95 protein-coding genes and 1 riboswitch (1 of these 96 only partly in view) are annotated in these 115,343 nt (G+C 72.4%); of the genes, 44 read left to right on the top strand and 51 right to left on the bottom strand.

Annotation, left to right across the window (positions count from 1 at the left end):
• A protein-coding gene (locus tag EMA17_RS53280) for a sensor histidine kinase (RefSeq protein WP_126637092.1) crosses the window boundary here: on the bottom strand, window positions 1–49 show its 5' end (the start). It extends 998 nt beyond the left edge of the window; 49 of the gene's 1,047 nt are visible here — the first part of the coding sequence; it begins with the start codon at window positions 47–49; its stop codon lies beyond the left edge, outside the window.
• 155 nt (window positions 50–204) lie between these two features.
• Between EMA17_RS53280 and EMA17_RS13050 the strand changes: the two genes are divergently transcribed.
• Window positions 205–888, top strand: coding sequence for a DUF2306 domain-containing protein (locus tag EMA17_RS13050; RefSeq protein ID WP_126637091.1), 684 nt, complete (start codon window positions 205–207; stop codon window positions 886–888).
• A gap of 88 nt (window positions 889–976) precedes the next feature.
• Window positions 977–2,761 (top strand): PHP domain-containing protein, encoded by a 1,785-nt coding sequence (locus EMA17_RS13045; RefSeq protein WP_126637090.1) that lies wholly within the window; start codon window positions 977–979, stop codon window positions 2,759–2,761.
• A 576-nt stretch (window positions 2,762–3,337) separates the two neighbouring features.
• Here the strand turns inward: EMA17_RS13045 and EMA17_RS13040 are convergent.
• The 6 genes from EMA17_RS13040 to EMA17_RS13015 all read right to left on the bottom strand — a co-directional run bounded on the left by EMA17_RS13040 (window position 3,338) and on the right by EMA17_RS13015 (window position 9,212).
• On the bottom strand, window positions 3,338–4,063 hold the full coding sequence (locus EMA17_RS13040) for a GntR family transcriptional regulator (RefSeq protein ID WP_218042774.1): 726 nt from the start codon (window positions 4,061–4,063) through the stop codon (window positions 3,338–3,340).
• An 859-nt stretch (window positions 4,064–4,922) separates the two neighbouring features.
• Window positions 4,923–5,516 (bottom strand): class F sortase, encoded by a 594-nt coding sequence (locus EMA17_RS13035; RefSeq protein ID WP_126637215.1) that lies wholly within the window; start codon window positions 5,514–5,516, stop codon window positions 4,923–4,925.
• Window positions 5,517–5,811: 295 nt separating this feature from the next.
• Window positions 5,812–6,450, bottom strand: a complete 639-nt coding sequence (locus EMA17_RS13030; protein ID WP_126637089.1) for a GVDTG sorting domain-containing protein — start codon at window positions 6,448–6,450, stop codon at window positions 5,812–5,814.
• 310 nt (window positions 6,451–6,760) lie between these two features.
• Window positions 6,761–7,408, bottom strand: a complete 648-nt coding sequence (gene pcp / locus EMA17_RS13025; RefSeq protein ID WP_126637088.1) for a pyroglutamyl-peptidase I — start codon at window positions 7,406–7,408, stop codon at window positions 6,761–6,763.
• Window positions 7,409–7,503: 95 nt separating this feature from the next.
• Entirely contained in the window at window positions 7,504–8,472 is a 969-nt protein-coding gene (locus EMA17_RS13020; protein WP_126637087.1) for a DUF979 domain-containing protein, read from the bottom strand.
• The gene (locus EMA17_RS13015) at window positions 8,469–9,212 is read right to left on the bottom strand and encodes a DUF969 domain-containing protein (protein WP_126637086.1); all 744 of its coding nucleotides are present in this window, start codon (window positions 9,210–9,212) and stop codon (window positions 8,469–8,471) included. Before EMA17_RS13015 ends, EMA17_RS13020 begins: the two co-directional genes overlap by 4 nt.
• A gap of 157 nt (window positions 9,213–9,369) precedes the next feature.
• Between EMA17_RS13015 and EMA17_RS13010 the strand changes: the two genes are divergently transcribed.
• From EMA17_RS13010 to EMA17_RS12975, 8 genes are all read left to right on the top strand, one after another.
• Window positions 9,370–10,092 (top strand): GntR family transcriptional regulator, encoded by a 723-nt coding sequence (locus EMA17_RS13010; RefSeq protein WP_126637085.1) that lies wholly within the window; start codon window positions 9,370–9,372, stop codon window positions 10,090–10,092.
• 2 nt (window positions 10,093–10,094) lie between these two features.
• On the top strand, window positions 10,095–10,916 hold the full coding sequence (locus EMA17_RS13005; RefSeq protein WP_371862996.1) for a LamB/YcsF family protein: 822 nt from the start codon (window positions 10,095–10,097) through the stop codon (window positions 10,914–10,916).
• Window positions 10,913–11,530 carry a 5-oxoprolinase subunit B family protein gene (locus tag EMA17_RS13000; RefSeq protein ID WP_126637084.1) on the top strand — a complete coding sequence of 206 codons (618 nt, stop codon included), beginning with the start codon at window positions 10,913–10,915 and terminating at the stop codon, window positions 11,528–11,530. Before EMA17_RS13005 ends, EMA17_RS13000 begins: the two co-directional genes overlap by 4 nt.
• Before the next feature lie 185 nt (window positions 11,531–11,715).
• Complete coding sequence (locus EMA17_RS12995; RefSeq protein ID WP_170222158.1) at window positions 11,716–12,591, top strand: 5-oxoprolinase subunit C family protein; 876 nt, start codon at window positions 11,716–11,718, stop codon at window positions 12,589–12,591.
• 479 nt (window positions 12,592–13,070) lie between these two features.
• Window positions 13,071–15,764 (top strand): class III lanthionine synthetase LanKC, encoded by a 2,694-nt coding sequence (gene lanKC, locus EMA17_RS12990; RefSeq protein WP_126637083.1) that lies wholly within the window; start codon window positions 13,071–13,073, stop codon window positions 15,762–15,764.
• A gap of 95 nt (window positions 15,765–15,859) precedes the next feature.
• Entirely contained in the window at window positions 15,860–15,991 is a 132-nt protein-coding gene (locus tag EMA17_RS12985; protein ID WP_126637082.1) for a SapB/AmfS family lanthipeptide, read from the top strand.
• Window positions 15,992–16,140: 149 nt separating this feature from the next.
• On the top strand, window positions 16,141–17,967 hold the full coding sequence (locus EMA17_RS12980) for an ABC transporter ATP-binding protein (RefSeq protein WP_126637081.1): 1,827 nt from the start codon (window positions 16,141–16,143) through the stop codon (window positions 17,965–17,967).
• The gene (locus EMA17_RS12975) at window positions 17,964–19,703 is read left to right on the top strand and encodes an ABC transporter ATP-binding protein (RefSeq protein ID WP_371862992.1); all 1,740 of its coding nucleotides are present in this window, start codon (window positions 17,964–17,966) and stop codon (window positions 19,701–19,703) included. The genes EMA17_RS12980 and EMA17_RS12975 overlap by 4 nt, the downstream gene beginning before the upstream one ends.
• A 93-nt stretch (window positions 19,704–19,796) precedes the next feature.
• Here the strand turns inward: EMA17_RS12975 and EMA17_RS12970 are convergent, their stop codons facing one another.
• Complete coding sequence (locus EMA17_RS12970; RefSeq protein ID WP_126637080.1) at window positions 19,797–20,384, bottom strand: response regulator transcription factor; 588 nt, start codon at window positions 20,382–20,384, stop codon at window positions 19,797–19,799.
• Window positions 20,385–20,633: 249 nt separating this feature from the next.
• Between EMA17_RS12970 and EMA17_RS12965 the strand changes: the two genes are divergently transcribed.
• Window positions 20,634–21,251, top strand: coding sequence for a TetR/AcrR family transcriptional regulator (locus EMA17_RS12965; RefSeq protein WP_246126625.1), 618 nt, complete (start codon window positions 20,634–20,636; stop codon window positions 21,249–21,251).
• A 527-nt stretch (window positions 21,252–21,778) separates the two neighbouring features.
• Here EMA17_RS12965 and EMA17_RS12960 read toward each other — a convergent pair.
• The 3 genes from EMA17_RS12960 to EMA17_RS12950 form a co-directional block, all read right to left on the bottom strand.
• Complete coding sequence (locus EMA17_RS12960) at window positions 21,779–22,747, bottom strand: sporulation protein (RefSeq protein WP_160161392.1); 969 nt, start codon at window positions 22,745–22,747, stop codon at window positions 21,779–21,781.
• 93 nt (window positions 22,748–22,840) lie between these two features.
• Complete coding sequence (locus EMA17_RS12955) at window positions 22,841–23,497, bottom strand: cysteine hydrolase family protein (protein WP_126637078.1); 657 nt, start codon at window positions 23,495–23,497, stop codon at window positions 22,841–22,843.
• A 97-nt stretch (window positions 23,498–23,594) separates the two neighbouring features.
• Entirely contained in the window at window positions 23,595–24,749 is a 1,155-nt protein-coding gene (locus EMA17_RS12950; protein ID WP_246126624.1) for an ROK family transcriptional regulator, read from the bottom strand.
• A 148-nt stretch (window positions 24,750–24,897) separates the two neighbouring features.
• On the opposite strand from EMA17_RS12950, the gene EMA17_RS12945 reads away from it, so the two are divergent.
• From EMA17_RS12945 to EMA17_RS12915, 7 genes are all read left to right on the top strand, one after another.
• Window positions 24,898–25,665: an amino acid ABC transporter ATP-binding protein gene (locus tag EMA17_RS12945; RefSeq protein WP_126637077.1), complete on the top strand. Its 768-nt coding sequence runs from the start codon at window positions 24,898–24,900 to the stop codon at window positions 25,663–25,665.
• A gap of 71 nt (window positions 25,666–25,736) precedes the next feature.
• Window positions 25,737–26,702, top strand: coding sequence for a glutamate ABC transporter substrate-binding protein (locus tag EMA17_RS12940; RefSeq protein ID WP_126637076.1), 966 nt, complete (start codon window positions 25,737–25,739; stop codon window positions 26,700–26,702).
• Between the two features lie 376 nt (window positions 26,703–27,078).
• Window positions 27,079–27,723: an amino acid ABC transporter permease gene (locus EMA17_RS12935; RefSeq protein ID WP_126637075.1), complete on the top strand. Its 645-nt coding sequence runs from the start codon at window positions 27,079–27,081 to the stop codon at window positions 27,721–27,723.
• On the top strand, window positions 27,720–28,583 hold the full coding sequence (locus tag EMA17_RS12930; protein ID WP_126637074.1) for an amino acid ABC transporter permease: 864 nt from the start codon (window positions 27,720–27,722) through the stop codon (window positions 28,581–28,583). Before EMA17_RS12935 ends, EMA17_RS12930 begins: the two co-directional genes overlap by 4 nt.
• Before the next feature lie 50 nt (window positions 28,584–28,633).
• On the top strand, window positions 28,634–29,617 hold the full coding sequence (locus EMA17_RS12925) for an asparaginase (protein ID WP_126637209.1): 984 nt from the start codon (window positions 28,634–28,636) through the stop codon (window positions 29,615–29,617).
• A gap of 83 nt (window positions 29,618–29,700) precedes the next feature.
• Complete coding sequence (locus EMA17_RS12920; protein WP_126637073.1) at window positions 29,701–30,474, top strand: copper homeostasis protein CutC; 774 nt, start codon at window positions 29,701–29,703, stop codon at window positions 30,472–30,474.
• Between the two features lie 112 nt (window positions 30,475–30,586).
• Window positions 30,587–31,069, top strand: a complete 483-nt coding sequence (locus EMA17_RS12915) for a VOC family protein (protein WP_126637072.1) — start codon at window positions 30,587–30,589, stop codon at window positions 31,067–31,069.
• A gap of 94 nt (window positions 31,070–31,163) precedes the next feature.
• Here the strand turns inward: EMA17_RS12915 and EMA17_RS12910 are convergent, their stop codons facing one another.
• Both EMA17_RS12910 and EMA17_RS12905 read right to left on the bottom strand, forming a co-directional pair.
• Window positions 31,164–31,760 (bottom strand): response regulator, encoded by a 597-nt coding sequence (locus EMA17_RS12910; RefSeq protein WP_218042795.1) that lies wholly within the window; start codon window positions 31,758–31,760, stop codon window positions 31,164–31,166.
• Window positions 31,761–31,816: 56 nt separating this feature from the next.
• Entirely contained in the window at window positions 31,817–33,916 is a 2,100-nt protein-coding gene (locus tag EMA17_RS12905; RefSeq protein ID WP_246126623.1) for a sensor histidine kinase, read from the bottom strand.
• A 213-nt stretch (window positions 33,917–34,129) separates the two neighbouring features.
• Here EMA17_RS12905 and EMA17_RS12900 point away from each other — a divergent pair, with 213 nt between their 5' ends.
• Together EMA17_RS12900 and EMA17_RS12895 are read left to right on the top strand one after the other, a co-directional pair.
• On the top strand, window positions 34,130–34,828 hold the full coding sequence (locus tag EMA17_RS12900) for a hypothetical protein (protein ID WP_218042772.1): 699 nt from the start codon (window positions 34,130–34,132) through the stop codon (window positions 34,826–34,828).
• A gap of 183 nt (window positions 34,829–35,011) precedes the next feature.
• Window positions 35,012–35,506: a hypothetical protein gene (locus EMA17_RS12895; protein WP_126637070.1), complete on the top strand. Its 495-nt coding sequence runs from the start codon at window positions 35,012–35,014 to the stop codon at window positions 35,504–35,506.
• A gap of 61 nt (window positions 35,507–35,567) precedes the next feature.
• On the opposite strand, the gene EMA17_RS12890 is transcribed toward EMA17_RS12895, so the two are convergent.
• Window positions 35,568–36,281, bottom strand: a complete 714-nt coding sequence (locus EMA17_RS12890) for a TetR/AcrR family transcriptional regulator (protein WP_126637069.1) — start codon at window positions 36,279–36,281, stop codon at window positions 35,568–35,570.
• 82 nt (window positions 36,282–36,363) lie between these two features.
• Here EMA17_RS12890 and EMA17_RS12885 point away from each other — a divergent pair, with 82 nt between their 5' ends.
• From EMA17_RS12885 to EMA17_RS12875, 3 genes are all read left to right on the top strand, one after another.
• Window positions 36,364–38,883: an alpha-L-rhamnosidase-related protein gene (locus EMA17_RS12885; protein WP_126637068.1), complete on the top strand. Its 2,520-nt coding sequence runs from the start codon at window positions 36,364–36,366 to the stop codon at window positions 38,881–38,883.
• A 241-nt stretch (window positions 38,884–39,124) separates the two neighbouring features.
• Complete coding sequence (locus EMA17_RS12880; RefSeq protein ID WP_126637067.1) at window positions 39,125–40,657, top strand: long-chain-fatty-acid--CoA ligase; 1,533 nt, start codon at window positions 39,125–39,127, stop codon at window positions 40,655–40,657.
• A 272-nt stretch (window positions 40,658–40,929) separates the two neighbouring features.
• Window positions 40,930–41,133, top strand: coding sequence for a cold-shock protein (locus EMA17_RS12875; RefSeq protein WP_078980715.1), 204 nt, complete (start codon window positions 40,930–40,932; stop codon window positions 41,131–41,133).
• 48 nt (window positions 41,134–41,181) lie between these two features.
• On the opposite strand, the gene EMA17_RS12870 is transcribed toward EMA17_RS12875, so the two are convergent.
• A complete protein-coding gene (locus tag EMA17_RS12870; protein ID WP_126637066.1) occupies window positions 41,182–41,958 on the bottom strand; it encodes an SDR family oxidoreductase in 777 nt (258 codons plus the stop codon).
• 176 nt (window positions 41,959–42,134) lie between these two features.
• On the opposite strand from EMA17_RS12870, the gene EMA17_RS12865 reads away from it, so the two are divergent.
• Window positions 42,135–43,007: a helix-turn-helix transcriptional regulator gene (locus EMA17_RS12865; RefSeq protein WP_126637065.1), complete on the top strand. Its 873-nt coding sequence runs from the start codon at window positions 42,135–42,137 to the stop codon at window positions 43,005–43,007.
• A gap of 110 nt (window positions 43,008–43,117) precedes the next feature.
• On the opposite strand, the gene EMA17_RS12860 is transcribed toward EMA17_RS12865, so the two are convergent.
• Window positions 43,118–45,439, bottom strand: coding sequence for a glycoside hydrolase family 18 chitinase (locus tag EMA17_RS12860; RefSeq protein ID WP_126637064.1), 2,322 nt, complete (start codon window positions 45,437–45,439; stop codon window positions 43,118–43,120).
• A 549-nt stretch (window positions 45,440–45,988) separates the two neighbouring features.
• Between EMA17_RS12860 and EMA17_RS12855 the strand changes: the two genes are divergently transcribed.
• Window positions 45,989–48,487, top strand: coding sequence for a collagenase (locus EMA17_RS12855; RefSeq protein ID WP_126637206.1), 2,499 nt, complete (start codon window positions 45,989–45,991; stop codon window positions 48,485–48,487).
• 60 nt (window positions 48,488–48,547) lie between these two features.
• On the opposite strand, the gene EMA17_RS12850 is transcribed toward EMA17_RS12855, so the two are convergent.
• The 5 genes from EMA17_RS12850 to EMA17_RS12830 all read right to left on the bottom strand — a co-directional run bounded on the left by EMA17_RS12850 (window position 48,548) and on the right by EMA17_RS12830 (window position 56,043).
• Window positions 48,548–49,570: a LacI family DNA-binding transcriptional regulator gene (locus EMA17_RS12850; RefSeq protein WP_126637063.1), complete on the bottom strand. Its 1,023-nt coding sequence runs from the start codon at window positions 49,568–49,570 to the stop codon at window positions 48,548–48,550.
• 109 nt (window positions 49,571–49,679) lie between these two features.
• Entirely contained in the window at window positions 49,680–51,191 is a 1,512-nt protein-coding gene (locus tag EMA17_RS12845) for a rhamnulokinase (protein WP_126637062.1), read from the bottom strand.
• Window positions 51,188–53,230 carry a bifunctional aldolase/short-chain dehydrogenase gene (locus EMA17_RS12840; RefSeq protein ID WP_126637061.1) on the bottom strand — a complete coding sequence of 681 codons (2,043 nt, stop codon included), beginning with the start codon at window positions 53,228–53,230 and terminating at the stop codon, window positions 51,188–51,190. The genes EMA17_RS12845 and EMA17_RS12840 overlap by 4 nt, the downstream gene beginning before the upstream one ends.
• Window positions 53,231–53,324: 94 nt before the next feature.
• Window positions 53,325–54,491 (bottom strand): L-rhamnose isomerase, encoded by a 1,167-nt coding sequence (gene rhaI, locus EMA17_RS12835; protein WP_126637060.1) that lies wholly within the window; start codon window positions 54,489–54,491, stop codon window positions 53,325–53,327.
• Window positions 54,492–54,768: 277 nt separating this feature from the next.
• Window positions 54,769–56,043 (bottom strand): ATP-binding protein, encoded by a 1,275-nt coding sequence (locus EMA17_RS12830; protein WP_126637059.1) that lies wholly within the window; start codon window positions 56,041–56,043, stop codon window positions 54,769–54,771.
• A gap of 251 nt (window positions 56,044–56,294) precedes the next feature.
• Here EMA17_RS12830 and EMA17_RS12825 point away from each other — a divergent pair, with 251 nt between their 5' ends.
• Complete coding sequence (locus tag EMA17_RS12825; protein WP_126637058.1) at window positions 56,295–57,170, top strand: aldo/keto reductase; 876 nt, start codon at window positions 56,295–56,297, stop codon at window positions 57,168–57,170.
• A 135-nt stretch (window positions 57,171–57,305) separates the two neighbouring features.
• On the opposite strand, the gene EMA17_RS12820 is transcribed toward EMA17_RS12825, so the two are convergent.
• The 10 genes from EMA17_RS12820 to EMA17_RS12775 all read right to left on the bottom strand — a co-directional run bounded on the left by EMA17_RS12820 (window position 57,306) and on the right by EMA17_RS12775 (window position 69,471).
• Complete coding sequence (locus tag EMA17_RS12820) at window positions 57,306–59,198, bottom strand: spherulation-specific family 4 protein (RefSeq protein ID WP_126637057.1); 1,893 nt, start codon at window positions 59,196–59,198, stop codon at window positions 57,306–57,308.
• A 41-nt stretch (window positions 59,199–59,239) separates the two neighbouring features.
• Window positions 59,240–60,613, bottom strand: coding sequence for an ABC transporter substrate-binding protein (locus EMA17_RS12815; RefSeq protein ID WP_126637056.1), 1,374 nt, complete (start codon window positions 60,611–60,613; stop codon window positions 59,240–59,242).
• A gap of 30 nt (window positions 60,614–60,643) precedes the next feature.
• Window positions 60,644–61,606 (bottom strand): carbohydrate ABC transporter permease, encoded by a 963-nt coding sequence (locus EMA17_RS12810; RefSeq protein WP_126637055.1) that lies wholly within the window; start codon window positions 61,604–61,606, stop codon window positions 60,644–60,646.
• A 10-nt stretch (window positions 61,607–61,616) separates the two neighbouring features.
• A complete protein-coding gene (locus EMA17_RS12805; RefSeq protein ID WP_218042770.1) occupies window positions 61,617–62,546 on the bottom strand; it encodes a carbohydrate ABC transporter permease in 930 nt (309 codons plus the stop codon).
• On the bottom strand, window positions 62,543–63,634 hold the full coding sequence (locus tag EMA17_RS12800) for an amidohydrolase family protein (RefSeq protein WP_126637054.1): 1,092 nt from the start codon (window positions 63,632–63,634) through the stop codon (window positions 62,543–62,545). Before EMA17_RS12800 ends, EMA17_RS12805 begins: the two co-directional genes overlap by 4 nt.
• A 29-nt stretch (window positions 63,635–63,663) precedes the next feature.
• Window positions 63,664–64,959 (bottom strand): alpha-galactosidase, encoded by a 1,296-nt coding sequence (gene melA / locus EMA17_RS12795; protein ID WP_126637053.1) that lies wholly within the window; start codon window positions 64,957–64,959, stop codon window positions 63,664–63,666.
• A 148-nt stretch (window positions 64,960–65,107) separates the two neighbouring features.
• Window positions 65,108–66,043: a zinc-dependent alcohol dehydrogenase gene (locus tag EMA17_RS12790; RefSeq protein WP_160161391.1), complete on the bottom strand. Its 936-nt coding sequence runs from the start codon at window positions 66,041–66,043 to the stop codon at window positions 65,108–65,110.
• Between the two features lie 154 nt (window positions 66,044–66,197).
• Window positions 66,198–67,103, bottom strand: a complete 906-nt coding sequence (locus EMA17_RS12785) for an SMP-30/gluconolactonase/LRE family protein (RefSeq protein WP_246126622.1) — start codon at window positions 67,101–67,103, stop codon at window positions 66,198–66,200.
• Window positions 67,100–67,951, bottom strand: a complete 852-nt coding sequence (locus EMA17_RS12780) for a fumarylacetoacetate hydrolase family protein (RefSeq protein WP_126637051.1) — start codon at window positions 67,949–67,951, stop codon at window positions 67,100–67,102. The genes EMA17_RS12785 and EMA17_RS12780 overlap by 4 nt, the downstream gene beginning before the upstream one ends.
• A 746-nt stretch (window positions 67,952–68,697) precedes the next feature.
• Window positions 68,698–69,471 (bottom strand): IclR family transcriptional regulator, encoded by a 774-nt coding sequence (locus tag EMA17_RS12775; RefSeq protein ID WP_160161390.1) that lies wholly within the window; start codon window positions 69,469–69,471, stop codon window positions 68,698–68,700.
• A 117-nt stretch (window positions 69,472–69,588) separates the two neighbouring features.
• Between EMA17_RS12775 and EMA17_RS12770 the strand changes: the two genes are divergently transcribed.
• The 4 genes from EMA17_RS12770 to EMA17_RS12755 all read left to right on the top strand — a co-directional run bounded on the left by EMA17_RS12770 (window position 69,589) and on the right by EMA17_RS12755 (window position 75,746).
• Entirely contained in the window at window positions 69,589–70,359 is a 771-nt protein-coding gene (locus EMA17_RS12770; RefSeq protein WP_126637050.1) for an SDR family NAD(P)-dependent oxidoreductase, read from the top strand.
• Window positions 70,360–70,817: 458 nt separating this feature from the next.
• Entirely contained in the window at window positions 70,818–72,203 is a 1,386-nt protein-coding gene (locus EMA17_RS12765; RefSeq protein WP_126637049.1) for an FAD-binding oxidoreductase, read from the top strand.
• On the top strand, window positions 72,200–73,330 hold the full coding sequence (locus EMA17_RS12760) for a (Fe-S)-binding protein (RefSeq protein WP_126637048.1): 1,131 nt from the start codon (window positions 72,200–72,202) through the stop codon (window positions 73,328–73,330). The genes EMA17_RS12765 and EMA17_RS12760 overlap by 4 nt, the downstream gene beginning before the upstream one ends.
• Before the next feature lie 908 nt (window positions 73,331–74,238).
• Window positions 74,239–74,440, top strand: a riboswitch (cyclic di-AMP (ydaO/yuaA leader).
• A 67-nt stretch (window positions 74,441–74,507) separates the two neighbouring features.
• Complete coding sequence (locus EMA17_RS12755) at window positions 74,508–75,746, top strand: transglycosylase family protein (RefSeq protein WP_126637202.1); 1,239 nt, start codon at window positions 74,508–74,510, stop codon at window positions 75,744–75,746.
• A 143-nt stretch (window positions 75,747–75,889) separates the two neighbouring features.
• Here EMA17_RS12755 and EMA17_RS12750 read toward each other — a convergent pair whose 3' ends face one another.
• Both EMA17_RS12750 and EMA17_RS12745 read right to left on the bottom strand, forming a co-directional pair.
• On the bottom strand, window positions 75,890–76,951 hold the full coding sequence (locus EMA17_RS12750) for a glycerophosphodiester phosphodiesterase family protein (protein ID WP_126637047.1): 1,062 nt from the start codon (window positions 76,949–76,951) through the stop codon (window positions 75,890–75,892).
• A 390-nt stretch (window positions 76,952–77,341) separates the two neighbouring features.
• A complete protein-coding gene (locus tag EMA17_RS12745) occupies window positions 77,342–78,814 on the bottom strand; it encodes a hypothetical protein (RefSeq protein ID WP_126637046.1) in 1,473 nt (490 codons plus the stop codon).
• A gap of 207 nt (window positions 78,815–79,021) precedes the next feature.
• Here EMA17_RS12745 and EMA17_RS12740 point away from each other — a divergent pair, with 207 nt between their 5' ends.
• The gene (locus EMA17_RS12740) at window positions 79,022–79,996 is read left to right on the top strand and encodes a hypothetical protein (RefSeq protein WP_126637045.1); all 975 of its coding nucleotides are present in this window, start codon (window positions 79,022–79,024) and stop codon (window positions 79,994–79,996) included.
• A gap of 57 nt (window positions 79,997–80,053) precedes the next feature.
• Here EMA17_RS12740 and EMA17_RS12735 read toward each other — a convergent pair whose 3' ends face one another.
• Window positions 80,054–80,719 carry a Type 1 glutamine amidotransferase-like domain-containing protein gene (locus EMA17_RS12735; protein ID WP_126637044.1) on the bottom strand — a complete coding sequence of 222 codons (666 nt, stop codon included), beginning with the start codon at window positions 80,717–80,719 and terminating at the stop codon, window positions 80,054–80,056.
• Window positions 80,720–81,020: 301 nt separating this feature from the next.
• Between EMA17_RS12735 and EMA17_RS12730 the strand changes: the two genes are divergently transcribed.
• The 3 genes from EMA17_RS12730 to EMA17_RS12720 all read left to right on the top strand — a co-directional run bounded on the left by EMA17_RS12730 (window position 81,021) and on the right by EMA17_RS12720 (window position 83,543).
• A complete protein-coding gene (locus EMA17_RS12730; RefSeq protein ID WP_126637043.1) occupies window positions 81,021–81,275 on the top strand; it encodes a hypothetical protein in 255 nt (84 codons plus the stop codon).
• Window positions 81,276–81,522: 247 nt separating this feature from the next.
• A complete protein-coding gene (locus EMA17_RS12725) occupies window positions 81,523–82,320 on the top strand; it encodes a polysaccharide deacetylase family protein (RefSeq protein WP_126637201.1) in 798 nt (265 codons plus the stop codon).
• Window positions 82,320–83,543: a YncE family protein gene (locus EMA17_RS12720; protein ID WP_126637042.1), complete on the top strand. Its 1,224-nt coding sequence runs from the start codon at window positions 82,320–82,322 to the stop codon at window positions 83,541–83,543. The genes EMA17_RS12725 and EMA17_RS12720 overlap by 1 nt, the downstream gene beginning before the upstream one ends.
• Before the next feature lie 46 nt (window positions 83,544–83,589).
• On the opposite strand, the gene EMA17_RS12715 is transcribed toward EMA17_RS12720, so the two are convergent.
• Complete coding sequence (locus EMA17_RS12715; RefSeq protein ID WP_126637041.1) at window positions 83,590–84,198, bottom strand: UbiX family flavin prenyltransferase; 609 nt, start codon at window positions 84,196–84,198, stop codon at window positions 83,590–83,592.
• A gap of 29 nt (window positions 84,199–84,227) precedes the next feature.
• On the bottom strand, window positions 84,228–85,667 hold the full coding sequence (locus EMA17_RS12710; protein WP_218042769.1) for a UbiD family decarboxylase: 1,440 nt from the start codon (window positions 85,665–85,667) through the stop codon (window positions 84,228–84,230).
• Window positions 85,668–85,753: 86 nt separating this feature from the next.
• Here EMA17_RS12710 and EMA17_RS12705 point away from each other — a divergent pair, with 86 nt between their 5' ends.
• The gene (locus EMA17_RS12705) at window positions 85,754–86,752 is read left to right on the top strand and encodes an AsnC family transcriptional regulator (protein ID WP_246126620.1); all 999 of its coding nucleotides are present in this window, start codon (window positions 85,754–85,756) and stop codon (window positions 86,750–86,752) included.
• 79 nt (window positions 86,753–86,831) lie between these two features.
• On the opposite strand, the gene EMA17_RS12700 is transcribed toward EMA17_RS12705, so the two are convergent.
• A complete protein-coding gene (locus EMA17_RS12700) occupies window positions 86,832–89,375 on the bottom strand; it encodes an ABC transporter permease (RefSeq protein ID WP_126637039.1) in 2,544 nt (847 codons plus the stop codon).
• Complete coding sequence (locus EMA17_RS12695; protein WP_126637038.1) at window positions 89,375–90,244, bottom strand: ABC transporter ATP-binding protein; 870 nt, start codon at window positions 90,242–90,244, stop codon at window positions 89,375–89,377. Before EMA17_RS12695 ends, EMA17_RS12700 begins: the two co-directional genes overlap by 1 nt.
• Before the next feature lie 514 nt (window positions 90,245–90,758).
• Between EMA17_RS12695 and EMA17_RS12690 the strand changes: the two genes are divergently transcribed.
• Together EMA17_RS12690 and EMA17_RS12685 are read left to right on the top strand one after the other, a co-directional pair.
• On the top strand, window positions 90,759–91,145 hold the full coding sequence (locus EMA17_RS12690; protein ID WP_126637037.1) for a hypothetical protein: 387 nt from the start codon (window positions 90,759–90,761) through the stop codon (window positions 91,143–91,145).
• Between the two features lie 318 nt (window positions 91,146–91,463).
• Window positions 91,464–93,053 carry an alpha/beta fold hydrolase gene (locus tag EMA17_RS12685; RefSeq protein ID WP_160161389.1) on the top strand — a complete coding sequence of 530 codons (1,590 nt, stop codon included), beginning with the start codon at window positions 91,464–91,466 and terminating at the stop codon, window positions 93,051–93,053.
• Between the two features lie 89 nt (window positions 93,054–93,142).
• Here EMA17_RS12685 and EMA17_RS12680 read toward each other — a convergent pair whose 3' ends face one another.
• From EMA17_RS12680 to EMA17_RS12665, 4 genes are all read right to left on the bottom strand, one after another.
• Window positions 93,143–94,672 (bottom strand): MFS transporter, encoded by a 1,530-nt coding sequence (locus EMA17_RS12680; protein WP_126637035.1) that lies wholly within the window; start codon window positions 94,670–94,672, stop codon window positions 93,143–93,145.
• Window positions 94,673–94,860: 188 nt separating this feature from the next.
• Window positions 94,861–95,565: a TetR/AcrR family transcriptional regulator gene (locus tag EMA17_RS12675; protein ID WP_126637034.1), complete on the bottom strand. Its 705-nt coding sequence runs from the start codon at window positions 95,563–95,565 to the stop codon at window positions 94,861–94,863.
• A gap of 171 nt (window positions 95,566–95,736) precedes the next feature.
• On the bottom strand, window positions 95,737–96,726 hold the full coding sequence (locus EMA17_RS12670; RefSeq protein WP_126637199.1) for an aldo/keto reductase: 990 nt from the start codon (window positions 96,724–96,726) through the stop codon (window positions 95,737–95,739).
• 82 nt (window positions 96,727–96,808) lie between these two features.
• Window positions 96,809–98,269 (bottom strand): aminotransferase-like domain-containing protein, encoded by a 1,461-nt coding sequence (locus EMA17_RS12665; protein ID WP_126637033.1) that lies wholly within the window; start codon window positions 98,267–98,269, stop codon window positions 96,809–96,811.
• Window positions 98,270–98,415: 146 nt separating this feature from the next.
• Here EMA17_RS12665 and EMA17_RS12660 point away from each other — a divergent pair, with 146 nt between their 5' ends.
• The 4 genes from EMA17_RS12660 to EMA17_RS12645 all read left to right on the top strand — a co-directional run bounded on the left by EMA17_RS12660 (window position 98,416) and on the right by EMA17_RS12645 (window position 101,640).
• The gene (locus EMA17_RS12660) at window positions 98,416–99,276 is read left to right on the top strand and encodes an SCO6745 family protein (protein ID WP_126637032.1); all 861 of its coding nucleotides are present in this window, start codon (window positions 98,416–98,418) and stop codon (window positions 99,274–99,276) included.
• Window positions 99,273–100,064, top strand: a complete 792-nt coding sequence (locus tag EMA17_RS12655) for an enoyl-CoA hydratase-related protein (RefSeq protein ID WP_246126619.1) — start codon at window positions 99,273–99,275, stop codon at window positions 100,062–100,064. The genes EMA17_RS12660 and EMA17_RS12655 overlap by 4 nt, the downstream gene beginning before the upstream one ends.
• Window positions 100,065–100,137: 73 nt before the next feature.
• A complete protein-coding gene (locus tag EMA17_RS12650) occupies window positions 100,138–100,626 on the top strand; it encodes a DUF1203 domain-containing protein (protein WP_126637031.1) in 489 nt (162 codons plus the stop codon).
• A 117-nt stretch (window positions 100,627–100,743) separates the two neighbouring features.
• Window positions 100,744–101,640, top strand: coding sequence for a Gfo/Idh/MocA family protein (locus EMA17_RS12645; RefSeq protein ID WP_218042767.1), 897 nt, complete (start codon window positions 100,744–100,746; stop codon window positions 101,638–101,640).
• A 34-nt stretch (window positions 101,641–101,674) separates the two neighbouring features.
• Here the strand turns inward: EMA17_RS12645 and EMA17_RS12640 are convergent, their stop codons facing one another.
• Both EMA17_RS12640 and EMA17_RS12635 read right to left on the bottom strand, forming a co-directional pair.
• Entirely contained in the window at window positions 101,675–102,532 is an 858-nt protein-coding gene (locus EMA17_RS12640; RefSeq protein WP_126637029.1) for an SAM-dependent methyltransferase, read from the bottom strand.
• Window positions 102,533–102,752: 220 nt separating this feature from the next.
• Window positions 102,753–103,031, bottom strand: coding sequence for a type B 50S ribosomal protein L31 (locus EMA17_RS12635; protein WP_126637028.1), 279 nt, complete (start codon window positions 103,029–103,031; stop codon window positions 102,753–102,755).
• Between the two features lie 286 nt (window positions 103,032–103,317).
• Here EMA17_RS12635 and EMA17_RS12630 point away from each other — a divergent pair, with 286 nt between their 5' ends.
• On the top strand, window positions 103,318–104,109 hold the full coding sequence (locus tag EMA17_RS12630; protein ID WP_126637027.1) for a maleylpyruvate isomerase family mycothiol-dependent enzyme: 792 nt from the start codon (window positions 103,318–103,320) through the stop codon (window positions 104,107–104,109).
• On the opposite strand, the gene EMA17_RS12625 is transcribed toward EMA17_RS12630, so the two are convergent.
• From EMA17_RS12625 to EMA17_RS12610, 5 genes are all read right to left on the bottom strand, one after another.
• Window positions 104,082–105,620, bottom strand: a complete 1,539-nt coding sequence (locus tag EMA17_RS12625) for a DUF2079 domain-containing protein (RefSeq protein WP_160161388.1) — start codon at window positions 105,618–105,620, stop codon at window positions 104,082–104,084. The genes EMA17_RS12630 and EMA17_RS12625 overlap by 28 nt on opposite strands.
• A 139-nt stretch (window positions 105,621–105,759) precedes the next feature.
• Window positions 105,760–106,422 (bottom strand): SGNH/GDSL hydrolase family protein, encoded by a 663-nt coding sequence (locus EMA17_RS51715; RefSeq protein WP_160161387.1) that lies wholly within the window; start codon window positions 106,420–106,422, stop codon window positions 105,760–105,762.
• Between the two features lie 125 nt (window positions 106,423–106,547).
• On the bottom strand, window positions 106,548–108,626 hold the full coding sequence (locus EMA17_RS12620) for a HelD family protein (RefSeq protein WP_126637025.1): 2,079 nt from the start codon (window positions 108,624–108,626) through the stop codon (window positions 106,548–106,550).
• 32 nt (window positions 108,627–108,658) lie between these two features.
• Window positions 108,659–109,291, bottom strand: a complete 633-nt coding sequence (locus EMA17_RS12615; RefSeq protein ID WP_126637024.1) for a TetR family transcriptional regulator — start codon at window positions 109,289–109,291, stop codon at window positions 108,659–108,661.
• Between the two features lie 251 nt (window positions 109,292–109,542).
• Window positions 109,543–110,178, bottom strand: coding sequence for a hypothetical protein (locus tag EMA17_RS12610; RefSeq protein WP_126637023.1), 636 nt, complete (start codon window positions 110,176–110,178; stop codon window positions 109,543–109,545).
• A 343-nt stretch (window positions 110,179–110,521) separates the two neighbouring features.
• On the opposite strand from EMA17_RS12610, the gene EMA17_RS12605 reads away from it, so the two are divergent.
• Together EMA17_RS12605 and EMA17_RS12600 are read left to right on the top strand one after the other, a co-directional pair.
• A complete protein-coding gene (locus tag EMA17_RS12605; protein ID WP_126637022.1) occupies window positions 110,522–111,124 on the top strand; it encodes an HDIG domain-containing metalloprotein in 603 nt (200 codons plus the stop codon).
• A 159-nt stretch (window positions 111,125–111,283) separates the two neighbouring features.
• A complete protein-coding gene (locus EMA17_RS12600) occupies window positions 111,284–111,751 on the top strand; it encodes a pyridoxamine 5'-phosphate oxidase family protein (RefSeq protein ID WP_126637021.1) in 468 nt (155 codons plus the stop codon).
• A gap of 111 nt (window positions 111,752–111,862) precedes the next feature.
• Here EMA17_RS12600 and EMA17_RS12595 read toward each other — a convergent pair whose 3' ends face one another.
• Window positions 111,863–113,980, bottom strand: coding sequence for a fibronectin type III domain-containing protein (locus EMA17_RS12595; protein ID WP_126637020.1), 2,118 nt, complete (start codon window positions 113,978–113,980; stop codon window positions 111,863–111,865).
• A 127-nt stretch (window positions 113,981–114,107) separates the two neighbouring features.
• Window positions 114,108–115,343, bottom strand: a 1,236-nt coding sequence (locus tag EMA17_RS53275) for a chitinase (RefSeq protein ID WP_246126618.1), incomplete at its 5' end; no start/stop codon positions are given.

The following is a 115,343-nucleotide window of genomic DNA, read 5'->3' as shown; positions in this document are numbered from 1 at the left end:
CCGCGCCCGCCACGAACGCCGGCGTGAGCCAAACGTCGGAAGTGCGCATGCCCCATCCTGCACCGGCCCGCCCCATCCCGGTCCACCCCCGCACGGCGGAGAACGATCTCCCTCGCAGGAGGGAGGGGATTCCCCGTTCCGGGGGGCGAGCACGAACCCCTTCGCTTCCTAGCGTGGTGACATGCCGCGAAAGGACGCCCCGACATGACCGCGACCACCACCACCGTGCGCCGACCCGACTCCACCCGACGCCGCACCGTGGGCGTCTGGTGGCTCGCGCTGAGCGCTCTGGCGATCGCCGTGTTCGCCCCACTGCCCTACCTGACCGAGTCCCTGGTCGCCCTCGCCCGCGACGACGCCGACATAGCGAGCAACTACGCGTACCGGCCGAAGTGGCAGCAGGCCTTCTTCTACACGCACATCGTGGCCGCCGGCCTCGCCCTGCTGCTGTCCCCCGCCCAGCTCGCCAGCCAAATACGGCTGCGCTCGCCCCGCCTGCACCGGATCTGCGGCCGACTGGTCCTGCTGTGCATCGCCGTGGGCGGGGTCGCCGGCCTGGTGCTCGCGCCGATGAACCACGCGGGCGCGGTGGGCACGGCCGGCTTCGGCATGCTCGCGGTGTTGTGGGTGAGCTGTGCCGGCTTCGGGTTGCGGGCGATCCGGCGCGGCGATCCGACCCTGCATCGCCGCTGGATGCACCGGGCCTTCGCGTTCACCTACGCGGCGGTGACGCTGCGGCTGTGGCTGATCCTGCTGGTGCCGCTGACCGGCGACTTCGACCGTGCGTACACGTTCGTTCCCTTTCTGTGCTGGGTGCCCAACCTGATCGTGGTCGAATGGCTCCACCGCTCGCGCGCGCCCCGAAAGATCATCCCGCCCGTCATGTGATCAAGGTCTGCGCGTCGCCCGCGCGCCACTTTTGCCCCATAGCGTCTGGCCCGGCATTCGCCTCTCCCCCCGAGCGCAAGGAACCCACATGGCGACCCAGGACCAATCGCATCCGGCCGATGGGCCCACCCCACAGTTGCCCGAGTGGGCCGACCCGGAGGTGGCCGAGGACCGGCTCGACGCGCAGGGGGTGTCGCGCCGAGGGCTGATCGGTCGGGCCGGGCTGTTCGGGGCCGGATTCCTGGGTGCCTCGGCGCTCGGTATGACCGGTGCGGGCGTGGCGGCGGCGGCCGAGTCCGACGACGCTGTACAGGCGAGTTCGCGCCCGGGCCAGGACGGCCCGCCGGCCAAGTTCGTCTACCTTGTGGGCGACCACCACGTGCACACCGTCTACAGCCACGACGCCAAGTACGGCTTCGCCCAGTCGGCGGCGCAGGGGCGGCAGTTCGGCCTGGACTGGATCGTCTACACCGAGCACGCCAACTTCGGCCATGCCAACGCCGGCGGCGCGGAGCGCGAGCACGCGGAGATCCTCAAGGCCCGCCAGGAAAACCCGCGGGTGCTGATCTTCCAGGGCCTGGAGTGGTACGTCCCCGCCGCCGAGCACGCCACCATCATGGTCGCGCCGGGCCGCAACGAGGTCGAGTTGCTCCGGCAGTTCGAGCTGACCTTCGACGCCAAGCTGAACAAGTTCGACGTGGGCGCGGTGGGCGACCCCAAGACCCCCGCCAACGAGGCCAAGGCGGTGGAGGCGATCCGCTGGCTCGGACAGCGCCGCCGCGAGGGCTTCGTCGAAGACGTCCTGGTGCTGGCCAACCACCCCAGTCGGCTCGGCATCGTCTCCCCGCACGAGCTGCGCGCCTGGCACGACGCCGACCCGTCGATCTTCCTCGGCTTCGAGGGCGCGCCAGGCTCGCAGGCCAACGCCGACCCGGCGTGGGTGAAGTATCGCGAGGGCCAGTCGGGTCCGGGCACCTTCCAGCGCGGCGAATACCAGAACGCGCCGTCGCCGCAGAGCTGGCCGCGCTACCCGATCGAGAGCTACCGCACGTTCGGCGGCTTCGACTGGATGACCGCGACGGTCGGCGGCATGTGGGACGCGCTGCTGTCCGAGGGCCGGCTGTGGTCGGTCACCTCGAACTCGGACAACCACCGCACCATGTTCGACACCTACGCCGACGGCGACTACCCGCCCGGCAAGGGTTTCGACGACCTCGGCTCCAAGCCGCTGCCCAAGGACACCGGTGTCCCGCAGCCGGGCAGCGACTTCTGGCCGGGGCAGTTCAGCCGTACCCACGTGGGCGTGGAGCGGTTCGGCTACCGCGACGTGATGAACGGCCTGCGTGCCGGGCGGGTGTGGGTCGACCACGGCCAACTGCTCGACGGCCTCGACGTGTGGATGGTCGCGGACAACGGCCGCAGCGAACCGGTCACCCTGGGCGGCCGGTTGCCGCTGTCGGCGAACCGGGGCGCCACGCTCTACATCCGGGTCACCACCGCGAGCCGGCCCAACTATCACGGTGTGGTGCCGACCCTGGCGCACGTCGACGTGATCACCGGCACGGTCACCGGCAAGTCCCGCGACGCCGACGCCTGGCAGGCCCCCGACGCCCGAGTGACCAAGCGCATCGACGTGGCCGGCCGTACCGGCACCTACACCCTGAAGGTGCAACTGCCCCGCCGGAACAAGCCGTACTACGTCCGGCTCCGGGGCAGCGACGGCAACCGGCACGGCGTCGGCCCGTTCGGCGCGCGCGTCGACCCGGCGGGCCCGATCCAGCACCCGAACAACGACGGCGACCCGTGGCGCGACATCTGGTTCTACAGCAACCCGATCTTCGTCGACGTCAAGAGCTCGCACTGGGGGGACTGACCCGGGGACGGCGGCGGGGTCGACGTCCCTTGCCCGGGCATCGACCCCGCCGCCGGTAGGGGCCGGTTCGCGGCGGGTGCCGATCCGCGCCGGATCCCCGTCCGGACCGGCATCCGCATCCGCCGCATCCGCATCCGCATCCGGCTGAGCGCACTCGGCCCGTCGAACGGACCGAAGGTCTCAGGGGGCGGACCGAAGGGCTGGAGCCCGGCTCGGGCATCGGGGCCGACTCCGGCACCGTGATCGACTCCGGCACCGTGATCGACTGCCGCACCGGGTCCCGGACCTGCGGACCGACCCCGGGCCCAGGGGCCGGTTCGCGGCGGGTGCCGATCCGCACCGGATCCCCGTCCGGACCGGCATCCGCATCCGCCGCATCCGCATCCGCATCCGGCTGAGCGCACTCGGCCCGTCGAACGGACCGAAGGTCTCAGGGGGCGGACCGAAGGGCTGGAGCCCGGCTCGGGCATCGGGGCCGACTCCGGCACCGTGATCGACTCCGGCACCGTGATCGACTGCGGCACCGGGTCCCGGACCTGCGGACCGACCCCGGGCCCAGCCGACGGCATACCCCGATCAGGAAACCGGGCGCTCGCCCGTCGTCCCCGCGATTCCCACCCAGCGGCGCCACTCCGCGACCAGGCCCCAGCTGTCCTCGCCGGTGTTGGCCACCAGCAACTCCCCCGAGCGCACGACGTGTTTGCGCATCGCGCTCTCCGCGGCCACCCCGTCGCGCCGGCGCAGCGCCTCGACGATGTCGGTGTGCTCCCGGAGCGCGGTCTCCACCGACTGGTACCTGGGTACGCTGAGCCGCCCGTCCAGGGCCAGCGTCTGGCGCAACTCGCCGACGAACTTGGCCAGTCGCCGGTTTCCGCCGGCCCGCAGGATCACGTCGTGCAGCTTCTCGTCGGCGGCGAAGTACTCGGGACCGGCGTCGGGATGCGCGGCCATGATCGCCAGTTGGGCGGCCAGTTCCTCGTCGTCGCGGGTGGTCATCACCGCTGCGGCGCTGCGGCACGCCGGCGGCTCCAACAACACGCGCAGGCTGCACAGTTCGACCACGCCGCGCCCGTCCGGGCCGAGCACGCGCGCGCCGCGGTTGCGTTCTATCCGGACCAGTCCCAGGTCCGCCAGTTTGAGCAGGGCCTCGCGTACCGGCGTCCGGGAGGCGCCGAACCGCTCGCCCAACTCCCGTGCGGAGTACAGCGTTCCGCGCTGGAGGGTGCCGAGCCGGATCGCGTCGCGGATCTCCGCGGCGATCTGCTCGGACTTGATGTCCGCCGACGACTGTAACGACGACAAGGAGTTCCCCAGACCGGCCGAGCGACCAGGAGCACGATTCCCGGCCCGCTCGACCGGAGGCCGGAGCGGCCAGGATAGCCGCCGGAACCCGGGCCTCGTCCGTCACCCGCCGGCAGCTCCGGCCCCGGCCCGACGGGTCCGAACCCGACGCGGCGGGTGCGCCGGCCGCCGCCGACTCCCCTTGTGGATCCGCCGATTGCGAGGTGTTGGAGGCGGACCGCCGGGCCGTCCGGCGTGCGCTGGAGGCCGTGGCCGAAGATCGCCTCGCGCGGTTGCCCGGAATCCCCGCCGCGCGTCTCCGACCGGCTCCCCCGGAGCCGGGGGTGGTCGGTCGCGCATCACCTCCTCGGCACCGGGTTGCAGGCTCTCCGACGACTCCTGTTCGGTTCGGCCGCTGCGGTCGAGTGTGAACGGGTACGCCGCCTCGCCGGCGGCCCTCCCGATCACGCGGGATCCGCGACCCGGCCGGGAGCCCGGCCCGCCCCTGCGCGACGGCGGCGCACCGACCTTCCGCACCCGGACGATCTCGCACCACGGCGCCCCGACAGCCCACCCGCCGTCGGGGCGCCGTGGCATCGGTCGGTCCAATTGGCCTCGAACGCAGATCCGCCACGCGGCGGCCCGGCGACCCCGGCGGCCTCGGAAGCCGGCCAAGCCGAATGTGTTCACCGGTGTCCGCAGCCTCGGCCGGCAAGCCGGGCAACCGGCCTGCGGCCCACTGGTCCTCACACACCGGACGGGCTGGATCCGTCCACCAGCCACTCTCGGCTGCGGCACAGATCTGTGGGTCGAGGCCGCCGTCGCAGGTGATCCTCGGGGTGTCGCCACGCGGTCGGCGGCGCCACGGCCTTGCCGGCGGTTACGTGTGGTGGCCGGTGAGGTGGGCGAAGGCGACCACGTTGCCCAGGTAGCGCTGTGCGGTTCGGTCGAAGCCTCCGCCGCAGGTGATCAGGCGGAGTTCCGCCGCCTTCGTGGCGCCGTAGACCCGCCGGTCGGGGAAGTGCTCGGCGCGGTAGACCTCGATCGCGTCGATCGTGAAGACCGCGGTGCCACCGTCGGCGCGATCGACCTCGACCGTGTTGCCGCGATGCAGCGCCCCGAGGTGGTAGAAGACGGCCGGGCCCTGGTCGGTGTCCACGTGCCCGGCCACGATCGCGGTGCCGGCGGCGCCGGGCCGCGTGCCCTTTCGATACCAGCCCGCGAGGTTGGGCTCGTTGGTGGGCGGGGCCGCGAGCCTGCCGCCGCCCTCCAGGTCCAGGCCGGTCAGCGGGGCGTCCACGCCGATCGCCGGGATCCGCACGCGGGTCGGCGCGGCGGCGGGCAGCGGGGCGAGCGGCGGCGGATCGTGCGGCGCGGGTCGGGCCTCGTCCGGGTACACGTCCGCGACACCGGGCTGCGGCGGAGGCCCCGAGGTCCCGGTGCCGTTGACGAGCAGCGCGACACCCAGACACATCGCCACCACCCCCGCCCCGACCGGTCCGATCCCCCGCTTCGCCACACGCTCCTCGGCCGCGGCCTCTGGCTCCACGAAAACCTCCCGCCGATGCGATCGAGGTGGGTCCCGACGTCGACCCGGACCGGAGAGCGGCCCGTGACGCGAGTGGGTGACGTGCCGTCGGCGGGCCCGGATCCGCCGGCGCCGGGCCGTGCGCCTGCCGTTGCTCCGGGCGCCCCTTCACGACCGCGGCCGTCCGAGTGCCCGCGTCGCCGATGTGGATCGGGCGGCGCGGGCACTCGGTGCCTGGGGGTCAGGGGTTGCGTGTGTTGCGGCGGCGGTGCAGCACGATCAGGCCCGCACCGGCGGCGAACATGCCCGCACCGAGGGCGATGTCGGTGTCGGTGTCACCGGATCCGTCCGACGTACCGCCCGCGCCGGTGTGCATGCTGCCCGACGGGGCCGCGGCGTATGCGTCCTCGTGGCCGGGGGTGCTGCCGTGCGCCGACTCGGCCTTGCCGTCGGCGGCCTTCGTGTCGGCGCCCTTGGCGTCCGCGCCCTTGCCGTCGGCGTCCTTACCATCGGCGGTCTTGGTGTCGGCGGCCTTGCCGTCCGCGGTCTTCGCGTCGGCGGCCTTGCCGTCGGCGCTCTTGACATCCGGGCACTGCTTGGCGGCGGTCGAGGCGGTCGTGGTCATTTCGTTCTTGGCGCGTTCGAGTTGGTCCTGGTGGGACTTGTCGGGCCGGCCGGCGGCCGCGGCCGCGTCCTTGCCGTAGTCGGCGACCGCCGCGTCGTACGCCAGTTGCGCCTTCGCGGCGGCGGCGACCGCCTTCGCGCACTCCGCCGGATTGCTCTGGGACGAGGCAGGGGCGGCGTACGCCGGCGCCGGAGCGGCCAGGGCGAGACTCGCGCCGAGCAGCGGCGGGCCGAGAAGCCTGTGGATCGAACGCATGATGGAACCTCCGGCGAGCGCGGACGCGGTAGCGACCTACCGCTGGGACAGCCGTGCTCGCGACTTCCAGGTAAGCCGGGCGGATACCCCCGCGCATGCCGAAAACACCCGAAACAGTATCGAACGGCAACGCTCCGTAAGCATGGGATTCTCGGTTTTCCCCGCCCACGCGGCCCCGACGAACCGGTCATACATTTCCGCTCCCGCCTACCCGAACGGGTGACCCGGGTGCGTGCCCGGCCCGAGCCGTCGCGGCGTCATCCCACCCCCGTGTGTGGGATGGCGCCGCGACGGCTCGGGTCCGGAAGCGTCAGTGGGTGCTTCCGCCCTGGGCGGTGATGTCGGTGGTACGGGTGGCGGCGGTGGTCACGATCGCTCGCAGCGCGTCGGCGATGGCGGGCAGCGGGAGCGAGGCGACGGCGCGGTCGGCCACCTGTTCGGAGGCGAAGGGGACGTGTACGAAGCCGCCCCGGGTGGTGGGGCGTTCGGTGGCGATCAGGTGCATCAGGCCGTAGAAGACGTGGTTGCAGACGAACGTGCCCGCCGTCGAGGACACCGACGCCGGTACACCCGCCGCGCGCGCCGCCGCGACGCACGCCTTGATCGGCAGGCCGGCGAAGTAGGCGGCGGGCCCGGCCTCGACGATGGGCACGTCGATCGGCTGCCGGCCGGCGTTGTCCGGGATGCGGGCGTCGTCGACGTTGATCGCGATCCGCTCCACGGTGACGTCCGGCCGGCCGCCGGCCTGGCCCACGCACACCACCAGGTCCGGGTCGACCCGCTCCACCGCGGACCGCAGTTCGTCGAGCGCGGTCCCGTATACACAGGACAACCGCACCGCCGTCACCTCCAGGTCCGCCGCCCCGGGCTCCGCCGCCACCAGTCGGACCGCCTCCCACGAGGGGTTGCTCGCCTCGCCGGCGAAGGTGTCGAATCCGGTGAGGAGTACGCGGGTCATCGGTGATGCCTCCTGGAACGGCGGAGCGGAGCGGAGCGGGTGACGGAAGCGCTCGATCGGAACGCGAGAACGAAACGCGAGAAGGAAACGCGAGGTCAGAACGCGAAGGCCGACATGATGCCGATGTTGACCACGAGCAGCGCACCCGCCGTCGGCAACTGCGCCTTGATCGGCCCGTATTGGTCCTTGAGCCCGAGCAACGCCGCGGGCACGATGTTGAAGTTGGCCGCCATGGGAGTGCACAGCGTGCCGCAGAAGCCGGCGAGCATCCCGAGCGCGAGCACCACGGCCGGGTCGCCGCCGCCCTCGACCACAAGCACCGGCCAGCCGATCGCCGCGGTCATCACCGGGAAGGCGGCGAAGGCGTTGCCCATGATCATGGTGAACAGGAACATGCCCAGGCAGTACACGATCACCGCGACGTAGATCTTGCCGTCCGGCAGCATCTTCGAGGTGATCACGCCGACCTGCTTGCCCACCCCGGACACCTGGAAGATCGAGCCGAGCGTGGCCAGCAGTTGGGGCAGCAGCAGGGCCCAGCCCATCGCCTCCAGCATCGACCGGCCCTCGTGCACGGGAACGCTGATCCGCTTCTCCCGGACCACCACCATGCCCACGACGAGCGCGACGATCGCGCCGACGCCGAGCCCGAGGATGGTCTCGCTGCCCTTCTGCAACACCGGTTCGGTGCCGATGTGCCACTTCTTCACGAACACCGCGCACACCATCGCCACCACCGGAATGGTCAGCGCCGGGATGAAGATGCGGCTGCCGAGCCGGGACGCGATGGCGACCCGCTGCTCACGACCGGTCGTGGGTACGGTGCCCTTGCCGGTGAAGCCGAAGCCGGCCAGACAGACCATCACCAGCACGGCCACGCCCAGCGGTTCGGCCGGGGAGGTCTTCTCCACGACCCGGGTGCTGTAGATGAAACCCGCGCCGAGCAGGCCCCAGAACGCCGCGCTGCCGAAGCGCTTGGGATTGGTGCGGTCCACCAACATCTGCGCGGCCATCACCAGGAAGACGGCGCCGACCAGCCAGAAGAACCATTCGACCTTGATCACTTGAGCTTCCCCTCGGCGGCGGAGTCGACGGCGGACGCCATGGCGGGCACGGCCCCCGCACCGGCCGGCGCCGCGGTGAGGTCGCGGGCCAACGTGCGGTCCAGGCGCAGCAGTCGGGCGCCGTGGATGAGGAACGCGAAGACGGCGGTGGGGATCGCCCACAGCGCCACGTGCAGCGGCTCGATGTGCTGGTGGTACGTGGTGTTCACGAAGCCCGTGATCAGCAGGATGGAACCGACCGCCAGGAAGCAGTCCTCACCGAAGAACAGGCCGACGTTGTCCGCGCCCGCCGAGTGCGAGCGGATCTTCTCGCGCGTCTTCTCGGGCAGCGGGCCGTGGCTGCGCTCGGCGGCGCCCTCGGCCATCGGCACCACGAGCGGGCGCACCGTCTGGGCCGGGCCGCCCAGGCTGACCAGGCCCACGGCGGCGGTGATCTGGCGCAGTCCCAGGTAGAGCACCAGGAAACGGCCGGTGGTCAACTTGCCGAAGCGCGCGATCAGCGTGCGGGCCTGTTCCTGGAGGCCGTTGCGTTCCAGGAGCCCGATGACGGGCAGGGTGATCGCGAAGATCGTCACGCCGCGACTGGACGCGAAGCCGTTGCCGAAGGCGGCCAGCACTTCACGCGGCGACAGGTCGCCCAGCAGGCCGGTGGCCACACCGGAGACACCGACCACCAACAGGGGGTTGCGTCGGGTGGCGAACCCTACGATCACCAGTAGGACGCCGAGGAGCACAATCATTGCGCAGCCTTCCACGCTCGGGTCCTCGAACAAGGGGACGAGGAGGTGCCGAGGAGGTTAGGCTATTGTTGAACAATCCCACAAGACCTTGTGAACGGCGCGGGAAATTGGTGTACTCCTCCCGCACCGCTCGTCGCACTCTGGGGGACTCCACCGTATGACCCAAGATGTCGACCTTGCCCGGACTTCCGGCGACGATACACTCGGCCGTCTGGCCGCCGACCGCGACCTCCTCGGTCGCGCCGGCACCGCGCAGCGCGTCGCGGAGGTGTTGCGGGATCGGATCGCCGAGGGCGCCCTGCCACCCGGCACCCGACTCTCCGAACAGGCCCTGGGCGCCGCCCTCGGCGTCTCCCGCAACACGCTGCGCGAAGCGTTCCGCACGCTGGTCGACAATCGCCTGGTGGTGCACGAGATGAACCGGGGCGTCTTCGTCCGGATGCTCGACCCCGACGACGTGACCGACATCTACGCCGTCCGGCGCGCCCTCGAAGGCACCGGCCTGCGGGCCGTCTGCACGGCGCCACCGGAGCGGATCGCGGCCCTGCACGCCGCGGTCGCGGGCGGCGAGGCGGCGGCCGAGCTGGGCGACTGGGCCGAGGTGGGCACCGCCGACCTGCGTTTCCACCGGGCCCTGGTGGCACTGGCGGGCAGTCCGCGGCTCGACGAGTACATGACCCGCCTGATCGCCGAGCTGCGCCTGGCCTTCCTGGCCATGCCCTCGGCGAGAGCGCTGCACGAACCGTTTCTGCGGCGCAACCGGGAGATCGTGGACCTGCTCGCGGGCGGCGACTTCGACGGCGCGACGGTGGTGCTGGACCGGTATCTCGACGACGCGTGCGAGATGATCTGCGCCGCGATGCGAATGGACGGCGCATGAGCATGAACGCCGATGCGGACGCGGCCCCGACGGGCGAGGGCTCGGATTCGAACCCGGGCTCGAACGCCGTCGTGATCGACCTCAACGCCGATCTCGGCGAGGGCTTCGGGCGGTGGCGGCTGACCGACGACGAGGCGCTGCTCTCGGTGGTCACCAGCGCCAACGTCGCGTGCGGCTTCCATGCCGGGGATCCGGTCACCATGCGCCGGGTGTGCGAACTGGCCGCCGAGCGCGGTGTGCGGATCGGCGCGCAGGTCTCCTACCGCGACCTGGCCGGCTTCGGGCGCCGGGCGATGGACGTGCCCGCCGCCGAACTCGCCGCCGAAGTCGCGTATCAGATCGGCGCGTTGGAGGTGTTCGCGCGCGCCGCCGGTTCGCGCGTGTCCTATGTCAAGCCGCACGGCGCGCTGTACAACCGCACCGTGTGGGATGCCGACCAGGCCGGCGCGGTGGTGGCCGGCGTAGTCCTGGCCGGCGGCGCGTTGCCGGTCCTGGGGCTGCCGGGCTCGCGTCTGCTCGAAGCCGCCGAGTCCGCTGAACTGCCTTGTGTACCCGAGGCGTTCGCGGACCGCGCATACACCGCACGGGGCACCCTGGTGCCGCGCGCGGAACCCGGTGCCGTCGTTCACGACGGCGACCGGATCGTGGCCCGCTCGTTGACGATGGCGCGTGAGGGCGCCGTCGTCGCCATCACCGGAGAGCGGGTCGCCGTCTCGGCCCGGTCGCTGTGTCTGCACGGCGACACCCCGGGCGCGGCCGAATCGGCGCTGCGGGTTCGCCGCGCGCTGCTGGCCGCCGACGTGTCCCTGGAGCCGTTCGCGTGAGGACCTTGCCGGTGGGCCGACACGCACTGCTCCTGGAGGTGGACACGGCCGACCGGGCCGAGGCGCTGCACGCCGAACTGCTGCGCCGGCGGGCGGCGGGTACGCTGCCGGCCGTCCGGGAGATCGTCCCGGCGGCCCGCACCGTCCTGCTCGACGGGCTCGCCGACCCCGCCGCCCTGGCGGCGGACGTCACGGGCTGGCGCATCCCGCCGCTGTCGCCGGAAGCGGGCGAACACGTCGAGATCGCGGTCCGCTACGACGGACCCGACCTGGCCGAGGTCGCCGAACTGTGGCGGGAGCCGGTCGAGCGTGTCCCCGAGATCGTCGGGGCGATCACCTTCCGGGTGGCGTTCTGCGGCTTCGCGCCCGGTTTCGGCTATCTGACCGGCCTGCCCGAGCGCTACCACCTGGCCCGCCGGGCCACCCCGCGCACCGCGGTCCCGGTCGGCTCGGTGGGCTTCGCCGGCGAGTACGCGGGCGTGTATCCGCGCTCCTCGCCCGGCGGCTGGCAGCTGGTCGGCAGCACCGACGCGGTCCTGTGGGACGCCGACCGCGAGCCGGCCGCCCTGTTCGCTCCCGGGGTCCGGGTCCGCTTCGTGGCGGTGGGGCCGTGAGCACGGGACGTGGCGGGGTGGGCGGGGCCGAGGCCAGGCGGGTTCGGGCGGAGCGGGGCGAGCCGCGCCGGGCCGAGGCGGGTCGGGTCAGGGCCGAGCGGGGCGAGGCTCGCCGGCGGGAGGCGGCCGGCCGGGGTGAGGCGGCGCAGCGCGATCCGGGCCCGGAGGGGCTTCGGGTCACCCACGTGAGTGACGTATCACGCACGGTCGAGGTGATTCGAGCCGGCGCGCTCACCACCGTCCAGGACCTGGGCCGAATCGGCTTCGCACACCTGGGCGTACCGCGCTCGGGCGCACTCGATCAGCCGGCCCACCGCCTCGCCAATCGCCTGGTCGGCAATCCGCCCGAAGCGGCGACCCTGGAAACCACTCTGACCGGCACCGCCGTGCGGGTGCGCCGAACCACCGTGGCCGCGGTGGTCGGCGCACCCTGCCCGGTCCGCGTCGCCGGTCGCCCCGTCGCCTGGGGCGCGGCGATCCGGGTACCGGCCGGCGCCGTCCTGGAGGTCGGCTCGGCCACCGCCGGCCTGCGCACCTACGTGGCACTCGCCGGCGGCGTGGCGGTCGAGCCGGTCCTGGGCAGCCGGTCCACCGACCTGCTGTCCGGACTCGGACCCGCCCCACTCGTCGACGGCGACCTGCTCCCTCTCGGCGAGCCCACCGGACCCACGCCACCCGGCGCGGACGTCCACCGCCGATCGGGCCCGCCCACCGAGCTGGTACTCCCGCTGGTGCTCGGCCCCCGGCAGGACTGGTTCACCGTCACCGCCCGAAACTCCCTCGGCGCCGCCCGCTACACCGTGGCCTCGGCGAGCAACCGCATCGGACTACGCACCGACGGCCCCGCCCTGACCTGGGCGCGTACCGACGAACTCCCCAGCGAGGGCATGGTATTGGGCGCGGTACAGGTACCCCCCGACGGCCGCCCGGTGCTCTTCCTGGCCGACCACCCGGTCACCGGCGGCTATCCGGTGATCGGCGTCGTCCCCGAAGAGCACCTACCCGCCGCCGCCCAGGCGACCCCGGGCACCCCGGTCAGGTTCACCCCCACCACCCACTGAACTCCGCACCCCACGCGGCCCGTTCCAAACCCGGAGCGACACCGGGCGAACGGGCCGCCCCGAAGCTCACCCGTCCCCGGCACCACCCGGCCGAGACGCGACCCCGGCCGCGCACACCCCCGCACCGCGACACGGTCGCGATCACCGCCACGGCGACCCGACCATCACCGTCGCGGCATCCCCACCATCACCGTCGCGGCCCCGCCATCACCGTCGCGCCCCGCCACCGCCATCGCGGCATCCCCACCCCCACCGGACGCGTACTCGCCGGTAGCCGCCCCGGTAGCGCTTTCACGGCCCCTTCGGGCCGCTTGCACATCACCCCCACCCATCCAGCAACTCGCCCGATTTGTCCATGAGTCCATCACGCTCTCGCCCGTGAATTCCTCACTCCGCATTGATGACGAATGCGACTTTCGGCGGTCTCGGGGCGCCGGCAGTGTTCCGGTTGGCACCCGGTCTTCCGGAATGGGAGTGCGATGAATCAGGGATACGCGGTCTTCTGCGACGCCGATCGGCTGTTCTACGACGCGCCGTATCGACTGCGCGCGGACGACGCCGGCCTGGCCACGCACTACGCCACGCTGAGTCGCGAACTCCCCGACGGCTGGTTGCGCAATCCCTCGGGCGACTGGCTCGCGTTCCGGCCGGACCCGTGCGAACTGCCGGAGCAGGGCTGGAAGATCCACATCTCCGCCGTACACGCCAACGCCGAGCGGGTGTTGACCGTCGTCTGGGACTACTGCGTCCCGCGCGGCATCGCGTTCAAGTGCATGCCGAGCCCGTATCTGCTGCACAACCGCAACGGCAAGTACGCCGACCGCGCGGCCAGCGGCAAGTTCGTCACCGTCTACCCCGCCGACGACGAGCAGTGTCGGGTGGTCGCGGAGGAGCTGTCCGCCCGTCTGGCCGGCGAGCCGGGACCGTACATCCTGAGCGATCTGCGCTGGGGCGAAGGGCCGGTGTTCCTGCGCTACGGCGGCTTCACCGAGCGCAACTGCCACGACGAGCGCGGCGAGTTGTGTCCGGCGATCGAGGACGACACCGGCACGCTCGTCCCGGATCGGCGCGAACCCACGTTCCGGGTACCGCCGTGGCTGGACCCGCCCGCGTTCCTGGAGCCCCACCTGGCCGCCCGCACCGCGACCACGGTCGGCGAACTCCCGTACCGGATCGAGCGCGCGCTGCACTTCTCCAACGGCGGCGGGGTCTACCTCGGCCGGGATCCGCGCACCGACGAGCAGGTCGTGCTCAAGGAGGCCCGCCCGCACGCCGGACTGGGCGCCGACGGCGCGGACGCGGTCACCCGCCTCGAACGCGAGCGCGACGCGCTGCGCCGGCTGAGCGGACTGGCCTGCACCCCCGAGGTGCGCGACTGGTTCACCCTCGGCGATCACCGCTTCCTGGTCCTGGAGTTCGTCGAGGGCCGCCCGCTGAACACCCTCTTCGCGCTCCGCCATCCGCTGATCGAGACGGATCCCACGCCGGAGTCGCTGGCCGACTACACCGCGTGGGCCATGCGGATCCACGACCTCGTGGCCGAGGCCGTCGAGGCGATCCACGCGCGGGGCGTGGTCTTCAACGATCTGCACCTGTTCAACATCATGATCCCCGAGGACGAACAGTCGGTGACACTCCTCGACTTCGAGGCCGCCGCGATCGACGACGACACACGTCGTCAAGTGGTGGCCAGCCCCGGCTTCGTGGCGCCCGCCGACCGACGCGGCTTCGACATCGACCGCTACGCGCTCGCCTGCCTGCGGATCGCCCTGTTCCTGCCGCTCACCAGCCTGTTCGCGGTGGACCGGAACAAGGCCCGGCACCTGGCCCGGGTCGCGCTCGCGGAGTTCCCGATCCCGGCCGGCCGGCTGGACCCGGCGGTCGAGGAGATCGTGCGCGGGTACGATCCGACACCCGAGCACGGATCCGGTACGCCCCCCGAGCACGCCCGGGCCGACGTCCCGAAGCCCGAACACGCCCGCGCGAACGCACCGACCCCCGAGCCGAACCGGCCCACCACACCGAGCCGTTCGCACCCGCCCACCGCCTGCGCCTCCGACGGCTATCTCCCCGTGGCCCTCGCCGACTGGCCGCGCAGCCGCGACTCGATGGCCCGGGCGATCACCCTGTCCGCCACCCCCGACCGCGAGGACCGCTGCTACCCGGGCGACATCGCCCAGTTCGCCGTCCCGGGCGGTGGCGCGTGCTTCGGCTCCGGAGCCGCCGGCGTGCTGTACGCGCTGGCCGAGACCGGCGCCGAGCGCCACCCGGCGGGCGAGGAATGGCTGTTGCGCGCGACCAAGAATCCGCCCGCCGGCAACCCGCCCGGCTTCTACGACGGCCTGTCGGGCGTGGCGTGGGTGATGGAGCGCCTGGGCCACCGCGACCGTGCCCTGGACCTGGTCGACCTGATCCTCGGTCAGAACCGGCACGGCCTCGGCGTGGACCTGCACAGCGGACTGGCCGGACTCGGCCTGGCACTGGACGACCTCGCCCGCACCACCGGCGAAAGTGCCCTGCACGACCGGGCGTTGGCCTGGGCCGAGCAGGTCGCGGACCGGATCCGCACCGGGCCCCCGTCGACCCGGGCCGGCCTCCTGTACGGCGCCACCGGCGGCGCCCTGCTCTTCCTGCGCCTGTACGACCGGCTCCGCGACCCGGGCCTGTTGGACGCCGCGGCGGACGCGCTGCGCGGTGACCTGGCCCGCTGTGTGGTCGCCATCGGCGGCGCCCTGCACGTGAGCGAGGGCCGCCGGACGATGCCCTACCTCGGCGCCGGCAGCGTCGGCATCGCCATGGTCCTCGACGACTACCTCGCGCACCGGCCCGACGAACGATTCGCCGCCGCCCGGCTGGAGATCGCCCGGGCCGCCCGGGCCCGGTTCTACGCTCACCCCGGCCTGTTCCGGGGCACCGCGGGGATGATCCTGCACCTGAGCCGCACCACCGCCGACGAACCCGACACACGTGCGGCCGACCTGCGCCGGCTGACCGACACGCTCTCCTGGGGCGCGATCCCGTACCGGGGCGAACTCGCCTTCGCGGGAGACCAGATGATGCGGCTCTCCATGGACCTGGGCACCGGCACCGCCGGTTGCCTGCTCGCACTGGGCGGCTCCCTGCACGACCATCCCGTGCACCTGCCCTTCCTCCCGCCGCCCCGGCGGCCCTGAAGCCGGTCCGTTCTTCGCGGACCGAGGCAAGACCGGCCCACCCTCCGGGCGGGCCGCGGCACCATCCTGTTCCACTACCGAGAGGAATGATCACCATGGCACTTCTCGACCTGCAGACGATGGCGGCGGAGGAGACCGAGCTCGGCGGCGGCGGCCACGGCGGCGGCAGCAACGTGAGCCTCCTGCTCTGCGGCAACAGCAGCCTGAGCCTGCTTCAGTGCCACTGACCTCTGCCCCTCTTCGGGAGGCTTCGAGCATCGCTCTGAGCACCCCGAGGTAGCCGGGACGAGTCGACAGCGGTCCCGGGCGGCGGCATTCCGCCCGGGACCGCCATGCGTGCACTACCCCCGCGACGAAAGCGAGGAACCGCGCCGGCATGGCCGCCACGGACCGCACCCCCGACGGCGCATCGGCCGTGCCCCCCGCGACCGCCCGGCTGCTGGCCGGCGCCGTGCGGCACAGCCCGGGCCGCACCGCGGCCGTCTTCCTGTGCAGCGCGGTCGCCGCAGGCGTGGCGATCGTGCTCCCGGCCGTCCTGGGTCGCACCCTCGACCTGTTGCTCGACGATGCCGACGGCCTGCACGGCGCGGTCGTCCTGTGCGCGGCGCTGATCGTCGCCGAGATCGTCTGCACCGCCCTGGAGGCCCTGCTCGGCGGGGTCGTCACCGCCCGAAGTGCCGCCTGGTTGCGCCGACTCGGCGTGGACCACCTGCTCTCGCTCGCCCCGCACCGGGCCGGCGAACACCCGCCGGGCGACCTGGTCACCCGGCTGACCGGCAATGTGGCCGAGGCGAGCACGGCGCCGACCACCGCCGCCGCCGGCCTGGCCGCGCTGTTCGTCCCGATCGGCGGTCTGGTCGCGCTGGGCGTGATCGACCCTTGGCTGCTCGCGGTGTTCCTGGCCGGCGTACCGCTGCTGATCTGGCTGTTGCGCGCCTTCGCCCGCGGTTCCTCGGAGAGCGTCTCCGGCTACCAGCAGGTCCAGGGCGAGATCGCGACCCGTCTGGTCGAGGCCCTGGGCGGCGCCCGGAGCATCGCCGCGGCCGGCGGCTCGACCCGCGAACTCGGGCGGATCCTCGACCCGTTGCCCCGGCTGAACGCGCAGGGGCGGCGGATGTGGCGGGTGTACGGGCGGGCCATGGCGGGCGCGGGCATCCTGGTCCCGCTGTTGAGCACGGCGGTGCTCGCGGTCGGCGGGGTACGGCTGGCCGGCGGGCACCTGACCGTGGGCGAACTGCTCGCCGCCTCGCGCTACACCGCGCTCGCCGCCGGGCTGGGCGTGGCGGTCGGCGGTCTCGACGCGTTGGTGCGCAGCCGTTCGGCCGCACGACGCACCGCCGAACTGCTCGCCATCCCGCCGATGCGGCACGGCGACCGCGCGTTGCCGGCGTACGGCCCCGGCCGGCTCGAACTGTGCGGGGTCACCGTGCTCCGGGGCGGCGAACCGGTGTTGCGCGGCGTGGATCTGGTCGTACCCGGCGGCGCCACGATGGCCGTGGTCGGGCGCTCCGGCGCGGGCAAGTCGACGCTCGCCGCGGTCGCCGGGCGGTTGTGCGACGTGGACGCGGGCGTGGTGCTGCTCGACGGTGTGCCGCTGACCGAGATCGATCCGGCACGGTTGCGCCGCGAGGTCGGGTACGCCTTCGAACGGCCCGCCCTGTTCGGCGAGACGATCGCCGACGGCATCGCCTTCGGGCCCTACCGACCGCGGCCCGCCGGGATCGAGGCCGCCGCCGCGGCGGCCGGCGCGGACACCTTCATCCGACTGCTGCCCGGCGGATACGCCGCACCGCGTGCGACCGCGCCGTTGTCCGGCGGCGAACTGCAACGCCTGGGCCTGGCCCGGGCGTTCGCGCACGCGGGCCGGCTGCTCGTGCTGGACGACGCGACCTCCAGCCTGGACAGCGTGACCGAACTGCGGGTGGATCGGGCCCTGGTCCACGACGTCCGCGCGGGGACCCGGCTGCTGATCGCCCACCGGGTGTCCTCGGCGGCCCGGGCCGATCTGGTCGCGTGGCTGGAGGCGGGCCGGGTGCGCGCGGTCGGGACGCACGAGCGGTTGTGGGAGGAAGAGGAGGATTACCGGGCGGTGTTCGTCGCCACCGAAGCGCTCGGCGGGGCCCCGGGAACCGGTTCCACGTGCGGGGCGATCGGGGATGCGACCCGGTACTCGGCCGGGGATTCGGCCCGGGAGGGCATGTGAGCGTGGAGCGTTCCGGGGTGCCGGCCCTGGCCCGGGGTTTCCTGGCCCGACGCAAGCGGGTGCTGGTCCGGCTCGGCGCGTGGTCGCTCCTGGAGTCGGCGCAGACCTTCCTCGGCGGCTACGGCGTGGCGATGGCGCTCGACCACGGCTTCCTGGCCGGTCACACCGGTACCGGCCTCGCCTGGCTGGCCGTCGCGGCGGTGGCGGTGATCTGCGGCGGGGCCGCCACCGGCGGGGTGTTTCGCGGACTGGCCGACCTGGTCGAGCCGTTGCGCGACGGGCTGATCCGCCGGGTGGCCGACCGGGCCCTGACCGAGGCGATCGAGGCCCCGTCGCGCGCGGCGGACGGCGCGGTGGTGTCGCGGTTGACCAACCAGACCGAACTCGCCCGGGACAGTTTCGCCGGACTGGTCCTGGTGGCCCGTTCGTTCGTCTTCACCATGGTCGGCGTGCTGATCGGACTCGGGGCGCTGGCCCCGGAGTTGCTGATCGTGGTGCTGCCTCCGCTGGTGCTCGGCCTGGCGCTGTTCCTGGCCACACTGGCACCGATGGCGGCTCGGCAGCGGGTGTTCCTCGATGCCGACGAGGCGTTGTCGACGCAGCTCGGCGCGGTCGCCGAGGGGTTGCGAGACGTACTGGCGGCGGGCGCCGGGCAGTCGGTCGCGGCTCGGACGCACGCCCTGATCGAGGCCGAGGCCCGGGCGGCGCGAGTCCTGGCCCGGTGGGCTGCGGCCCGTACCGTCGCGCTGGGCGTGGCCGGACAGTTGCCGGTGTTGCTGCTCCTGGTCACCGCGCCCTGGTTGTTGCGGCAGGGGCTGACCGCCGGCGCCCTGCTCGGCGCGCTGACCTACCTGACCCAGGCCCTGCTGCCGGCCCTGCACACCCTGATGAACGCGCTCGGCGCGGCGGGGACGCGGCTGCTGGTGGTGCTCGATCGACTGACGTCCGGCTCGCGAAGTGCGCTGCCCGGCACGCCGGTCGCCGAGAAGGGCCGCCCCTCGACCGAGCGCGGCGCCCCGGCCCGGGTCGAGATCCGCGGGCTGACCTTCGCGTACGGCCCGAACGCCCAACCGGTCCTGCGCGACCTGGATCTGACCGTCGAACCCGGCGAGCACCTCGTGGTGGTCGGCCCCAGCGGGATCGGCAAGTCGACGCTGGCCGCGCTGATCGCCGGCCTGCTCGCACCCGATCGGGGCGAGATCCGGGTGGCGGGACGACCGGTCGCGCCGATCCCCGCCGAACCCTCCCGCCGACGCGTGCTCATCCCGCAGCAGGCGTACGTGTTCACCGGCAGCGTCCGGGAGAACCTGCTGTACCTGTGCCCGGACGGCGCGTCGCCCGCCGCGCTCACCGCGACCGCGGCCGAGGTCGGTCTGCTGCCCCTGGTCCACCGACTGGGCGGCTTCGACGCGCCGGTGGACCCCGCCGCCCTGTCCCAGGGCGAGCGCCAGCTGATCGCGCTCGGCCGGGCACACCTGTCACCCGCCCCCCTGGTGGTGCTGGACGAGGCCACCTGCCATCTCGATCCGGCCGCGGAGGATCGGGCCGAACGGGCCTTCGCCGCACGGCCCGGGACGCTGATCGTGGTGGCCCACCGGATCAGTTCGGCGCATCGGGCCGACCGGATCCTGGTGCTGGACGGGGTGCACGCGGTGTGCGGAACGCACCGGGAACTCCTGGACCGGTCACCGCTGTACCGCGACCTGGTCGGCCGGTGGCACGCGGAACGCATCTGATCGGCCGTCCGGGCTCCGGGTGCGGCGAGGGCGGGGTTGCGGGGCGCGGGGCCAGGAGGCGCGGCCCCGCCGGATCCGCCGGGCGAACGGGGGCTAGACCCACCCGGCGTCGCGCGAGATGCGGATCGCGTCGATCCGGTTGCGGGCACCGGTCTTGCGGGTGATCGCGCACATGTAGTTCCGCACCGTCCCGATGCTCAGCCGCAGGCTGCGGGCGATCTCCGGGGCCGAGGCACCCTTCGCGGCGAGCGAGAGCACGCCCAGTTCGCGGGGGGTCAGCGGCGCGGTCGCGGCGCGCAGCAGGTCGAGCGCGAGCGTACCGTCCACGTAGCGGCGGCCGGTGGCCATGAGTCTTATCGCGCGTGGCAGTTGCAGCGGTTGGGCATCCTTGTCCACGAAGCCCAGCGCCTTGGCCTCCGCCGCCCGGCGCAGGCTGCCCGGCCGCGCGGTGGTGGCCAGCACCAACAGTGCGCAGTCCCGATCCACGGGTCGACTCGGTAAACGGGATGCGCCCGGACAGTCCACGTCCACCACGCATACGTGCGGACGTTGGGCGCGGGCCCGGTCGGGAGCGCTCTCCCAGCTCTCGGCGACCACCTCGATGTCCTCCTCCCGATCGAGCAGCGCGGTCAGCGCCGATCTCATCAACTCCGTGTCGTGCACCAAGAGAACCCTGATCATGTCCGCCCCCAGTCCTGTGCCGGCGTGCCTGAGGAGCCCGTCGAGCACGTCGATAGGTACCCCATCCAAAGAGTCTCAGCACTACCTGTAATCGGATGATGCTTTTATGCGACATTCGGATCCCGGGTTCTCGTCTCCTGTCGAACCATGATCGAGCCGGGCCGCTATCGATCGAGGGTTCGAAGGAGTTCGGACACCGAGGGGGACGTCGCGACGAGGACGGGCCGGCCGACGATAGGGTGTCGCCCTGTGTCCGACCGTCGCACCACGATCATGGAAGCCGCCGCCCGCGTCATCGCCCGCCGGGGCGTGCGGGGCCTGCGCGTCGAGGAGTTGGCCGCCGAGGCCGGCGTGTCCACGGGGCTGGTCTACTACCACTTCAAGGACCGCACCGGCGTACTGCGGGCGACGCTGGCGTTCATCAACGACCGCGCCGACCGGTACACCACCGAACGGGACGCGGACGAGGAGCCGGCGCCGGCGCGCGACGAGTTGACCCATCGCCTGCTCCTGGAACTCCAGGACACCCCGGAGGTGCGGGAGAACAGCGTCGCCTGGGGCGAATTGTGCGCCAGCGCGGTGTTCGACGAATCCCTCCGCGAGGACCTGACGAAGGCCACGGACGAGTGGTCCGAGGAGATCGGCGAACTGGTCGCCGACGCGATCCCGACCGCTCCGCTCCCCGCCACCCGAGCCGCGGCGGAGCGCCTGACCGCGCTCCTGGAGGGCCTGAGCGGCCGCTGGCTGAGCGGCCTGATGTCGGTGGACCGCGCCCGAGACCTGATGTCCGAGGCGATCGCGGTGGAACTGGACCGGCTCGAACACACGCGCCGGCCCGCGGAGCCCGGCAAGCCCCTCGGCGCCTGAGCCCCCGGAGGTGTCACCCGGCGGCCCACCCGTACCCGGTCGCGCGACCGTCCGCCGAGCAACCACGCGCCGCGCGGCCGTCCGGCGCGCACCCGTGTGCCGGACAACCCTTTGCCGCACGACCGCCCGGCGCCCGACCATCAGTCTCCCCACCATCCGCCGCCGGACCGTCCGCCACCCCGACGCCCGGCCCATGGCCGTCGCCCCACCGCCCGGCGTGCGATCGCACGCCCCCCGATCGGCTTCCGCGCACCGTCTCCCGCTCAGACGGTAAAGCCACCCGGCCTCGCGTGTGCGCCAAACGCGATAAACCGGCAGCTTCGGTGCGGGGGGGGTGTCTCGCCGACGGCGGCCCGGCGTTCCCGGTCGGGAGCAGTCGGTCGTGCGCGCACCCCGTCACGACCCCCGGCCGTCCTCGACCCCGGCTTCGGCCTCGACCCGCTCCTCCGCCCCCGGCCGCCGGGGCATCCCGGGCGCCGGCCCGCCGCCGACCGTGCGTCGGCGGCGGGCCGGCGTCGGCTCGTGACTCAGTCGTCGTCGCCGAAGACCTCCTCCGCGAGCATGCCGCCGAGGAAGCCCGCCGCCGCGCCGGTGGCCATGCCACCGACCATCCCGCCCAGGCCGGAGCCGCCGCCCCGCGATCCGGCCTCGGCGCCGGTGTTCACCCAGGGGCTCGGTCGCGTCGCGTCGTACGACGAACCGCCGTACGGAGTCCGCGCCGCGTACTCCTCGACGGCGCGCCGGATCCAGGTGTCCACGGTCCCCGCGAGGTCCTTGCTCAGGTCGGTGTGGTCGAGGCGGGTGCCGGTGTCGACGCCCAGGCCGAGGCCGAACGGTTCGCCGCGCGGGCCCACGCGCACCGAGACGTGCGTGGCGTTCGGGGTGGAACGGAAGGACAGAGCAACCTCCCGGCACCTGTCGGCGTAGCGCGGCGCGGCGTGGAACGCGACCTCCTGGCGGAACGGCAGGTCCTGCTCGGCGCCGAACCGGCCCATCGTCGGATCGGCGTCCTTGAAGGTGAAGCCGAGCGCCAACGCCGCCTCCAGGACCCGCTGTTGCACCGGCAGCGGGTCGATGTCGACCGCGTCGACGGCGTGCCGGCGGCGGCCGGCGTCCAGGGCCATCAGCGTGCGCAGCCCCACCACCGGGTTCGCCAGGCGTTGCCCCGCGATGGTGGTGAACGGCGCCGCCCAGGGCACCGGGAACGAGAACGGCAACTCCCGCTCCTCCCGCGCGGCCAGCCGCAGCGGGCCGCTCACCACGACGTCGGCGAACGGGATGGAGCCGTCACCCGCGCCGGCGGGACGCCCGATGCCGGCGGCGGTCGACAGGACCAGGGACAACGTCACGCCCCCGACCTCGGCGGGGCGACCGCCCCCGACGAGGACGACCCCGCCCCGAAGGGTTCCGCCGGGGCGGGTCATGGGCGTCGACAACGCCGTCCGTACGTCGGGGGCGCCCACGCCGATGGCATCGAGAACACGGTTGAACACCATGTGGTGCATTCCTTTCGGAGATGTGCGGTCGCAGATAGGAACGCGCACGAAGCTCCGATAGTTGCGAACTTGCGCAACTTTTAAATCACAGCGCTACGAAGCGGCCCGGACACCCGCCTCGCGCACCCGTCCGGCGAACTGCTCCGAGGTGACCACGTCGGCCGTGGACTGGGCCAGCACCACCAGCGCCGCGCGGTGCACCTCCTCGGCCGACATCGCGCCCCACCCCAGGTCGGGGTGGTCGTAGGTGGCACAGGCGTCGGCGATCACCAGCGTCCAGTAGTCGCGGAACATCGCGTCCCGGGCGGTGGCGTGCACGCAGTCCTCGGTGGTCACCCCGGTCACCGCGACCGTGGTGATGCCCCGACCGCGCAGCAGCATGTCCAGGTCGGTGCCGTGGAATCCGCTGTAGCGGTGCTTCTTGATCACCGCCTCGCCCTCGGCGGGTGCCACGTCGGGGTGGATCTCGCTCCCGGGCGTGCCGTCGACCAGCGCCTCGCCCGACGCGATCGGTGGGTACAGGTCGGCGTAGCGCCCCCGGTCGGAGCCGTCGGCCCGGTGTACGTGCGCGGTGTAGACGACCATGATCCCCGCCTTGCGACAGAGGTCGAGCAGGCCGGCGAGGGTGGGCAACATGGCGCGCCCGGCGGGCGATTCCAGCGGCGCGCCGGGAGAGATGAAGTCGTGCTGGACGTCGACGACGATCAGCGCGGTGCGCGCCGGATCGACGGTACTCACCTGGTAGCCCATGACGCGGACCTCCTCGACACCGTCTCGATATATAGCGTGAACTTGACGGACGCCACAGTAGCTCTACATCCAGAGGTTGAGAAGATCCGTTCCCGGGTCAGCGTGCGGCCAGCGTGTCGTCCACCCACTCGCTCGCGAGCACCTCGTCCAGGACCAGACTGCCGGCGCCCAACATGCACGCGTCCCGGCCGGTGACCGCCGTGGCGATCTCCAGGTCGCGGGTGGCCAACGGGAGGCAGCGCTCGTAGATCGCCCCGCGTACGGCGGCCACGAACGGCTCGGCGGCGGACAGACCGCCACCCAGGACGAGCACGTCGGGGTTGAAGAAGTTCACCAGCGGCACGAGCACCTGCCCGGCCAGCCGGCCCGCGTTGCGCACCAGCGTGGTCGCCTCCGGCACGCCGTCGTTGACCAGATCGACCAGGTGGCGCGAGGAGGAGACCTCGATGCCCTGCGCGCGCAGTATGCGGCGCAGCGCCGCGCCGCTGGCGTGCGCCTCCAGGCAGTCGGAGTGGCCGCACGAGCAGGTGACCGGCTCGGGTACGTGTACGGGGACGTGGCTGATGTCGCCGGCGGCGCCGCGTCCACGATGCAGCCGACCGGAGACAATGATGCCGCAGCCGATGCCGGTGCCGGCCTTGACCGCCATCAGGTTGTCCCGGTCCGGCCAGCCGTAGCGGTGTTCGCCGACCGCCATCAGATTGGCGTCGTTCTCCACCACCACGCGCACGCCGAGCAGTTCGCTCATCCGGCGGCCGATCGGGAAGTCGTTCCAGCCGGGCATCCGGGACGGGGCGACCACCTTGGCGGCGCCGGGGTCGACGGGTCCGGGCATGCCGATGCCGACGCCGAGCAGCGGCAGGTGTTCGACCTCGGCCTGACGCAGCGTCATGCGCAGGTTGTCCAGGAGTCGTTCGATCACCCGCTCGGGGCCTTCGGCGATCTCGCCCGGGAGTTCGTGTTCCAGGAGCACCCGGCCGGCCAGGTCCAGCACCGCCATGCGCACATGGTGGGTGCCGACGTCGACGGCGACCACGACGCCCGCGTTCTCGTGCAGGCGCAACTGTCGGGGCCGGCGGCCGCCTCGGGAGGCGCCCTCGCCGTCCTCGCGGAGCAGGCCGGCCTCGATCAGCTCCTCGACGCGCAGCGACACGCTCGACGGTGCCATGCCGCTCAACCGGGCGAGTTCCGCCCGGGATCGACCGTGCCCCTTGGCCACCAGTCGCACCAGGTCACCCGCGCTTCCACCCAACGTTCCACTCCCGTTCGAGGCACACCTGCTGCGGTACGGCAGTGACAGGAATAGCACACCCCGTAATAACCAGCAAGGCATTGACTTTATTCGAATCTCGCTTCTACTGTCACCTGAAACTTCGATTCCGAACAAAGATGGAGCGCAGATGAAGCCCGCGTCGCCTTCTTCCGCCGTAATGACGCCCATGGTCGAGGCGCGGGCCATCAACAAGTCGTTCGGCGCGGTCCGCGTGCTGACCGACGTGGACCTGACCGTCGCGGCCGGCGAAGTCGTCGTACTGATCGGCCCCTCGGGCGCCGGGAAATCGACGCTGTGCCGCTGCCTGAACCGGCTGGAGAACGTCGACTCGGGCGTGGTCCTGCTGGACGGCGAGGAACTGCCCGCCGAGGGTCGGGCCTTGGCTCGGCTGCGCACCGAAGTGGGCATGGTCTTCCAGCAGTTCAACCTGTTCGCGCACAAGACCGTGCTGCAGAACGTGACCCTCGGCCCGACCCGGGTCAAGGGTCTGTCCGCCGCCGACGCGGAGCACCGGGCCCGGGAGTTGCTGGACCGGGTCGGCATCGCCGACAAGGCCGACCACTACCCGGCCCAGCTCTCCGGCGGTCAGCAGCAGCGCGCCGCCATCGCCCGGGCGCTGGCCATGCAGCCCAAGGTGATGTTGTTCGACGAGCCGACCAGCGCGCTCGACCCGGAGATGGTCAACGAGGTCCTGGACGTCATGGTCGACCTGGCCCGCGAGGGCATGACCATGGTCGTGGTCACGCACGAGATGGGCTTCGCCCGCCGGGCCGCCGACCGCGTCGTGTTCATGGCGGATGGTCAGATCGTCGAGGTCGGCACGCCCGACACCTTCTTCACCGCCCCCACCACCGACCGCGCCCGCGACTTCCTGTCCAAGGTGCTCAGCCACTGACGCCCGCGCTCCTCCGGGCCCGTCCGTCCCGTCCCCTCTGTACCCCTGCCTAGCTGCAAAGGAAGGCCCCGATGTCCGGCTTCCCCCTGCGTCGCCCGCGCTCCGGCGCGTCATCGCGTCGGCTGCGTACCGCCGTTCCGGCCGTTTTGGCCGCGTTGTCCCTGAGCGTGCTGGCCGCCTGTTCCAGCGACTCCTCGTCCGACGCCGTCCCGGGCGGAAAGCCGGCCGGCGAGGACGTCGCCAAGAAGGCCGAGGGCGCGCCCGACGCCGCGATCCTGCCCGGCTCCACGATGGCCAAGATCAAGGAGCGCGGCTACCTGATCGTCGGCGGCTCCCAGGACGCGCCGCTGTGGTCGCAGCTCAACCCGATATCCGGCAAGACCGACGGGTTCGACGCCGAGATGGGCCGACTGCTGGCCAAGTACATCATCGGCAAGCCCGAGGTGAAGATCGTCAGTTCGGCCACCGAGACGCGTGAGGCGCTGCTGCAGAACGGCACCGTCGACGTGGTCTTCCAGACGTACACGATCACCCCGAAGCGGGCCGAGCAGGTCGCCTTCGCGGGCCCGTACTACTCCTCCGGCCAGGCCATCCTGACCAAGAAGGGCGCGAGCGGGATCAAGACGCCCGCCGACCTGAACGGCAAGACCGTGATCGCCGGCGCCAACACGCCCGCGATCGCCGCGATCAAGCAGGTCGCGCCGGACGCGAAGGTCGTCACCTTCGGCAGCGACCCCGAGTGCGTGACGGCGCTGCGCCAGGGCCGGGGCGACGCGTACGTGCAGGACCAGGCGTTGCTGGTGGCCGACGTGAAGCAGAACCCCGACACCACCGTCGTGGGCGAGCCGTTCACCGCCGACCCGTACGGCATCGGCCTCAAGAAGGACGACGCCGCGTTCAAGACGTTCGTCAACGACTGGCTGCGCAAGATCGGCCAGGACGGCTCGTGGCAGACGGTCTGGAAGCAGACGCTCGGCACGGTCGTCGAGGGCAACCCGCCGACGCCGCCCGCGATCGGCGGCGTCCCCGGCTCCTGAGCCCCGGGGTCGGGAGGGCGCCGCGCCCTCCCGACCCTCGTGCCGGAGCCCGATCCCGAGCCTTGAGCCCGAGCCTCGTGCCGGAGCCCGAGCCGGAGCCCGAGCCGGACGGCCGAACCGCCCGCGTCGCGGCGTCGGTTCGGCCGGCGGCCCTGGTCGCATCCCCGGATCGACCGCGTTCCGGTCGGCGTACCCGTCCGGCGCCGGCCCGGAACCGCTCCGCGCCCGCTGCCGACCCCGTCGAGCCCGACGGGCCCGTCGGGCCCGACGCGGTTCCGACCGCACGGACCCAGCCGGCCGCACATCCCCGCCGTCCCCTGCCCGCCGCTTCGCCCGGCCTCGTCCCCGCCCATCCCCTCGCGAAAGGTCCTCGCCGATGGATGTCGTGCTGCGACATCTCTCCGCTTTCACCGACGGCATCGTCACCACCCTCGAACTCACCGCGCTCTCCTTCCTCGGCGCGCTGCTGATCGGCGTCGTCGTGGCCGCCATGCGGGTGTCCCCCGTCACGGCGCTGCGCGGCGTGGGCACCGTGTACGTGGAGACCTTCCAGAACACCCCGCTCCTGGTCCTGCTCGTGCTGTTCGTCTTCGGCCTGCCCGAAGTCGGGGTGATCTTCCCGCTGTTCACCACGGCGGTGATCGTGATCGCGCTCTACGAGGCGGCCTACATCGCCGAGGCGGTGCGCTCGGGGATCAACACCGTCTCGATCGGCCAGGCCGAGGCGGCCCGGGCCCTGGGACTGACGTTCGGTCAGTCGTTGCGGCTGGTGATCCTGCCGCAGGCGCTGCGCGGCGTGGTACAGCCGATCGGCAACATCTTCATCGCGCTGACCATGAACACCTCGCTCGCCGCCGCCGTCGGCGTGGTCGAACTGACCTCCGCCGCCAACCGGGTCAACCTCATGGAGGCGCAACCCATCCCCGTGTTCGTCGGCGCGGGCATCGGCTACATGCTCATCTGCGCCACGGCGGGGATCGTCACCGGCATGATCGAGCGGAAGGTGGCGATCGTTCGATGAGCGCGTCCCGAGTGTTGTTCGACGAACCCGGCCCGATCGCGCGGCGCCGGATGCGGATCGCCACCGTCGTGGTCGGCGTCGCGGTGGCCGCGCTGCTCGCCGTGGCCGTGAAGCGGTTCGCCGACCACGGCCAGTTGGACGCGGACAAGTGGCGGCCGTACACCACCTGGCCGATGTGGCGGTATCTGCTGGAAGGGTTGTGGGCCACCATCCGGGCCGCCGCCGTGGCCACCGCGCTGTCCGTGGTCGGCGGCATCGTGCTCGCCCTGGGCCGGCTGTCCAGGCAGCGGGCGCTGCGCTGGTCGGCCACCGTGTACATCGAGGTGATGCGCACGGTTCCGGTGCTGCTCCTGGTCTACCTGGTGCTGTTCGGACTGCCGCACTACGGCGTGGACCTGCCGCTGTTCTGGAAATTGGTCCTGCCGCTCTCGGTGTCCGCGTCGGCGGTGTTCGCGGAGATCTTCCGGGCGGGCATCCTGTCCCTGGACCGCGGGCAGCGCGAGGCGGGGCTCGCCGTCGGGCTGACCGACGGTCAGACGATGCGGCTGATCGTGCTGCCGCAGGCGGTGCGCCGGTTGTTGCCGTCGCTGGTCAGCCAGTCCGTCGGGCTGCTCAAGGACACCTCGCTCGGCTTCATCGTCAGCTATTCGGAACTGCTGTACAGCGGGCGGGTGTTGGCCACCTACAACCGGCTGTTGATCCAGACCTACATCATCATCGCGCTGGTCTACATCGTGCTCAACGCGTCGTTGTCCAAGCTGGCCCGCACCCTGGAGGCCCGCCAGGGCTTCCGCTCCGTCGGCCGACGCCGGCTGCGCACACTGGTGCGGGCCAAGGCGGCGGCGGACCAACCGCTGTGACCACTTCCCCGTTCGGCGGCCGCACCGATCGGCCCATCCCGGAGGACCCCATGCGACCGGAGGACACCGTGCCCCACGAATCGACCACGCGCTACGCCGAACTCGCCGAGGTGGTGCGGTCCGGGTTCGTGGAGAGTCGGCACTTCGGCAGCCTGGTCGCACTCGCGCCGGACGGCCGGCCGGCGCTCGAACTGGGCGTGCCGAACGAGCCGGTGGTACCGCGCTCCTCGGCCAAGCCGTTCCAGGCGCTGGCCTGCCTGCGCGCGGGCGCGCCGCTGTCCGGGGCGCACGTGGCGATCGCGGCGGGCAGCCACACCGGGCAGGACTTCCACGTGGACGCGGTCGAGGACATCCTGACCCGCTCGGGGCTGACCTTCGACGCGCTGGGATGTCCGCCCAGCCGCCCGGAGGACGAGGACGCGTATCGGGAGATGATCGCGCGCGGCGAGGAGAACACCCGTGAGCGGATGAACTGCTCGGGCAAACACGCCGCGATGCTGGCGGCCTGCGTCGCGTCGGGGTGGCCGACCGAGGGCTACCTCGACCCGGGGCATCCGCTGCAGGTGCTGGTCCGCGAGGGCATCGAGGAACTGGCCGGCGAGTCGGTCGCGCACACCGCCGTGGACGGCTGCGGCGCACCGGTGTTCGCCATGACGCTGACCGGACTCGCCCGGGGCGTACGCGCGTTGGCCACTGCGACCACCGGTCCCGAGCGCGTGGTGGCCAAGGCGATGCGCGAACACCCGGCGTACGTGGGCGGGGAGGGGCAGGCCAACACCGAGGTGATGCGGCTGCTCCCGGGCGTCCTGGTCAAGGGCGGCGCCGAGGGCGTGTTCGTGGCGGCGACCACCGCCGGACACGCGGTCGCGGTCAAGGTGATCGACGGCAGCCCCCGCGCCACCACCGCACTCGCGCTGGCCGCGCTGCACACGCTCGGCGTGGACGTCTCGGCGGCCCACGAATGGACGACCGTACCGGTCCTGGGCGGCGGCCTGCCGGTCGGCGAGGTCCGCGTGACGTCCCACCCGGCGTAGCCCGGCGCCACCTCGCGCGGCACCGCGCCCCACCCGGCACAACCCCCTTCGAACAACCCTTCGCACCATCAGGAGTTCGCGTCATGACCGTCAACGCCGGCCCCACCCCCGCGCCCGCCTTCGAGATCTGCATCGACGACGTGCCGGGAGCGCTCGCCGCCGAACGTGTGGGCGCGCACCGCGTCGAACTGTGTGCGGACCTGTTCGAGGGCGGCATCACGCCGAGCCTGGGCCTGATCGAGACCACCCTGGCCGCCGTCGAGGCGATCCGGGTCCATGTGATCGTGCGGCCGCGCGGGGGCGACTTCGTCTACGACGAGTACGAGGCCGCCGCGATGCGCCGGGACGTCGAGGCGATCCGGGCGGCCGGTGCGCAGGGTGTGGTGATCGGCGCGCTGACCCCCGAGGGCGACCTGGACCGTCCGGTGATCGAGGCGTTGCTGGCCGCGGCCGGCGATCTGTCGGTCACCTTCCACCGCGCCTTCGACATGACCCGCGACCCGCACGCGGCCCTGGAGGAGCTGATCGAGCTGGGCGTCGACCGGGTGCTGACCTCGGGGCAGGACAGCAGCGTGCTGGAGGGCGCGCCGCTGATCGCCCGCCTGGTCACCCAGGCGGCGGGCCGGATCGTGGTGATGCCCGGCGGCGGGATCACCGCGCGCAACATCGACCGGGTACTGGCCGCCACCGGCGCGCGCGAGGTGCACTTCGCGGCGGGCGCGATCCTGGAGAGCCCCGCCACGCACCGCAACCCGCACCCGTACATGGGCGGCGCGCTGCGCCAACCGGAATACGCCCGCCGGGTGACCTCCGCCGACGGCATCCGCGACGTGCTGGACGCGGCGCGCGAGGGCTGATCGGGCGGCTCCGGACCCGAAGTGGGATTCCTCCGCCCGACACCGATGAGTTTGTGCGTCGGGACGGGTCGGTACTGGTGAGAGCGTCCACTACGGAGTACCGGAGGTTTCCATGCCCGCCCAGGGATTCACCACCTGCCTGTGGTTCGACGGCCAGGCCGAGCAGGCCGCGGACTTCTACCTGTCCGTGTTCAAGGACGGCAAGCAGGGCCGCGTCGGCTACTACAACGAGGCCAACCCGGACCAGGCCGGCCAGGTGCTCGTGGTCGAGTTCGAGATCAACGGGCAGAAGTTCGTCGCGCTCAACGGCGGGCCCCAGTTCAAGTTCAACGAGGCCGTCTCGTTCCAGATCCACTGCGCCGACCAGGACGAGGTCGACCACTACTGGGGTCTGCTCACCGCCGACGGCGGCGAGGAGGGCCCCTGTGGCTGGCTCAAGGACAAATACGGCCTGTCCTGGCAGGTCGTGCCGACCGAGGTGATGGACATGATCGGCGACCCGGACGGCGCGAAGGCGACCCGGGCCACCAGTGCCATGTACACCATGAAGCGCCTGGACGTCGCCGCGATCCGCAAGGCGTACGACGGCGAGTAGTCGAACGAGCGGCACGGTGTCCCACGGCGTTGCCGACACGGGTCGGGTCGAGCCCCACACGGGGCTCGACCCGACCCGTGCGCGATGTCCGTCCTCAGCCGCCCAACCCCGCGTCACGGGCGATGGCCACCGCCTCCGCGCGGCTGCGGGCGCGCAGCTTGGTCAGCACGTCGCTCACCCGATTGCGTACGGTCTTCTCCGACAGGATCAACCGCCGCGCGATCGACGCGTTGTCCAACCCCTGCGCGAGCAGGTCGAGGACCTCGCGCTCCCGGTCGGTCAACTGCGGGAACGGCACCGCGCCGCGCGCGTGCGCGGGGGCCGACGCGAAGAACGACAACACCCGGCGGGCGACGCGCGGGCCGAAGACGGCCTCGCCCCGCGCCACCCCCAGGATCGCGCGGCGGATGTCGTCCCCGTCCGCCTCCTTGAGGAGGTAGCCGCGCGCGCCGGCCCGCAGCGCCGCGAAGACCGTGTCCTCGTCCTCGTCCATGGTCAGCACGATCACCGCCGTGTCCGGATGGGTCGTGGTGATCCGCGCCGTCGCCTCCAACCCGCCGACGCCCGGCATCCGCAGGTCCATCAGCACCACGTCCGGCCGCAGCGCCGCCACCTCGGCCAGCGCCCCCGCCCCGTCGCCGGCCTGACCGACGACGTCGAGATCGGCCAGGTCCTCCAGCACCGTGACCATGCCGGCCCGGAAGACCGGGTGGTCGTCGACGACGAGCACGCTTACCGATGTGTCCACTACGACCTCTCCGACCCGCCGGGCAGGCTCGCCCGGACGACCACCCCGCCGCCCGGCGCGGGCAGGATCTCCATGCGTCCGCCGACCTCGTCCGCGCGTTCCCCCATACTGCGCAGGCCCACCCCGGCGGCCGGGTGCGCGGGCAGGCCGCGGCCATTGTCGCGTATCTCCAACCGGAGCCTCGCGTCGACCACCGCGGCCGACAGGCGCAGTTCGCTCGCGGCGCTGTGCCGCACCGCGTTCGAGACGGCCTCGGCGGCTATCGCGTAGGCCGCGACCTCCACTGCCGCGGGCAACTCGTCCAGTCCCGGGCCGAGTTCGACCGTGCAGCGCGGCGTCTCGTAGCCGGCGACCACGTCGCGCAGGGCCCCCGCGAGGCCGAGTTGGTCGAGGATGGGGGGACGCAGGCCGTGCACCACCGAGCGCAGGTCGGTCACCGTCTGGCGCAGCCGATCGCGCACCCCTCGGGCCCGATCGGCCAGGTCCGGCTGCCCCGCGGCGGCGATCCGGCGGGCCAGCGCGTCGAGTTGGTGCGCGGCGCCCGCGAGCGCCGGACCCACGCCGTCGTGCAGGTCCGCCCGCAGGCGGCGGCGCTCCTCCTCGCGGGCGACGACGATCCGGGCGCGGCTGCGGGCCACGTCGGTGACCAGCCCCGCCGCGTACGCCAACGTCGCCGCCCGGGCTGCGACCTCCTCGATCGCGGCGTACTCCTCGGGCGTCCAGCGCTCGCCGCCCGGCCGCAGGCCCACCCGCAGTTCACCCATGTCGCGGCCCAACGAACTCGCCGGGACGGCCCGCCAACCGGCGACCGGACTCCCGCTCTCCACCCGCAACGCGGCGCCGTGTTGCGGGAGATGGCTGTGGAACGCCACGTACGGCAGCCGTAGGGCGCGGCGCAGCGCGTGCACCAGACGTTGCAGCGCCTCGTCGGGCTCCGACGCCGGCGCCACCTGCCGGCCGACCCGCGCGAGCACCGCGTAGGGGTCGTGCCGGTGTCCGAACAACCAGCGGTCCACCGCCACCTGCACGGCGCTGCGCCCGGTCGCGGCGAGCAGCGCGACCACCGCCACCGCGAGGATCCCGCTCGTGGAGGTCGGCGCGACGCGCCCCACGCCCAGCACCAGCGCCGTGTAGACGCCGACCAGGACCAGCGTGAGGACGACGTAGACGATGGTGCGGTTGAGGACCAGGACCACGTCGAACAGGCGGTGCCGCAACATCGCGACCGCGATCCCCACCGGCGGGCTGAGCAACCCGACGGCGAAGAACAGGTCCTGCCCGGGGTCGGGTACCACGAGTGCCAGCAGCATGTTCGCGCCGAGCATCAGGCCGCCGAGCAGCAACCACTGGAGTTGGATGCGCTGTACGCCGACCGCCCGGCGCGTACGCACGAGCAGCGACGCGACCCCGGTCAGCAGCCCCGGCCCGAGGGTCGCGAACGCGCCGACGATCGTGAGGTATCCCAGCCACCACGCGCCGGGAACGGCCCACGGATTGCGCACGTCCTCGCTGATGTCGATCGACCCGTCCCGAAACATCGCCCCGAACAGCGCGATCGCCGCCACGACGCAGATCGCGTACGCCGGGAGCCGCCACCGGGGACCGGTCAGGTATCCGTCGGGGAACACCATCAGCAGCAGCGGCACCACCACGAAGTACTGGGCGAATCCCCAGGCGCCGACCCACGCCGCGAAATCCGCGCCCGGCAGCGGGTCGGCGCTGATCCGCGCGGAGGCGACCGCGTACAGCGACAGCAGCAGATACGGGCCCAGCGTCGCGGGTACCAGGAGCAGCCAGCCCACCGGATTGCGCGGTCGCCCGCGCACGATCAGCGCGCCGATCAGCGGCCACGCCGATCCGAGCACGACGTCGCCCCACGACATGGGACGCAGCTCGGTGCGTTCCGCGACCCAGTGGTAGGCGGGTACGTACGCCGCAGTCGTCGCGATGCCGATTGTGGCCGACACGCCCGCGAACACGATCAGTCGGGACTCCGGGACGCGCAGCAGCAGCGCGCGGATCCAGGCGGGCACGCGCGCGGGCGCGGGCCGGTCCGGCGGGCACGCGTCGAGCGGCGGCGGAACGGGCTGGGTGGTCACCGCGCCCATGCTGCCCTACCGCGTCGCGGCGTGGCCCGCCCCGCCGCGGGGATCCCGGAGAGACGGTGTCGATGTCCCTGGAACCCGGGACTCCGGGCCCGTCAGTCTGGCGATGCCGCACGGGCAGGGAGTCCGATACGCGCCACCCGATGGGGGACGTGCAGCCGCCGGGGGGACGGCGACGCGGGGCGGCGGACATGTGGAGGGGGAGACATGAGGTATCCGGATGTGAGCCCGGTCGGTGGGCGCGTCGAGGTCGGGGAGGCCCCGGCGCGCCATCGAACCCACTGGCCGCTGCTCGCGGTGGCGGCCGGCGTGCTGGGAGCGTTCGCGACGATCGTGATGGACGTGCATGTGGCGGAGGTCGACGGCGGCATGACGCTCGACCGGGTCGACGACGTGAGCGTGGTCAAGGCCCGGATCGGCTTCGCCGTCGGCTATGTCGTGGTCGCCCTGCTGATCGTGCTCGCCGCGGCCTGGCGGCGGCACGTGGAGCCGCGGGTGCCCGGGAGTACGGCGGCACGGGTGGTGTCGGCCGGCCTGGGTGCCTCGGCGGCGGCGCTGACCCTCGGCTACGGGTGGCGCGGCGCGATGGGCATCTACGGCGAAGGTGGCCCGGAGGACGAGCAGTTCGACCGGACCGCACGCTATGTCTACTACGTGCTCAACGACTTCGGGGCGTGGATCGGCTGGCTGGGCGTGCTGGTGGCCGCGTTCGCGATCGCCTGGATGGCGCTGCGGGAGCGTACCGTCTCGCGGTGGATCGGCTGGATCTCGGTGCTCGCCGCGGGTGCGCCGACCGTCGCCATGGCGGTGATGTCGGTACCCGGGATGCCCGCGCTGACGATGCCGTTCTGGCTGGTCGTCGCGGGCCTGGGGCTGACCTTCGGCAAGAGCACCATCACCCGCTGAGCCGGCATCGAGGAGACGGACCACGGAACCGGAACACCCACCGCCATGGATTTCCACGTGCGCCGGACACCACCGGCACCGCACAGCGCCCACCACGGACCGCCGAACCACGGTGCGCCGTATCCGCCGATGCTCCACCCGTCCGCCCCACCGCCCCGGGCGGGCGGGGGCGGTGGCAGGTGGATGATGATTCTGACCCTGGTCGGCACGGTGGCGACGGTCGTCAGCGTGCTGATCGCGATGAACGTCGGCCCCTTCGACTTCTCCGACCGGGGCACCGCGATCAGCCGGGCGTCGTACCTCGAGGGCGTCAACCGCACCTGCGCGGAGTCGTACGACAACATCGCCGACAAGCTCAACGACGTCGACGTGGCCGCCTCCACCGAGACCACGGACGTCGCCGCCCTGCGCCAACGCTTCCGGGCCCTGAACCTGTCGCTCGGGGCGCTGCTGGACAAGCTCGACGGGCTGCCCAGGCCCGGCCGCGTCGACACCGACGTCAAGGCGTGGTGGGACCTGTACAAACGGCAGGCCGCGTATGTCGCCACGATGACCGAGCAGTTCAACAACGGCGACGCGGAGGGCGCATCCGCGACGATCGAGGAGAACACCGAACTCACCAGGGCCGACGGCCCGTTGGACCTGGCCGCCAAGGCGGTCGGGGTGAAGTGCCCGTAGCGACGGCTCGTGCGGCGGGGCGGGGCCGGGCGGGTCGTGCGCCCGGCCCCGCCCCCCGGTGTCACTCGTGGCCGGTGGTCTCGCCCGTGACGGTGGTCGCGTAGGCCGCCGGGTCGGCGGCCAGGTCGCGGATCAGGGTCAGGGCGTAGGACTCGATGGCGGTGACCAGGTCGACCTCGCCCGGGTCGAGGAGCCACTGCGTCTGCAGGCCGTCCATGGTGGCGAGCAGTTCGGCGGCCTTCAGGCCCGGGTCGACCTCGGCGCGGATCTCGCCGGTCGCCTGGGCGTCGGTGATGATCCGCGCGATCAACTCGCGCAGCCTCCGGTAGCGCTGTACGAAGTAGTCGTGGGCGGGGTCCTGCGGGTCCAGGTTCTCCATGGTCAACACCGCGAGCAGGCGCGCGAGGCCCGGTTCGCGCGCGTTGCGGTGCGCGGAGGCGGGCATCTCCCGGATCGCCCGCAGCCCGCCGATGGCCACCGACTCCCGCGCGAACTCGATGCTCTGCGCGCCGCGGTGCTCGATCACCGCCTGCAGCAGGCCCTCCTTGCTGCCGAAGTAGTAGAGCAGCGCCGGTTGGGTGATCCCGGCGCGGGCCGCCACCTCCGCGAGCCCGGTGCCCCGGAAACCGCTGCGCGCGAACAACTCACTGGCGATGGTGACCAGTTCCTCGCGCCGGCGGGCACCGCGCTCGCTGCGGCCCGGGCCTCTACGGGGTTGCCGGGTCGGGCGGTGGGACCGGTCGGGGTCGTCGTCTTCGCGTGTTCTCGGGGTCACGGAACGCAGGCTAGCAGTTTTATCTAGTGGTCAGTAAAAAACGTGGTTATGGTGTGTGCCGCCGAGCGGAAGGACACGCACCATGCGAGAGACGTTCGCGAACCGTCGATGGCGGGGCCAGTGGATCTGGGCGGAGCACACCGCGGTGGGCGCGCCGTCCCGGGAGAACCCGATGAACGGCTCGCTCGATCCGGAGCGGTTCGACCGCCGCGTGTTGTTCCGGCGCACGTTCGAGCTGACCGAGGTGCCCGACCACGCGCCGTTCCGGATCAGCTCGGATTCGCGACACGTGCTCTACGTCAACGGCGTCGAACTCGCCCGCGGCCCGATCCGACACGGCGGCCGGCGGCTGTACTACGACGTCGGCGACGCGGCGACGGCACTGCGTCCCGGCCGCAACGTGATCGCCGTACTGGCCCGGTTCTACGGCCACCGCACCGCGTGGTGGGTGCCCTCACCGACCACGTACAGCCTCGGCGGCGGCGCGCTGGTCGCCGAGTTCGGCCTCGGCGCGGAGCGTTGGATCGGTACCGACACCGCCTGGCGCTGCCGGGTCCCCGACGCCTGGACGCCGTGTGCCCCCCGGTCCGCGGTGTCCCCGCAGATCCCGGAGATCCTGGACGCCCGCCGGCTGGACCCGGCCTGGACCCATCCGGATTTCGACGACAAACTCTGGGACGCGGCGACGGTGTTGGCCGCGGCCCACGTCGGCAGCACCGGCGCCACCCGGCCACCGGCCGAACCGTACGGCGCGCTGCTGCCCAATCCGCTGCCGGCGCTCGGCGGCGCCACCCGCACACCGGCCGCGTTCGACTCCGCGCCGCTGCCCGCCGCCCCGCGCCCCGAGGGCCCGTTGACGTTCGCCGACGTACACGCCGCGCTGCTCGACGCGCTCACCGCGATCCGGCCCGAGGCCCGCCCGGACACCGTCCCCGACCCGGCCGTCGACGCCCCCTCGCCCACCCTCGCGCTGCCCGCCGGCCGCCGGCTGGTGATCGCCGATCTGGGCCGTATGGTCGGCGGCACGGTGCGCCTCGACCTCGAAGCGCCCCCGGGGACCGTGGTGTTCGGCGCGCTCACCGAGTCGCCGACCCCGGCCGCGCTGGCCAGTGCCGCGTGCTTCGCCTACACCGCACGCGGGGACGAGGCGGGCGAGCGGTTCCGGCTCGGCGACCCGGCCGGGGGCCGCTATGTGCTCCTCGTGGTGGACGCCGTCGGACCGGTGCGGCTCGCGCCCGCCGTGCTCGAACGGCTGCGCCCGCGCCCCGCCGGTCCGTACTTCGCCTGCTCCGACCCGCTGTTGGAACGTATCCACCGGGTGGGCCTGCGCACCGTGGATCTGACCGCGCACGACGCCTACATCGACTGCCCCAGCCGGGAGCAGCGGGCCTGGACCGGCGACGCGGTCGTGCACCAGTCGGTCGACCTGGTCACCAACCCCGACTGGAGCCTGGCCCGGCACCAGCCCGTGCTCACCGCGACCCCGCGCGGCGACGGCCTGTTGCCGATGGTGGCCGCGGGCGACGGCGGTGATCCGGAGTTGGTCGGCATTCCCGACTGGTCGCTGCACTGGGTGCGTTCGGTGTACAACCTCCACCGCTACACCGGCGATCGGACGCTGATCGCCCGGCTGTTGCCCGCCGTCGAAACGGTGCTCGACTGGTTCACCGCCTTCCTCGGCGCCGACGGCCTGGTGCACGACGTGACCGGCTGGGTGCTGATCGACTGGTCGCCGGTGCAGGTCGAGGGCACCAGTGCGGCGCTGAACGCGCTGTGGGCGCGAGCGCTGGGCGACTTCGCGGAGATGGCGCATCGGTTGGGCGACGCCAACCGGGCCGCGCGGGCGCGGGAGTCGCACGACGCGGTGCGAGTGGGCTTCGAGGTGTTCTGGGACGAGGAGCGGGGCGGGTACCGCGATCACGCGGTGGACGACGTGGTGCGGCCCGCGATGAGCGAGCACACCACCGCGGCGGCGGTCTGCGCCGACCTCGTGCCGGCCGAGCGCGCGGATCGGGTGCGGAGGTTCCTGCTCGCGCGGGACGTGATGTTCACCCTGGCACCGGTCGCCGCGCACGGCGGGGACGCGGACGGCGCACCCACCGGGCACGAGGTGGCCCGTTTCACCCCGCCCGCCGTGACGTGGGACGCGCGGCGCCTGGTGGTGGGCGCACAACCCTTCTTCCGCTACGTGGTGCACGACGCCCTGGCCCTGCTCGGTGCCGCCGACACGATCGCCGACCTGTGCCGCGACTGGCGGCACCTGCTCGCCTCGGGCCCCACCGCGTGGCGGGAGACCTGGGAGGGCGGCAGCTACTGCCACGGCTGGTCGTCCACCCCCACCCGCGACCTGCTGGTGTACACCCTCGGGATCACTCCCGCCGAGCCCGGCTACACGACGGTCCGGATCGCCCCGCGCCTGGGCGACCTGGATTGGGCGAAGGGCGCGGTCCCCACCCCGTACGGGCTCGTCCACGTCGCGGTGGAGGGCACCCGTGTGCATGTGGAATCCCCGGTCCCGGTACGGCTCGTCGCCCCGGACGGCACCGTCGTCGACCGGCCCGCCGGCACGTTCGACGCGGACCTGACCGCGCCGGCGTCGTGACCCCGACGCGCCGTCGCGGCGGATCGCGGCGGTCGGGATCGCCTCGACGGACACGGCCGGGGATGGCCGGATCTCGACGGTCGCGGCATTGACGATTCCATGCCGACAACTTAACAATACGCGTAACGAAAGACCAGAAACGGTGTCCGCGTCCGGCCGCGCCCCCACCCGAGCGGCGGCCCCGTCCGGCCTGCCCTTCGGCCCACCCCGCGGCGTCCGCCGCCTACCCTTGGAGTCCTTCGTGCACCAGCACCTCGGCGTGTCCGCTCTGCTGAGCGACACCGCGCTGCGCTTCCCCGACCGCACCGCCGTGGTCGAGGGCGACACCCGGATCACCTATCGCGACCTGTGGGCCGACGTGCTGCGCTACGCCGCGGCGCTGCGCGAACGGGGTGTGCGCCCCGGTGATCGGGTCGCGGTGATGTTGCCCAACCTCGCGGCGTTCCCCCGCGTCTACCACGCGGTGATCGCGGCCGGCGCGACCGTCGTGCCGGTCCACGGACTGCTGGTCGCCGAGGAGGTCGAATTCGTCCTGCGACACAGCGGGTCGGTGCTCACGATCAGCGGCGGCGCGTTGTGGCCGACCGCACGGGCCGCCGCCGACGCGGCCGGGATACCGACGCTGGCCGCCGACCACGAACACCCCGGCGCGCCGCTGACCGCCGCGCACCCGACCGCGGCCGACGACATCGCGGCGATCCTGTACACCAGCGGCACCACCGGTCGCCCCAAGGGCGCCCGGCTGACCCACCTCAACATCGTGCTCAACGCCACGGTCTGCGCCCAGGACCTGCACGAACTGGGACCCGAGGACGTGGTGTTGGGCTGCCTGCCGCTGTTCCACAGCTACGGCCAGACCTGCGCGATGAACGCCGCGCTGCGGGCCGGCGCGACACTGGTGCTGATGCCGCGCTTCGACGCCGCCGCCGCGCTGGAACTGATGGCCGCGGAGGGGGTGAGCGTGTTCATGGGCGTGCCGACGATGTTCCACGCGCTCACCGAGGCGGCGCGGGCGTCCGGCGCGACCGCACCGACGCTGCGGTTGGCCGTGTCCGGCGGCGCCGCGCTGCCCGTCGCCGGTCTGGAGCGCTTCGAGACCACGTTCGGGACACGCGTGTTCGAGGGGTACGGGCTGACCGAGACGTCCCCGGCGGCGACGTTCAACCAGCGCCTGCTCGGCCGCCGGCCCGGCACGGTCGGCCATGCCATTCGCGGGGTGGAGGTCGCGATCGCCGCCGCCGAGGTGGACGAGCACATCGAACTGCTGCCCGCCGGGGCGGTCGGCGAGGTGGTGGTCCGGGGCCACAACGTGTTCGCCGGCTACCTCGACGACCCGGCCGCGACCGCCGCCGCGATCGTGGACGGCTGGTTCCGCACCGGCGACCTCGGCGCGGTCGACGACGACGGCTTCCTGAGCATCGTGGACCGGAAGAAGGACCTGGTCATCCGCGGCGGATACAACGTCTACCCGCGCGAGGTCGAGGAGATCCTGGCCCGACACCCCGCGATCGCCCAGGTCGCCGTCTACGGCACGGCGCACGAGGCGCTCGGCGAGGAGATCCACGCGGCCGTCGTACTGCGCCCCGCCGCGCCCGGCACCGAGCCGCCCACCCCCGACGACCTGATCGCCTGGTCCCGCGAGCACCTCGGCAGGCACAAGTATCCCCGCGTCTTCCACCCGATGCCCGCCCTCCCCCTGGGCCCGACCGGCAAGATCCTCAAGCGGGCACTGCGCGACGCCACACCGCCGCCACCGAAGGCCCCCGCCCGGTGATCGGCGCCCGGGGTCGGGCGGCCCGGGCGCCGATCCGCCCCCCTTCCGGGGCGGGCGATGCCCGGCCGTCGGGGGCGAGTTCGGGTGGGTGCGTGGCGCGGGAGGGCGGGCTCGGGTACCTTCGGTTCCCAAGTAGTCGTGGCCCGAAGTTCGTTCGCCCGTGATCGCGATCACGGGCGATTTTGCTGTGCACAGCCGCTTCGGGTCCGGTGAGCACCTCCGGGCCCGCATCTTGCGCGGCACGGTTCCATTTTCTGAACGAGGAGTTCGGCGTGGCCAGTGGCACCGTGAAGTGGTTCAACAGTGAGAAGGGCTTCGGCTTCATCGAGCAGGACGGTGGCGGCCCCGACGTCTTCGCCCACTACTCCAACATCTCCGGCAGTGGTTACCGTGAGCTGCAGGAGGGCCAGAAGGTGACGTTCGACGTCACCCAGGGCCAGAAGGGCCCGCAGGCGGAGAACATCGTCGCCGGCTAGTACTCCCGTTCGTGCCGCGGTGGTGACACACCGCCGCGGCACGACAGGTCAGGCGGCCTGTCCGGTGGGCATGATGGTGACCTGCTGGAAGTTCACCCGCGGCGGCATCGCGGCGATGAAGCCGACGGTCCGTGCGACGTCCTCCGCCGTGAGCCACTCCATGCTCTCCCGGGCGCCCGCCAGCCACTCCCGCGCGCCCGGGTCGGTGACGTGGTTTTGCAGCTCGGTGCCGACGATGCCCGGTTCGAGGGCCGAGACCCGCACGTTCCGCGCGCCCAACTCGGCCCGCAGGTGCCGGGACAGGTGGGTGACGTACGCCTTGGTCCCGGAGTAGACGGCGAAGTTCGGGAAGATGTTCCGCGCCGCGATCGACGAGGTGTTGATCAGGTCGGCCACCCCGCGCTCGGCGGCGGCCCCGATCAGCTGCGGGGTGAACGCGCCGATCGTGTTCATCAGGCCGGTGATGTTCAGATCGATCTGCTGCTTCCACTGATCGGCCGCCAATTCCTCGATCGGGGCGGGAAGCATGACGCCGGCGTTGTTCAGGAGCAGGTCGGCGCCGCCGAAGTCGGCCGCCACCCGGGCGGCGGCGTCCGCCAACGCCGCGGCGTCGGTCACGTCGGTGGCGATCGCCAGCGCGCTGCCGCCGTCGCGCTCGATGCGGGCGACCAGATCCGCCAGCCGATCGGCCCGCCGGGCCAGGACGACGACGCGGGCACCCAACTCGGCCAGTTTCTCGGCGGACGCCGCACCGATACCGCTGGAGGCGCCGGTGACGACCGCGACGCGACGGGCCAACGGGCGGGACATGGTGTTCACGGACATGGTGCGTACCCTCCACGGGTGAGCAAAGCGGGTCCGCGGCCGGTTCTCCCGACCGCTCCTCCAGCACACCACCCGGACGAGCCCGTGCGGACGCCGTGAATGGCCCTGCCGAAACAGGTACCGGCAGGGCCGGCCCGGTGCGGATACGGCACCGCCGACCCGCGCACACTGGTCCCATGGACCGCACCAAGGAAATCTCCGGGTTCCTGCGCTCACGGCGCGCCGGAATCACCGCCGCGGAGGCCGGACTGCCCGCCGACGGCCGAGTCCGCCGCGTACCCGGCCTGCGCCGGGACGAGGTGGCTCGCCTGGCCGGTGTCAGCACGGAGTACTACACGCGCCTGGAGCAGGGGCGCGCGCACCACCCCTCCGCCGAGGTCGTGGCGGCGATCGCCCGGGCACTGCGGCTCGACGACACCGAACGCGAACACTTCACCGACCTGCTGGGCTCCGACGCCCGCACCGTACGGCGCGCGCCGGCCGGGGTCCAGCGGGTGCGGCCGGGCCTGTACCTGATGTTGGAGACCCTCGACCGGGTGCCGGCGTTCATCCTCGGCCGGCGTACCGACGTGTTGGCCGGCAACCGGCTCGCCGCAGCCGTGCTCACCGACTTCGACACGCTGCCCGCCACCCGGCGCAACCTGGCCCGGTACTACCTCCTCGACCCCGAGGCCCGCGAGCGCGTCGGCGACTGGGAACGCCTCGCCGCGGAAACCGTGGCCATGCTCCGGTTCGAGGCCGGCCGCTACCCCCATGATCGCCGGCTCGCCGAGCTCGTGGGTGAACTGACGCTCAAATCCCCCGAGTTCAGCGGCTGGTGGAACGACCACCGGGTGCTGCGCCGCACCCACGGCGCCAAGCACTACCGCCATCCCCTGGTCGGGGACCTCCACTTCGCCTACGAGTCCTTCCAGGTCCCGGGCGACACGGAGCAGACGTTGTGCGTCTACAACGTCGAACCGGGCTCCCCCACCGCCGAGGCGCTGCGGATCCTGGCCGACTGGACCGCACCCGAACTCCCCGCCTCCGACGGCCCGCACATCACCTGACGGGTCGACCGGGGCATCGCCCGCGGGCGTCGCCCACGACGGGGCACGGACGACGAGGAAGGCCGGGAGGCAGCCACTCACCGCCTCCCGGCCTTCCGATCAGGGGGCCGTTACTTCAGCCCGTTGTCGACCGCGGTCATCAACACCCCGGTGTCCCCGCTCATCTCCCAGATCATCGCGCCCAGGAGGTTCTTCGAACGGAGCCAGGCCGTCTTCTTCCCGATGGACCACGCGTCGTCGAAGGTCCACCACTGGCCGTTGTTGCCGGTGAAGCCGTAGGTCGAGACCGACTGCTCGTCGTGATAGACGGTCAGGTTCGGTACCGACGACATCAGGTTGGCGTAGCCCCTGGTGCCGGCCTCCTCCGGGAACTGGCCCGGTGCGGCGCCGTGCGCCTCCTGCCACTCGCCGTGCGCCCCACCGTCGGCGACGCCCTGCCAGCCGCGGCCGTAGAAGGCCAGGCCGAGGGCGAGCTTGCGTGGGTCCACGCCCTGGTTCAGGTAGTAGTCGACGGTCGTCTCCACGCTGAACTTGGTCGTGTACGGGTCCCCCGCGTCCTGGTACAGGTTGCCCTGGTCCCCGGTGCGGTTCGGCTCCCAGCTGTTGTCGCTGCCGGAGCCGTGGAAGTCGTAGCCCTGCACGTTGGCGTAGTCCATGTAGTCGAACACGCTGGGCGTGCCGTCGCGCGTGGTGATGTCCCAGCCCACGTCCAGCTTGCCGGGGTCGGCGGGGGTGAACGCGGTGAGCAGGTAGTGCTTGCCCGTGGTCTGGCCGTACGCGTCCATCTGCTTGCGGAACTCGGCCATCAGCAGGGTCAGGTTGTTCTTGTCGTCCGGGGAGATGTGGTTGCCCGCGTGCCCCTCGGCGCCCGGCCACTCCCAGTCGAGGTCGAAGCCGTCGAAGATCCCGGCCGCGACACCGTTGCCGCCGCGTCCGCCGGTGACCGGCAGGTTGCCCTTGAGGTACATGTCCACACAGGACTTGGCGAACTTCTGCCGCGAAGCGTCGGTCTTGGCGACGTCGGAGAAGTACCTGCTGTAGGTCCAGCCGCCGACCGAGATCAGCGCCTTCAACTTCGGGTACTTCGCCTTGAGTTGCTTGAGCTGGTTGAAGTTTCCGGCCAACGGCTGGTCCCACGTGTCGGTGCTGCCGTTGACGGATTCCCCGGCGCTGAAGCCCTTTTCGTAGTCCGCCCACGAGTCGCCCGCGCCGTCACCCTGGTTCGGGTCCTGCGGACCCGGGGTGGTGGCCTTGGTGACGCCGTTGAGGCAGGTCAGGTTGACCGGGTCGATGTTGGAGAAGGAGTAGTTGATGTGCGTGAGCTTGGCCGCGGCACCGGTGGTGTCCAGCGACTTCATCGTGTAGGCGCGGCCGTAGATGCCCCACTGCACGAAGTAGCCCACGCGGAAGTACTCGCCGCCCGGGGTGCCGCCGCCGGTGGTCTTGACGGTGAGCGGCGCACTGGCCGGGCCGGTCTGGTCGATGGTGTCGCGAGCCACCACGGTGTACGTGTAGGTGGTGTTCGCGGTCAGGCCGGTGTCGTTGTACGAAGTCCCGTTGACGGTGGCGATCTTGCTGCCGCCGCGCAGGACGTCGTAGTTCTTGACGCCGTGGTCGTCGGTGGCCGCCGTCCAGTTGAGGGTGAGCGACGTGTCGTTCACGCTGCTCGCCGTCGGTGTGCCGGGGGCCGTCGGGGGTGTGTCGGTACCGCCGCCGGGGGCCGTACGCAGCGTGGCGGTCGGCGACGCGGGTCCGGTCTGGTCGATGCTGTCCCGCGCCACGATCTTGTACGTGTACGCGGTGTCGGCGGTCAGACCGGTGTCGGTGTACGCGGTGCCGTTGACCGTGGCGACCACGGAAGTACCGCGGTAGACGTCGTAGTTCTTGACGCCGTGGTCGTCGGTGGCCGCGCCCCAGCTCAGCGAGATGGAGGTCGAGGTGGTCGCGGTCGCGCTCGGCTGGCCGGGCGCGCTCGGCGGGTTGTCGGTCGGCGGTACGCCGTCACAGGGGCCGCCGTTGATCTTGCAGCCACTGGGACTTCCGGGGCCGGAGCCGACGAAGCCGAACTTGACGCTCGCCCCGGGCGCGACCGAGCCGTTGTAGGTACGGTTCTTGGCGGTGTGGTGCGTGCCGGACGAGGTGATCAAGGCGTCCCAGTACGCGCCCACGGAGGTGCCGGCGGGGAAGTCCCACTCGACGGTCCAGGCCGTGACGGCGGTGGTACCGGTGTTCTTGATCGTCCACTCCCCCTGGAAACCGCCCCCCCAGTCGGAGGTTTTGGCGAAGGTCGCGGTGGCGCCTGCGGCGGCTTGCGCGGGTGCGGCGGACAGGCCGACCATCGCGGCGAGCGGGAGGAGCAGGCTCGCACAGATGGCGATGATTCTCTTGCCGGGCTTGGTGCGTTTGGTGCGCCTCACGGTTCCGATGGCCATGGGTGCTCCTGGATTTCGGGATCCGACGGAGAACCTGTGCCCCACAATGAGCCGGGTTGTCCGGCTCACACAGTAGAGCGAGCGTAATGAAGGTCTGGACCAATAATCAAGGTCTAGACCAGTAGCAGTGAGGTGCCGGCAAGTCCCGGCAAAATCGGCCCACCCGAACCCCCCTGCGCCCGCTGCCGTTTCGTTGGCCGCACTCGGTGTTCGATACCCCTTCACGCAAAATGTGATTTGTGACATGGTACATGTCACGCAGCGGCCCGGACGCTCCCCTTCCGGTCCACGGCGGCACCAACTGCCTTGCCGGCGTGGGCTCTTCCGGCGAGGCAGCGAGCAGTACCACGCACGCGCCGGCTCCGCCTCTCTCCCCGAAACGGGGCCGGCGACGAAACCGCTCATGCCGTTGCACCACCCCTCATCGGAGGCGCGCGTGCGCGTGCCCTCTGTTCCGCAAGGAGACGGTCTTTGCGAACCAATCGATCGACCCATTCGGCACGACAGGGAAGACTCCGCCGCGTCGCGGTGGTTGCCGTATCACTCGCCATGGGCTTCGGGTTGTTCACCCAGCCCGGATCGGCCGCCCCCGCCGATCCCGGCGCGGCGGCCCCGATCCCCGTGGCCGCACCGCTCGGGGCACCCCCCAGTGCCTCGGCCGACCAGTCCCCGCACACTCGAGGCAGGCCGCTGTCGGTACCCGACCAGCCGCCGCTGGCCGCCGACGCGTCCGACAACGCCCGGCGCGACTACGACGACCCGGCCTCGGCCGCCCGGCCGGCCCGGCCGTCCATGGCCACGACGAACCGGCAGGCCGCCGCGGCCGGTTGCTCGGTCGCCGACTTCGCGAGCCGCACCGGCGCCGCGCTGGTCACGCAGATCAAGGCATCGACGACGGAGTGCGTGAACACACTGTTCACCGTCTCCGGGAGCGACGCCCGCTCGATCTTTCGCGAAGAGCAGATGACCACGGTCGCCTACGCTCTGCGCGACCTCGCCGGCTCCTACCCCGGCAACAGCGGCACGAGCGCGCCGCAGGTGGTGCTCTTCCTGCGTGCGGGCTACTACGTGCAGTGGTACGACCCGACCACGGTGGGCACTTACGGCCCCGCGCTGAAGACCGCGATCCGCTCCGGCCTGGACGCCTTCTACGCCAACTCGCACTCCTCGGACGTCACCGACGCCAACGGCGAGACGCTGGCCGAGGCGGTCACCCTGATCGACAGCGCCCAGGAGAACGCCCGCTATCTCTACGTGGTCAAGCGGCTGTTGGCGGGCTACAACAGCTCGTACGACGCGTCCTGGTGGATGAAGGCCTCGGTCAACAACGTCTTCACCGTGCTCTTCCGCGGCCACCAGGTACCCGAGTTCGTCACCGCCGTGCAGTCCGACCCGAGCACCGTCGACGCGGTCGACGCCTTCGCGAGGGCACACCGGGACCTGCTCGGCACCGACCGCGCCTACCTGACCGTCAACTCGGGCCGCGAACTGGCCCGCTTCCTCCAGTACGCGAGCCTCCAGTCCCGGGTGCGCCCGATGGTGCGCGCCCACCTGAGCGCCACCTCGATCACCGGGCCGACCGCGGCGATGTGGGTCGTGCTGGCCTCGGGCACCGACTACTACGACAAGACGCAGTGCGCCTACTACGACACCTGCAACCTCCAGGCGCGGCTGACCGCGGCGGTACTGACCATCGACTACACCTGTAGCCCGAGCATCCGCATCCGGGCCCAGGAGATCAGCCAGGCCAACCTCGCCACCGCCTGCACGAGCCTGCGCAACCAGGACTCGTACTTCCACGGCGTGGTCAAGGACAGCGGTGCGGTGGCCAACGACCACAACACCACGATCGAGGTGGTGGTCTTCCACTCCAGCGCCGACTACCAGACCTACGCCGGCGCCATCTTCGGCATCGACACCAACAACGGCGGCATGTACCTCGAAGGCGACCCGAGCGCGACCGGCAACCAGCCGCGGTTCATCGCCTACGAGGCCGAATGGACCCGGCCCGCGTTCGAGATCTGGAACCTCAACCACGAGTACACGCACTACCTCGACGGCCGGTTCGACATGTTCGGCGACTTCGACGCGGGCGTGAGCACGCCGACCATCTGGTGGATCGAGGGCTTCGCGGAGTACGTCTCCTACTCCTACCGCAACCTGCCCTACGACGCCGCGATCACCGAGGCGGGCAAGCACACCTACGCGCTGAGTACCGTCTTCGACACCACCTACTCCAACGACACGACCCGCATCTACCGCTGGGGCTACCTCGGCGTGCGCTACATGCTGGAGAAGCACCCGGCGGACATCACCCGCCTGCTCGGCTACTACCGCACCGGCGACTGGGCCGGCGCGCGCACCTTCCTGACCTCCACCATCGGCACCCGCTACGACAGCGACTGGTACACCTGGCTGGCCGCCTGCGCGGCGGGCGGGTGCGGTGGCGGTGGCACGCCCACCAACCGCCCGCCGACGGCCGAGTTCACCAGCGCGGTCAGCGGTACGTCGGTCGCCTTCACCGACACCTCCACCGACTCCGACGGCACCATCGCCTCCCGCGCCTGGGACTTCGGCGACGGCACCACCTCGACCGCGGCCAACCCGACCAAGACGTACGCGGCCGGCACCTACACCGTGAAGCTGACCGTCACCGACAACGGCGGCGCCACCGCGACCGTCAGCCACGGCGTCACGGTCACCGGCGGCGGAGGCACCACCGCGTGCACGGACCCCGACACCCGCGCCCTGGGCAAGAACTGCAGCCGCACCGCGGTCTCGGCCGACGCGAACGGAACCGCCTGGTTCTACATCCACATCCCGGCGGGAACCGCGCGTCTGAACATCGTCACCGCCGGTGGTACCGGCAACGCCGACCTCTACTACAACGGTGACAACTGGGCGACGCCCACGGCCTACACCGCCAAGTCCACCCAATCGGGCAACGCGGAGACCCTGACCATCACGGCACCGCCCGAGGGCTACCACTACATCTCCCTCTACGGACAGCAGGCGTTCGCCGGCACCTCGGTGACGACGAGCTACTGACCGACCCCGCCCGGCGCGCCCACGACGCGCGCCGGGCGGCACCGACGGCGGCGGGGCCCATCAGGCCCCGCCTCCGTCGGCCGTCGACTCGCGGATCACCAGTTCCGGGCGGAAGACCACCTGGCGGTGGGTGTGGGTGTCGGGGTGTTCGCTCTCCTCGAGGAGGAGTTCGGCGGCGGTACGACCGAGGCGGTAGGTGGGCTGGCGTACCGAGGTCAGCGGGACCGCCGAGGCCGCCGCGAACTCGATGTCGTCGTAGCCCACCACCGCGACGTCCCGCGGCACGCGCACGCCGGCCCGCAGCAACTCGCGCATCAGGCCCATGGCCAGCAGGTCGTTGGCGCAGAAGATCGCCGACGGCAAGGTGCCCGCGTCGAGCAGACGCCGGGCCGCCTCGGCGCCGGATCTCGCGTTCATCGCGGGGACCGTGACGTCGCGGGTGGAGGTACCGAGCCGCAGGCCCGCGTCGCGGAGCGCGGCGCGCATGCCGCGGCGGCGGTCCTCGCACTGGCGGATGGACAGCGGGCCGGACACGTACGCGAACGCGCGATGCCCGGCCGCCACCAGGTGTTCGGCGGCCAACCGGCCGCCCAGCACGTCGTCCACCGCCACCGAGCACAGGTCCGCCCGCTCGCCGCCGCGATCGAGCAGCACCACTGCCAGGCCCCGGGCGCGCAGTTCGGCCACCGGCAGTTCGGTGTCGCGGGCGGGAGTGACCAGCACGCCGCGTACCCGCTGTTCCTGAAGCACGCGCAGGTATCGCTCCTGCTTGGTTCCGGAGTCGTCCGAGTTGCAGAGGATGACCACCGAACCGGACTCGTTGCAGACGTCCTCGACGCCGCGCGCGACGTCGGTGAAGAACGGGTTGGCCACGTCGAGGACGATCAGGCCGACCGTGTTGGCCACGCCCGAACGCAGCGACCGGGCCGAGTCGTTGCGCACGAAGCCGAGCAGTTCCACCGCTTCGAGCACCCGGTTGCGGGTGGACTCGGCCACCCGCTCGGGATGGTTGAGCACGTTGGACACCGTGCCCACCGACACACCGGCCCGATGGGCCACCTCTTTGATGCTCGACGTCGTCATCCGGGATCGATCCGCTTCTCCAGGCCGGTCCGGGGTCGGGCCGGCGGGTCCCACCCCGGCAGCCTATGCGGTGCCGGGGCGGATCCTCGAACCGCGACCGGCGGTGGCGTCAGGCCGGTGATTCGGTGCGCTTCGGCAGGCGGTCGGCGGCTCGGGCCCAGTCGCCCGCGTCGGGGCGGGGTTCGTAGCGGCGCAGCGGCTGAGTGGTCCGGACCAGCGCGCGCAGATCCGCGAGCGAGCCGGGTACGGTCCCGGCGGCCCGGGCCTGAACGAGCAGGTTGCCGAGCGCCGCGGCCTCGGTCGGCCCGGCCACCACCGGCAGGCCGCACGCGTCGGCGGTCGCCTGGCACAGCAGCGTGTTCAGCGCGCCGCCGCCGACCACGTGCACCACGTCGACGGTGCGCCCGGACAGGCGTTGCGCGTCCCGTACCGCCCGACGGTAGGCGAGCGCGAGGCTGTCCAGGATGCAGCGCACCGTCTCCCCCGGCGTCCTCGGGACCGGCTCGCCCGCCCGGCGGCAGGCCGCCGCGACGCGCTCGGGCATGTCGCCGGGCGGCAGGAAGGCGGGATCGCCCGCGTCCACGAGGGAGCGCAGCGGCGCCACCCGCGCCGCGTCGTCGAGCAGCCGGTCCAGCGATCGCGGCCGGCCGAGCCGGTCCCAGTGCCGCATACATTCCTGGAGCAGCCACAGGCCCATCACGTTGCGCAGGTAGCGCACCGTGCCGTCGACGCCCAGTTCGTTGGTGAAGTTCGCCCGCCGGCTCTCCTCGGTGCGCACCGGCGCGTCGAGTTCGACGCCGACCAGCGACCAGGTCCCGCTGGAGATGTAGGCGAAGCGCTCGTCGCGGGCGGGGACGGCGACCACGGCCGAGGCGGTGTCGTGCGAGCCGACGGCGGTGACCCGGACCCCGGTGGGCAGTCCGGTCTCCGCCGAAACGTCGTCGGTGAGCGTGCCGGCCGCCGCGCCGGGTGCGCGCAGTGGAGCGAACAGGCCCGGGTCGAGGTCGAGTTCGGCCATGATCCCGGTGGACCAGCGCCGGGTGTCCGGGTCGAGGAGTCCGGTGGTGGAGGCGTTGGTCAGCTCGGTACCGGCCTCGCCGGTCAACCAGTAGGAGATCAGGTCCGGGATCAGCAGCGCCCGCCGGGCCGGGCCGAACTGCGGGGTCGCGGCCGCCGCGACGAGTTGATGGAGGGTGGTGAAGCTCGCGTGTTGGATTCCGGTGACGGCGTACAGCCGTGCGGCGGGGACGCGGGCGTGCACTCGCTCGGGGACGCCGGCGGTGCGCTCGTCGCGGTAGTGCACCGGGTTGCCGAGCAGCGTGCCGCTCGCGTCGAGCAGTCCGAAGTCGACCGCCCACGCGTCGATTCCGATGCTCGTCGGCGTGCCCGCGGTGGTGCGGCCCGCGGCCCGCAGGCCGTCCAGGACCCCGCCGTACAGGGCCAGGACGTCCCAGTACGGGGTGCCGCCGACGCGCACCGGACGGTTGACGAAGCGGTGCGCCTCGGTGACGCTCAGCACCTCGGGGCCCACCCGACCGGCCAGCACCCGGCCGCTGGAGGCGCCGAGATCGACGGCGGCGAAGACGCCGGGGGAACTCCCCTGCCGGTTGCGTGTGTTCATCGCAGGAACGCCGCGGCGACGCCCGCGTCGACGGGGATGTGCAGGCCCGTGGTGTGCGAGAGGTCGCCGGCGGTCAGCGCGAACACCGCGTTGGCCACGTGCTCCGGCAACACCTCCCGCTTGAGCAGGGTGCGCTGCGCGTAGTACTCGCCCAACTTCTCCTCCTCGACCCCGTACACCGCGGCCCGTTGCGCGCCCCACCCGGCCGCGAAGATGCCGGATCCGCGCACCACGCCGTCGGGGTTGACGCCGTTGACCCGGATCCCGTGCGGACCGAGTTCGGCCGCCAACAGCCGCACCTGGTGGGCCTGATCGGCCTTGGTCGCGCCGTAGGCGATGTTGTTCGGGCCGGCGAAGACGCCGTTCTTGGACACGATGTAGACGATGTCGCCGCCCAGGCCCTGTTCGATCATGGTCCGGGCCGCCTCGCGCGCGACCAGGAACGAGCCGCGCGCCATCACGTCGTGCTGCACGTCCCAGTCCTGTGCCGTGGTCTCCAACAGCGGCTTGGAGATGGACAGTCCGGCGTTGTTGACCACCAGGTCCACCCCGCCGAACGCCAGCGCGGCGGTGGCGAAGGCGGCCGCGACGCCCGCCTCGGAGGTCACGTCCACGGTCACCGGCACGGCCCGGTCCGCACCGCCCAGGGAGGCGGCCACCGCCGTCGCGCTCGCCGTGTCCCGGTCCGCGACCACCACGCACGCGCCCTCCGCGACCAGGCGTTCCGCGATGGCCCGGCCGATACCCGAACCGGCGCCGGTGACCAGGGCCACCCGGGCGGCCAGCGGGCGCGGCCGGGGCAGGCGGGCCAACTTGGCCTCCTCCAGGGCCCAGTACTCGATCCGGAACTTCTCCCGCTCGTCGATCGGCGCGTAGGTGGAGACGGTCTCGGCGCCGCGCATCACGTTGATCGCGTTGAGGTAGAACTCGCCCGCCACGCGGGCGGTGCGCTTGTCCGCGCCGAACGAGAACATGCCCACCCCGGGCACCAGGACGATCGCCGGGTCGGCGCCGCGCATGGCCGGCGAGTCGGGTTCGGCGTGGCGCGCGTAGTAGGCGGCGTAGTCGGCCCGGTAGTCGGCGTGCAGTTCGCGCAGGCGGGCCGCGACCCGGTCGAGCGGCGCGTCGGCCGGCAGGTCCAGTACCAGCGGGCGGACCTTGGTGCGCAGGAAGTGGTCCGGGCAGGAGGTGCCGAGCGCGGCGAGGCGGGGGTGCTCGCCGCGGGACAGGAACTCCAGCACCGGTGCGGTGTCGGTGAAATGCCCGACCCGGGCGCCGTCGGTCGAGGCCAGGCCGCGCAGCAGCGGGGCCAACGCGGCGGCCCTGGCCCGGCGTTCGGGTTCGGGCAGCGGTTCGGCGATCGGCTCGCCGAACGGATGGCGGGCGGGGTCGAATCGGGCCGCGATGAACTCCTCGGCGGTGCGGATGATGTGCAGCGAATTGCGCTCGCACTCGGCACTGCTCTCACCCCACGCGGTGATCCCGTGCCCGCCGAGGACGCACCCGATCGCCCGCGGGTTCGCCGCCCGGATCGCCGCGATGTCCAGGCCGAGCCGAAAACCGGGGCGACGCCACGGCACCCAGAGCACGGTGTCGCCGAAGCACTCGGCGGTCAGCTTCTCGCCGTCGGCGGAGGTGGCGAGCGCGATGCCCGAGTCGGGGTGAAGGTGATCCACGTGCGCGGCGTCGAGCAGGCCGTGCATCGCGGTGTCGATGGACGGCGCGGCACCGCCGCGACCGTGCCCGCAGAACTCGAACGCGGCGACCATCTCGTCCTCGCGGTCGTCCCCCGGGTACACCGCCGCCAACGCGCGCAGCCGATCCAGGCGCAGCACCGCGAGTCCGTCCTCGGTGAGCGTGCCCAGGTCGCCGCCGGAGCCCTTGACCCAGAGCAGGTCCACCGGAGTGCCGGTGACCGGGTCGGTGCCGACGCCCTTGGCGGAGGTGTTGCCCCCGGCGTAGTTGGTGTTGCGTGGATCCGCGCCGAGCGCGTGCGAGCGACGGAGCAGGTGCTCGACCTCGGGTGGGGTGCCGGACATCGGCGGGTCTCCTCGTGCCTGGAGGGGTCGGGACGGGGGCGTGACGGGATGGAACGGACGGCCGAGCGGGTGGGTCGGCCGGGCCCGAAGGGGATCAGGCGCCCCAGCCGGCCTGTGTACCCCCGACGCGCTCGGCGCGGATCCGCTCCGCGTAGCCGGACGCGTGGTAGGCGGCCACCGGGTCGGGCGCAAGGCCCTGCTCCTCGCGCAACTCCCGGAGCAGCGGCCGGACGTCGGTCGCGTAGGCGTCCATCAGTACGGCGTTGGCGGCGAGTACGTCGCCCGCCTGCTGGGCGGCGGCCAACTCCTCGGCGTCCACGAGGAGCGCCTTGGCGGTGGCCTCCTGGACGTTGGCGACCGAGCGGATCTGGGCGGGGATCTTCGGCTCGATGTTGTGGCACTGGTCGAGCATGAAGTTCACCCCCGCCGCCGGGTCGAGGCCGCCGCCGCGCACCACCTCGTGCATGATCCGGAAGAGCTGGAACGGGTCGGCGGCGCCCACCATGAGGTCGTCGTCGGCGTAGAAGCGCGAGTTGAAGTCGAACGCGCCGAGCCGGCCCCGGCTCAGCAGGAACGCGACGATGAACTCGATGTTGGTGCCCGGCGCGTGGTGTCCGGTGTCCACGCAGACCACGGCTCGGGGCCCGAGTTCGAGGCCGTGCGCGTAGGCGGTGCCCCAGTCCGGGACGTCGGTCATGTAGAAGGCGGGCTCGAAGAGCTTGTACTCGAGCAGGATGCGCTGGTCGGCGGAGAGGCGCGCGTACACCTCGGCCAACGCCTCGGCGAGGTAGGCCTGTCGGGTGGCGATGTCGCCCTGGCCCGGGTAGTTGGTGCCGTCGGCGAACCAGAGCTTCAGGTCGCGCGATCCGGTGGCGTCCAGTACGTCCACACAGGCGAGCAGGTGGTGCACGGCCTTGCGGCGCACCCGGGCGTCGGGGTTGGTCACGCTGCCCAGGCGGTAGGCGTCGTCCTGGAAGACGTTGGCGTTGATCGCGCCGATCCGCACCCCGTGGTCGTGGGCGTGGGCGGCCAGGTGCGCGTAGTCGTCGACCCGGTCCCAGGGGATGTGCAGGGACACGAGCGGTGCCACGCCGGTGAGGGCGTGCACCCGGGCCGCGTCCGCGATCTTCTCGTACGGATCGCGCGGGACGCCCTCCTGGGCGAACACCTTGAAGCGTGTACCGGAATTGCCGTAGGCCCACGAGGGCGTCTCGATCCGCTGGGCGCGCAGGGCTGCCCGCACCGCCTCGATGTCCTGCATGGGGACTCCTGACACCAAAAATGAAACGTTTCAATCGCTGGAAGGGAACGTACGTCCACCACCGAGAGCACGTCAAGGCCGGGAACGCCGAGGCTCGTCGGGACCACGCCCGGGACCGCGGTGGTCGGGGACCGCGATCACCCGGTCGCGCCGGGGTCGAGGACGGCCGGCGGGTGCCCGCCGTGGTGCACGGCGACGAGGTGGTCACCCGCGAGCGGGTGACCGGGCCGACCACCGCGGCCCGGGTCGTGGTCGAACCCGCCGGCCGGCGTTCGGGTCACACCCGCGCGTGGGTGGTGATGTCCTCCTCGAAGAGTTCGACCATGCTCGCGGTCACCGTGGGGCGGGACTGGGCGAGCGCGTCCAGGTAGTCGCGGGTCTGCGCGCCCGGGCCGTCCGCGCCGACGGCGCCGTCGAACAGGTCGCGCTCGAAGGACGCCTGGGCCGCGATCCGCGCCGCGTGCCCGATGTCGGCCGGGGTGAGCAGGTCGCTCGCCGCCACCAGCGCGTCCAGGTCCACGTCCGGCCGGGCCGAGGCGTGGTGGGTCCACATCGCCCGGCGGGCGTCCGCGTCCGGGGTGCCCACCGGGATGATGTAGTCGAACCGGCCGGGCCGCAGGAACGCCGGGTCGAGCGAGCGCACCGAGTTGGTCGCGCAGACCAGCAGCCGATCACCGTGTTCGCGGAACGCCGGGATCAGCTTGAGCAGTTCGTTGGTCACCGCGTGCCCGGCGCCGGGTCGGGCGTGCCGGATCGGCGCGATCTCCTCGACCTCGTCGATGAACACCACGATCCGCTCCAGTCGGGCCAGCCGCCCGAACGCCTCGCGCAACGCCGCGGCGAGGTTGCCGCCGTCGGCCAGACGCGAGGGCAGCAGTTCCACGAACGGCCAGCCGAGCCGGGAGGCGATGGCCCGCGCGAAGGTGGTCTTGCCGGTCCCCGGCGGCCCGAACAGGGCGATGGCGCGCGGCGGTTCGACCCCGTGCCGCAGCGCTCGCCCCGGATCGGCGAGCGGGAGCACCACACGCCGCTCGATCAGGTTCTTCTCCACCTCCATGCCGGCCACCTTCGACCACAGGTCGCCCGGCAACATGCGCCCGCCGAGCCGGTCCAGGGTCTCCGCGGCGTGGTCGTCGACCGGCTCGACCTTCTCGAAGTAGGCCACCGCTGGCCGCCGTTCGTAGCCGGCGTTGCGCAGCCCCAGCTCGCGCGAGTCCTCCTCGGGCAGCACGTACGCGATCCGCCGCACCCGCTCCTCGACCAGTCGGCGCTCCAGGGCGAGCAGCAGCGTGCTGGTCAGACCCAGGCCGCGCGCGCCGGGCGAGATGGCGATCCGCATCACCCAGGCCCGTCCCTCGGACACCGTGGCCAGCGCCGCGCCGACCACCGCGCCGTCGCGCCGGGCCACCACCGCCGGTTGGCGCGAGGCCAGTGCGTGGATGCACTCCGACAGCGAGAACACCGACTCCTGACCGAGCCCGGTCGTGGTGTCGATCAGGTGCACCACCGCCGCGAGGTCCTCCTCGCGATAGTCCTGTACCAGCCAGACCATGAATCGCTCCATCCGTGGATCCGGTGCCTCGACGAGTGCCACACACTAGGCAGCGCCGGCCCGCGGCGAATGTGTCGTTGTGTACAAGTGCGTGCCCCGACTTGGTCACCTCGTGGATGGACATCCGAGCCGCGCGCGGGCAGCCGTGATCGCAGGTCATCGCCGTCCGGGCGGTTCATGGGGGCAGAATGGGCCTCGACCTCGTCCGTGCCGTCCGGCCCGTCGGGCCGCCCGACCCCTACGGAGAACCCATGACCGTCTCGTCCGCGTCCGGCCCCGCCCAGGCGTCCGGTGTCTTCCCGATCGGCGGCGACCTGCCGGTGCGTCGGCTCGGATTCGGTGCCATGCAGCTCACCGGGACCGGTGTCTGGGGCGAGCCGAAGGACCGCCCGGAGGCGATCCGGGTGTTGCGACGCGCCGTCGAACTGGGGGTGACCCTCATCGACACCGCCGACTCGTACGGCCCGTTCGTCAGCGAACAGTTGATCCGCGAGGCCCTGCACCCGTACGCCGACGACGTGGTGATCGCCACCAAGGGCGGCTTCGCCCGCACCGGTCCGGGCGAGTGGCACGCGTTGGGCCGGCCCGAATACCTGCGCCAGCAGACCGAACTGAGCCTGCGCCACCTGGGTCTGGACCGGATCGACCTCTACCAGCTGCACCGGATCGACCCGCGGGTCCCGCTCGCGGACCAGCTCGGCGAACTGGCCCGGCTGCGCGAGGAGGGCAAGATCCGGCACATCGGCCTGTCCGAGGTCACCGTCGCGCAACTGCGCGAGGCACGCGAGATCGTCGAGATCGTCTCCGTGCAGAACCAGTACAACCTGGTCGACCGCAGGGCCGAGTCCGTACTCGACTACGCCACGGCGGAGGGCATCGCCTTCATCCCGTGGCATCCCATCGCCACCGGGCAACTCGCCCGCCCGGGCGGGCCGTTGGACACCCTCGCGAAGGAACGGGAGGCGGCCCCCGCGCAGCTGGCGCTGGCCTGGCTGCTGCGTCGCTCGCCGGTGATGCTCCCGATCCCCGGCACGTCGAGCGTGGCGCACCTGGAGGAGAACACCGAGGCGGCCCGGGTCCGGCTCACCGACGACGACTTCGAGACGTTGTCCGCCATCGGCCTGTGACACACGACGCCCGCCCCGTCCCCGAATCGGGGCGGGGACGGGGCGGGCGGTTCGCGGCGTGGCGACACGGTCGCCACGCCGTTCGGTGGAGGGCATCCCGACCGAGGACGGCGGCCGGGATGCCCGTTCATGGGGTTACTGCTGGACGATGGTCAGGTAGGCGGCCGCCCAGGTACTCGGCTCGCCGCCCTGGATGGCCAGCTTTTGCGTGCCCCCGTTCAGGGTGCCGAACACCGAGGTCGGAATCCGCCACACGAACTGGTCGTTGGTGCCGGAGACCAGCGGCGACGGCGTCAGCGACACCGTCTGCCACATCCCGGTCCAGTCCGCGCCGTTCTTGGTGGCCCGGTACAGGAAGCCGTTCTCGAGCATGAAGTCGGCCCCGACGCCCGGGTACACCGGGCCCGTGACGTATCCGGTGTTCGCGTTGTTGTCCGCGTCGATGAAGACCCGGTGCGTGCCGAACGGCAGTTGGTAGGTCGCCTTGTACTCGGCCTGGGTGGCCGTCAGGGTCGCCGAGACGTCCACGATCGGCCCGCCCACCGGCGGCGGCGGGGTCAGCGAGACCTGCGCGGTGTGCGCCGACACCCGACCGGTGACATCCCGGGCGACCACGTCGAACGTGTGGGTCGTACCGGGCGTCAGGTCACCGAGCCGCGCCGAGGTCTGGCTCGCCGGCACCGTCGCCATCCGAGCGTTGTCCTGGTAGATGTCGTACGCCTCGACGGCGGCCGAACCCGGCGTCGACGCCGTCCAGGACAGCTGCACCGAGGTGGGGCCCGCGGTGGCGCCGGTGAAGGACCCGGGCACCCCCGGCGGGTTGGCGCCCGCCGCCGAGGTGGTGACACCGCGCGCCGGGCTCGCGGCCGACAACACCCCCGCGTCGTTGCGGGCGCGAACCGTGAACGCGTAGGCCGTCGACGGGTTCAGGTCCGTCGCGGTGAACTGCGAGGTGCCGGTGGTGCGGTGCGGCACCGAACCGATCGGGACACCGTCCCGGTAGACGTCGTAGCCGGCCACCGTGCTCGGGCCCGAGTTCGGCCAGCTCAGCTGTACCGACGTGGCCGAGACGGTGCCGGCCGCGGGCTGCGCCGGCGTCGCCGGAGCGGCGGTCGGGGCGACCTTGGCCGCGGCCAGTTCCGTCGACCAGTAGGAGGTGTCCGGAAGGCTGTCCCACGGGTTGGGGTCGAGGTGGTCCGGGGTGACGTAGACCGTGCCGGCGTTCTTCTGCTTGCTCTGCGCCACCGCCGACGGCAGCTGCGCCTCGGTGGTCTCGTAGATCAGGTGCCAGAACTTGGCCGGGTCGGCGTCGAGTTCCCACTGCGGCGGGGTGAACGCCTGGTAGTCGGTGTAGCTGCCCTCGAAGGTGACCTGGATGTCGGCCACGTTCTCGTAGCACTGCGGGATGTCGATGCCGGGATTGTCCACCACCAGTGCGCCCGGGTGGTTGCGCTTGGTGTACGCGGTCAGCGCCCGATACTCGTCGGCGTACGCGTTCGTCCCGTTCGGGCCGCAGCTGTTCTGGCCCTGGTCGAAGAAGATGCCGTCGATCTCGGGACCGTAGAGCCGGTACCACTTGTCCACGTCGTGCTGGATCTGGATCCGCCACGCCGCGATGCTCGTGTCGCCGAGCCGGGTCGTCTTCGGGGCACCGATGGTATTGGTGCCGAAGTAGCCGGTGTCCACGTAGGCGATCACCCTGCCGCCCGCCTGACGCACCTGCCGGATCGCGGACTTGAACGTCTCGTTGGGCGCGTTCTCCTCGAAGTTCGGCCCGTTGGCGATGTTCACGACGGTCAGCCCCGGGGTGCCCGTACCACTGGCGAGGGTGGCCCAGGCCGTCCCGCCGGACGGGACGCCCGGGTGGAAGTAGGCCGGTACACCGACCTGTTGGTTGATGCCCGGGCCGGGGTCGGCGTGGGCGGCCGGCGCGGTCGCGATCAGCGACCCGCCGAGCAGTGCGGCGGCGGCGGTTCCCGCCGCGGCAGTGCGCGCTCTCCACGAGCGGGCACGAGAATCCGTGCGCATGCGTACTCCTTCTGGAATGGCCTTCCGGATGGGACGGTGGCTCACTTCTTCAGTAGGGCGTTGACATCGCTGTTCGCCTGACCGAGCGCGGACTTGGCGTCGGTCTGGCCGAGCCAGACCCGGTCGACGGCACTCTGCACGATGTCCAGGATCCGGTCGCCCTGGTCGGTGACCGGAAGTACGAAGGTCTCGCCGGGGGTTGCCACCGGCTGGGTGAAGATCCGCATGTCGCGGCCCGCGGCCTGCTGCGCGGCCTCGGCCCTGGCGGAGGACGTGGTGATCGCCGGGAAGACCACCGCCTCCCCCGCGACGATGTCCTGGCACTCGGTGGAGGCCAGGAACTTCACCCACTGCCAGGCCTCTTCCTTGTGCCTGCCGTTGGCGTACACGGCGTCGGACAGGCCGTTGATCGGCGTCTTGCGCCCGGTGGGGCCGGTCGGCATGCCGGCGAAGGCGACCTTGCCGTCGGCCGTGTAGGTCTTGGCCATCCACGAACCGGCGATGGTCATCGCGGCCTTGCCGGACTGGAGCAGCCCGTCGGCGCCGACCGTCGACTGCTTGTCGTACGCCGGCATGTACCCCTTCCTGATCAGCCCCGCGAACCAGTCGAGGGTCTGCGTGAGCCTGGGGTCGGTGTAGTTGTACTTGGTGCCGAACGGGTTCCTGTCCACGTACTGGAAGCCGTTGGAGACCGCGAACGGGCCCCAGGAGTCCTGGCCGACGGCGCCGCCCTCGTAGGCGATGGCCAGACCGTAGGTCTTGACCTTGTTCTTGTCGAAGCCCGGCTCCAGACCGGTGCGGCCGTTCTCGTCGACGGTCATCGCGGCCACCGCGCGGCCGAAGTCGCCACCGTCGACCGGGTTCCAGTTCCAGGCATCCAGTGCCTGCGGGGTGAGTCGGGCGCGCTGCGCCATCTCCTTGTTGTACGCGACACCCATGGTGCCCCAGTCCTTGGGCAGGCCGTAGCGCTTGCCGTCACGTGTCCACACGTCGGCCAGGTTGGCCTGGTACTGCTGCAGATCCACCGCGTCGCGCCGGATGTAGGACGTGAGGTCCAGGATCTGGTTGTTCTTCTGGAACTGCGGGAAGTACAGGACGGAGTTGGTGAACACGTCCGGCGCGGTCCCGGAGACGACCTGCGTGGTCAGGTTCTGCCAGTACTGCGCCCACGCGGTCTGGGTCACCTCGACGGTGATCTTCGGGTTCTTGGCGTGGAAGGCCTCCGCGCACTTCTTGTACTGCGGAAGCTGGTTGTCGTCCCACAGCGAATACTTCAGCTTCACCGAGCCCCCACCGCCGCCGCCCGAGGAGCCGCCGGAACCACACCCGGCGGCGACGAGCACCACACCGGCGACCACGGCGGACATACGGACGGCGGGCGATCTCAGCGAACGGCGGATCACGGGACGGGACATGGGGATCTCCTCGGAGTAGGACTCAGGGGGTCACTTGAGGCCGGTGAAATCGAGGCCGTTGACGATCCGTCGACCGAAGACCACCAGCAGGATCAGCATCGGCACGACCGAGAGCGTGGATGCGGCCATCAGGCCGGTCCAGTCGGGACGGGCGTTGGGCGACTGCTGGAGGAACACGCCGATGCCGGTGGTCAGTACCCGGTTGTCCGGCTCGTTGCCGACCAACAGCGGCCACAGGTAGTCCTTCCACGCCCACACCGCGGTGGTCAGCGCGATGGTCAGGATCGGGCCCTTGCTCATCGGCAGCACCACCCGCCAGAAGATCCGCCAGTGGCCGGCGCCGTCCAGCATCGCCGCCTCCTCGATCTCGCGCGGGATCGACATGAAGAACTGGCGCAGGAAGAACACCGTGAACGGGGTCATCAGCAGCGTCGGCGCGACCATGCCGGCGAAGCTGTTCAGCATGCCCAGGTCCTTGACCATCACGAAGTTGGGCAGCAGCGTGAAGATCGGCGGCACCATCAGCGCGCCCACGACCACGGCGAAGGCGAACTCGCGCCCGCGGAAACGCAGTCGGGCGAGCGCGTAGCCGGCCATCGCGCAGGAGAGGGTCTGCCCGACCACGATCGCCGTGGTGTAGACGATCGAGTTCCGGGTGTACAGCAGGAAGTCGAGGTCGGCGCCCGATCCGCCGGCCGCGCGGCTCTCCTCGTCCGACGCGAGCCCGAGCACCCGCTTGAAGTTGGCGAAGGTGAAGTTCTCGGGCCACAGCGAGGTGCTGTCGGAGTAGAGGTGGTTGCCGTCGGTCAGCGCGGTGCGCAACATCCAATAGAAGGGGAAGAGGGTGATCAGCAGCGAGACGCCGAGCACCAGCCAGGCCAGTACCCGTCCGAGGCTGAACTTCCTTCGCGACGAGCGGCGTTCGCTCGCACCGGCCGCCGGCTTCGCGGGTGTGGCCCGGGTGGTCGGTCGGGCCTGGATGGATGTGGACATGGTCGACCCCTCAGGCCAGGTCGGAGGTGGATGCGCGCAGCAGGCGCATCTGGAGGTAGGTCAGTCCGCCGAGCACGACCACCAGGCACAGCGCCATCGCGGCGGCGTAGCCCATGCGGAAGTGGGTGAACGCCTCCTGGTAGATGTAGTAGTAGGCGACGCGGGTGGCGTCGACCGGGCCGCCCTTGGTGGTCACCGCGATCGTGTCGAAGATCTGGAACGAGCCGATCACCGAGACCACCATCACCAGGGCGAGGATCGGCCGCAGCAGCGGCAGGGTGATCGTGAAGAACATCCGGATCTCGCCCGCGCCGTCCAGGGACGCGGATTCGTACAGCTCGCCCGGGATCTGCAACATCCCGGCGTACAGGAGCAGTGCCACGTATCCGGTGCCCGCCCAGATGTTGACCGCGGACACGCTCAGCAGGGCCTCGTCCGGCGAGGCGAAGAAGCCGTGCGTGTCGCTCCCGGTCTTGCCCATCAGGTGGTTCACGAAGCCGAGGTTGGCGTCGAGCATCCACAGCCAGATCAGCCCGATGGTCACGTTCGGCACCAGCCAGGGCACCAGGAGCAGGGCACGGACCACGACGGATCCGGTGAGCCGGACCATGATCGCGGCGAGCAGGAGGGCGACGCCGACCTGTACGCCGAGGGTGATGAAGACGAAGTACGCGGTGACCTTGAGGGCGTTCCAGAACAGCGGGTCCTCGGCCACCTCGACGTAGTTGTCGGCGCCGACGTACTTCGGGTCGGAGAGCAGGTTCCAGTCGGTGAGCGAGATCCAGATGCCGCGACCGGTGGGGTAGAGGTAGAAGACGGCGAAGCCGACGAACGCGGGGAGCAGGAACAGGCCGGCGGCCCGATTCTCCTTCGACCGCGCGCGGTTGCCGGTTCGGGGGCGGGCGGGGCGGCCCTTGCGCCGGCCGAGGGTCATGCTCATGAGGCCAGCCTGGGGACGAGTCGCAGTGCGTTGTCGGTGTAGACCTTGGCCAGCACGTCCCGTGGCAGGTCGAGTCCGCTGATCGCCCAGCGGCCCATCAGGGGCGGGTCCTGGTCGGAGTGCGGGAAACCCTCGTCGGCGGTCTCCAGGAAGCGGAAGTGCCGCCGGTAGGAGGCCCGGTCCGGCGGGATCTCGTCGGTGCCGAAGAGCACCCGGTCGGGGTGGCGCAGGATCAACTCGGTGGTGGCCCTGGGCTGGCGGCCGAGTTCGGCGATGCGGGCCGCGATGTCGACGTGGAAGTTGGGGTAGGTGTCCAGCATCCGGCCCACCCATTGCAGGTTTTCCGGGTAGCAGCCCATGTGCACGCCGACGAAGGTGGTGCCGGGGTGCCGGGCGACCGCGTTCTCCAGCGCCTGGACCAGTCGTTCGAAGCTGGGGAATCGTTCGTCGGCGAACGACCAGTCCGGGCGGGCCAGGAGCAGTTCGAGGCGTTCGTTGTGCTCGTCGATGGGGTCGAAGAAGGCGACCGGGTCCGCGGTATGGATCCAGATCGGCAGGCCGACCTCGCCGGCGGTGGCCCACAGGGTGTCCAGGCGCGGGTCGTCGACCATGACCAACGTGTCGGCGTGGTCCCGCAGTTGCAGGCCGAGGTCCTTCCAGACCTTGAGTCCGACCGCGCCGGTCTCGGCGGCCCGGCGGATCCCGGCCGCGATCCGCTCCTCGAATCCGGGGGTGGCCAACTCGCGCCAGTCGACGTGGCAGAACGTGGCGAACCGGCCGGGGTGGGCGTGGTCGTAGCGGGCCAGGTTCTCGTCGAGTTCGGTACCCCAACGACCGTCGAGGTTGACCATGCCGCGGATGTTCAACTCGTCCATCATCGCGAGCAGCGCGCCGACGTCGGGCACCACCCAGCCGCCGTCCTCGCTGAGCCAGCGACCGAGGTGGATGTGCGCGTCGACGACCGGGAGCGAGGCCCGCTCGACCTCGTGCGCCCCGACGACGAGCCGTGAGCGCGGCGTGTACCGCGCCAGCGGCAGATCCTTCAGGTGTGCCGGCACGACGGTTTCGTGGGGGAAGTGCGGGATCATCTACTCGCTCCCTGTCTGGGTCGGGCGGATCAGTTGCGAATGCCGTCGGGCAGCGAGGCACCGTGCGCGACGATCAACTCGTCGACCAGGTCCTGGATCTGTTGCAGCGTCAGGGTCGCGGACGCGTTCGGGTCGAGCATCGCGGCGTGGTAGACGTGGTCGCGGCGGCCTTCCAGTGCGGCGCGCAGGGTCAGGTCGCCGACGTTGAGGTAGTTCCGGTTGAGCGCGGCCAGTTGCGCCGGCAGCGCGCCGATCGTGGTGGGCTGTACGCCCGCCTTGTCGACCAGGCAGGGGACTTCGACGAACGCGTCCGACGGCAGGTTGCCGATCAGCCCGTCGTTGACCACGTTGCCGTGCAGCACGCGCGGGGTACCGGTCTCGATGGAGTGGATGATCAGCGAGGCGAGTTCGTTGCCGGGCGCGATCTCCACGCCGTTGCCCGCGCGCAGCCCGGCGACCAGCGCCTCGTAGGTGTCGAGGTTGTCCTGGAGCCAGTCCAGGTAGGTGCCGATCGGCAGTCGGAAGTGGTCCACCTGGTCCTGGTGCGGCAGGAACCAGGGCAGGTACTCCGAGCCGTGCTCGCTGGACTCGGTGGGGAAGTAGCCGAAGCGGCGGTAGACCTCGACCCGTACCCGGCGCCGCATCTCCGGGTCGGCCTCGATCACCTCGTCCAGGCGTCGGTAGAGGTTCTCGCCGCGGTGTTCGAAGCGCAGGACGAACGCCTGGTGGTTGACGCCGGCCGTGCGGAAGGAGATCTCCTCCTTCGGGATGCCGACGAGGCGCGCCAGCGTGGCCTCGGTGTCGCGGACCGAGTGGCAGACGCCGACGACCTTCTTCAGGCCGGTGCCCTCGTAGACCGCGCGCGGGATCATCGACATCGGGTTGGTGTAGTTGATCAGGATCGCGTCGGGGCACAGCTCGGTCATGTCCCTGCCGATGCCGACCATGACCGGGATGGTGCGCAGCGCGCGGAAGATGCCGCCGATGCCGAGGGTGTCGCCGATGGTCTGGCGCAGCCCGTAGCGGGCGGGGATCTCGAAGTCGATGTGCGCGGCCTTGACACCGCCGACCGCGATCTCGTTGATCACGTAGTCGGCGCCGGCCAGCGCCCGGCGGCGGCCGAGGTGGGCCTCCACCTTGGCGCCGACGCCGAGCTTGTCGATCATCCACCGGGTCATCCGCTCGGCGGTGTTGAGCCGTTCGACGTCGATGTCGTGCAGGACGACGGTCGTCTCGTCGGCCAGTTCGGGGTAGGTCAGCAGGTCGGAGAGCAGGTTCTTGGCGAACGTGATGCTGCCGGCTCCGATGAGCACGATCCTTGCCATGGTGCGGTCACCTCGCTGTGGGTTTCGGGGCGGGTGGTCGGGGGCGGGAGGCTCGGGGTGGCGGACGCTCGAATGGTCGGCGGGCGCTCCGGTGGGTGGGCGCTCCGGTGGGTCGGTGCTCCGTGGGGTCGGTGCTCCGTGGGGTCGGTCAGGGGCGCAGGATCGCCTTGACCGGGTGGCTGCCGCCGCGCATGAGGTCGGTGAAGATCTCCGCGCCCGACTCCAGGGGGTAACTCGCGGTCCAGCCCAGGCCCCAGCCGCCGACGAGGTCGACGGCGCGCTCGAACTCCGCGTTGGTGTAGGCGAACGAGCCGAGCACGCGCTTTTCGGTACGGACCAGCACGGTCGCGTCGAACCCGGCCTCCGCGCCGGCCAGGCCGAGCCAGATGGCCACCCCGCCCGGACGCAGGAGGCGCACCGACTGCTCGTGGGTGTCGCTGCTGCCGACCGCGTCGAAGACCACGTCGAACTCGCCGGTGAGTTCGCCGGACACGGTGGTGGCGCCCAACTTGGCGGCGATCCGGCGGCGTTCGGGCGAGCGGTCGGCGACCGCGATGCTCGCGGTCTCCTCGCCGGCGGCGGCCAGGAGGCAGACCAGGCCGATCGCGCCGGCGCCGATCACGCCGACCCGGGCGCCGGGCGCGACGTCGGCGAGCCGCCAGGCGTGTACCGCGTTGGCGGCGGGCTCGACCACCGCGGCGGCCTCCCACGACATGTCGTCGGGGAGCTTGTGCAGCGCGGAGCGCGGTACCGCGACCCGCTCGGCGAAGCCGCCGGGCAGGTGTACGCCGATGATCCGGCGGTCGCGGCAGACCTGGCGCAGGCCGCCCCGGCACAGGTCGCAGGTGCCGCAGGACAGGATCGGGTTGACGGTGACCGAGGTTCCGTCGTCGGTCACGCCCGCGAACTCGTGTCCCATCACCAGGGGCGGGACGCGAAAGCCGGGGGTGCGCACGCCGTGCAGTTCGCTGCCGCAGATGCCGGCGCTGCGCACGTGGATCAGTACTTCGTGCTCGGCCGGCTCGGGTTCGGCCACGTCGTCCATCTCGACGGTGGCGGGTCCGGTGAACACGAGCGCCCTCATCGTCGTGCCCCCTGTGTCGCCTCGTCGCCGGTGTACCGGTTGGCCTTCACGTGCACTCTCCATCTCGCCCTGCCGGGGCGGGTGTGGGGTCGATCGTGGGGTCGCGGCGGAGGTCGGCCGCGGGTCGCGGGCGTGGTCGGCCGCGAAGGGGAGGTCAGCCTCGGTAGGGGTGCGCGGCCAGGCCGCGGATTCCGGGTCGGAACGCGAACAACCGGCCGCCCAGCGGTTCGCGGCCGTCGGTCGCGGCCGTGGTCACGTAGAGCACGTCCAGGTCGGGTCCGCCGAACGCGCAGTTCGTCACCCGCCGTACCGGGACGGACAGGGTGCGGTCGAGCCGGCCGTCGGGGGTGTAGCGGCGCAGTGCCCCGCCCTCCCACAACGCGACCCACACACCGCCGTCGGCGTCGACGGTCAGGCCGTCGGGCAGGCCCGCCTCCGCCGGGATCTCGGCGAAGGGTCGGCGGTCGGAGACGGTTCCGTCGGTCGGGTCGTAGGCGCAGACGTCGATCCGGCCGGTGCCGGTGTCCACGTAGTAGACCAGTCGCTCGTCCGGGCTCCAGGCGATCCCGTTGGAATTGGTCACGTCGGCGAACACCCGGACGAGTACCGGCGGTCGGCTCGGGTGGGCGGTGTCGGGCGGATCGAGTCGGTAGAGCGCGCCGGCGCCGGGGGTGTCGTCCTCCGCCTTGGTTCCGGCGAAGAAGCGGCCGGCCCGGTCGCAGGCCCCGTCGTTCATCCGGTTGCCGGGTCGGTCGGCCTCCACGGGGGCGACGATCCGGACCGTGCCGTCCGGCTCCAGGACGGCGAATCCCTCACGCACGGCGAGGCCGAAGCCGCCGACCACGCGCGGGACGATCGCGCTCACCGGTCGGCCGATGTCGTACCAGCCGTGCAGGTCGGTGTCGGGGACCAGGTAGTGGACCCGGCCCGCCGGGATGTCCACCCACAGTAGCCGGCCGCCGCGCACGTCCCAGCACGGGCTCTCGCCGAGTGTGGCCGCCGGCGGCGACAGCGGGACCGGCCCCGCCCCCGCGCCGGGGACGGAACCGCCGAGGATCACGAACGTCCCGGTCGGGCCTCGGCGCCGACGACCGGGTTGACCAGTACGCCGATGCCCTCGATCTCGGTCTCCAGCACGTCGCCCGGTGCCAGCCGGCGCGGCGGGTCCATGAACGCGCCGCAACCCCAGGGGGTGCCGGTGAGCACCAGGTCGCCGGGTTCGAGGGTGAAGGCCCGCGAGCAGTACGACAACAACTCGGCGACGCCGAAGAGCATTTCGGCGGTCGAGGAGTCCTGCACGAGTTGCCCGTTGACCCGGGTGCGCAGCGCGAGCGCCTGCGGGTCGGCCACCTCGTCGGGGGTGACCAGGACCGGGCCCAGCGGGCAGAACGTATCCAGGCTCTTCCCACGCACCCACTGGCCGTCGCCGAACTGGAGGTCGCGGGCGGAGACGTCGTTGGCGACGGTGTAGCCGGCGATCGCCGCCATCGCCTCGTCCTTGTCCGCGTTGCGCAGCGTTCGGCCGAGCACCACGCCGAGTTCGACCTCCCAGTCCACGTCCTTGGTCAGTTCGGCGTCGACGACGATGGCATCGCCGCTGCCGATCACGCTGGACGGGAACTTGGCGAACACCAGCGGGTTGCCCGGCGGCTCCACGCCGGCCTCGCGGATGTGGTCCAGGTAGTTCAGGCCGATGGCGACGATCTTCCCCGGCCGCAACGGCGCCAGGTGGCGAGTCGCCCGAACCGGCTCGACGGCGGCATCGACCACCGCCCGCACCACCTCGGGGCCGGCCGCGATCAGCGCCCCGAGCGTCCCGCCACCGGGCACGTCGAGCCGGTACAGCCCCCCGTCCCGCTCGACCACGGCCACTGCCCGTCCCTCGCAGTCGACTGTCGCCAATCTCATGCCGCTCCCCGTTGTCCGTCGTTCCGTCTAGCGGAACGCAATTCCAAGTAGCGAAGCGAGTAAAACAACGCCCCGCCAAACCTGTCAAGAGCCCCCGCCGAACCCGCCCTCCGCCCCAATCCCCCCACCAAACAGGAAGGTTGCCCAACACCACCCCCACCGGAACAACCAACCACCAAGCCCACACACGACACCCCAGCCCACCCGACACGTGCGGACCCGTCACACCCACCTCGCCGCAACCACGCCCCGAAGCCCGCCCAGCGCTTCAGAACACCCCGCACCCAAGCCACCGAATCGAGCAACCCCACCCATCCACCACGTCAGGACAGGCCACACCTACACATCCGCGCTCACCCCGCAACGCGGACAGCCCCAACCCGTCCGGCGTTTGAGGACGCCACGCATCCGCAGCCACACCCGAAACCCGAGCAACCCCAGCCCGTCCGGCGTTTGAGGACACCACACACCCGCAGCCACACCCGAAACCCGAGCAACCCCAGCCCGTCCGGCGTTTGAGGACGCCACGCGCCTGCGCGCCCGCAGGCATACCCGGGACCCGCCGATCCCAGCCCGTCCGGCGTTTGAGGACGCCGCGCGGCGCCCGCGTATCGGCAGGGCGCAGCTGGGACCGGGGCCGACTTCAGCCCGTCCGGCGTTTGAGGACGGCCTCGGCCGCCGGGCCTGGCCGCGAGCCAAGCCTCGGGGGCGCAGCCTCGGCCGCCGGGCCGATCTCGGGGCGCGAACTAGGTCGCCGATCCCGCCCACTCGGCCACGCGCGAGCGAAGCGCCTCGGCCAGCTCCGTCATCCGCGCCGACGTCATCCGCGACTTCAACCCGGTCACGCTGATCGCGGCCGCCGGCGCCGACCGCCCCAGGAACAGCGGCACCGCCACACACCGCAGCCCCAACTCGTTCTCCTCCAGGTCCGCGGCCCAACCACGACGCCGCACCTCGTCCAGCTCGGCGGCCAGCTTCGGCACCGAGGTGAGCGTGTGTCGAGTCGCCGCCCGCAGCGGCAGCCGAGGCGTCGCCCAGGCCCGCAACGCCTCGTCGGTGGGATACGTCCAGGCCAGCAGCGCTTTGCCGACTCCCGTGCTGTGCGCGGGATTCCGTCCGCCGATCACGGACGAGAGCTTGATCGCGCCGGACGCCTCGACCTTGTCCAGGTAGACCACCTCGCCCGCGTCCAGGATCGCCACGTGCACCGTCTCGTCGGTCACCCGGCGCAGGTCGGCGAGCAGCGGATGCACCATCGAACGCAGGTCGATGTCGTCGTGGAAGCGGAACGCGGTGGCCAGCAGTTGGCTCCCGATGAAGTAGGGGCCGTTCACCTCGGGCTGGGCGGCGAACCCGCGGTGCTTGAGCGCCCCGAGCAGCCGGTGGAGCGTGCTCTTCGGGATGTCCAGATCACTCGCAAGCTCCTCCAAGGCGATGCCTCGGGGCATTTCGCCCATCCGCATCAGGATCCGCAGTGCTCGATCCACGCTGATCACGGGCGAATCGCTGTTGCCGGTCAAGGGCCCCCCTAGGGAACAAGGCATTAATGGGATGGCATTCCGTCTGATGGAATGATAGACCGTACCGCGCATCGCTGATAACGTCCCGGCTCGTCGACCGGTCACGGAGGAGAAACGATGCGCGGGCTCATCGGCAAGCGGGTACTCGTCAGCGGCGGCAGCAGCGGCATCGGCCTCGCGGCCGCCCGGCGCTTCCTCGAAGAGGGGTGCCGCGTCCTGGTGAGCGGCCTGGATCCGGCCGAGGTCAACGAGGCCGTCGCCGACCTGCGCCCGCTCGGCGAGGTCTCCGGCCTCGCCGTCGACGTCAGCCACGAGCCGGACGTGACCGCCCTCGTCGAGGCCGCCGTCCGCGAACTCGGCGGCATCGACGTACTCGCGAACAACGCCGGCATCGCCTGGCGCGAACCGTTCCTGGAGATCACCCCCGAGCACTTCGACCGCATGCTCGCGGTCAACCTGCGCGGCATGTTCCTGGTCGGCCAGGCGGTCGGCCGGCACATGGTCGAACGCGGCGGCGGCGGCGGGGTGATCGTCAACATGTCGTCCACGAACGGGATCGCGGGCGAGGAGGACTACGCGCACTACAACGCCTCCAAGGGAGGTGTCCTCCTGCTCGGCAAGACGATGGCGGTGGAACTGGGCCGGTACGGGATCCGGGTGAACACCCTGTGCCCCGGATACATCCGTACACCACTCAACGCCTCGATCGCAGGCGCAATGACGGACCCCGACTTCGAATCCACCTACATCACCACCCGAATCCCCCTGTCCCGCGCCGGCCGCCCCGAAGACGTGGCCGCCGCCTACGCGTTCCTGGCCTCGGAAGACGCGGCCTTCATCCACGGCACCGAACTGGTCGTGGACGGCGGCCAACTGGCAATCATGTAGCACCCACGTCGGCCCCCACCCCACACCCCACAGCCCACCCCACCCAACCCACAATCCAGCCGCCCCCCAACCCCACCCGAACCCACAGCCCCTCCAGCCAGTCCCACAACCCACCCCATCCGGCCCAACCCAATCCCAACCAGTCCCGCACCCCACCCCAGCCCGGGCCGCGCAACCCAATCCCAGCCGGGGCCGCAACCCATCCCAGCCCGGACCCCAGCCCATCCCAGCCCGGGCCCCAGCCCCTCCCAGCCCGGCCGTAAGCCAATCCCGGCCCGGGCCGCAACCCATCTCAGCAGGCCCGCAGCCATCCCAGCCGGGCCCGCAACACCTCTCAGCCCGTCCGGCGTTTGAGGACGAGCCGGCCGCAGGCCGCCCTGCCGAACCACGCCGCCGACGCGACCACCACCAACCCACCCCATCACGACGGCCCCCCGCCCGAGGGAGACGCACGGAAGATGCCCCTGTCCACCGACCTGTTCGACCGCCTGCGCGCGATCGTCGGCGCCGAACACGTCCGCCACACCACCGGCGACCTGACGCCGTACGCCCGCGACGCCACCCCCCTGTTCGACCGGCTCCCGGACGCCGTGGTCTTCCCGGCCGACACCGCCGAGGTCGCCGCCGTGCTGCGCCTGGCGACCGAGCACCGCGTCCCGGTCGTCCCCCGGGGCGCCGGCTCCAACCTGTGCGCGGCCACCGTGGCCCTGAACGGCGGCATCGTCCTGGTCACCACGCGGATGAACCGAATCCGCGAGATCAGCCCCACCGAACTGCTCGCCGTGGTCGAACCGGGCGTGACCACCGCCGCCCTGGCCGACGCCGCGACCGCACACGGCCTGCTCTTCCCACCCGACCCGGGCAGCCGCACGGTCTCCACCGTCGGCGGCAACGTGGCCACGTGCGCGGGCGGGCTGCGCGGCCTCAAGTACGGCGTCACCCGCAATTACGTGCTGGGCCTGGAAGCGGTGCTGCCCACCGGCGAGGTGATCCGCACCGGCGGCCGGCTCTGGAAGGACGTGGCCGGCTACGACCTCACCCGTCTGCTCACCGGCTCCGAGGGCACCCTCGCCGTGATCACCGAGATCACCATGGCCCTGCTGCCCGCCCCGGCCGACACCGGCACCGGGATCGCCTACTTTCCCGACCTGGCCCACGCCGGCCGCGCGGTAGCCGACATCCTCTCCGCCGGCATCGTCCCGGCCACCCTGGAATTCCTGGACCGGAGCTGCGTCAACGCGGTCGAGGACTTCGCCGACCTCGGCCTGCGCCGGGACGCCGGCGCACTGCTCCTGTTCGGCGACGACGGTACGTCCGACGCGGTCCGCCGCGACCTGAACCGCATGGCCGAGTTGTGCGACGCGGCCGGCGCCACCGAATGGACCCTGGCCGAGGACGTGGCCGGCGCCGAGGCACTGCTGACCGCCCGCCGGTGTTCGCTGCCCGCGCTGTCCCGACTCGGCTCGCTGACCATCCTCGAGGACGCCACCGTGCCACGCCCCAGGATCGCCGAGATGGTCGACCGGATCGACGCCATCGCGGACCGGCACACCGTCACCATCGCCACCTTCGGCCACGCGGGCGACGGCAACCTCCATCCCACCTGCGTGGTGGCCGACCCGAACGACACCGAATCGATCGAGCGCGCGCACGCCGCCTTCGACGACATCTTCCGCACCGCGATCGAACTCGGCGGCACCATCACCGGCGAACACGGCGTCGGCGCGGCCAAGTTGCCGCACCTGCGCGCCCAACTCGGCGACGACCAAATGCAATTGCTGAGCCGAATCAAGTCGGCCTTCGATCCCGCCCGCATCCTCAATCCCGGAAAGCTCGGCTCATGACCGGTGTGTTCGATCCCGAGGAACTCTCGCGCTGCATCTCCTGCGGCTTCTGCCTGCCCGCGTGTCCGACCTACGCCGCCACCGGCGACGAGGCGTCCTCACCGCGCGGCCGGATCAACCTGATGCGCGCGCTGGAGACCGGTCGCCTGGACGCCGACGACCCGACCCTGCTGGAACAGTCCTCCGCGTGCCTGGGCTGCCGCGCCTGCGAACCGGTGTGCCCGGCGGGCGTCCCGTACGGCTCCTTGTTGGAACAGTGGCGCGACCACCAGTGGCGCGGCAGACACCGGCCGCCACTGGCCCGGCTGTTGACGATCGTGGCGAGCCTGCCGCCGGTGGTCCGCGCAATGGGCTGGGGCCGCTTCGTCCTACCGGCCGGGCGCGGCATCGACAAGGCAACCCGTCCGGCCACACCCGGAACACCGAAGCAACCCGCACAACCCACGCCACCCGCCGGCACCGGTGCCTCCCTCATGCTCGGCTGCTTCGAACGCGCCATGTTCCCCAACGTCTCCCGCGCGGCCCGTACCCTGCTGCCGGGCCTGAAGGTGCCCGACGACCAGGGCTGCTGCGGAGCGCTGCACGCGCACAACGGCGAGTCGACCAAGGGCCGGGCCCTCGCCCGCCGCCTCGGCGAACGCCTTCCCGGCCGGATCGTCACCACCTCCGGCGGTTGTGCCGCGCACCTGGCCGACGTCATCGGCCGCGACCGGGTCGCCGAACTGTCCGAGGTGGTCGACGTCTCGGCCCTCCCCGAACGCCGGGTGGCCGGCCGCCGGGTCAGGGTCACCCTCCAGGACTCCTGCCACCTGCGCAACGGCCTCGGCGTATGGCGCGAACCCCGCGAAATCCTGTCCGCGGTGGCCGACTTCGTGGAAACCCCGGGCGCGAACGAGTGCTGCGGCGCGGCCGGCACCCACTCCCTCCTGCGCCCGATCGAATCCCGCCGCATCCTCGACCGCAAGCTGGACGCGATCGAGGCCGGTGGCGCCGACGTCGTGGTCGCGGTCAACCCGGGCTGCCTGCGCCAACTCCGCACCGGCCTGCGGCGCCGCAAGTCGCGCGTACGCGCGGTACATCTCGCCGAATTCCTCACCAAACCCGATGGCGGCGCCCGGACGCGCTGACCGCCGCAGGCACGAACACCGGCCGTCTCGGGCCGAGTTCGGCGTACGCGACTCCACACGGGGGGAGCCGCGTACGCCGTACCCGGCCCGAGACGCCCACCCCGACCCGCCGCGCACCCGCACGCGACGCCCGAACGCGGTGCGGCCGGATCGTCGATCGCGCGCCGATGCTGCCGCGGGCCGCAGGCGGCGTGGCGCACGTCGCGACGGGCGCGAACGCACATCCGACCCGTCCGGCGCTCCAGGACGACGCGGGCCGGCCGCCCCCACCCCGCCCACCGCGCGCCACGCGCGTGCGGGCGACGCGACGCGGCGCGGCCACCAGGGCGGGCGACACCTCCCCGCCCGCCTCGACCACACGCAGGGTCCCGGTGTGAATACTCGGCGCACATCCACGGTTCATATCAGGGCAAATCACCCAATTTTGAGTGAGCCAGACCGGAGACCCTCACCGCGACACGCGGTTCGAACGAACCATCCCGTCGAACACCAACACCGCGACCACACGCGCCTTCGCCGTCGTCGCATCCCACGAATGGCCAGGTCGGCCCCGGTTTCGCCCCGTTTTCACCGGTCCGAGACCGCCGTTTCCGACAAATCACGTGGCGCACGTCACATTCCGCGCACCGATTGTCAGGAACTCGCACGCACCGTGAACCGAGTTTCCACGATTCTCACTCCACGCGTTTTCGACATCACCCCTCGGTGAACGTCCCGGGCACAATGCGTGGACGCTTCGGGACTTTCGGTCCCGGAATTCCACCCTTCCGACCCGAATCTTCGGTTTCGGCGAAACGTGATGTTTGGATCCGAGTCGGGTGTATGCGTAGCTTGGTGCTTCGCCGCACCGGTCCGGTGTTCGGCGGAATGTGTCTCCCGGTTCGCCGAATCCTGCCGCCGGAGAGGCCACGGTACGAAACCCGAAAGGCAGGAGCGGGGGAACCAAGTGGAATGCCGTCCCGGGCGTCCGCATGTCGCGGACATCCGATAACGACGGCTTGGGGTGAAGCCGTGCCCGTCTCCTCGACACCCGAGGAGTCGACGCCGGCCGGGCGAGACTCTCCAGCCCGAATCCGACAGCTCACTTCGTAGGCGTGGGAGAAGGAAAATCTTCGTGCAGTCGTTCATCACCCCTGCCCGCAAGCCCAAGAACACGCGTCTCGCGCTCACCCTCGGCATGGCCGGCGCCATCGTCGCCGCCCCGCTGATCACCGGCTTCGCCACCTCCGCCACCGCCGCCCCGGTCTCCGTCTGGGACAAGGTCGCCATGGGCGAGAGCTCCGGCAACTGGCACATCAACACCGGCAACGGTTTCTACGGTGGCCTGCAGTTCACCCAGAGCACCTGGAACGAGTTCGGCGGTCAGCAGTACGCCCCGCGTGCGGACCTGGCCACCAAGGACCAGCAGATCGCCATCGCGGAGAAGGTTCTCGCCGTACAGGGTCCCGGCGCGTGGCCGAACACCTCGGGCCCCGCGGGCCTGACCCGTGGCGGCGCCGCTCCGGCCGTCTCCCCCAACGCCAAGTCGGGCTCGACCAAGAGCACCGTCAAGGTCGCCCCGAAGGTCGCCGAGAAGCCGGTCGAGGCCGCGCCGGCCCCGAAGGCCCCGAAGATCGAGGTCGTCCCGGCCGCCGAGACCACGGCCACGACCACGACCACCACCTACTCCGTGGTCAAGGGCGACACCCTGTCCAAGATCGCCGCGGCCAAGGACGTCGAGGGCGGCTGGCACAAGCTGTACACCGACAACAAGTCCGTCATCGGCGGCAACCCCAACCTGATCCTGGTCGGCCAGAAGCTCTCGCTCTCCGGCAAGGCCGCGGCCGCCACCAAGACCGAGGCCGCGCCGAAGGCCGAGGCCAAGGTCGAGACCAAGGTCGAGACCGAGACCAAGACCGAGGCCAAGCCCTCCGTGTCGGTCAAGGTCGCGCCCAAGCCCGTGACCAAGGAGAAGGCCCCCGTCGTGGCCAAGGACTCCTCGGCCAAGTCCGGCAGCACCGCGGTCAACTCCTCGGGCTACGTCGCTCCGGTGAACGGCTCTCTGGGCACCGCGTTCGGCACCGGTGGCTCCATGTGGTCCAGCGGCAGCCACACCGGCCAGGACTTCGTGGTCGGCACCGGCACCTCGGTCAAGGCCATCACCTCGGGCACCGTGGTCAGCGCCGGCAACGGTGGTGCCTACGGCAACGAGGTCGTCATCAAGCACGCGGACGGCAAGTACTCGCAGTACGCCCACCTGTCCAGCATCGGCGTCCGCGCCGGCCAGACGGTGAGCACCGGCCAGCAGATCGGCCTCTCGGGCGCGACCGGCAACGTGACCGGCCCGCACCTGCACTTCGAGATCCGCACCACCCCGAACTACGGCAGCGGCATCAACCCCGTCACCTACCTGCGCGCGCACGGCGTCAACCTCTGATCCGAGCACAACCGGGAAGTTCCAGGGCCGGGCCCGTCGACCACGCGTCGACGGGCCCGGCCCTGTTCCGTGTCCGCCGGCACGCGCCGTCCGCCGCACGCGCGGTGTCCGCCGCGCACCGAGCGAACGGCGCCTCCCCGGCGTCAGCCCCGCGCGGGGTAGCGCTTCGGCAGCGGCAGGCCGCGCGCCGCCATCAACTCCCGCAGCCGGTCGGGATAATCGGTGATCAGACCGTCCACGCCGTCGTCCATCAGCTTCGCCATGGTGGCCGGGTCGTCGATGGTCCACGGCACCACCTCGATGCCCAGTCGGTGCGCCTCGTCGACCATCGCCCGGGTCACGTAGGGACGGTAGTTCGGGTCGCCCACCTTGCCGTCCTGCGGGAAGCCGTGCACCGGGGAGAACGAGGTCGCGCCGAACGACGCGATCGCCCGCAGCGGGTCGCCGCCGAAGTCGTCGATGTCCAGGCCGCCCAGCCAGGGCGAGGCGCCGGGCCTGCCGACCTGGAGGAAGTCGTAGTTGGTCAACGCGACCAGCGGCAACCGGGGTTCGATCCGACGCATCCTCATCAGCGAGCCCCAGTCGAAGCTTTGGATGGTGACCTGGCGCAACAGCCCGGCCCGGCGCACCTCAGCGGCCACCGTCCGGACGAACTGCTCGCGCGGCGCCGTCTCGTTCGGCGCGCCCGCCTCGACCTTGGTCTCCACGTTGAGCTTCACACCGCGCGCGTGCCGCCGGTTGACCAGGTCGAACACCTCGGAGAGCAGCGGCATTCGGGCGCCGGGCGAGGTGGCCTGGCCGGGGAAGCCCGGGAACTGCCGCGACCCGCAGTCGAGGGTGCGGACCTGGGCGAGGGAGAGCGTGTTGACGTACTTCCCGACGTAGGGGAACTCCGGGTCGCCGGCCCGCGCGGGACCGGTGTCGGCACACTTGCGGCCGTCGACCTTGCGGTCGTGGGTGACCACGGCCCGGCCGTCCTCGGTGATCTGGACGTCCAGTTCGAGCGTGGAGACCCCCAGGTCCAGGCCCTTGGCGAAGGACGCGATGGTGCTCTCCACGGTCAGCCCGAGACCGCCGCGGTGCGCCTGTAGGTCGAAGGTCCTGTGGTGATTCCCGTGGCGGTCCGCCGCGGCGGCCACTCCCGGCGCGGCAACGACCGCCGCCCCGGCCAGGATCGCGGCCGTGACGGTCTTCCATCCGGACATGGACGTCTCCTTCTCGCTTCGTTCGGCGGCCCTCGACCGTCGACGCCCACACCCTGTCCCGCGCCACATGATGCGCGGGGAGGCGGCTCGTGGCGCCCGGACGAAGAAGAAGCGAAGAAGCGGCGAATCGGCGCCACGGAGCCGGAACGGCGCGCCCACGAGCGCCACTTCGCACCCGAGCCGCCGCCGACCCGCGGCAGGTGCGCGCCGGGCGCCGGACGGGATCGAATCCCGTCCGGCGCCCGGGGTTCCCGGTGCCGCGCCCGTCGCGGAGCGCGGCACCGGCGTCCGGCCGCGGCTTGAGAACACCTCATCAAGCCCGGCCGGAACCCGGTGTTCCCGGGACCCGGCGATATGGCGCCGCCGGCCCGGTCTCCCCCGGGATCGGGATCACCGGCGGTACAACACCGCCTCCGGCGCCGCCGCGGTCAGCGTTACCGACTTCGGGTGGACCGGCACTGCCCGCCCGGGTCGGTCGTCCCGACCGAGCAGGAACGCCCGGTTGATCCCGTTCACGGTTATCGTGCTGCCCGGGTCGACACCCGCGACGGTACGGATCGCCACCACCTCGACGATGTCCGACGCCTGCGTCCCGTGCGGCAGCCGTACGGTCGTCGCCGCCGGATCGTCGCGCTGCAACGACCAGTCCACCCGCCCGCGGTCCGAGCGGTACAGCGTCGGGTCCCCCTTGACCCGCACGCCCAGCGCGACCCCGTTCCACCCGGCCGCGCCCGCCGGCGGCGCCGACGTGGTCTTGCGGACCACCGCGTACAGGTAGTCCGTCGGGTCGGCGATCAGCGTGGTGGTGTCGGCCGGCGGGTCGGCCACCACCCGGCCCTCGCGCCGCATCTCCCGGACCATCACCGGATACACCCACGGGTGCCGGTCCACCATCTCCTCGCGCGCGGTCCGGGTCGGGTCCGCCAACCGCTCCACCGCCGCCGGCGCGAACCGCATCGGGTCGTCCACCACGTCGCACAGGTTGTTGTTCGACGTGCAGGTCTGCAACAGCGGATGGCCGTCCTCGTAGCGTCCGGCGAACGGCGTCGTGCCGTGGTTCGGCGACTGGAAGAACGCCGTGCCCGGCACCGCCCGACCCTGCCGGTCCACCTCGACCCGGTACGCCCACTCGATGTCGGTGGTCCGGCCCCAGCGGGCCATCAGCGCCGGCGTCGACGTGCCGCCGTCCTCGTTGCTCCACACGATCGTGTAGGTCAACACCCGGTTCCCGGCGGTCGCCGCCGGGGCCTCCTGGTACCAGGCCAGCACCGGGGTGTCGGTGACCGCGTTCTGGAACGGACCGGTCGCGCCGCCCGGCGCGCCCGGGATGTTCCGGCCGTACAGGACCGGTGCGTTCGCGGCGACCGCGTGCTCCCGGTCCCCCGTCGCGATCGTCCGCGTCCGCAGCCGGGAGACGCGCACCACCGACCCGGCCGGCGACGACCGGTCGGCCGCGAAGCGGATGCTCAGCTCGTGCCGCCCCTTGCGCAGCGCGCCCAGGGCGAAGCTGCGCTCGGTGGGCGTGGCGCCGAAGACCACCACGTCACCGGCGGACCGGCCGTCCACGAACAGTTGCACCACCGCCGACTCCGCGCCCGCCTTGCCCCAGTCCACGCCCGGCGCCGCCACGGTCAGCGTCACCAGCGCCTCGCCGTCGCGCCCGGTCCGGAAGGGGACCACCGCGGGGCGGCCGTCGCGGTGCACCGAGAGGGTGCCGTGCGCTCCCGTGGTCGCCGCGGCCGCATCGGCGGGCTCGGCCGCCCGCGCCGCCGAGGCCGGGCCGGCCAGTCCCGCCGCGGCGGCGAGCACCGCCCCGGTCAGCACGAATCGACGCGGACGATGGGTACGAGATCGAGCGAACACGAGCAATCCCCCGAACGAGATGGGTGAGTCCGACCTGCCCACCGTGGCCGGCGGAACGGGCGCGGGCCAACCCCCGCACGGGCAAATTCCACCAACCGTCATCACCGGGCCCACGTCCCGACACGCCCCGGCCACGCGGCGGGCCGGCGGCACGCCGATGTCCGATTCGTTCAATACCCGACCCGTCCGGGCGCCTAGCGTCGAACCATGGAGTGGATCACGAACGACACGATCGACCGGGCCGAACGTTTCCTGTGGGCCTCGGGCCGAGTACTGGAACAGCGCCGATTCGCCTACCTGTTCGGCACCGGCAAGCCGGCCGAGCCGGGGGCCGGCGGCGGGCGCACGGCGCGGACCGAGCCCGATCGGGCCGGACTGCTCGCCGCCCTGGCCGGATATCGCACCCCCGAGGGTGCCTACGCGTACGGCTTGGAGCCCGACGTGCGCGGACCCGAGCCGCAACCGGCCACGCTGCGCACCACCATGCCGATCCTGGCCGAGGCGGACGCGCTGCACGGCCCGGACACGACCCGCCTGTGCGACTGGCTGGCGGACGTGGCCGGCGACGCGGGCGGGGTGCCGCCGGCCCTGCCCGGGCTGCGCGACTACCCGCACCCGCCGTGGCTGATCGTGCCGGACCCGCCGGTCCCGGGACTGATCCCGACCGGCTGGATCGTCGGCCCGCTGCTGCGCGCCGGGGTCGAACACCCGTGGCTGCCGGCCGCGACCGAGTTCTGCCGCACCGCCGTCGAGCGGTTGCGGACCACCCACCCCTACGAGGTCGAGGCGGCGGTGACCTTCCTCGACGGCGTCCCGGACCGGCGGTGGGCCCGGACGCAGGCTCGCCGACTGGGCGAACTGGTGCGCGAACAGCGGCTGGTGCTGCTCGACCCGGCCCATCCGGAGCAGGCCCGGCTCGCCCCGGGGTACGCCGTCGGCGAGTACCACCTGCCGCACGACTTCGCGCCGAACCCCGAGAGCACGGCCCGCGCGTGGTTCACCGACGCCGAACTGCGCCGGGGCCTGCGCGCACTGGCCGCCGCGCAGGAGGAGGACGGCGGCTGGCCGCTGCGCTGGGCGGAGTGGTCGCCCACGGTGCGCGCCGAGGCCCGCCCGGCGATCACCGTCGACGCGCTGAACGTGCTGCGCGCGTACGACGGGGCGCTCTCGGGCGCGGCGTAGCAGGGGCACGGGTCGCGGCGCGCGCCCCGAGGCGGGTCACCGCGTGGGCCCGCCGCCTCACACGACGGTCGTCCGTTCCCCGTCGACCAGCAGCACCTGCCCGTCCCGCAACGTGCGATGCGGTACACCCCGGGCACGGTAATCGGCCACGACCGCGGCGAGCAGAGCCGACTCGGGGTGGTCCGGGGAGTCCACGTGCGGGACGACGGCGTGGTCCAGCACGCCCAACCCGTCCCACCGCACCGGCCGGCCGTACACCTCGGTCACCGCGTCCGCGTCGTCGCAGCGCTCCAGGCCGCGCAGGTCGGGCGCGAGCACACAGGCGCCCGCGCTGTACCCGCCGTAGACCACCGCGTCGCGCCGCAGCAGATCGACCAGGACACCGTCCGCACCGCTGCGGGCGAGCGCGTGGCGCAGCAGGAACACGTTGCCGCCGCGCACCCAGACGGCCGGGAACCCGGCCAGCGCGGCGGCGACTTCGCCCGGCGGCCGGTCGAAGAACGTCCGCAGGTCGACCTCGGTCGGACGCAGTCCCAGCTCGCGCAGCGCGACGAACTCGGAGCCGACGCAGGCGGCCCGCACCTCGGCCGGCCGGTCGTCGATCGCGTTGGCGATCACCGCGATCGGCACGCCTCCCGCACCGGCACCATCCACCCCACCCAGCAACGCGACCAGCCGGTCCGGGTGTTCACCGAGCCGAAACGACGAGAGATACATGCGCATCGCCGGACCCTAGCGTGTCCCGCCCACGCGCTCGAACCCCCGCTCGAACCCCCCGGTACCGGACCGCCCGACGAACCCGTTACGCCATCGGAGTGGCATTCACGCTCCGAAGTCGTCCCGGGCGTTCACCTGGGTAGGCCCGGCCCCGGAGGGCCTGCCCGCCCTCCGCGAGCGACTGCGGCGCCGCCGCGTGGGGTGTGCGGCCCGCACCGAGAGAAGAGGACCCAGCGATGAAGATGCCTGCGCGCACGGCGGTCGCCGTGCTCGCCACGACGGCCGCGCTCGGCGATTCGGGGCCGTGGTGACCCGGGCCCACGCCGCCGAGCGCGACACCCCCGCGGCACCGAGCCGCCCGGCCGACACCGAGCCGGCACCGAACCGTTCGAACAACCGCGACCACAAGCCCCGCCGGGAACATCGGACCTGGTACCCGACCCACGACAACCACGGCAAGGCGGTCACCGAGCGGGTGACCGGCGACCGCGGCAGGTTCGACAACCACGTGTGCGTGCCGACCGGCAACGGCGTGGGTGTCGGCCTCCGGCCGCACCACTGATCGTCCGCCGGACCCACCCGCCCCGAGGCCGTCCACCTCGGGTCCGGGTCCGGTACGCGGCCCGGCCGGCGGCGACGCACGGAGCGCTCCGGCCGGGCGCCGCCCCCGCCGCACGCCCATCGCACGCCTACCGCGCACCCGCCACACGCTCCACCCACCCACCGCACACCCACCCCGCGACACGTACGGTAATCGAGCGTGTACATACCGTTCGTTCCCGGTTTCGGCCCGTAAGGTCGCGAGGGTGATGCCTCTGGATCGCCGAAGCGTGCTTCGACGTCTCGCCGGAGCGGCCGCGCTCGGTGCGGCCGTGAGCGGCTGCGGCGACGACTCCCACCCCTCGGCGATCCGCACCCCCGCCGCCGCGCCCGGCGGCAACACCCCCGCTCCGAGCGGATCTTCCGGCCCGAGCGCCGGCGCCGAACCGCCGCCGCTGCCCGCCGACCTGCCGTTCCACGTCGCCTCCGGCCCGCCCGATCGGCCGGGCGTGGCGCTGACCTTCCACGGTCAGGGCAGCGCGGAGAGCGCCGACTCGCTGCTCGGCCTCCTGGAGGCGGCCGGGGCGCGCGGGACGGTCCTGGCCGTGGGGTCGTGGCTGGACGAACAACCGCGCATGGCCGGACGGGTGTTGGCCGGTGGGCACGAACTGGGCAACCACACGATGAACCACGGCGACATCTCCACGATGTCCGCCGAACGCACCTACGCCGAGATCACCGACTGCGCCGACCGACTCAGGCGGCTCACCGGCTCGATCGGACGCTGGTTCCGGCCCTCCCGGGCCGAGGACTGCACCCCCGTCGTCTCCGCCCAGGCCCGGCGCGCCGGATACGCCCACTGCCTGGGCTACGACCTGGACTCACTGGATTTCACCGACCCCGGCCCCACCGCCGTCACCCGCACCGTGCTCGACAACGTGCGACCCGGTTCGGTGGTCAGCCTGCACTTCGGACACCCGGGCACCGTAGCCGCGATGCCCGCCATCCTCGACGGCCTACGCACCCGCGGACTGCGGGCGGTCACGATGTCGGAGCTCGTCACCTGATGACCACTCACCTCTCCCCCACCCGCCGCCGCCCCGGCCGCACCGCGCTGTTCCTGGCCGGCTGCTGTCTGGTCGGCTCCGCCGCGTGCGCGTCGTCGACGGACACCACGGCGAATCCCGCCCCGGTCAAGTCCTCGGCCGCACCGGTGGAGGCCGCTCCGGTCCCCGCTCAGCCGGCCCCCGTACCGGCCAACCTGCTCCCGGGCATGCCGCCGCCGCTGGACCCGCACGACCTGTACGCCGCCGACCGCCCCGGCATGCTCGCCGACGCGGTCAAGGGCTTCCCGTCGCGGGTGTACGTACCCAACACCGAGTCGAACACGGTGAGCGTGATCGACCCGGCCACCTACAAGGTGATCGAGACGATCAAGGTCGGCCACCAGCCGCAACACGTGGTGCCCTCCTGGGACTTGAAGACGTTGTGGGTCAACAACGACCTCGGCGACACACTCACCCCGCTCGACCCGGCCACCGGCAAGGTCGGCACGCCGGTGCCGGTGGACGACCCGTACAACCTCTACTTCACCCCGGACGGCAAGTACGCGGTCGTGATGGCCTCGATGGACCGCCAGTTGGTCTTCCGCGACGCGCACACGATGGCCGTGGTCAAGGCGGAGCCCAGTCAGTGCGCGGGCGTCAACCACGCGGACTTCTCCCCCGACGGCAAGTACTTCATCGTCTCCTGCGAGTTCTCCGGCGAACTGCTCAAGGTCGACACCGCCGAGATGAAGGTGGTGGCCAAGCAGAAGATCCCGCTGTCGGGCTCGATGCCGCAGGACGTCAAGATCTCCCCCGACGGCAAGACCTGGTACATCGCCGACATGATGGCCGACGGCGTGTGGGTGCTCGACGGCGACACCTTCGGCACCCCGACCCGGCTGCGCACCGGCAAGGGCGCGCACGGCCTGTACCCCAGCCGCGACTCGAAGAGCCTGTACATCTCCAACCGGGGCGAGGGCTCGATCTCGGTCCTCGACTTCGCCACCGGCGCGCTGACCGCCAAGTGGGAACTCCCCGGCGGCGGCAGCCCGGACATGGGCGGGGTGTCCGCCGACGGCAAGGTGTTGTGGCTCAGCGGGCGCTACAACGCGGAGGTGTACGCGATCGACACCACCGACGGCAAACTGCTCGCCCGGATCCCGGTCGGCGTGGGCCCGCACGGCCTGTGCGTCTACCCGCAGCCGGGCCGCTACTCGCTCGGCCACACCGGCGTCTTCCGCTGACCGTCCGGGGGCGGCGAGGAGTGCCCGTACCTCGCCGCCCCCCGGGTCAGTCCCGACCTCGCACGTCGCCGAGACCCGGCCACCGCTCGGCGAGATCCGTCTCCCCCGGGGGCAACCCCAGTTGGTCCAGCAGCCGCATCACGATGTGGTCGACGATGTCGGCGACACTGCCCGGGTTGTCGTAGAACGCCGGCATCGGCGGCACGATCCGCGCACCCATCCGGGCCAGGGCGAGCATGTTCTCCAGATGGATCTCGCTCAACGGCGTCTCCCGGGGCACCAGGACCAGCGGTCGGCGCTCCTTGAGCGTGACATCGGCCGCTCGGGTGATCAGATTGTCGGCGAGGCCGTGCCGGATCGCCGCCAGCGTCTTCATGCTGCACGGGACCACGACCATGCCCGACACCGGATACGACCCGGACGAGACGGTCGCCCCCAACTCGCCGAACCGGTGTGTGACATCGGCGAGTTCGACGACCTTGCGCACCGGGTACGGGGTCTCCACCCCGATCGTGGTGCGACCCCAGGGGCTGAGCACGAGATGGGTCTCCACCCGCGGCAGTTCACGCAGGACCTCCAGCAGGCGAACGGCGATCGGCGCGCCGGTGGCGCCGGTGATCCCGACGACGAGGCGGGTGGGGGCAACGGTCGACACGGCGGGCTCCCGAGGAGTCGGAGCGCCGGTCACAGGGGCAGGACTCCCTTCCAGCGCCCACGCAGTGCCTCGCGGGTCGCCTCGTCGAAGCGATTCGCCGCCGGGAACCGGTCCTTCCAGGCGAAGGGTTTGCACGCGTCGATCAGCACGACGCCCATCGACAGATCCCCCGCCTCCCGCCGCTCCGGCGCCAGGCGCGGGTCGATCGCGGTGGTCGGGGCGCGCAGCACCTGGATCGACTCCTTCGGGTCGACCCGGGTGAACATCGCCCACAACACGTGGTTGATGTCGGTGATGTCGATGTCCTCGTCGACCACCACGAAGTAGCGCTCCATGCCGCCGGTGCGCTTGCGGCCCAGCGCGGCGAACAGCGCGTGCATCGCGTCGCCCGCACCGGTCTGCTCGATCGAGACGACCATCATCAACTGCCGGGCGTACGCCCACACGCCCTTGACGTTCTGGACGCCGGACGCCTCCAGGTGCTCCCACGTCACCGAGGCCGAGTAGAGCGGAACCGCCTGGTCGCCGGCCGGCACGGTCGGCAACATCGGCGGCGCGCCGAGGATGATCGGATCGTCGCGGTGCAGGATCCGGGTCACCCGCACCACGGTCTCCTGACCCGAGTGGGTGTAGTAGCCGGTCCACTCGCCGAACGGACCCTCCAGGACCGACTCCTCCTCGACCGGTGGCAGTTCGCCCTCGATCACGATCTCCGCGTGCGCCGGGACGGGCAGTTCGCTGCCCGGCGGCAGCAGCACCTCCACACCACGCCCGCGCAGCCCGCCGGCCAGGTCGTACTCCGACATCCCGGCGGGTGCCGCCATCGCCGCCGCGGTGGACAGGATCGGGTCCTGGCCCACCACCACGGCGATCGGACAGGTCCGCCCGCGCGCCCAGTACTTGCGCGCGATGGCCAGGGCGTGCCGATTGCCCAGCATCCACAGGGACAACCGATCCCGTCCCTGGACGCAGGCCCGATAGGTGCCGATGTTGACCCAGCCGGTGTCCGGGTCGCGCGTGATCACCATGCACGCCGTGCCGATGTAGCGACCGCCGTCGCCGTCGTGCCAGCGCGGCGTGGGGAAGACGCCGAGGTCGACGTCGTCGCCGACCAGCACGTTCTCCAGCACCGCGCCGGTCTCCACCCGCACCGGCGGGATCGGCTCCAGCCGCCCGGCCAGGTCCTTCCAGGCCCGGACGATGTCCAGCTTGGGGGTGTCCGGCGCCAGTCCCAGGGCCACCGCGGTCCGCGCCGCCGTGCCCATGAAATTGGTGAACACCCGGTACCCGGGCGGGAATCCCGGGATGTTGTCGAACAGCAGCGCGGGCCCCTCGCGTTCCGCCATCAGCTCGGTGATCCCGCCGATGTCCGCGTCCCGGTCCGCGCCGTCCACGCGGCGGACCTCGTCGGAGCCGAGGGTTTCGGTCAGATGCTCGATGTAGTGCCGCAGATCCGTGAAAGCGCTCATGGGGACGAGGATCCGAAGCGGTCGAGGGCGGCGGCAACGAGCATGCTCGCGAACGCCGGATTTCGCCGAGGATAGACTCCGGATGCGTGGAATACCTCGATCTGCAGCTGATCCATGCACTCGGAATCGACGGACGGGCGCCGCTGCGCCGAATCGCCTCGGTGCTCGGCGTCTCCGACCAGATGGTCGCCCGGCACTACGCGCGGCTGCGCGAGACGGCCGGGCTGCGGGTGGTCGGGCGGCTCAATCCCCGCCCGGTGGGACAGGCCGTGTGGCTGCTGCGGCTGCGGTGCGTGCCCAGCGCGGCGCTCGGCCTGGCCCGGGCGTTGGCCGAGCGGGAGGACACCCGCTGGGTCCGGCTGGCCTCGGGCGGTACGGAGATCATCTGCCACCTGGTCGCGGCCGGCGCCGACGACGCGGATCGCGACGCGCTGCTCCTGGACCGGATCCCGGCCGCCCGGCGGGTGCTCTCGATCAGCGCGCATCGGTTGTTGCGCATGTTCAAGGGCGGCCCCTCCTCCTGGGACGGCCCCGCGTGGGTGCTCGGCCGACCGGCCCTGGACCGGGCCCAGCAGGACGCGCTCGCCCCCGGGTTCCCGCCGCCGACCACCTGGGCCGAGGCGGTGGAACTGGGCGAGCTCGACCACGCCCTGGTCGCCGCGCTGGGCCGGGACGGGCGCGCGTCGCACGCCGCGCTCGCCGTCGAGGTCCGCCGACACGAGTCCACGGTGCGCCGCCGGATCGCACAGTTGCGCGGGGCCGGCGCGTTGTTCTTCGACCTGGAGGTGGACGAGCGCCCGCTGGGCAATCCGACCGCGACCACGATGTGGATGTCGGTCCGGCCCGCGTATCTGGCCGCCACCGGCGCCGCGCTGGCCGACCACCCCGAGGTGGCCTACGCGGCGGCGACCACGGGCCGTACCAACCTGTACGCCACGGTCCTGTGCGCCGGCGACGAGGCGCTGTACGACTACCTCGCCGACCGGATCGGCGCGCTGCCGGGCATCGACGCGGTGGAGACGGCGCCGATCATCCGCACGGTCAAGCGGGTGGGGGCGGTGGGGCGCACGGTGCGGAACGGGTGATGGGGAGCGCCGGACTCGGCGCTCCCCATCACCCGATGTCCGGCACCCGCTTTCCGGCACCCGGTGTGTGCTCCCCCGGCTACTCCTTCGCGCCCACCGCGTCGATGGGTTCGACGCGCAGCAGCCGTCGGGTGATCGGGGCGACCGACAGCGGTGCCAGGAGCAGCGCGGCGGCGCTGATTCCCAGGAGCAGCGGGATCGGCACGTAGGGAGTGCTCTCGCCGAACGCGCCCTTGCCGAACGGGACGAGGGTGATCATCGCGATGGTCAGGCCGAGGGCGAGACCGATCACCCCGACCAGGGCGGCCTCGCCGCGCACGACCGCGCGGACCTGGGTGCGGGTGCTGCCGATCATCCGCATCAGGCCGAGTTCGCGACGCCGGGCGGCGGTGGACACGATCATCGTGTTGACCGCGGCGATGGTCGCGAAGCCCGCGAGGATGACCAGCATCACCTGGTTGGTCCACTTGTTGGTCTCGAGGTCCCGGTCGCGTTCCGCGGCGTAGCCGGCCCGGTCGGAGATCCGGGTGTCGGGGTGGCGTCGGGCGACCTCGGCGAGGGCCGCGTCCACCGCGGCCGGGTCGGCCCGGTCGGCGAGGCGTACCAGCAGGCGGGTGTCCAGGGCGGCGTCGACGTGGTGTTCCACGGTGGCGCGCGGGAGGGTGACGGCGGCGGTGCCGAGGCCGCGGTCGTAGGTGGCGACCAGGGTCGGCTTGATCCGGGTGCCGTCGCCGAGGCGGATCTCGATCGGCTTGCCGAGCCGGGCCTCGACCGCGTCGGCGGTGAGCCGGTCCATCGCCACCGCGCCGCCGGGCGGCTGCGCGGCGCCGGGGCGCAGCGCGTGGGTGTCGCCCGCGCGTACCCCGAGGTCGAGCACGCGGGCCAGGTCGGTGTCGGTGCCGCCGACGGCCTGGGTCGAATACTTCCGCAACTCGTCGGAGCCGGCCATGACCACGTTGGTGGTCAGAACCGAGGTCACCGCGGCGACCCCGGGCACGCGGGCGACCTCGCTCGTGGTGCCGGCCGGGAATCCGGGTCCGCCGATCACCCGGTCGGCGGTCAACGCGGCCTTGGACTGCTTCTCGCTGTAGTGGTCCTGCGCGGCGAACATGAACATCAGCGTGGTCGCGAAGGCGACCGTGAGGGTGATCGGGGTGATCGCCGAGGCGAGCCGGCGCGAGTTGGCGCGGGCGTTGTCGAAGGCGAGCCGGCCCGGGGCGCCGAACAGGCGCAGGAGGAATCCGGTCGCGTACACGAACAGGTGGGCGATCAGCGGGCCGAGCAGTCCGACGCCGAGCATGAACAGCATGATCACGCCGCCCGCCGCGCCGACGGCCTGGTCTCCGGTGGCCTTCATGGCGATGCCGGAGAGTACGCCGCCGCCGGCCAGCGCGGCGAGGCCCAGGACCAGCCGGACCCAGCCGACGCGGGCCCGCTCGACACCCGCCTCGCCCAGCGCCTCGGTCGGCTTGGTCCGCGCACTGGCCCGCGCCGCCATCAGGCCGGCGAGCAGCGCGGACAGCAGGCCCGCGCCGACCGCGACCAGCATCGGGACCGGGCCGACGGCGAGGGTGACGCCGTCCTCGATCATGCCGCGGCCGACCATGGTGTCGAACCACCAGCGGGCGAGCAGCGTCCCGGGAAACACGCCGACCAGGCCCGCGAGCAGGGAGATCATCGCGGTCTCGGTGGCGATCGTCCGGCGGATCTGCCAGGGGGTGGCGCCGACCGCGCGCAGCAGGGCGAAGTCGCGGCGCCGCTGGGCCACGGACAGCGAGGTGGCGCCCGCCACGACGAACACCGCGACCGCGGCGACGATGCCGCCGAAGGACGCGCCGACGGCGATGAGCAGTTCCTTGGTGTCGCCCAGGCCGGGGTGTTCCACCTCGCCGCGCCCGTCGCCGGTGCGGACCTCGGCGCCGGTGCCCTTCAACGCCTTGCGCAACTCGCCGGCGACCTTGCCGGTCGCGGTGCGGTCCTCGAGCAGCACGCCGAACGCGGTCACCTTGTCGGGGTTGCCCGCCAGGCGCGCGGCTTCGGTGTCGGCGACGTAGAGCCGGGCGCCGCTGCCGGGGAGTACGGCCGACACGCGCAGCGGGACCTCGCCGGCGGGTGTGGTCACCCGGACCGTGCCGCCGGCGGTCGCGCCGGCGCCGATCCGGTGCGCGGCCTCGGTGGTCAGTACGACGTCGCCCGGGCGCGGCGCGGCGCCCTCGTACGGGGTGCCGGCCAGGCGGGCGGCGGACCAGGGGTGCGCGTCGAGTACTGCGGTGGGGGTCTGCGCGGGGAAGGTCAGGTCGGGCAGGACCGCGGCGACGCCGGGCACGGCCGCGATCCGGGCGGCGAGCGCGGCGTCGACACGGGCCCGCTCGGGCAGCGCGACCTTCACGTTCTCCTTGTCCTCGCCGCTGCCGAAGGTCTTGCTCGTGCCGGTCGGCCCGGCGACCACGATGGGGGTGTCGGCGTAGCGGCCGGCCGGCACGTGGGCGCGGATCCCGCTCTCCAGGAAGATCCCGCACATCGTGACGAGCATGGCGGCGAACAGCAGGGCGACGAACGAGCCGGCGAACGAGGCGGGCCGAAACCGTACGGAGGTGCGGGCGAGCCCGTTGGGCCGGCCCATCAGGCGGCCCGTCCCCGGGCGTGGGCGGGCTGGGACAGGCCGACCATCCGGGCCGCGACGGCCTCGGGGGTGGGCGCGTGGAGGTGACCGGCGAGGTTGCCCTCGGCCAGGAAGACGACCCGGTCCGCGTAGGAGGCGGCGACCGGGTCGTGGGTGACCATCACGACGGTGGCGCCGGTGTCGTCGACGGCCCGGCGCAGCAGCGCCAGCACCTCGGCGGCGGTGGTGGTGTCCAGCGCGCCGGTCGGCTCGTCGGCGAACAGCACGTCGGGCCGGGTGACCAGGGCGCGGGCGATGGCGACGCGCTGCTGCTGGCCGCCGGACAACTGCGCGGGCCGGCGGCCGGCGTGTGCGTGCAGGCCGACCATGCCCAACACCTCGGCGGCCCGGCCGCGTTCCGGCCGCTGCCCCGCGAGCCGCAGCGGGAGCAGTACGTTCTTCTCCACGGTCAGCGAGGGCAGCAGGTTGAACGCCTGGAACACGAAGCCGAGCCGGGTCCGGCGCAGCCGGGTGAGCTGGTTCTCGTTCATCGCGGTGAGGTCGTCGTCCCCCAGCAGCACCCGCCCGGAGTCGGGCTTGTCGAGCCCGGCGGCGCAGTGCAGGAAGGTGCTCTTCCCGGATCCGGACGGGCCCATGACGGCGGTGAAGGTGCCTCGGGGGATGTCGAGGTCGACCCCGCGCAGCGCGTGCACCGCCTCGGCACCGCGCCCGTATGCCTTGGCGACCTTGTCGAGGCGCACCGCGGAGGTGTGGGCGCGCGGGGTGTGCAACGGGTGCGGCGGCGTGCCGAACGTGTCGTGGTCCGGGCGGGGAGGTACGACGGGTCCCGTCCGCGCCCGCCGCTCGCCTCGCTTGCCTCGCCCGAACATGGTGCCTCCCGCAAAGAAATGAACATCGGATTCGATGTCCACGACGCTACGGAGGCGAGACGCCCCGGAACATGGGGAAGGCGGGCCGAACGGGGGTGGGCCTGAGCCCACCCCCGAAGGGTCGTGGGCTGTACCACCCCAGCCGGATCCCGGGCACCGCGGCCACGGCCGGCTCCGGACGGGCGCTGCCGCCTCGCACCTCCCGACGCGGCCGAGTCGGCGCCGACGCCACGCTCGCCGACCCTCGAAGACGGCGGCCGACGCGGTCGTGCGCATCGTATTCCACCGATTCCACGCGTCCTCGTGGTCCGCCCCGACCGAGGCCGGCTCCCTCCGGCTCCCCCGGCCGCACCAACCGACCTCCCGGTCCGCGCCCGAAAGGCGGTCGACCGCGTCCCGGCCCCGACCGGACGCCACCCTCGGCCCACCGACGGCGATCGGTCGCCGCCGGCCTGCCGCCGGTGGGCGGGGGCGGGTGGCGGGTGGGTTCTCGGGGCGGTGCGAGGATGGGTTGGTGTCCGATCCCGATATCGCCTTCCTGTGGCGGCTGTTGGTCGAGGCCCTGACCGCCCTCGCCGCCGATCCCGCCGAGCAGTGTGCGTGGTCGGATCGGTACGGCGTGCCGCCGGACGAACTCGCTTTGGGCTTCGACGACGCCTACCGCCTCGTTCCGCAACTCGCGGCGGCCGGGCGCCTGGACGCGGACGCGGTGGCCGAACTGCGCGCGCTCGATGCCCTGTTCACGGGCCTGACCGACGAAGGCGACCCCGCCCGGTGGGCTGTGGCGGCCCTGGCGGACGACCCGGCGTGGGCACGGGCTCGTGCGGTGTCCCGCCGGTTGCTCGTCGAGTGGGTGGGCGACCGGCGTCCGCCGATGCCGGTGATCCGCGTGATCCGTTGACGCGCGGGCCCGCCCGCCGGGGTCACCCACGTGGGTGATGTGGACCGCCGGCCGGCCCTGCTCCGGCTTGCTTCGTGGGATTCGACACCACACAGTCGGGTGATACGCCGCCATTCGGCGGGGCCGTGACGTCGCCCGCGTCCGCTCCGCCGTACCCCGCCGTATCCCGCCCGCCCCGTCCGGTCCACACTCGTCCCATCCGCCTGCCCCCGACGCCGCCGCGCCCCGCCCACCTGGAGCCCCATGCGCCCGATCCGTCCCTCGTCGGTCGTGCCGTCGGCGGTGCGCCCCGGGCGTCGCCGGGGGCCGCTTCCGGGCGTGCGCCTCGTCGTGACCGGGGCGGTGTTGCTCGCCGGGGTCGCCGGCATGCTCGTGGGGACCAACGCGCAGGCGGACGGCGGTGCCGAGCCGGTGAATCCGTACGGGGTCCTCGGGGCGCAGCGCCCCCGGTGGCAGGTCTGCGAGTGGTACCGCGCCGCCGAGCCGAACGACCCGAACCCGAACCGACCGGGCGGCCCCGCCTCGCCCGCACAGCCCGTGACCTACTGCGCCGACCTGCGCGCCCCGCTCGACTGGTACGACCGCGCCAAGGGCACCATCACCCTCCGGGTCACCCGCGTGCCCGCCACCGGTGGCCCCGCCCGGCGCGGCGTGCTCCTCGTCAACCCCGGCGGCCCCGGCACCGACGGCTCCGCCCTGGCCGGCCGCGTCGCCGAGGCGCAGCCGGAGCTGCTCCGGACCCACGACATCATCGGCTTCGCGCCCCGCGGCGTCGCGCCCTCGACGAGTGTGGACTGCGGCGTCGACTGGTCCCGGTACGAGCCCGTCGCCGACACCCGCGACCGCTCGCCGGCCAACACCGCACGCCAACTCGCCGACGCGCGCCTGGTCGGACTGGCCTGCGCGGGCGCGGCGTTCGCACCGTACGTGACCACCGACCAGACCGCGCGGGACCTGGACCTGATCCGGGCCGTGCTCGGCGAGCGTCGGATCGACTATCTCGGCTTCTCCTACGGCACCTTGCTCGGCGCGTGGTACGCGGACCGATTCCGCTCCCGCGTGGACCGGTTCGTGCTGGACTCGACGATGGACTGGTCGGCCGACCCCGAGGAGGTCTTCGTCGACGCGTGGGCGCGCGGCCTGCAACGGCGCTTCGACGTACAGTTCCTGCCCTGGCTCGCGCGCCACGACGACCGGTACGGATTCGGCGGCGACGTCGAGGCGGCGCGCGCCGCGTACGACGAGTTGCGGGCCGCCGTGGCCGGACACGAGCGCGGCACCGCCTTCGACACGATGCAGGCGAACGTCCTGTACGACGCGGCCGGTTGGCCGCAATGGGCCGAGCGGTTGCGGGAGTTGCGGGACGATCCGACGCGGGCGCCGGCCCTGTTGGCCGCACCGAGGGTGCCGGTCGGCGTACCGGAGAGCGGGGCGCACTGGGCGATCCGGTGCGGCGACGCCCGTTGGGCCGGCGATCCCGCCCACTGGGTGGACAAGGGCGACCGCCTCGCCGCGCGCTATCCGCTCGTCGGCTCGCTCGCCACCGAACAACCCTGCGCCGCCTATCCGTTCACGACCGCACACCCGGCCGTCCCGGACCCGGCCAAGCTCCCGAGGATGCTCCTGGTACAAAATCAGCTCGACCCGGCCACCCCCGCCGAGGGCGCCCTCGCCGTCGCCGCGACGGCGCACCAGCCGATGGTCTTCGTCCGGGACGCGGGCGACCACATCGCCTTCGACGACGGCAACGCCTGCGTCGACGCCCGGATCGCCGACTATCTCGTCCGCGGCCTCCGTCCGACCACCACGATCTGCGCCGGCCTGCCGCTCCCGCTCGACGACGCGGTCCACCCGGTCGGCCCGGCCGGTCCACCGCCGCCGCCGCGCGACGAACGCCCGACCCGATAGGGCGCGCCCCGCACGAACGACGAGGGCCCCACCGCCGATTCGGCGGTGGGGCCCTGCTTTACGTACCGCGGCTCACGTACCGCGCGGGGTCAGTGCACCAGCACCGGCACCGCGAGTTCGTCCGAGTCCGCTTCCCCGTCCTTGCCGCCCGAGGCGACCGGCTTGCTGTCGCCGTGCCCGACGGTGATGAACGTGAACGCGATCGTCGAGGCCAGCGCCAGGATCCCGACCGCCCACCAGATCGCGGTGGCGTAGCCGTGCACCATGGCCTGCATCTTCAGCTGGTCCAGGCCGCCGGAGCCGACCGCGTGCGAGGCCACGTAGGACGTGGTCGCGCTCGCGGCGATGGTGTTCAGCAGCGCCGTACCGATCGCGCCGCCGACCTGCTGCGAGGTGTTGACCATCGCCGAGGCGACGCCCGCGTCCCGAGGCTGCACACCGTAGGTGGCCAGGCTCATCGCCGGCATGAACGCGGTACCCATGCCCAGGCCGAGCAGGATCTGCGCGGGCAGGATCAGCCCGGCATAGGAGCTGCCGACCTCGATCTGGGTCAGCATCAGCATGCCGACGCCCGCGGTCAGGAAGCCCGGACCCATCAGCAGTCGGGCCGGCACCCGGGTCATCAGCCGTGCGCCGATCTGGGTGGAGCCGGTGATCATGCCCGCGATCATCGGCAGGAACGCCAGGCCGGTCTTGACCGGCGAGAAGCCCTTGACGATCTGGAGGTAGTAGGTGAGGAACAGGAACATGCCGAACATCGCGATGATCGCGAGGCCGAGCGAGAGGTAGATGCCGGCCCGGTTGCGCTCGGCGACCACCCGCAGCGGCAGCAGCGGGGCCTTGACCCGCGCCTCCACCGCGACGAACGCCAGGAGCAGCACCGCGGCGGCGACGAACAGGCCGATCGTGCTGCCCGCGCTCCAGCCGTGGCTCTCGGCGCGGGTGAAGGCGTACACCAGGGTGCCCAGTCCGAGCGAGGACAGCAGCACGCCGGGGATGTCCAGCGGCGAACGGTTGCGGGCGCCCTCGGGCTCGCGGATGACCAGGACCGCACCGGTCGCGGCGATCACGGCGAACGGGATGTTGACGAAGAACGTCCAGCGCCAGTTCATGTACTCGGTGAGCACGCCGCCCAGGATCAGGCCGACCGCGCCACCGCCGCCGGCGATCGCGCCGAAGATGCCGAACGCCTTGGCACGTTCCTTGGCGTCGGTGAACATCACCGCGAGCAGGGACAGTGCGGACGGGGCGAGCAGTGCGCCGAAGACGCCCTGGAGCGCGCGGGCGCCGAGGAGCAGACCGCTGCTCTGTGCTATGCCGCCCAGCGCGGAGGCCGCGGCGAAGCCGATCAGGCCGACGATGAAGGTACGGCGCCGACCCCACAGGTCGGCGATCCGGCCGCCGAACAGCAGCAGGCCGCCGAAGGCGAGGGCGTAGGCGGTGATCACCCATTGCTTGTTGCCGTCGGAGATGCCCAGATCGGTCTGGGCGGACGGCAGCGCGATGTTCACGATGGTGCCGTCGAGGACGACCATCAACTGGGCGATGGCGATGAAGATGAGCGCTTTCCAGCGCCTGGAATCGGGGGCGGCGGACATGGCCGGAGCGGTTTGAGACATGGAAGTACTCACTCTTGGGGGGTGTGACGCGACGGTGGGCGTCGCGGAAGGACGGTGCGCGCCCTCGCTCGCGCGGAGGAGGCGAGCGGCAGGTGCGGCGTTCGTTGTCGGTACGTGCGTTGCGTGCGTTGTCGGTATGTGGTCACGCGACCGTCGCTACCGGTACGCGCGCACGAGGCAGGGGCACGTCAGGACCGGGTCGGCCGGGCCTCGCCCTCCTTCTTCAGGTTTTCGAGGTCGCGGATCGACACGACGGCGCCGGGGAGCGGAGTGGGGTCCGGTACGCGCAGGCCGTCGAGCAGCACGTCGAGGTGCCGGTGCGCGAACCGGTCGTTGGCCACGCAGCCGCCCATCCCGGGCAGCGGTCGGGTGAGCTGGGTGATCGCGACCAGCAGGTCGCCCGAGCCGATGTCGGCGCGCAGCAGGCCCTCGGCGCGGGACCGTGCCATCAGCGACTCGACCAGGACCTCCATGCGGTTCCGGGCCGCGATCAGCTCGGGGTGCGCCTTGTCCACGATGTCGGACATCAGCGTGCACAGTGCCCCGATCCGCTCCTCCGTCGCGGCGTGCGCGAAGCGTCGCAGGGCCGTGAAGGCCCGCGACTCCTCGGCCGCGGCGCGCTCGCCGTGCTCGGTGATGCGCTCCAGGACGGAGAGGATCACCCGGTGGGCGAGTTCGCCGCGGTCGGCGAAGTGGCGGTACAGGGTCGCGTTGCCGACGCCCGCGCGCCGCGCGACCTCGTCGAACGGCACCTCGGCGCCGTGTTCGACGTACATCTCGCGGGCCGCGGCGATGATCCGCTCGCGATTGCGTCGGGCATCGGCACGAAGCTTCGGACCCCGATCCTCGACGACGTCGATGAGGGTGACGCGGTGGGTGACCGTGCTGCCCATGATCCGGCTCCTTCCCTTGTCTGCCGTTGCCCGACGGGTAAGCGGGGAGTGATTCCCCGATTGTCGATCCGCTCGGTTAAACGGACAGGAAGTCCCCGGATATTTCGAGAGGCTCTGTGACCTGCGTCACATCATCTCGATCGGGTCCGGCAGCACCCTCTTATCGGCCTCCTACCAGGCGAAAGACTCCGGCGAGGGCCCGGGGCCGGGGAAGATCCGGTCCAGTTCGGCCAGTGTGTCGGCGTCCAGTTCGACCCGCAGGGCGCGCAGCGCCGACTCCAGCTGGCCGAGCGTACGGGGGCCGACGATGGGCGCGGTCACCTCGGGGCGGGTGAGCAGCCAGGCCAGGGCGACGTCGCCCGGCGGGACGCCGATCCCGGCGCACAGATCCTCGTACGCCCGCACCTGGTCGCGTCGTTCGGCCAGTTGCGCGGTGACCCGGCCGGCGCCGCGGCGGTGCCGGTCGCCCTCGCGCTCCGCGGCCAGGACGCCGCCGAGCAGGCCGCCCTGGAGCGGCGACCACGGCAGGACGCCGATCCCGTACGCCCGCGCGGCCGGCAACACCTCGGCCTCGGCGGCGCGCTGGGCCAGGTTGTACAGGCACTGCTCGCTGACCAGGCCGAGCGTGGGGCGCCGGGCGGCGGCCTCCTGGGCCTGCGCGAGGTGCCAGCCGGCGAAGTTGGACGAGCCGACGTAGAGCACCTTGCCCTGGGCGACCAGCAGGTCCATCGCCTGCCACAACTCCTCCCACGGCACCCGGCGGTCGATGTGGTGCATCTGGTAGAGGTCGATGTGGTCGGTGCCCAGCCGGCGCAGGCTGTCCTCGCAGGCGCGGCGGATGTGCCGGGCGTTCAGGCCGCCGGAGTTGGGCCACTCGCCCCACGAGCCGTAGACCTTCGTGGCCAGCACGACCCGGTCGCGGTGGTCGCCCCGGGCCAACCAGCGGCCCACTATCTCCTCGGTCGCGCCGCGGGCGCCGGTGCCGGCGACCTGGTCGCGGCCGTACACGTCGGCGGTGTCGAAGAGGTTGATGCCGGCGTCGAGTGCGGCGTCCATGATCCGGCCGCTGTCGCGTTCGTCGGTGGCCGGACCGAAGTTCATCGTGCCGAGGGCCAGCCGGCCGACGGTCAGGCCGGTCCGCCCGAGCCGCGTGTAGGGCATTGCGGACGTGGCGGCGGAGGTCGTGGTGGAGGTCATGTCCTTGTCGCTGCCCAGGCGCGGACGGGGGCAACCACCCCTTCGGTCAGCGGCCGGCCGCCAGTCGGCGGGTGTGTTCCTCCCAGGCGGCGGTCAGCCGGTCGACGCCGGTTTCCAGGGTGTCGGCCGACTCGGCGAAGGACAGCCGTACGCCGTGGTGATGGCGGCCGTCCACACACGCGGCGGCGCCGGGCGCGACCAGGACGCCGTAGCGCGCGGCCAGGTGTACGAAGGTCGTGCTGTCGGCGACCGGCAACTCGGCCCACATCGACAGGCCGGCGCGCGGCGCGGTCACCCGCCAGGCGGGCAGCTGCTCGGCCACCAGCCCGAGCAGCAGGTCGCGGCGCTCGGCCAGGGTTTGGCGCAGCCCCTCCCGCCAGCGGGCATCGGCGGCGCGCAGGAGCCGGGCGGACAACACCTGCGCGGGCACACTCGGCGCCACGGCGGCGGCCTGGGCGGTCTGCGCGAGGTAACCCCGAAGCGCGTCCGGCACCCGAAGCCACCCGACCCCCAACCCGGCCCAGAACATCTTCGACATCGACCCCAGGGCGATCACCGCGTCATCGGCGGCGGCGAGGGGGGCGAGGCGGTCGTCGGGGAGTGTGCGGAGGCTGTCGGGAGGGGTGGGGAGGCCGTCGGGAGGGGCGGGAAGGTCCAGCGCGGCTTCGGAGAGGTTTTCGAGCAGGATCGCGTTCGCGGTGCGGGCCACCGCGAGCAGGGCTCGGCGGCGCGGGGCGGACAGCGGGGCGCCGGTCGGGTCGTGGGCGGGGGAGGCGACCAGGATCAGCGGTGCGTGCAGGCGGGCGGCGGCTCGGTCGACGGCGGATACGTCCAGGCCGAGGGGATCCACACCGATGCCGATCGGGCGGCCCCCGGCGGCGGTGACGGAGGCCGCGAGGCCGGGTGTGGTCGGGCAGCCGGTGAGTACGGGGCGGCCGGGCGAGACCAGCGCCGCGATCACCAGGGACAGCGCGTGCCGGGCGCCGGCGGTCACGATCACCTGTTCGGCGGTGGTCGGCAGGCCCAGGTGTGCGCTCAGGTGCGCGGCCAGGGCCTCGCGCAGCTCGGGCAGGCCGCCGGGATGCCGCCCGTGGCCGTCCCGGCCGGACAGCGCGATGGTGTCGTCCACCGGCGGCAGGTGGCCGGTCCCGGCCGGTACGGACCGGGACAGGTCCACCACCTCGTCGTCGGCGACCAGGCGGCGGACCGGCGCGGCGACGGCGGGCCGGCTCCATCCGGGCCGGCGCTCGACGAAGGTGCCGGCGCCCTGGCGGCGGGACACCAGGCCGGCCTCGACCAGCGTCTCGTAGGCGCGCACCACGGTGCCGCGGCCGACCCCGAGGGCGTCCGCGAGCGGGCGTTCGGCGGGCAACCGGGCGCCGGTCCCGGCGACGCCGCGCTCGATCGCCTCGGCCAGCGCCTCGGTGATCCGCCGGTGGCGAGGTCCGGTACGGGAGCGCCAGTCGTCGAGGGCGATCCGCACCCACCATTCGGGATCCTGGTCCATTCGGTCAGATTGGCACTGTCCGGGCCGGGCGACAACGGGCACGCTGGTCGACACGGGGGCGGCCCGTCGGTCGCCCGACCCGTGCCCGCCGACCCCTGCCCGCCGACCCGTGACCCGGTCCCGGCATTCGACGAAAGGCCCCGCCGTTGTCCCCCACCCCCACCCTCGCCCGGCGGTTCTGGGAGGCGATCGAACCCGTGCACGCGGTCGCCTACTTCGCGCCCGAACCGGCCGAGGCGGCCCGCGCGCTCGGCCTGATCGGCTGGTGGATGGGCTACTTCGCGGGCCGCCTGGCCCCGCTCGGCCCGGTCCGCGCCCCCGAGGCGAGCGCGCTGTGCTTCGCCTTCGCGCCCGCCCGCGTGGCCCGCGCGCTGCCCGACGCGTGGGCGTACACCACGCCCGAGAAGGTGCTGGACACCCGGCTCGGCGCGGTGGAGACGGCGCTGTCCCGGGTGTTGCCGCCGGTGGGCGCGCGGCACCTGGAACAGCTGACCGAACTCCTGGAGACCGCCGTCGAGGGCTGCGGCCACGAGGGCCGGGCGCTGGCCGCCGCGTGGTCGGGCGTACCGCGTCCCGACGGCGTGCTCGGCCGGTTGTGGCTGGCGAGCACCGTACTGCGCGAACACCGCGGCGACGGCCACGTGATCGCGGTCGCGCACGCCGGCCTCACCGGCCTCGAAGCCGGCCTGACCCACGCCGCCACCGGCAACGTCCCGCACGAGCTGCTGCGGAGCACCCGGGGCTGGACCGACACGCAATGGGAGGCGGCCCGGCGGCGTCTGGTCGCCAAGGGCCTGCTCGACCGCGACTCCCGACTCACCCGAAGCGGCGGCACGCTGCGCCGCGACCTCGAACACGCCACCGACCGCCTCGCCGCCGACCCGGTCACCCGGCTCGGCGCGGCCGGCGTCGAGGAGGCGATCCGCCTGGCCACGCCGCTGGCCCGACACCTGGTGGACCACGGCGTGATCCCCGTACCCAACCCGATCGGAGCACCCCGCCCGTGAGCGCCACCGTCATCGAACCGACCCTGCGCGTGGCCCGCGACGGCGCGATCACCACGTTGACCATCGACCGCCCGGACAAGCTCAACGCGCTCGACTACGCCACCATCGACGCGCTCACCGCCGCGCTGGACGCGGTGGAGGCCGACGACACGCAGCAGGCCGTCGTCCTGACCGGCGCCGGCGAGCGGGCGTTCAGCGCCGGTGCCGACATCACCGACCTCGCGGGCAGCATCGCCGGCGGCGTGGATCGTGCGCTGCGCGAGATCGTCCGCCGGGGCCAGGGGCTGACCCGGCGCATCGAGGAGTTCCCCAAGCCGATCATCGCGGCGGTCAACGGTCTCGCCTACGGCGGTGGTTGCGAGGTCACCGAGGCCGCGCCGCTGGCCCTGGCGGCGGCACACGCCACCTTCGCCAAGCCGGAGATCGGCCTCGGTTTCCCGCCGCCGTTCGGCGGTTCGCAACGGCTGCCCCGACACATCGGCCGCAAGCGCGGCCTGGAGATGATCCTCACCGGCGACCCGATCGACGCGGCCCGTGCCGCCGAACTCGGCCTGGTCAACCGGGTGGTGCCGGCCGCCGACCTGCTCGCCGAGGCGAATGCGCTGGCCGAGCGGATCATCCGCCACTCGGCGAGCGCGGTACACGCGTGCCTGGCCGCGGTCACCCGGGGCATCGGCCTGCCGATCGACGAGGGCCTGGCGGTCGAGGCGTCCTGGTTCGCGGTCACGGTGCCGACGGAGGGCGTCGCGAACGGCCTGGCCCGCTTCCGCGACCGCCGACGCCCGTAAAGCCGCCGCCGGCCGAGAACGCGGTGTCCGAATGCCGCCGGCATCGGTGGTGCCGGCGGCGCAGGCTTGGGGCATGACCACCACCACGAGCCCCGCGCCGACCTTCGTCGTACAGCCGATTCCCGCCGACCTCCTCGCCGACGTGCGCGCCGCCGGGCTCGACGTCTCGGGCCATGCGATCGAGACCCACGTCGCCAAGGGCGGCGAACCGCTGCGCTGTTGCCTGCGCGAGGCCGAGCCGGACGAGGCGTTGATCCTGTTCGGCTACGAACCCCCGCTGCCGGCAAGCCCGTACCGCGAGATCGGCGCCGTCTTCGCACACGCCGCGCCCTGTGCCGGCCCGGCCGACACCGGCTATCCGACCCAGTGGCGCTCCCGCGCCCAGGTCTTCCGCGCCTACGACCGGCGCGGCCGGATCCACCCGGCCACGCGCGTGTACGACGCCGACGCGCCGGAACCGGTCCTGGCCGAGATGTTCGCCGACCCCGAGGTGGTCCTGATCCACAGCCGCAACATCGGCTACGGCTGCTACATGTTCGGCGTGACCCGCTCGAACGCCTGACCGGCCGGGCCGGATCCGGCCCCGGCCGACCCCGCCGTCGCCGCGCCGGTCGCGGCGAGGCGTGCCGCGCGCCGGTACGCTCGCCCGGCGGGGTGGGCAGGGTGCGTATCGGAGGCGATGACGATGGTCGAGCAGGTCGCGGTGGGACTGGTCGGGGCCGGACCGTGGGCGAGTTCGGTACACGCGCCGGTGTTCGCGGCCGGTCCGGAGACCCGGCTCGCCGCGGTGTGGGCGCGCCGGCCCGAGGCGGCCGAGGCCCTGGCCCGGGCGCACGGCGCCGCGGCGTGCGCGGAGTTCGACGAGTTGTTGGACCGGTGCGAGGCGGTGGTCTTCGCGGTCGCGCCCGAGGCGCAGCCCGCGTTGGCCGAGCGGGCCGCCCGGGCGGGCAAGGCGGTGCTCCTGGAGAAGCCGATCGCGGCCGACCTCGACACCGCCCGCCGGCTGGCCGACGTGATCGGCGAGGCGGGGGTCGGCTCGATGGTGACGCTGAGCGCCCGCTACGCGCCGCGCGTCCGGGAGTTCCTGGCCCATCTGGAGAGCGTCGAGACCCCCTGGCGGGGTAGCCGACTCGCCTGCGTCACGGACGCGTTCCTCGACGGCCCGTTCGCGGCCTCGCCGTGGCGGCAGGCCCGCGGGGCGATTCTCGACGTGGGTCCGCACGCCTTCGACCTGACGAGCGTGGCGCTCGGCGAGATCGTGGACGTGCGCGCCGAGTCGCCCGGTGCCGGCTGGACCGCGCTGCAGCTGCGGCACGCTGGCGGCGCGGTGTCCCAGCTGGTGCTGTGTTGCACCGCGAGCGGCGGCCACCGGTACGACCTGGAGGTGTTCGGCTCGGCCGAGGCCGTCGCGCTCGACCTGCGCGAGGCGATCGGGGCATCCGCCTTCGCCGTGCTGCGGGCCGAGTTCGCGGCCCTGGTCCGCGACGGCGGCGAACACGTGTGCGATGTGCGTCGCGGGCTGTATCTCCAGGAGATCATCGCCCGCGCCGAGGAACAACTCGTCGCGGCACGCTGACGTACGCGCGCCGCGACGTGGGCGTGCCGCCGGATCAGGCCGTCACCTTGCGGGCGATGCCGCCGGCCATCAGTCGCTGACCGACCGTCAGCGGCTCCTGGACCGGCTCCTCGGGACGCCACTGCGGCAGGAAGACCACGCCCGGATCGACCGACTCGAAGCCGTCGAAATAGGCGGTGATCTCCTCCAGGGTGCGGAACCGGCCCGACCCCAGGTCGGTGAGCAGTGCCTTCTCCAGCGCCACCGCGTCCGGGCTGGAGGCGCAGAAGTGGGTGAGGAACAGGAAGCTGCCGGCCGGGAGCGCCGCCTTGTACTCCTCGACGATCCGCTCCGGGCCCTCGTCGTCGTTGAGGTGGTGCACCACGCCGACCAGCATCAGGCCGACCGGCTGGTCGAAGTCGATCAGCGCGCGCACGTCCGGGTGGTTCAGGATCTCGGCCGGCTCGCGCAGGTCGGCGGTGACCACCGTGGTGTTCTCGTTCTCGGCGAGCAGGGCCCGGCCGTGCGCCAGCACGATCGGGTCCTTGTCCACGTAGACCACGCGGGCCTCGGGCGAGTGCGCCTGGGCCACCTGGTGGGTGTTCTGCACGGTCGGCAGGCCGGACCCGAGGTCGAGGAACTGGCGGATGCCCTGTTCGGCCATGAACCGCACGGCCCGCCCGAGTATCGCCCGGTTGTATCGGGCGACGTCGCCGATCTCCGCGACGATCGCCAGCGACGCCTCGGCGATCGCGCGGTCGACCGGATAGTTGTCCTTGCCGCCGAGCACCGCGTCGTAGACCCGGGCGATGCTGGGCGTCGAGATGTCGATGCCGACCGGCCGCCAGCCGTCGTCCGGTCCGTCCGCACCGTCGACCGAGGGCTCGTCGGTCGCGCGCGCGTCGTCAGTCATGAGGGTCTCCGTCCGTCGGGAGAGGAATGAGGGGTTCCCGTTGACGGTAAGCCTATTGGTGATCTTGCCGTTTCGTTGCCACGAACAAGGACCAACCCCGGGGTCGCGCGATCCCGACGCGGCCGACCAACTCACCTGCGGTGAGCGGCAGTCGGTACGCCGGACGCGCGAACCCCCCTCGGTCGGCGCGGAATCCCGGCCGAATCTCATCCGGAACGGGTCACCCGGTGCCGCTCCCGCCGTCGCCACCGGCGTGCCGATCGCCGTAACGCCGCTCGAACTTGGCGATCTCGCCCTCGGGGTCCACCGGGCGGGCGTTGCCGGTGTAGAAGGGATGGCTCTTGGAGGAGATCTCCACGTCGACGACCGGATAGGTGTTGCCGTCGTCCCACTCGATGGTCTGCTCGCTGACCGCGGTGGACTTGGTCAGGAAGGCGTATCCGGCGGAGCGGTCCCGAAAGACCACCGGACCGTAGGCGGGGTGCTTGTCCTGCTTCATGGCTGCTCCTCGAGGTGATCGGGGGTGACGGGACGGGTTGGTGGACGCGGCCCCGAACCGGGCCGTTTCCCGATCCGCCACCGCGCCAACACACGACCCCCCGAACTTCTTCCGGCGACGCGCGAACGACCACCGACCACGCCCACCACCAGCGTCGCCAACAACCCGATCCCCCGCGAGACCGGACACCCGTACGGCGCAACGCGCCCTGTGGTGCGGGTGCGGTGTGTCGGTCGGGAACGGGTGAAACCCACCGGCCGTGCGCGGGTCGACCGATAATGGCGGCATGGACCATCTCGCGCACTTTCGACACGAGGTCCGGGCCTTCGAGGTTGCCGCGCGTCGCGCTCTCGACGCGGACGAGGCCCCGTTCGTACCGTCCTGTCCGGAGTGGACCGTCACCGACCTGGTCGGCCACCTCGGCGCCGTGCACCGCCTCGTGACGGCGGTGGTGGCGGGCCGGCTCACCGCGATCCCGGATCACGCCGACGCGTCGGTGTACCACCTGCCCGACGAGCGCGACGGCTGGCCGATCCCCGGCAAGGCGCCCACCCCGGGGCCGCTGCCGGTGGGCCTGGTCGACTGGTTCGCCGACGGCGCGGGCGCGTTGGCCGCGGCGTTCGCGAACACCCCCGGCGAGACCGCGGTCTGGACCTGGTCCGAGGAGCGGACCGTCGACTTCTGGGTGCGCATGCAGACCATCGAGGCGGCGGTACACCGCTGGGACGCCGAGAACAGCCTCGGCCCCGCCGCGCCGATCGCGGCCGAGTTGGCCGTCGACGCGATCCGGCAGAACTTCGAGGTGATGGCGCCGGCCCGACGGGAGCGGGGAGAGGCCGCGCCGGGCGCCGGGGAACACCTGCGCTTCCGGCGCACCGACGGGCCGGAGGCGTGGTCCGTGCGCTTCGACGGCGACGTGGTCCGCCTCGACGCGCCGGGCACCGCCGACGTCGAACCGGCCGGCACCGCGTCGGACCTGATGTTGTTCCTGTGGCAGCGCATCCCGGCGGACCGCCTGACCACGACCGGCGACCGGGCCGTACTCGACCGCTACTTCACCCTCGTGCCCGCCCTGTAGGCGCGTACGCCCCCGGTGCCGGCCGCCGGCGCCGGCCCCGGTGGATCGCAGCGCAGCACCACGAAACCCAGTTCCTCGCCCACCTGTCCGCATCCGGCGGCGCGCAACCGGCCAAGATAGGCGTTCTGTTCCGCCACGGACACCGGGAACCCGCCCGCCCAGGTGTCCGCGAACACCCATCGGGGACGGATCCGCGGATCCGGGAGCAGCGACACCACGTTCCGCGAAGTCAACTGCGGCGCCAGATGGTTGGTCGCCGACACCGGCACGCCCTCGGGTACCAGGTCGACCATGTGCCGCGCCGCCGCGTAACGCGGATCGGTGCGCCAGAAATCGGCACGCGCCAGATCCCGGAACGGGAAGTCGCGGACCAGCAGCACCGCCACGAGCAGGCAACCCACCGGCAGCACCCGGGCATAGCCCCGGACGACCCGCCGGCGCGCGGTGCGCAACCGCGGCCGGGCGTCGATCAGCGCGAGGAACAGCACCGGCATCAGCGTCGCGCTGTAGTGGAAGTGCGTGCCCCAGTGCGGCGGTACATCCGACAGGAACCGCCAACCCAGCGTCGGCAGCGCGACCAGCGCCACCGGCGAGCGCACCGCCGCGCCGCCCGTGACGAGCAACAGCAGCCATACCGTGTGCAGTTGCCGCTCGACCCGGGCACCCGGCCCCGGAGTGTCCGGCGGCCCGCCGGTGAACGAATCCCAGTACGGATAACCGCCGTCCGGGTTCGCGGCCGGCAGCACCACACCCACCACGAGCGCCGCGACGACCAGTCCGAACACGGCCAGGGCGAACCCGTACCGCACGGCCGCCCGGTCCGGCTCGGGGGCGTGCGCGGCGCGGCGGGCGACCAGCAGGCCGATCACCGCGACCGTCACGCCGAGATCCTCCTTGACCAGGACCAGCGGCACCGACCACACCACCGCCGCCCGCAGACGCCCCTCGACCAGCGCCGCGAGCGCGAAGGCGAGCAGCGGCACCGCGAAGGCGACCTCGTGGAAGTCGAAGCGGAGCAGGCTCTGCAGGCCCCACGACAGGGCGTACGCCACGCCCAGCGCGGTGCCGCCGGCGACTCCGCAGCGCCGCACCGCCGTCCGGGTCACCGGCAGTACGGACAGCCCGACCAGCAGGGCCTGCGCGACCAGCAGCGTCTCGGCGGCGGGGAACATCCGGTACACCGGCGCGAGCAGGGCCAGGATCGGGTGGAAGTGGTCGCCGAACACGTTGTATCCGGCTCCCTTGAGGTCGGCCACCGGGGCGCGGCCGTGCGCGTAGGACCGCACCACCTGCTCGAAGATGCCCAGGTCGAATCCGGTGGTCTCCAGGCGGTGCTGACGGCGTACCCCGTGCGCCGCGTAGAGCGCGCCGGCGCACCCCGCGAGCAGCAGGGGCAGCGCGCGGGACACGAACCGGGCCGGGATCGCCGGAGCACCCCGATCGGGCCGGCGCGGATCGTGTCGCACCCGGCTCGGGAGCGGGGGGCCGACGGCGGTCGTGTACTCGCTCACCCAGCGAAGGCTGGGCAGCGAACCCGTCACGGCGGCGCGGCGACACGGCTTCGGCACGATTGATCCCCCGACCGGCGCAGTGCCGCTGAGCCGGTCGGGGGTCGCGGCGCGGGCGGTCGTGGGCGGCCCGTCGAGGGGGCTACTCGGGGTCGAGGTCGGCCCGGTCGCGGTGGGGGTGCGGGCCCGTGGCGCCGCCGGCCGCTCTGGGGAGGGGGCGCGGGTAGTGGGCGCCCAGGTGGAACCGGTCGGCGAGGGCGTCGGCGAAGGCCGCCGCGATGCGGACCTCGCCCGCCGGGTTGGGGTGCAGGCCGTCGGCGGTGTGGTCGCCCGCGTCGAACTCGGCGTCGGTACCGGCCACCACGATCGGCGAGTCGGCGGTGTCCAGGTCGGCGGCGATCGCGTCGATGCGGGTGTTGTAGCCGGCCGCGCGGGCCGCGAACTCCGGGTCGGGGCCCGCGTGATGTGTGGGCAGGACGTGGCCGAGCACGATCCGCAGGTTCGGATTGGCGCGGCGGGCGTCGGCGATGGAGGCCCGCAGGTCGGCCTCGAAGCGACCCGGATCGACCGGCGGCCGGCGCAGTTCGTCGACGCCGAGCAGGACCAGCAGGTAGTCCGGCCGATACTCGGCCACCTCGGCCCGGATGTCGTCGAGGGGGTCGTCGGAGCCGACCAGGTCGAGCCGCACATCGTGGGCGCGCAGGTGCCGCCAGAGCCGATATCGCCAGGTCCGGGCGCCACCGCCGACGTGTCCGATCGCGTCGCCGGCGATCATCACCGGCACCTCGTGCGTCGCGCCCGACATCGTGGCCTCCCGGGTCGATCACCGGCCGTGTCCGGGGACGGTTCCCTCCCACACGTTAGGTTGGCCGCCCGCCCGCCGCCTGCCCGGCTACCGCGAACGGGTGGCGGGCGCGCGACCACCGTGCGTCACTCCAGGGCGGCCCGCAGCACCCGGGGCAGCGGTTGGGCGTGCACGATGTCCAGTCGCGAGACGGCCCGGGTCAGCACCACGTACAGCCGCCCCGCGCCGCGGGCCTCGGCGGCCACGATCGCGGCCGGCTCGACCACCACGACGTGGTCGTACTCCAGGCCCTTGGCCAGCGTCGCGGGCAGGACCGTGACCCGGACGACGCCGGTCGGGTCCGGTGCGTCGGCGGTGGTCGTGGCGATGCCTGCGGCGGTCAGGGCCGCGCGCAGCGGCTCGGTCCCGGTGTCGGCGGCGATCACCCCGATCGAGCCCTCGCGGGCGAGTGCGGCGCGTACGGCCGCGACCGTGGCGGGTTCCGGGTCGGCGACCTCACGGATGGTCAACTCGCCGTCCCGGCGCAACGATCGGGCCGCCGGTACGTCCACGTCCAGGCTCGCGAGGAGTCGGTTGGCCAGGTCCACGATCACCGCCGGGACGCGGAAGCCGACGGTCAGCGGGGCCACCTCGGCGTCGGGGCGACCCAGGTGGGCGAGCAGGTCGGGCCAGGTGCGGGCGGCCCAGGGGGTGGTGCCCTGGGCCAGGTCGCCGAGCACGGTCACCGAGCCGGAGCCGATCCGCCGGGCGAGGGCGCGGCACTGCATCGGGGACAGGTCCTGGGCCTCGTCGACGACGACGTGACCGTAGGTACCGGGCCGCTCGATCAGTCCGGCGATCTCGTCGAGCAGCACCAGGTCGGCGGCCGACCAGCGGGCGCTCCTGGCCGAGCGCGGCGGCTTGGTCCAGTGGATGGCCGCCTGCTCGGCGGGGGTCAGCACACCGTCGGCGGCCCGCGCCAGGGCGTCCGGGTCGGTCAGCAGTTCGGCCAGCACCTCCTCGGGGCCGGCCTTCGGCCAGGATCCGTCGACGAACGCGGCGAGGCCCCTGGCCCGGCCCATCCGGCGCAGCCATTCCCCCGTCGGCGGCCCGGAGTTGCGCTCGGCCTGCAGTTGCAGCACCCGCACCGCGCGAGCCCGGACCCGCTCCCGGCCGACCTCGTAGGGGGTGTCCTCGGCGCGCACCCGCTCGACGATGCGGGCGAGTTCGTCCAGCGGGATGCGGCGTCGGTAGGAGCCGTCCGGGATCACCACCGGCTCGGTCGGCGCGCCGACCCGGGCGTACAGCGCGCGGCGCAGCACGGTCGCCATGCGCGCGTCGTGCTTGACCACCTCGGCGGCCGGTTCGTCCCGGGCCCGGATCGGGTGCCGGCCGACCTCGTCGTCGATCGTGGCCTGGCGGATGCCGGTCTCGCCGAGGGCCGGCAGCACCTCGGAGATGTAGTGCAGGAAGGCCCGGTTGGGGCCCACGATCAGCAGCCCGCCGCGTTGGATGCGCCGGGGGTGGGTGTAGAGGAGGAAGGCCGCGCGGTGCAGGCCGACGGCGGTCTTGCCGGTGCCGGGTGCGCCCTGGACGCAGATGGACGCGGTCAGGGCACGGCGGACCAGGTCGTCCTGTTCGGGCTGGATGGTGGCGACGATGTCGCGCATCGGACCGACGCGGGGCCGGTTGATCTCGCCGGCCAGGATCGCGCCGGGGCCGCTCGCGGGATCGGGTTCGCCCGGGTCGGGGCGGGTGTCCAGGTGTTCGTCCTCGAAGCTGGTCAGGTCCTCGGCGGCCCCGGCGCTGCGCGGCGCCCAGCCGAAGCGGCGACGCACCGCGACGCCCTGCGGGTCGCGGGCGCTCGCCCGGTAGAAGGCCCGGGAAATCGGCGCGCGCCAGTCGACGACCAGGGGCGGAACGGTCGGATCGATGCCGATGCGACGCCGGCCGATGTGGTACCGGCCGCCTCGATGCTCGCCGGCCGCCCCGGACTCGGCGAAGTCGAGTCGGCCGAAGAACAGTGGCGTCTCCGGCAGTTCGGCCATCTCCCGGGCCCGGCTGCGCAGCGTGTAGCCCAGCGCCTCGGCGTCGGCGCCGGACGCCGAGACGTCCTCACCGGTGACGACGTGTTCGGCCGCGCCCTCGACCATCGCGGCCATCACGGCGCGGCAGGTCTCGTGGTGGGAGCGCTCGCTGACGAGTTCGGCATCGAGGGACGTCATACGCCCAGGATAATGCAACTCGGTTAAATATGTTACTCAGTAACGCTCGCGAGGCGGGTCAGCCCGCCGGCCAGTCGGTCGAACGCCCCCTCGGCCGCCGTGCGGGCCTCCGGGAGCAACGCCGTCGCCCGCTCCCCCTCGGCGATCCGGCGCCAGTTCTCCCGGGCCAGAATGCGCTGGACGGTGACGATCTGCCCGGCCGCCAACAGGGCCTCCAGCGGATCCGGCCCGCCGAGCGCGTCGGCCAGCGCGTGTTCGGCGCGATCGGTGTACGCGAGCAGCCGGGCCACCAGACTCGGCGTCCCGTACAGGAGCCGATGAAAGGCCAACACCTCCGGCGCGTCACTGAGCCCGGTCACCGGATCGAACCGCTCCAGCCCGGCCACGAAGTGCCGGCGCAGCGCCGTCAGCGGAGAAACACCCCCCGGACGCCCCGCCACCACCCGCCCGGCCTCGTCCTGATGATCGGCGAACCGATGCAGCACGAGGTCTTCCTTGGTCGGGAAGTACCGGAACAGGGTCGGCTTGGACACCTCCACGGCCGCCGCGACCTCGGCAACGGACACCGCGTCGAACCCCCGAGCCACGAACAGCCCGATGGCGGTATCCGAAATCGCCCCCACCAACCGAGCCCGCTTCATCTCCCGAAGCCCCACGACACCCATATCCGTCACGATACGTGACCCCGACACCCCACCGGTGCCGGGCAGCGGCGGGGCGCGGCGCAGGTGAGACCACTGCGCGCGACAACCACGAACCCGGCCCGGCCGCAGAGGCTCGGCCGGGGTCGTCAGGGCGAACGGGCGGGCCGTGTCGGGGCGAGCCCGCACCCGGGCGCTCATCGGGGAGGAGGCGAAGTGATTCTCCTCCGCCGCGCTCCGTCGGGCGCGGAGGCGCGGTGTGGGTGTTTCCGTGGCTATGCCGCGTTGGGGGTGGTGATGTTTCGGGACTGGAGGGTGGTGATGACCACGTCGGCCACCGCGCCGGCGTCGTGGCCGTCGATGTCGATCACGATCGCGTGTCGGGGGTCGGCCTCGTGGGCCAGGGTCAGGTGGGCCTCGGCCACACGTTCGAGGGCGCCTCGGCGGGTGAGCCAGCCGCGGTCGTCGGCGGACAGGACACGCTGGCCGGAGAGGCGGTCGCGCAGGGTGCGGGCCGAGGCGGTCAGGTGCACCGTGACGGTGGGCTCCTCCAACACCGCCCGATACTCCGCGACCTGGGCGCTGAGCCGCGTTCCGTCGGCCCGGTAGATCGCCGCCCCGTCGGCGGCGACGCCGGCCGCCCACGTGTGTACGATCACCGGCCCGCTCGGCCGGCGGCGCTTGACCAGCGCGTCGGCCCGCAGCAGCCCGGCCAGGCCCAGGCCGTGTCCGGGGCGGGTGTCCAGGCGGATCGATTCGGCGCGTCCGGCGATCGGGGTGCAGCCCAGTGCCGCGCCGAGCGTGTCCGCGAGCGCGGCGGCACCCGCGCCGGGCGGTCCCTCGATCGCGATGAACGCGTGGTGGTCGGTGCGCCCGGCGGGAGCGGGCCCTGCGAGCGTGGTCGGGGTCATCGCATGTCCTGGTTCGCTGGGATGGCCGTCGGTCGCGGACGGACTCGCCCGAGCGTGCGCGCGCACGTCGCCGGCCGTCGCCCCTCCACGGTGCCCGATCCCGGGATGCCCCCGCAGGATCGACCGGGCGAACATCAGGCGACCACGAGGATACCCGTCGGGGCCGCCGAAGATCGAACTCACGCTCGACACAGGCCCGTTCACCTCCGCACACCACCCGGTCCCGGACCTTCCCGACCCGGATCCGAGCCCCCGACCGGGCCCTGGCGTCCGCCGCGTCGCCGCCACGCGGAGCCGCCGCCCGTGCGGACGAACCCGACGCCCCCTCGGCTAGGCTCCCCTGATGGCACAACTTCCGACGGTCGCCGAGATCACCGCGTTGCACCAGGCGTACGCACCCACCCGAGCGGTCTTCGAGAAGGTGCACACCCACTGCGGAATCGTCTGGCGCATCGCGGAGCAGCTCCTGGCCGGCCCCGCCGGCGCGGGCGTGGACCACGACCTGGTGCGGGCCGGGTGCCTGTTGCACGACATCGGCGTGTACCGGCTCTACGACGGCACCGGTCGACTCGACGGCGCCAACTACGTACGGCACGGCCTGCTCGGCGCGGAGATCCTGCGCAAGGAGGGCCTGCCCGAGGTGCTGCACCGGTTCTGCTCCTGTCACACCGGGGTCGGCGTGACCCGGGCCGACGTGGTGAACCAGCAACTGCCGATCCCGGTCGACGACTACGTCGCGGAGTCGGTCGAGGAGCGCCTGGTGATGTACGCGGACAAGTTCCACAGCAAGTCGAACCCGCCCCGCTTCCTGCGCCCGGACACGTTCGCCGCCAGGATCCGCCGCTTCGGCGACGACAAGGTGGTCACCTTCGAGGCCCTGACGGCCGAGTTCGGAAACCCCGAACTCGACACGCTGGCCGCCGAGTTCGGCCACCGCGTCAACTGAGGGTCGGCGAGTCGCGCGGACCGGGTCGGCGGCGTCGTGGTCCCGCCGGCGCCCGCCCCGGAGATCGGCCCCCCGTTTTCGGCGACCGACGCGTCCGCGAGACTGGGTGCCGTCCGACCACGACGCACCGAACATACGGAATTCGGAGGCACCCGCACCATGACCACGCCGCGACCGCCCGCCCGCAGCGCCGAACAGCGCCGTCTGGACACCCTGCACCGCCTCGAACACGACATGGACGCGTGGGTGGCCACCGCCGACGCGAAGACCGGAACGCCGTACCTGGTGCCGCTGTCGTTCCGCTGGGACGGGGAGACGATCCTGATCGCGACCGTCTCCACGAGCCCGACCGCGCGCAACCTGCTGGCGGGCGGTACGGTCCGGCTCGGCATCGGGCCGACCCGTGACGTGATCATGATCGAGGCCGACGCCGAACCCGTGGCGGTCGCCGACATGGCGGCCGGGACGGCGGACGCGTTCGCCGCCGCCTGCGGCTTCGACCCGCGCGAAGCCGCCGCCCCGTACCACTACTTCCACCTGCGTCCGCGACTCCTCCAGGCCTGGCGCGAAGCCGACGAACTGAAGGGCCGCACCCTCCTGCGGGACGGCGACTGGCTGCACCCGTAGCGGGATTCGGCGGGTCGCCGAACATGGACCGGCCCGCCGCCGGTCTCACGTGGGTGCCGGCGGCGGGGGTCGCATCGGGGAGGGCCGCCCGGGGTGCTTCCCGGGCGATGCCTACCTGCGGAAGTACGTGTCGAAGTTGCGCGAGAACTCGAGGTTGTTGAACCGGTCCCAGTTGATCGACCAGGTCATCAGGCCCCGCAGGTTCGGACGGACACCGTGCGTCTGGTAACTCCCGCAATTGGTGCCCTTGGTCAGGCAGTCCAGGGCCTTGTTGACCTCGGTGGTGGACACCCAGCCGTTGCCCGCCTGGGTCGAGGCCGGCATGCCGATCGCGACCTGCTCCGGGCGCAGCGCCGGGAACATGTTCTCGGTCTTGCCCGCGACCGGGAAGCCGGTGAGCAGCATGTCCGTCATCGCGATGTGGAAGTCGGCGCCGCCCATGCTGTGGTACTGGTTGTCCAGGCCCATGATCGAGCCGGAGTTGTAGTCCTGCACGTGCAGCAGGGTCAGGTCGTCGCGCAGGGCGTAGATCACCGGCAGGTAGGCGCCGCAGCGCGGGTCCTGGCCGCCCCATTGCCCGGCTCCGTAGTACTGGTAGCCCAGTTGCACGAAGAACGTCTCCGGCGCCATGGTGAGCACGAACCGGCTGCCGTACTTGGCCTTGAGCGTCTTGACCGCCGAGATCAGGTTGACGATCACCGGGGTGGTCGGGTTCTTGAAGTCGGTGTCACCGGTGTTCAGGGACAACGAGTGGCCCTCGAAGTCGATGTCCAGGCCGTCGAGTCCGTATTCGTCGATGATCGCGCCGACGGACTGGACGAACTTGTCCCGCGCGGCCGTCGTGGACAGTTGCACCTGGCCGTTCTGGCCGCCGATCGAGATCAGTACCTTCTTGCCGGCCGCCTGCTTGGCCCGGATGGCGGCCTTGAAGTCGGCGTCGCTCTCCACGCCGGGGCATTCGGTCACCGGGCAGCGGTTGAACCGGATGTCGCCGGAGGTGACCGACGTCGGCTCGCCGAAGGCCAGGTTGATCACGTCCCAACTCGCGGGTACGTCCGCCATCTTGGTGTAGCCCGAGCCGTTGGCGAAGCTCGCGTGCAGGTAGCCGATCAGGGCGTGCGGGGGCAGTTGGCCGCCGCCGCCGTCGGTCGCGGTGGTGACGGTGAGCACCGCCGACTTGGCCGATTCGCCGGCCGCGTTGGTCGCGCTGACCTGGAAGCCGTACGCGGTGGCGGCGGTCAGTCCGGTCACCGTGGCGGTGGCACCGGTCACGGACTGCGCCAGCACCCCGTCGCGGTAGACGTTGTAGCCGCTCGCGCCGGACACCGCGGTCCAGGACAGCGGCACGGTGGTCGTGGTCGGCGTGCCGGCCGCGAGGCCGGTCGGGGTGGCGGGAATCTGGGTGCCTCCTCCGGTGGTGGTCGCGGTGACGGGGGCCGACTTGGCCGACTCGCCCGCCGAGTTGGCCGCGCTGACCTGGAAGCTGTACGCCGTGGCCTGGGTCAGGCCGGTCACCGTGGTGCTCGTGCCGGTGACGGTCTGCGCCAACACCCCATCGCGGTAGACCTTGTAGCTCGTCGCGCCGGGTACCGCGGCCCACGACAGCGGCACGGTGGTCGTGGTCGGCGCGCCGGCGGCCAATCCGGTGGGGACGGCCGGGATTTGGGTGGTGCCGCCGGGGCCGACCAGGGACAGGTCGTCGGCGTAGTACGCGCCGGTGCCGTACCAGCCGTGCGTGTAGAGGGTGACCGAGGTGGTGTTCGGCCCGGTGCGGAAGTTCGTGGTCAGGCGGGTCCAGTCCGGTGCGGAGCCGGTCCACGTGGCGGGGTCGGTGGTGCCGGTGCCGGTCGCCCCGAGGTAGACGTAACTGCCGCGCATCCAACCGGAGATCACGTAGTCCGAGGAGGGCTGCACGGTGACGGTCTGCGAACAGCGGGCGTTGTCGCCGCCCGCGGGAGTGGCCTTGAGGGCTCCGGTGCCCGCGTGCACCGGGGTGGTCACCGCGGCGCCGCTGCCGGCGCTGCAGGTCCAGCCGGTCAGGCCGGACTCGAAGCCGCCGTTCTGGACCAGTTCGGCGGTGCCGGCGGTGTCCGCGGCGTCGGCCGCACCGCCGCCGGCGACGGTGAGCATGGCGGCGGTCAGGAACGCGGTGCTCGTCGCGGCGACGAGCGGGCGCAGCCGCCCGGCGCGTGCTCGCGTGGGGGGACGGACGCTGGTGGATCCGGACATGGGATTCCTCGCGTGGTCGGGACGGGACGGTGCGGGGAGCCCGGGCCGGTCGCGTGGTCCGGCCCGGGCGGGGCCTGTCCGGCGGATCCCGGTGGATCTCGGCGGGCCCGGACAGGCCCCGGTGGCGCTACGGCAGCGTGTCGAGGTGCGGGCCGACGGTGTTGGAGAACTGGTTGCCGTTCAGGGCGTCCCAGTTGGTCGACCACGTCATCGCGCCGCGCAGACCCGGGTAGGTCTTGCTCGGCTTGAACGTGCCGCAACCCGTGCCCTTGGCCAGGCAGTCCAGGGCGTTGTTGACGACGGTCGGCGAGATGTAGCCCGAACCGGCGCCGCGCGGTGAGGCGGGCAGGCCGAGGCCGACCTGCGAGGGCGCCAGGCCGCCTTCGAGTTGGATGCAGGCGAGACCGGTGAGGAAGTCCACCGAACCCTGGCTGTAGACCTTGCCGTCGCAGCCGAGCATCGCACCGCTGTTGTAGTACTGGGTGTTGACGACGGTGAGGATGTCCTTGATCGCGAGCGCGGTCTTGAAGTACTCGGTTCCGGTCGACTGCATGTCGAGGGTCTGCGGCGCCATGGTGATCACCAGGCTCGGGCCGACCTTGCCGGAGAGCGAGCGCAACGCCTGCGTCATGTAGGTGGAGTTGATGCCGTTCTCGAGGTCGATGTCGACGCCGTCGAACCCGTAGTTCTGGAACAGGGTGTACAGCGTGTTGGCGAAGTTGCTCGCGGCGGACGCGCTGTTGATCGAGACGCTGCCCTTCTCCCCGCCGACCGAGATGATCACCTTCTTGCCGGCCGCCTTCTTGGCCGCGATGTCGGCCTTGAACTGCGCCTCGGAGTAGTTCAGCGCCGGGTCGAGGGTGAACGAGACGCCGCCCGGTTGGCCGGTGGCGTCGGCGAACGAGACCGCGATGATGTCGTATTCGGCGGGCACCTGGGCGATGGTCTGGATGGTGGCGCCGTTGTTGAAGTTCTGCCAGTAGCCGGTGAGTACGTGCTTGGGCAGCGTGCCGCCACCGCCGTTGGTGGTGGTCGCGGTCACCGCGCCGGACTTGGCCGACTCGCCGGCCGCGTTGGTGGCGCTGACCTGGAAGCTGTACGCGGTGGCCGGGGTCAACCCGCCTGCCGTGGCGGAAGTCCCGGTCACGGACTGCACCTTGGCGCCGTTCTGGTACAGGTTGTAGCCGGTCGCACCGGGCACCGCGTTCCACGAGAGGGGAACACTCGTGGACGTCGGCGCGCCGGCCGCGAGACCGGTCGGGGTGGCCGGGATCTGGGTGCCGCCGCCGGTGGTGCTCGCGCTCACCGTCGCCGACTTGGGGGACTCGCCGGCGGAGTTGGTCGCGGTGACCTGGAAGGTGTA

Source organism: Embleya hyalina (assembly GCF_003967355.1).
Lineage (GTDB): Bacteria > Actinomycetota > Actinomycetes > Streptomycetales > Streptomycetaceae > Embleya > Embleya hyalina.
The sequence above is the reverse complement of the archived record's forward strand: the minus strand, read 5'-3'. Positions and strand labels throughout refer to the sequence as shown.

Coding starts and splice junctions, on each gene's coding strand:
- EMA17_RS13010 (WP_126637085.1), top strand. CDS start 9,370: ATGACCCAAGATGTCGACCTTGCCCGGACTTCCGGCGACGATACACTC.
- EMA17_RS12840 (WP_126637061.1), bottom strand. CDS start 53,230: ATGTCCGGCACCCCACCCGAGGTCGAGCACCTGCTCCGTCGCTCGCAC.
- lanKC (WP_126637083.1), top strand. CDS start 13,071: ATGAATCAGGGATACGCGGTCTTCTGCGACGCCGATCGGCTGTTCTAC.
- EMA17_RS12815 (WP_126637056.1), bottom strand. CDS start 60,613: ATGTCCCGTCCCGTGATCCGCCGTTCGCTGAGATCGCCCGCCGTCCGT.
- EMA17_RS13035 (WP_126637215.1), bottom strand. CDS start 5,516: ATGTGTCTGGGTGTCGCGCTGCTCGTCAACGGCACCGGGACCTCGGGG.
- EMA17_RS12610 (WP_126637023.1), bottom strand. CDS start 110,178: ATGACCCCGACCACGCTCGCAGGGCCCGCTCCCGCCGGGCGCACCGAC.
- EMA17_RS12695 (WP_126637038.1), bottom strand. CDS start 90,244: ATGTTCGGGCGAGGCAAGCGAGGCGAGCGGCGGGCGCGGACGGGACCC.
- EMA17_RS12600 (WP_126637021.1), top strand. CDS start 111,284: ATGACCACGCCGCGACCGCCCGCCCGCAGCGCCGAACAGCGCCGTCTG.
- EMA17_RS12960 (WP_160161392.1), bottom strand. CDS start 22,747: ATGGTGTTCAACCGTGTTCTCGATGCCATCGGCGTGGGCGCCCCCGAC.
- EMA17_RS12675 (WP_126637034.1), bottom strand. CDS start 95,565: ATGGGCAGCACGGTCACCCACCGCGTCACCCTCATCGACGTCGTCGAG.
- EMA17_RS12820 (WP_126637057.1), bottom strand. CDS start 59,198: ATGCGCACGGATTCTCGTGCCCGCTCGTGGAGAGCGCGCACTGCCGCG.
- EMA17_RS12925 (WP_126637209.1), top strand. CDS start 28,634: ATGCGACCGGAGGACACCGTGCCCCACGAATCGACCACGCGCTACGCC.
- EMA17_RS12955 (WP_126637078.1), bottom strand. CDS start 23,497: ATGGGCTACCAGGTGAGTACCGTCGATCCGGCGCGCACCGCGCTGATC.
- EMA17_RS12825 (WP_126637058.1), top strand. CDS start 56,295: ATGACCGTCTCGTCCGCGTCCGGCCCCGCCCAGGCGTCCGGTGTCTTC.
- EMA17_RS13045 (WP_126637090.1), top strand. CDS start 977: ATGGCGACCCAGGACCAATCGCATCCGGCCGATGGGCCCACCCCACAG.
- EMA17_RS12860 (WP_126637064.1), bottom strand. CDS start 45,439: ATGGCCATCGGAACCGTGAGGCGCACCAAACGCACCAAGCCCGGCAAG.
- EMA17_RS12970 (WP_126637080.1), bottom strand. CDS start 20,384: ATGATCAGGGTTCTCTTGGTGCACGACACGGAGTTGATGAGATCGGCG.
- EMA17_RS12845 (WP_126637062.1), bottom strand. CDS start 51,191: ATGAACACACGCAACCGGCAGGGGAGTTCCCCCGGCGTCTTCGCCGCC.
- EMA17_RS12770 (WP_126637050.1), top strand. CDS start 69,589: ATGCGCGGGCTCATCGGCAAGCGGGTACTCGTCAGCGGCGGCAGCAGC.
- EMA17_RS12725 (WP_126637201.1), top strand. CDS start 81,523: ATGCCTCTGGATCGCCGAAGCGTGCTTCGACGTCTCGCCGGAGCGGCC.
- EMA17_RS12920 (WP_126637073.1), top strand. CDS start 29,701: ATGACCGTCAACGCCGGCCCCACCCCCGCGCCCGCCTTCGAGATCTGC.
- EMA17_RS12710 (WP_218042769.1), bottom strand. CDS start 85,667: ATGAGCGCTTTCACGGATCTGCGGCACTACATCGAGCATCTGACCGAA.
- EMA17_RS12865 (WP_126637065.1), top strand. CDS start 42,135: ATGGACCGCACCAAGGAAATCTCCGGGTTCCTGCGCTCACGGCGCGCC.
- EMA17_RS12910 (WP_218042795.1), bottom strand. CDS start 31,760: ATGGTCACGGTGCTGGAGGACCTGGCCGATCTCGACGTCGTCGGTCAG.
- EMA17_RS12780 (WP_126637051.1), bottom strand. CDS start 67,951: ATGAGATTGGCGACAGTCGACTGCGAGGGACGGGCAGTGGCCGTGGTC.
- EMA17_RS12605 (WP_126637022.1), top strand. CDS start 110,522: ATGGCACAACTTCCGACGGTCGCCGAGATCACCGCGTTGCACCAGGCG.
- EMA17_RS12895 (WP_126637070.1), top strand. CDS start 35,012: ATGATGATTCTGACCCTGGTCGGCACGGTGGCGACGGTCGTCAGCGTG.
- EMA17_RS12810 (WP_126637055.1), bottom strand. CDS start 61,606: ATGTCCACATCCATCCAGGCCCGACCGACCACCCGGGCCACACCCGCG.
- EMA17_RS12930 (WP_126637074.1), top strand. CDS start 27,720: ATGAGCGCGTCCCGAGTGTTGTTCGACGAACCCGGCCCGATCGCGCGG.
- EMA17_RS12740 (WP_126637045.1), top strand. CDS start 79,022: ATGGAGTGGATCACGAACGACACGATCGACCGGGCCGAACGTTTCCTG.
- EMA17_RS12945 (WP_126637077.1), top strand. CDS start 24,898: ATGAAGCCCGCGTCGCCTTCTTCCGCCGTAATGACGCCCATGGTCGAG.
- EMA17_RS51715 (WP_160161387.1), bottom strand. CDS start 106,422: ATGTCGGGCGCGACGCACGAGGTGCCGGTGATGATCGCCGGCGACGCG.
- EMA17_RS12855 (WP_126637206.1), top strand. CDS start 45,989: ATGGGCTTCGGGTTGTTCACCCAGCCCGGATCGGCCGCCCCCGCCGAT.
- EMA17_RS12645 (WP_218042767.1), top strand. CDS start 100,744: ATGACGATGGTCGAGCAGGTCGCGGTGGGACTGGTCGGGGCCGGACCG.
- EMA17_RS12680 (WP_126637035.1), bottom strand. CDS start 94,672: ATGTCTCAAACCGCTCCGGCCATGTCCGCCGCCCCCGATTCCAGGCGC.
- EMA17_RS12670 (WP_126637199.1), bottom strand. CDS start 96,726: ATGCCCTACACGCGGCTCGGGCGGACCGGCCTGACCGTCGGCCGGCTG.
- EMA17_RS12915 (WP_126637072.1), top strand. CDS start 30,587: ATGCCCGCCCAGGGATTCACCACCTGCCTGTGGTTCGACGGCCAGGCC.
- EMA17_RS13030 (WP_126637089.1), bottom strand. CDS start 6,450: ATGCGTTCGATCCACAGGCTTCTCGGCCCGCCGCTGCTCGGCGCGAGT.
- EMA17_RS12635 (WP_126637028.1), bottom strand. CDS start 103,031: ATGAAGCAGGACAAGCACCCCGCCTACGGTCCGGTGGTCTTTCGGGAC.
- EMA17_RS12790 (WP_160161391.1), bottom strand. CDS start 66,043: ATGAGGGCGCTCGTGTTCACCGGACCCGCCACCGTCGAGATGGACGAC.
- EMA17_RS12985 (WP_126637082.1), top strand. CDS start 15,860: ATGGCACTTCTCGACCTGCAGACGATGGCGGCGGAGGAGACCGAGCTC.
- EMA17_RS12940 (WP_126637076.1), top strand. CDS start 25,737: ATGTCCGGCTTCCCCCTGCGTCGCCCGCGCTCCGGCGCGTCATCGCGT.
- EMA17_RS12870 (WP_126637066.1), bottom strand. CDS start 41,958: ATGTCCGTGAACACCATGTCCCGCCCGTTGGCCCGTCGCGTCGCGGTC.
- EMA17_RS12765 (WP_126637049.1), top strand. CDS start 70,818: ATGCCCCTGTCCACCGACCTGTTCGACCGCCTGCGCGCGATCGTCGGC.
- EMA17_RS12750 (WP_126637047.1), bottom strand. CDS start 76,951: ATGTCCGGATGGAAGACCGTCACGGCCGCGATCCTGGCCGGGGCGGCG.
- EMA17_RS12850 (WP_126637063.1), bottom strand. CDS start 49,570: ATGACGACGTCGAGCATCAAAGAGGTGGCCCATCGGGCCGGTGTGTCG.
- EMA17_RS12935 (WP_126637075.1), top strand. CDS start 27,079: ATGGATGTCGTGCTGCGACATCTCTCCGCTTTCACCGACGGCATCGTC.
- rhaI (WP_126637060.1), bottom strand. CDS start 54,491: ATGCAGGACATCGAGGCGGTGCGGGCAGCCCTGCGCGCCCAGCGGATC.
- EMA17_RS12830 (WP_126637059.1), bottom strand. CDS start 56,043: ATGGTCTGGCTGGTACAGGACTATCGCGAGGAGGACCTCGCGGCGGTG.
- EMA17_RS13015 (WP_126637086.1), bottom strand. CDS start 9,212: ATGATTGTGCTCCTCGGCGTCCTACTGGTGATCGTAGGGTTCGCCACC.
- EMA17_RS12980 (WP_126637081.1), top strand. CDS start 16,141: ATGGCCGCCACGGACCGCACCCCCGACGGCGCATCGGCCGTGCCCCCC.
- EMA17_RS12665 (WP_126637033.1), bottom strand. CDS start 98,269: ATGGACCAGGATCCCGAATGGTGGGTGCGGATCGCCCTCGACGACTGG.
- EMA17_RS12755 (WP_126637202.1), top strand. CDS start 74,508: ATGGCCGGCGCCATCGTCGCCGCCCCGCTGATCACCGGCTTCGCCACC.
- EMA17_RS12720 (WP_126637042.1), top strand. CDS start 82,320: ATGACCACTCACCTCTCCCCCACCCGCCGCCGCCCCGGCCGCACCGCG.
- EMA17_RS12615 (WP_126637024.1), bottom strand. CDS start 109,291: ATGGGTGTCGTGGGGCTTCGGGAGATGAAGCGGGCTCGGTTGGTGGGG.
- pcp (WP_126637088.1), bottom strand. CDS start 7,408: ATGACCCGCGTACTCCTCACCGGATTCGACACCTTCGCCGGCGAGGCG.
- EMA17_RS12640 (WP_126637029.1), bottom strand. CDS start 102,532: ATGACTGACGACGCGCGCGCGACCGACGAGCCCTCGGTCGACGGTGCG.
- EMA17_RS12735 (WP_126637044.1), bottom strand. CDS start 80,719: ATGCGCATGTATCTCTCGTCGTTTCGGCTCGGTGAACACCCGGACCGG.
- melA (WP_126637053.1), bottom strand. CDS start 64,959: ATGGCAAGGATCGTGCTCATCGGAGCCGGCAGCATCACGTTCGCCAAG.
- EMA17_RS12805 (WP_218042770.1), bottom strand. CDS start 62,546: ATGAGCATGACCCTCGGCCGGCGCAAGGGCCGCCCCGCCCGCCCCCGA.
- EMA17_RS12800 (WP_126637054.1), bottom strand. CDS start 63,634: ATGATCCCGCACTTCCCCCACGAAACCGTCGTGCCGGCACACCTGAAG.
- EMA17_RS13005 (WP_371862996.1), top strand. CDS start 10,095: ATGAACGCCGATGCGGACGCGGCCCCGACGGGCGAGGGCTCGGATTCG.
- EMA17_RS13050 (WP_126637091.1), top strand. CDS start 205: ATGACCGCGACCACCACCACCGTGCGCCGACCCGACTCCACCCGACGC.
- EMA17_RS12700 (WP_126637039.1), bottom strand. CDS start 89,375: ATGGGCCGGCCCAACGGGCTCGCCCGCACCTCCGTACGGTTTCGGCCC.
- EMA17_RS12595 (WP_126637020.1), bottom strand. CDS start 113,980: ATGTCCGGATCCACCAGCGTCCGTCCCCCCACGCGAGCACGCGCCGGG.
- EMA17_RS12760 (WP_126637048.1), top strand. CDS start 72,200: ATGACCGGTGTGTTCGATCCCGAGGAACTCTCGCGCTGCATCTCCTGC.
- EMA17_RS12885 (WP_126637068.1), top strand. CDS start 36,364: ATGCGAGAGACGTTCGCGAACCGTCGATGGCGGGGCCAGTGGATCTGG.
- EMA17_RS12650 (WP_126637031.1), top strand. CDS start 100,138: ATGACCACCACCACGAGCCCCGCGCCGACCTTCGTCGTACAGCCGATT.
- EMA17_RS12620 (WP_126637025.1), bottom strand. CDS start 108,626: ATGACGTCCCTCGATGCCGAACTCGTCAGCGAGCGCTCCCACCACGAG.
- EMA17_RS12630 (WP_126637027.1), top strand. CDS start 103,318: ATGGACCATCTCGCGCACTTTCGACACGAGGTCCGGGCCTTCGAGGTT.
- EMA17_RS12900 (WP_218042772.1), top strand. CDS start 34,130: ATGAGGTATCCGGATGTGAGCCCGGTCGGTGGGCGCGTCGAGGTCGGG.